The organism is Actimicrobium sp. CCC2.4 (assembly GCF_034347385.1).
In the GTDB taxonomy this organism is placed as follows: Bacteria; Pseudomonadota; Gammaproteobacteria; order Burkholderiales; family Burkholderiaceae_D; genus Actimicrobium.
Window position 1 is genome coordinate 3,735,690 of sequence record NZ_CP133777.1, and the last position, 115,343, is coordinate 3,851,032.

At 58.1% G+C, this 115,343-nt stretch carries 108 protein-coding genes, 1 other RNA gene and 2 pseudogenes (2 of these 111 cut by a window edge); 53 read left to right on the forward strand and 58 right to left on the reverse strand.

Going from position 1 to position 115,343, the window contains the following annotated elements; all coding sequences use genetic code 11:
• From RHM62_RS17165 to RHM62_RS17200, 8 genes are all read left to right on the forward strand, one after another.
• A protein-coding gene (locus RHM62_RS17165; RefSeq protein WP_322123264.1) for a TonB-dependent receptor crosses the window boundary here: on the forward strand, positions 1–1,156 show its 3' portion. The gene continues 1,082 nt to the left of window position 1, outside the view; 1,156 of the gene's 2,238 nt are visible here — the last part of the coding sequence; the start codon falls outside the window, past its left edge; it ends in the stop codon at positions 1,154–1,156.
• Positions 1,157–1,232: 76 nt separating this feature from the next.
• Entirely contained in the window at positions 1,233–2,651 is a 1,419-nt protein-coding gene (locus RHM62_RS17170) for a metallophosphoesterase (RefSeq protein ID WP_322123265.1), read from the forward strand.
• A gap of 91 nt (positions 2,652–2,742) precedes the next feature.
• Positions 2,743–3,720, forward strand: a complete 978-nt coding sequence (locus RHM62_RS17175; protein WP_322123266.1) for a bifunctional riboflavin kinase/FAD synthetase — start codon at positions 2,743–2,745, stop codon at positions 3,718–3,720.
• Between the two features lie 87 nt (positions 3,721–3,807).
• The gene (gene ileS, locus RHM62_RS17180; RefSeq protein WP_322123267.1) at positions 3,808–6,696 is read left to right on the forward strand and encodes an isoleucine--tRNA ligase; all 2,889 of its coding nucleotides are present in this window, start codon (positions 3,808–3,810) and stop codon (positions 6,694–6,696) included.
• Between the two features lie 27 nt (positions 6,697–6,723).
• Complete coding sequence (gene lspA / locus RHM62_RS17185; protein WP_322123268.1) at positions 6,724–7,224, forward strand: signal peptidase II; 501 nt, start codon at positions 6,724–6,726, stop codon at positions 7,222–7,224.
• Positions 7,225–7,239: 15 nt separating this feature from the next.
• Positions 7,240–8,445 (forward strand): bifunctional phosphopantothenoylcysteine decarboxylase/phosphopantothenate--cysteine ligase CoaBC, encoded by a 1,206-nt coding sequence (gene coaBC / locus RHM62_RS17190; protein WP_322123269.1) that lies wholly within the window; start codon positions 7,240–7,242, stop codon positions 8,443–8,445.
• A gap of 7 nt (positions 8,446–8,452) precedes the next feature.
• Positions 8,453–8,908, forward strand: a complete 456-nt coding sequence (gene dut, locus RHM62_RS17195) for a dUTP diphosphatase (protein WP_322123270.1) — start codon at positions 8,453–8,455, stop codon at positions 8,906–8,908.
• An 11-nt stretch (positions 8,909–8,919) separates the two neighbouring features.
• On the forward strand, positions 8,920–10,035 hold the full coding sequence (locus RHM62_RS17200; RefSeq protein WP_322123271.1) for a M48 family metallopeptidase: 1,116 nt from the start codon (positions 8,920–8,922) through the stop codon (positions 10,033–10,035).
• 68 nt (positions 10,036–10,103) lie between these two features.
• Here the strand turns inward: RHM62_RS17200 and clpA are convergent, their stop codons facing one another.
• The gene (gene clpA / locus RHM62_RS17205; protein ID WP_322123272.1) at positions 10,104–12,407 is read right to left on the reverse strand and encodes an ATP-dependent Clp protease ATP-binding subunit ClpA; all 2,304 of its coding nucleotides are present in this window, start codon (positions 12,405–12,407) and stop codon (positions 10,104–10,106) included.
• Positions 12,404–12,712, reverse strand: coding sequence for an ATP-dependent Clp protease adapter ClpS (gene clpS / locus RHM62_RS17210; protein WP_009665918.1), 309 nt, complete (start codon positions 12,710–12,712; stop codon positions 12,404–12,406). Before clpS ends, clpA begins: the two co-directional genes overlap by 4 nt.
• Positions 12,713–13,056: 344 nt before the next feature.
• Between clpS and RHM62_RS17215 the strand changes: the two genes are divergently transcribed.
• From RHM62_RS17215 to RHM62_RS17225, 3 genes are all read left to right on the forward strand, one after another.
• On the forward strand, positions 13,057–13,260 hold the full coding sequence (locus RHM62_RS17215; protein ID WP_009665919.1) for a cold-shock protein: 204 nt from the start codon (positions 13,057–13,059) through the stop codon (positions 13,258–13,260).
• Between the two features lie 96 nt (positions 13,261–13,356).
• Positions 13,357–14,712: a cache domain-containing protein gene (locus RHM62_RS17220; RefSeq protein ID WP_322123273.1), complete on the forward strand. Its 1,356-nt coding sequence runs from the start codon at positions 13,357–13,359 to the stop codon at positions 14,710–14,712.
• 9 nt (positions 14,713–14,721) lie between these two features.
• The gene (locus tag RHM62_RS17225) at positions 14,722–15,351 is read left to right on the forward strand and encodes a response regulator transcription factor (RefSeq protein ID WP_322123274.1); all 630 of its coding nucleotides are present in this window, start codon (positions 14,722–14,724) and stop codon (positions 15,349–15,351) included.
• Positions 15,352–15,411: 60 nt separating this feature from the next.
• Here RHM62_RS17225 and icd read toward each other — a convergent pair whose 3' ends face one another.
• Positions 15,412–16,665, reverse strand: coding sequence for an NADP-dependent isocitrate dehydrogenase (gene icd, locus RHM62_RS17230; RefSeq protein ID WP_322123275.1), 1,254 nt, complete (start codon positions 16,663–16,665; stop codon positions 15,412–15,414).
• A gap of 234 nt (positions 16,666–16,899) precedes the next feature.
• On the opposite strand from icd, the gene RHM62_RS17235 reads away from it, so the two are divergent.
• Entirely contained in the window at positions 16,900–17,469 is a 570-nt protein-coding gene (locus RHM62_RS17235; RefSeq protein ID WP_322123276.1) for a pseudouridine synthase, read from the forward strand.
• Here RHM62_RS17235 and RHM62_RS17240 read toward each other — a convergent pair.
• Positions 17,466–18,590: a HupE/UreJ family protein gene (locus RHM62_RS17240; RefSeq protein WP_322123277.1), complete on the reverse strand. Its 1,125-nt coding sequence runs from the start codon at positions 18,588–18,590 to the stop codon at positions 17,466–17,468. The genes RHM62_RS17235 and RHM62_RS17240 overlap by 4 nt on opposite strands.
• A complete protein-coding gene (locus RHM62_RS17245; RefSeq protein WP_322123278.1) occupies positions 18,587–19,864 on the reverse strand; it encodes a hypothetical protein in 1,278 nt (425 codons plus the stop codon). The genes RHM62_RS17240 and RHM62_RS17245 overlap by 4 nt, the downstream gene beginning before the upstream one ends.
• A 172-nt stretch (positions 19,865–20,036) precedes the next feature.
• Between RHM62_RS17245 and RHM62_RS17250 the strand changes: the two genes are divergently transcribed.
• Positions 20,037–20,255, forward strand: a complete 219-nt coding sequence (locus RHM62_RS17250; protein ID WP_322123279.1) for a hypothetical protein — start codon at positions 20,037–20,039, stop codon at positions 20,253–20,255.
• Between the two features lie 103 nt (positions 20,256–20,358).
• A complete protein-coding gene (locus tag RHM62_RS17255; protein WP_322123280.1) occupies positions 20,359–20,814 on the forward strand; it encodes a DUF192 domain-containing protein in 456 nt (151 codons plus the stop codon).
• A gap of 90 nt (positions 20,815–20,904) precedes the next feature.
• Here RHM62_RS17255 and rpsT read toward each other — a convergent pair whose 3' ends face one another.
• Entirely contained in the window at positions 20,905–21,168 is a 264-nt protein-coding gene (rpsT, locus tag RHM62_RS17260; protein WP_009665424.1) for a 30S ribosomal protein S20, read from the reverse strand.
• A gap of 196 nt (positions 21,169–21,364) precedes the next feature.
• Here rpsT and murJ point away from each other — a divergent pair, with 196 nt between their 5' ends.
• A complete protein-coding gene (gene murJ / locus RHM62_RS17265; RefSeq protein WP_322123281.1) occupies positions 21,365–22,915 on the forward strand; it encodes a murein biosynthesis integral membrane protein MurJ in 1,551 nt (516 codons plus the stop codon).
• Complete coding sequence (locus RHM62_RS17270; protein WP_322123282.1) at positions 22,912–23,745, forward strand: SirB1 family protein; 834 nt, start codon at positions 22,912–22,914, stop codon at positions 23,743–23,745. The genes murJ and RHM62_RS17270 overlap by 4 nt, the downstream gene beginning before the upstream one ends.
• A 15-nt stretch (positions 23,746–23,760) precedes the next feature.
• Here RHM62_RS17270 and RHM62_RS17275 read toward each other — a convergent pair whose 3' ends face one another.
• Positions 23,761–25,665, reverse strand: coding sequence for an ATP-binding cassette domain-containing protein (locus RHM62_RS17275; RefSeq protein WP_322123283.1), 1,905 nt, complete (start codon positions 25,663–25,665; stop codon positions 23,761–23,763).
• Between the two features lie 716 nt (positions 25,666–26,381).
• Here RHM62_RS17275 and RHM62_RS17280 point away from each other — a divergent pair.
• Positions 26,382–26,864 carry a glycine zipper 2TM domain-containing protein gene (locus RHM62_RS17280; protein ID WP_322123284.1) on the forward strand — a complete coding sequence of 161 codons (483 nt, stop codon included), beginning with the start codon at positions 26,382–26,384 and terminating at the stop codon, positions 26,862–26,864.
• Here the strand turns inward: RHM62_RS17280 and RHM62_RS17285 are convergent.
• The 7 genes from RHM62_RS17285 to RHM62_RS17315 all read right to left on the reverse strand — a co-directional run bounded on the left by RHM62_RS17285 (position 26,858) and on the right by RHM62_RS17315 (position 33,185).
• Positions 26,858–27,541, reverse strand: a complete 684-nt coding sequence (locus tag RHM62_RS17285) for a fumarylacetoacetate hydrolase family protein (RefSeq protein ID WP_322123285.1) — start codon at positions 27,539–27,541, stop codon at positions 26,858–26,860. The genes RHM62_RS17280 and RHM62_RS17285 overlap by 7 nt on opposite strands.
• Before the next feature lie 82 nt (positions 27,542–27,623).
• On the reverse strand, positions 27,624–28,376 hold the full coding sequence (locus RHM62_RS17290; RefSeq protein WP_416172270.1) for an ABC transporter ATP-binding protein: 753 nt from the start codon (positions 28,374–28,376) through the stop codon (positions 27,624–27,626).
• Positions 28,376–29,146: an ABC transporter ATP-binding protein gene (locus RHM62_RS17295; protein ID WP_009667258.1), complete on the reverse strand. Its 771-nt coding sequence runs from the start codon at positions 29,144–29,146 to the stop codon at positions 28,376–28,378. The genes RHM62_RS17290 and RHM62_RS17295 overlap by 1 nt, the downstream gene beginning before the upstream one ends.
• A gap of 8 nt (positions 29,147–29,154) precedes the next feature.
• Complete coding sequence (locus tag RHM62_RS17300) at positions 29,155–30,369, reverse strand: ABC transporter permease subunit (protein WP_322123286.1); 1,215 nt, start codon at positions 30,367–30,369, stop codon at positions 29,155–29,157.
• Between the two features lie 11 nt (positions 30,370–30,380).
• Positions 30,381–31,310 (reverse strand): branched-chain amino acid ABC transporter permease, encoded by a 930-nt coding sequence (locus RHM62_RS17305; RefSeq protein WP_322123287.1) that lies wholly within the window; start codon positions 31,308–31,310, stop codon positions 30,381–30,383.
• 412 nt (positions 31,311–31,722) lie between these two features.
• Positions 31,723–32,676, reverse strand: a complete 954-nt coding sequence (gene ispH / locus RHM62_RS17310; protein ID WP_322123288.1) for a 4-hydroxy-3-methylbut-2-enyl diphosphate reductase — start codon at positions 32,674–32,676, stop codon at positions 31,723–31,725.
• A gap of 53 nt (positions 32,677–32,729) precedes the next feature.
• Positions 32,730–33,185, reverse strand: a complete 456-nt coding sequence (locus tag RHM62_RS17315; protein ID WP_322123289.1) for an FKBP-type peptidyl-prolyl cis-trans isomerase — start codon at positions 33,183–33,185, stop codon at positions 32,730–32,732.
• Between the two features lie 124 nt (positions 33,186–33,309).
• On the opposite strand from RHM62_RS17315, the gene radC reads away from it, so the two are divergent.
• From radC to rpmG, 3 genes are all read left to right on the forward strand, one after another.
• A complete protein-coding gene (gene radC / locus RHM62_RS17320; protein WP_322123290.1) occupies positions 33,310–33,984 on the forward strand; it encodes a RadC family protein in 675 nt (224 codons plus the stop codon).
• A 150-nt stretch (positions 33,985–34,134) separates the two neighbouring features.
• Positions 34,135–34,371 (forward strand): 50S ribosomal protein L28, encoded by a 237-nt coding sequence (gene rpmB / locus RHM62_RS17325; protein WP_040726403.1) that lies wholly within the window; start codon positions 34,135–34,137, stop codon positions 34,369–34,371.
• A 22-nt stretch (positions 34,372–34,393) separates the two neighbouring features.
• Positions 34,394–34,561 (forward strand): 50S ribosomal protein L33, encoded by a 168-nt coding sequence (rpmG, locus tag RHM62_RS17330; RefSeq protein ID WP_009667251.1) that lies wholly within the window; start codon positions 34,394–34,396, stop codon positions 34,559–34,561.
• A gap of 169 nt (positions 34,562–34,730) precedes the next feature.
• Here rpmG and RHM62_RS17335 read toward each other — a convergent pair whose 3' ends face one another.
• The 16 genes from RHM62_RS17335 to RHM62_RS17410 form a co-directional block, all read right to left on the reverse strand.
• Positions 34,731–35,933: a fatty acid desaturase gene (locus RHM62_RS17335; protein ID WP_322123291.1), complete on the reverse strand. Its 1,203-nt coding sequence runs from the start codon at positions 35,931–35,933 to the stop codon at positions 34,731–34,733.
• Between the two features lie 91 nt (positions 35,934–36,024).
• Positions 36,025–37,377, reverse strand: a complete 1,353-nt coding sequence (locus tag RHM62_RS17340; RefSeq protein WP_322123292.1) for a mechanosensitive ion channel family protein — start codon at positions 37,375–37,377, stop codon at positions 36,025–36,027.
• A 25-nt stretch (positions 37,378–37,402) separates the two neighbouring features.
• Positions 37,403–38,665 carry an RsmB/NOP family class I SAM-dependent RNA methyltransferase gene (locus tag RHM62_RS17345; protein WP_322123293.1) on the reverse strand — a complete coding sequence of 421 codons (1,263 nt, stop codon included), beginning with the start codon at positions 38,663–38,665 and terminating at the stop codon, positions 37,403–37,405.
• 17 nt (positions 38,666–38,682) lie between these two features.
• Positions 38,683–39,306, reverse strand: coding sequence for a phosphoribosylglycinamide formyltransferase (purN, locus tag RHM62_RS17350; RefSeq protein ID WP_322123294.1), 624 nt, complete (start codon positions 39,304–39,306; stop codon positions 38,683–38,685).
• A gap of 94 nt (positions 39,307–39,400) precedes the next feature.
• Complete coding sequence (locus RHM62_RS17355; RefSeq protein ID WP_322125436.1) at positions 39,401–39,799, reverse strand: barstar family protein; 399 nt, start codon at positions 39,797–39,799, stop codon at positions 39,401–39,403.
• 41 nt (positions 39,800–39,840) lie between these two features.
• Complete coding sequence (locus RHM62_RS17360; RefSeq protein WP_322123295.1) at positions 39,841–40,218, reverse strand: ribonuclease; 378 nt, start codon at positions 40,216–40,218, stop codon at positions 39,841–39,843.
• Between the two features lie 598 nt (positions 40,219–40,816).
• Positions 40,817–42,001 (reverse strand): patatin-like phospholipase family protein, encoded by a 1,185-nt coding sequence (locus RHM62_RS17365; protein ID WP_322123296.1) that lies wholly within the window; start codon positions 41,999–42,001, stop codon positions 40,817–40,819.
• 9 nt (positions 42,002–42,010) lie between these two features.
• Positions 42,011–43,795, reverse strand: coding sequence for a gamma-glutamyltransferase (gene ggt, locus RHM62_RS17370; RefSeq protein ID WP_322123297.1), 1,785 nt, complete (start codon positions 43,793–43,795; stop codon positions 42,011–42,013).
• Between the two features lie 116 nt (positions 43,796–43,911).
• The gene (locus RHM62_RS17375) at positions 43,912–44,670 is read right to left on the reverse strand and encodes a 3-hydroxyacyl-CoA dehydrogenase (protein ID WP_322123298.1); all 759 of its coding nucleotides are present in this window, start codon (positions 44,668–44,670) and stop codon (positions 43,912–43,914) included.
• A 150-nt stretch (positions 44,671–44,820) separates the two neighbouring features.
• The gene (locus RHM62_RS17380; protein WP_322123299.1) at positions 44,821–46,929 is read right to left on the reverse strand and encodes a sodium-translocating pyrophosphatase; all 2,109 of its coding nucleotides are present in this window, start codon (positions 46,927–46,929) and stop codon (positions 44,821–44,823) included.
• A 219-nt stretch (positions 46,930–47,148) separates the two neighbouring features.
• Positions 47,149–47,805, reverse strand: coding sequence for an adenylate kinase (gene adk, locus RHM62_RS17385; RefSeq protein ID WP_322123300.1), 657 nt, complete (start codon positions 47,803–47,805; stop codon positions 47,149–47,151).
• A gap of 134 nt (positions 47,806–47,939) precedes the next feature.
• Positions 47,940–48,689, reverse strand: coding sequence for a 3-deoxy-manno-octulosonate cytidylyltransferase (kdsB, locus tag RHM62_RS17390; RefSeq protein WP_322123301.1), 750 nt, complete (start codon positions 48,687–48,689; stop codon positions 47,940–47,942).
• Between the two features lie 7 nt (positions 48,690–48,696).
• On the reverse strand, positions 48,697–48,885 hold the full coding sequence (locus tag RHM62_RS17395) for a Trm112 family protein (RefSeq protein ID WP_009667051.1): 189 nt from the start codon (positions 48,883–48,885) through the stop codon (positions 48,697–48,699).
• On the reverse strand, positions 48,866–49,888 hold the full coding sequence (gene lpxK, locus RHM62_RS17400; RefSeq protein WP_322123302.1) for a tetraacyldisaccharide 4'-kinase: 1,023 nt from the start codon (positions 49,886–49,888) through the stop codon (positions 48,866–48,868). Before lpxK ends, RHM62_RS17395 begins: the two co-directional genes overlap by 20 nt.
• A gap of 2 nt (positions 49,889–49,890) precedes the next feature.
• Positions 49,891–50,328, reverse strand: a complete 438-nt coding sequence (locus RHM62_RS17405) for a biopolymer transporter ExbD (protein ID WP_322123303.1) — start codon at positions 50,326–50,328, stop codon at positions 49,891–49,893.
• Positions 50,325–50,930 carry a MotA/TolQ/ExbB proton channel family protein gene (locus RHM62_RS17410; RefSeq protein WP_322123304.1) on the reverse strand — a complete coding sequence of 202 codons (606 nt, stop codon included), beginning with the start codon at positions 50,928–50,930 and terminating at the stop codon, positions 50,325–50,327. Before RHM62_RS17410 ends, RHM62_RS17405 begins: the two co-directional genes overlap by 4 nt.
• A 372-nt stretch (positions 50,931–51,302) precedes the next feature.
• Here RHM62_RS17410 and xseA point away from each other — a divergent pair, with 372 nt between their 5' ends.
• The 4 genes from xseA (at position 51,303) to ahpF (ending at position 55,894) form a co-directional block, all read left to right on the forward strand.
• On the forward strand, positions 51,303–52,667 hold the full coding sequence (xseA, locus tag RHM62_RS17415; RefSeq protein WP_322123305.1) for an exodeoxyribonuclease VII large subunit: 1,365 nt from the start codon (positions 51,303–51,305) through the stop codon (positions 52,665–52,667).
• A gap of 113 nt (positions 52,668–52,780) precedes the next feature.
• Positions 52,781–53,359, forward strand: a complete 579-nt coding sequence (gene sodB, locus RHM62_RS17420; RefSeq protein WP_322123306.1) for a superoxide dismutase [Fe] — start codon at positions 52,781–52,783, stop codon at positions 53,357–53,359.
• A 230-nt stretch (positions 53,360–53,589) separates the two neighbouring features.
• Positions 53,590–54,153, forward strand: coding sequence for an alkyl hydroperoxide reductase subunit C (ahpC, locus tag RHM62_RS17425; protein WP_322123307.1), 564 nt, complete (start codon positions 53,590–53,592; stop codon positions 54,151–54,153).
• 160 nt (positions 54,154–54,313) lie between these two features.
• Positions 54,314–55,894, forward strand: coding sequence for an alkyl hydroperoxide reductase subunit F (gene ahpF, locus RHM62_RS17430; protein ID WP_322123308.1), 1,581 nt, complete (start codon positions 54,314–54,316; stop codon positions 55,892–55,894).
• Between the two features lie 66 nt (positions 55,895–55,960).
• On the opposite strand, the gene RHM62_RS17435 is transcribed toward ahpF, so the two are convergent.
• Positions 55,961–56,668: a DUF2076 family protein gene (locus RHM62_RS17435; RefSeq protein WP_322123309.1), complete on the reverse strand. Its 708-nt coding sequence runs from the start codon at positions 56,666–56,668 to the stop codon at positions 55,961–55,963.
• Positions 56,669–56,883: 215 nt separating this feature from the next.
• Between RHM62_RS17435 and RHM62_RS17440 the strand changes: the two genes are divergently transcribed.
• Both RHM62_RS17440 and RHM62_RS17445 read left to right on the forward strand, forming a co-directional pair.
• Positions 56,884–59,268 carry a GspE/PulE family protein gene (locus tag RHM62_RS17440; RefSeq protein WP_322123310.1) on the forward strand — a complete coding sequence of 795 codons (2,385 nt, stop codon included), beginning with the start codon at positions 56,884–56,886 and terminating at the stop codon, positions 59,266–59,268.
• A 167-nt stretch (positions 59,269–59,435) separates the two neighbouring features.
• Positions 59,436–60,080, forward strand: a complete 645-nt coding sequence (locus RHM62_RS17445) for a DUF642 domain-containing protein (protein WP_322123311.1) — start codon at positions 59,436–59,438, stop codon at positions 60,078–60,080.
• Positions 60,081–60,141: 61 nt separating this feature from the next.
• Here the strand turns inward: RHM62_RS17445 and RHM62_RS17450 are convergent, their stop codons facing one another.
• The 3 genes from RHM62_RS17450 to dacB all read right to left on the reverse strand — a co-directional run bounded on the left by RHM62_RS17450 (position 60,142) and on the right by dacB (position 64,073).
• Positions 60,142–62,247, reverse strand: a complete 2,106-nt coding sequence (locus tag RHM62_RS17450) for a prolyl oligopeptidase family serine peptidase (protein ID WP_322125437.1) — start codon at positions 62,245–62,247, stop codon at positions 60,142–60,144.
• A gap of 38 nt (positions 62,248–62,285) precedes the next feature.
• Complete coding sequence (locus tag RHM62_RS17455) at positions 62,286–62,576, reverse strand: DUF427 domain-containing protein (protein WP_322123312.1); 291 nt, start codon at positions 62,574–62,576, stop codon at positions 62,286–62,288.
• Between the two features lie 96 nt (positions 62,577–62,672).
• Entirely contained in the window at positions 62,673–64,073 is a 1,401-nt protein-coding gene (dacB, locus tag RHM62_RS17460) for a D-alanyl-D-alanine carboxypeptidase/D-alanyl-D-alanine-endopeptidase (RefSeq protein ID WP_322123313.1), read from the reverse strand.
• Between the two features lie 91 nt (positions 64,074–64,164).
• Here dacB and RHM62_RS17465 point away from each other — a divergent pair, with 91 nt between their 5' ends.
• From RHM62_RS17465 to RHM62_RS17490, 6 genes are all read left to right on the forward strand, one after another.
• The gene (locus RHM62_RS17465) at positions 64,165–64,623 is read left to right on the forward strand and encodes a MarR family transcriptional regulator (protein WP_322123314.1); all 459 of its coding nucleotides are present in this window, start codon (positions 64,165–64,167) and stop codon (positions 64,621–64,623) included.
• Positions 64,624–64,725: 102 nt separating this feature from the next.
• Positions 64,726–65,145: an organic hydroperoxide resistance protein gene (locus RHM62_RS17470; RefSeq protein ID WP_322123315.1), complete on the forward strand. Its 420-nt coding sequence runs from the start codon at positions 64,726–64,728 to the stop codon at positions 65,143–65,145.
• A 472-nt stretch (positions 65,146–65,617) separates the two neighbouring features.
• A complete protein-coding gene (locus tag RHM62_RS17475) occupies positions 65,618–65,908 on the forward strand; it encodes a co-chaperone GroES (protein WP_009666956.1) in 291 nt (96 codons plus the stop codon).
• Positions 65,909–66,005: 97 nt separating this feature from the next.
• Positions 66,006–67,655: a chaperonin GroEL gene (gene groL, locus RHM62_RS17480; RefSeq protein WP_322123316.1), complete on the forward strand. Its 1,650-nt coding sequence runs from the start codon at positions 66,006–66,008 to the stop codon at positions 67,653–67,655.
• 205 nt (positions 67,656–67,860) lie between these two features.
• On the forward strand, positions 67,861–68,112 hold the full coding sequence (locus RHM62_RS17485) for a type II toxin-antitoxin system Phd/YefM family antitoxin (RefSeq protein ID WP_322123317.1): 252 nt from the start codon (positions 67,861–67,863) through the stop codon (positions 68,110–68,112).
• Entirely contained in the window at positions 68,109–68,522 is a 414-nt protein-coding gene (locus tag RHM62_RS17490) for a type II toxin-antitoxin system VapC family toxin (protein WP_322123318.1), read from the forward strand. Before RHM62_RS17485 ends, RHM62_RS17490 begins: the two co-directional genes overlap by 4 nt.
• A gap of 9 nt (positions 68,523–68,531) precedes the next feature.
• Here RHM62_RS17490 and ylqF read toward each other — a convergent pair whose 3' ends face one another.
• Entirely contained in the window at positions 68,532–69,464 is a 933-nt protein-coding gene (gene ylqF / locus RHM62_RS17495) for a ribosome biogenesis GTPase YlqF (RefSeq protein WP_083822929.1), read from the reverse strand.
• A gap of 74 nt (positions 69,465–69,538) precedes the next feature.
• Positions 69,539–70,489 (reverse strand): histone deacetylase family protein, encoded by a 951-nt coding sequence (locus RHM62_RS17500; RefSeq protein WP_322123319.1) that lies wholly within the window; start codon positions 70,487–70,489, stop codon positions 69,539–69,541.
• Between the two features lie 140 nt (positions 70,490–70,629).
• Between RHM62_RS17500 and RHM62_RS17505 the strand changes: the two genes are divergently transcribed.
• From RHM62_RS17505 to mltB, 4 genes are read left to right on the forward strand one after another with little or no spacing between them, the layout of a single operon-like run.
• A complete protein-coding gene (locus tag RHM62_RS17505; RefSeq protein ID WP_322123320.1) occupies positions 70,630–71,550 on the forward strand; it encodes a MoxR family ATPase in 921 nt (306 codons plus the stop codon).
• A gap of 10 nt (positions 71,551–71,560) precedes the next feature.
• On the forward strand, positions 71,561–72,541 hold the full coding sequence (locus tag RHM62_RS17510; RefSeq protein ID WP_322123321.1) for a DUF58 domain-containing protein: 981 nt from the start codon (positions 71,561–71,563) through the stop codon (positions 72,539–72,541).
• A complete protein-coding gene (locus RHM62_RS17515; RefSeq protein WP_322123322.1) occupies positions 72,538–74,547 on the forward strand; it encodes a DUF3488 and transglutaminase-like domain-containing protein in 2,010 nt (669 codons plus the stop codon). The genes RHM62_RS17510 and RHM62_RS17515 overlap by 4 nt, the downstream gene beginning before the upstream one ends.
• Complete coding sequence (mltB, locus tag RHM62_RS17520) at positions 74,538–75,635, forward strand: lytic murein transglycosylase B (RefSeq protein ID WP_416172271.1); 1,098 nt, start codon at positions 74,538–74,540, stop codon at positions 75,633–75,635. Before RHM62_RS17515 ends, mltB begins: the two co-directional genes overlap by 10 nt.
• Here the strand turns inward: mltB and RHM62_RS17525 are convergent.
• Entirely contained in the window at positions 75,625–76,161 is a 537-nt protein-coding gene (locus tag RHM62_RS17525) for a YaeQ family protein (RefSeq protein WP_322123324.1), read from the reverse strand. The two genes, mltB and RHM62_RS17525, sit on opposite strands and share 11 nt — an antisense overlap.
• Positions 76,162–76,315: 154 nt before the next feature.
• Between RHM62_RS17525 and RHM62_RS17530 the strand changes: the two genes are divergently transcribed.
• A complete protein-coding gene (locus tag RHM62_RS17530) occupies positions 76,316–76,909 on the forward strand; it encodes a DUF1415 domain-containing protein (protein WP_322123325.1) in 594 nt (197 codons plus the stop codon).
• A gap of 429 nt (positions 76,910–77,338) precedes the next feature.
• Positions 77,339–77,659 (forward strand): hypothetical protein, encoded by a 321-nt coding sequence (locus tag RHM62_RS17535; protein WP_322123326.1) that lies wholly within the window; start codon positions 77,339–77,341, stop codon positions 77,657–77,659.
• A gap of 93 nt (positions 77,660–77,752) precedes the next feature.
• On the opposite strand, the gene cysM is transcribed toward RHM62_RS17535, so the two are convergent.
• The 15 genes from cysM to gyrA form a co-directional block, all read right to left on the reverse strand.
• Positions 77,753–78,655: a cysteine synthase CysM gene (gene cysM, locus RHM62_RS17540; protein ID WP_322123327.1), complete on the reverse strand. Its 903-nt coding sequence runs from the start codon at positions 78,653–78,655 to the stop codon at positions 77,753–77,755.
• A 92-nt stretch (positions 78,656–78,747) separates the two neighbouring features.
• Complete coding sequence (locus tag RHM62_RS17545; RefSeq protein WP_322123328.1) at positions 78,748–79,041, reverse strand: ComEA family DNA-binding protein; 294 nt, start codon at positions 79,039–79,041, stop codon at positions 78,748–78,750.
• A 121-nt stretch (positions 79,042–79,162) separates the two neighbouring features.
• Positions 79,163–80,092: a D-glycero-beta-D-manno-heptose-7-phosphate kinase gene (rfaE1, locus tag RHM62_RS17550; protein ID WP_322123329.1), complete on the reverse strand. Its 930-nt coding sequence runs from the start codon at positions 80,090–80,092 to the stop codon at positions 79,163–79,165.
• Positions 80,089–81,465 carry a UDP-glucose/GDP-mannose dehydrogenase family protein gene (locus RHM62_RS17555; protein ID WP_322123330.1) on the reverse strand — a complete coding sequence of 459 codons (1,377 nt, stop codon included), beginning with the start codon at positions 81,463–81,465 and terminating at the stop codon, positions 80,089–80,091. Before RHM62_RS17555 ends, rfaE1 begins: the two co-directional genes overlap by 4 nt.
• A 48-nt stretch (positions 81,466–81,513) precedes the next feature.
• Positions 81,514–82,689, reverse strand: a complete 1,176-nt coding sequence (lapB, locus tag RHM62_RS17560) for a lipopolysaccharide assembly protein LapB (RefSeq protein WP_322123331.1) — start codon at positions 82,687–82,689, stop codon at positions 81,514–81,516.
• 44 nt (positions 82,690–82,733) lie between these two features.
• Complete coding sequence (locus RHM62_RS17565; protein ID WP_322123332.1) at positions 82,734–83,045, reverse strand: LapA family protein; 312 nt, start codon at positions 83,043–83,045, stop codon at positions 82,734–82,736.
• Positions 83,046–83,205: 160 nt separating this feature from the next.
• Entirely contained in the window at positions 83,206–83,511 is a 306-nt protein-coding gene (locus RHM62_RS17570; RefSeq protein ID WP_040724703.1) for an integration host factor subunit beta, read from the reverse strand.
• A 17-nt stretch (positions 83,512–83,528) separates the two neighbouring features.
• Positions 83,529–85,247 (reverse strand): 30S ribosomal protein S1, encoded by a 1,719-nt coding sequence (gene rpsA, locus RHM62_RS17575; protein ID WP_083823026.1) that lies wholly within the window; start codon positions 85,245–85,247, stop codon positions 83,529–83,531.
• A gap of 120 nt (positions 85,248–85,367) precedes the next feature.
• Positions 85,368–86,063, reverse strand: coding sequence for a (d)CMP kinase (cmk, locus tag RHM62_RS17580; RefSeq protein WP_322123333.1), 696 nt, complete (start codon positions 86,061–86,063; stop codon positions 85,368–85,370).
• 11 nt (positions 86,064–86,074) lie between these two features.
• The gene (aroA, locus tag RHM62_RS17585; protein ID WP_322123334.1) at positions 86,075–87,406 is read right to left on the reverse strand and encodes a 3-phosphoshikimate 1-carboxyvinyltransferase; all 1,332 of its coding nucleotides are present in this window, start codon (positions 87,404–87,406) and stop codon (positions 86,075–86,077) included.
• Positions 87,406–88,305 (reverse strand): prephenate dehydrogenase, encoded by a 900-nt coding sequence (locus tag RHM62_RS17590; protein ID WP_322125438.1) that lies wholly within the window; start codon positions 88,303–88,305, stop codon positions 87,406–87,408. The genes aroA and RHM62_RS17590 overlap by 1 nt, the downstream gene beginning before the upstream one ends.
• A gap of 5 nt (positions 88,306–88,310) precedes the next feature.
• Positions 88,311–89,417, reverse strand: coding sequence for a histidinol-phosphate transaminase (gene hisC / locus RHM62_RS17595; RefSeq protein WP_322123335.1), 1,107 nt, complete (start codon positions 89,415–89,417; stop codon positions 88,311–88,313).
• Positions 89,418–89,448: 31 nt separating this feature from the next.
• Positions 89,449–90,525, reverse strand: a complete 1,077-nt coding sequence (gene pheA / locus RHM62_RS17600; protein WP_322123336.1) for a prephenate dehydratase — start codon at positions 90,523–90,525, stop codon at positions 89,449–89,451.
• A gap of 54 nt (positions 90,526–90,579) precedes the next feature.
• Positions 90,580–91,683 carry a 3-phosphoserine/phosphohydroxythreonine transaminase gene (gene serC / locus RHM62_RS17605; protein WP_009664353.1) on the reverse strand — a complete coding sequence of 368 codons (1,104 nt, stop codon included), beginning with the start codon at positions 91,681–91,683 and terminating at the stop codon, positions 90,580–90,582.
• Positions 91,684–91,686: 3 nt separating this feature from the next.
• Entirely contained in the window at positions 91,687–94,344 is a 2,658-nt protein-coding gene (gyrA, locus tag RHM62_RS17610) for a DNA gyrase subunit A (protein WP_322123337.1), read from the reverse strand.
• Between the two features lie 271 nt (positions 94,345–94,615).
• Here gyrA and RHM62_RS17615 point away from each other — a divergent pair, with 271 nt between their 5' ends.
• The 13 genes and pseudogenes from RHM62_RS17615 (at position 94,616) to RHM62_RS17675 (ending at position 108,165) form a co-directional block, all read left to right on the forward strand.
• A complete protein-coding gene (locus RHM62_RS17615) occupies positions 94,616–95,305 on the forward strand; it encodes an OmpA family protein (protein WP_322123338.1) in 690 nt (229 codons plus the stop codon).
• Positions 95,306–95,602: 297 nt separating this feature from the next.
• Complete coding sequence (gene ompA, locus RHM62_RS17620) at positions 95,603–96,247, forward strand: outer membrane protein OmpA (protein ID WP_322123339.1); 645 nt, start codon at positions 95,603–95,605, stop codon at positions 96,245–96,247.
• Between the two features lie 108 nt (positions 96,248–96,355).
• Positions 96,356–97,054: a bifunctional 2-polyprenyl-6-hydroxyphenol methylase/3-demethylubiquinol 3-O-methyltransferase UbiG gene (gene ubiG, locus RHM62_RS17625; RefSeq protein WP_322125439.1), complete on the forward strand. Its 699-nt coding sequence runs from the start codon at positions 96,356–96,358 to the stop codon at positions 97,052–97,054.
• A gap of 29 nt (positions 97,055–97,083) precedes the next feature.
• A complete protein-coding gene (locus tag RHM62_RS17630; RefSeq protein ID WP_322123340.1) occupies positions 97,084–97,749 on the forward strand; it encodes an HAD-IA family hydrolase in 666 nt (221 codons plus the stop codon).
• 48 nt (positions 97,750–97,797) lie between these two features.
• Positions 97,798–98,158: a transfer-messenger RNA gene (gene ssrA / locus RHM62_RS17635) on the forward strand.
• 296 nt (positions 98,159–98,454) lie between these two features.
• The gene (locus RHM62_RS17640; RefSeq protein WP_322123341.1) at positions 98,455–99,873 is read left to right on the forward strand and encodes a DUF5666 domain-containing protein; all 1,419 of its coding nucleotides are present in this window, start codon (positions 98,455–98,457) and stop codon (positions 99,871–99,873) included.
• Positions 99,874–99,986: 113 nt separating this feature from the next.
• Positions 99,987–101,359: pseudogene (locus tag RHM62_RS17645) on the forward strand (DUF3375 domain-containing protein).
• Positions 101,359–101,987, forward strand: a pseudogene (locus RHM62_RS17650) (DUF4194 domain-containing protein). The pseudogenes RHM62_RS17645 and RHM62_RS17650 overlap by 1 nt, the downstream one beginning before the upstream one ends.
• A complete protein-coding gene (locus RHM62_RS17655; protein ID WP_322123342.1) occupies positions 101,980–103,884 on the forward strand; it encodes an ATP-binding protein in 1,905 nt (634 codons plus the stop codon). The pseudogene RHM62_RS17650 and the gene RHM62_RS17655 overlap by 8 nt, the downstream one beginning before the upstream one ends.
• Positions 103,881–104,369: a DUF3322 domain-containing protein gene (locus RHM62_RS17660; protein WP_322123343.1), complete on the forward strand. Its 489-nt coding sequence runs from the start codon at positions 103,881–103,883 to the stop codon at positions 104,367–104,369. The genes RHM62_RS17655 and RHM62_RS17660 overlap by 4 nt, the downstream gene beginning before the upstream one ends.
• Positions 104,370–104,417: 48 nt before the next feature.
• On the forward strand, positions 104,418–105,044 hold the full coding sequence (locus RHM62_RS17665; RefSeq protein ID WP_322123344.1) for a DUF2220 domain-containing protein: 627 nt from the start codon (positions 104,418–104,420) through the stop codon (positions 105,042–105,044).
• A gap of 137 nt (positions 105,045–105,181) precedes the next feature.
• Positions 105,182–107,182, forward strand: coding sequence for a putative bifunctional diguanylate cyclase/phosphodiesterase (locus RHM62_RS17670; protein WP_322123345.1), 2,001 nt, complete (start codon positions 105,182–105,184; stop codon positions 107,180–107,182).
• A gap of 35 nt (positions 107,183–107,217) precedes the next feature.
• Positions 107,218–108,165, forward strand: a complete 948-nt coding sequence (locus tag RHM62_RS17675) for a metallophosphoesterase family protein (protein ID WP_322123346.1) — start codon at positions 107,218–107,220, stop codon at positions 108,163–108,165.
• A 31-nt stretch (positions 108,166–108,196) separates the two neighbouring features.
• Here the strand turns inward: RHM62_RS17675 and ppnN are convergent, their stop codons facing one another.
• Both ppnN and tcdA read right to left on the reverse strand, forming a co-directional pair.
• Positions 108,197–109,567 carry a nucleotide 5'-monophosphate nucleosidase PpnN gene (gene ppnN / locus RHM62_RS17680; RefSeq protein ID WP_322123347.1) on the reverse strand — a complete coding sequence of 457 codons (1,371 nt, stop codon included), beginning with the start codon at positions 109,565–109,567 and terminating at the stop codon, positions 108,197–108,199.
• A gap of 51 nt (positions 109,568–109,618) precedes the next feature.
• Positions 109,619–110,440 (reverse strand): tRNA cyclic N6-threonylcarbamoyladenosine(37) synthase TcdA, encoded by an 822-nt coding sequence (gene tcdA, locus RHM62_RS17685; protein ID WP_322123348.1) that lies wholly within the window; start codon positions 110,438–110,440, stop codon positions 109,619–109,621.
• Positions 110,441–110,577: 137 nt separating this feature from the next.
• Here tcdA and pdxH point away from each other — a divergent pair, with 137 nt between their 5' ends.
• Entirely contained in the window at positions 110,578–111,213 is a 636-nt protein-coding gene (pdxH, locus tag RHM62_RS17690; protein WP_322123349.1) for a pyridoxamine 5'-phosphate oxidase, read from the forward strand.
• 4 nt (positions 111,214–111,217) lie between these two features.
• Here pdxH and msrA read toward each other — a convergent pair whose 3' ends face one another.
• Positions 111,218–111,748, reverse strand: a complete 531-nt coding sequence (gene msrA, locus RHM62_RS17695) for a peptide-methionine (S)-S-oxide reductase MsrA (RefSeq protein WP_322123350.1) — start codon at positions 111,746–111,748, stop codon at positions 111,218–111,220.
• Positions 111,749–111,848: 100 nt separating this feature from the next.
• Between msrA and RHM62_RS17700 the strand changes: the two genes are divergently transcribed.
• On the forward strand, positions 111,849–112,367 hold the full coding sequence (locus tag RHM62_RS17700; protein ID WP_322123351.1) for a flavin reductase family protein: 519 nt from the start codon (positions 111,849–111,851) through the stop codon (positions 112,365–112,367).
• Positions 112,368–112,450: 83 nt separating this feature from the next.
• Here the strand turns inward: RHM62_RS17700 and RHM62_RS17705 are convergent, their stop codons facing one another.
• The 3 genes from RHM62_RS17705 to RHM62_RS17715 form a co-directional block, all read right to left on the reverse strand.
• The gene (locus tag RHM62_RS17705) at positions 112,451–113,137 is read right to left on the reverse strand and encodes an OmpW/AlkL family protein (protein ID WP_322123352.1); all 687 of its coding nucleotides are present in this window, start codon (positions 113,135–113,137) and stop codon (positions 112,451–112,453) included.
• Positions 113,138–113,208: 71 nt separating this feature from the next.
• A complete protein-coding gene (locus RHM62_RS17710; protein WP_322123353.1) occupies positions 113,209–114,276 on the reverse strand; it encodes an SGNH/GDSL hydrolase family protein in 1,068 nt (355 codons plus the stop codon).
• A 139-nt stretch (positions 114,277–114,415) separates the two neighbouring features.
• A protein-coding gene (locus tag RHM62_RS17715; RefSeq protein ID WP_322123354.1) for an L-threonylcarbamoyladenylate synthase crosses the window boundary here: on the reverse strand, positions 114,416–115,343 show its 3' portion. Its footprint extends 74 nt past the window's final position; the window shows 928 of its 1,002 coding nt (coding positions 75–1,002); the start codon falls outside the window, past its right edge; the stop codon is at positions 114,416–114,418.

Below are 115,343 nucleotides of genomic sequence, written 5' to 3' on the forward strand. Positions count from 1 at the left end.
CGGCCAGATCCCCGGCTATGTCAAGACCAACGAGTACAAGGTCACTGGCGACATCTTCAAGCTCAGCAAGCAGTTCGAGGCCGGCCTTGCCCGCACCGGCGTCTGGCTGGAGCAAGCTGATACGCACCGCAGCACCTATGATTTCAATTTACTGACGATGCTGCCGAGCTACAAGGAAGCCGCCGTCGCGGGTGTGTTCACGGGCATCAACAACGTCAAGTACGAGCAGCAATCCGGCTGGAAAAGTTACCAGCCTTTCGCCGAATTCGAATGGGCCGCCGCGCCGGACCTGACGATCACGCCCGGCATCAAGACCATGCTGACCAAGCTCAATGTCAATGCCTCGGTGAATCAGACCGCGCGCTTGACCCAGCAGGTCGACAAGGATTTCCATGCGACGCTGCCCTTCCTGACCGCCAACTACAAGCTCAGCCCGGTCTGGTCGACCTACGCCCAATATGCCAAGGGCATGCTGGTACCGGACATCAGCCTGTTCCAGAGCACCAATGCCAATGCCACCTCGATCGAGGCACAGCGCTCCACCAATTACCAGCTGGGCGTGGTCCACAAGACCGACAAGCTGCTGTTCGATGCCGATCTGTACGCCATCGATTTCAGCAACAAGTTCGCGGTCCTGCCGGGCACGGATGCGCAGCCGGTGTATTACAACCAGGGCGGCGTGACCTACAAGGGCGTGGAAGGGCAACTTACCTACGCCTTTATGAATGGCTTGTCGCTCTATACGAACGGCTCGCTCAACCGCGCCGTATCGAAGGCCACCGGCCTGACCATCGCGACCGTGCCGGACTCGACCGCGGCACTCGGCTTGCTCTATCAGATGGCTGGCTGGTCCGGCTCGCTAATCTACAAGCGCACCGGTTCGACCTACGCGCTGGATGATCAGGGCTACAAGCTCAACCCGATCACCGCCACCAACCTCAATGCCAGCTACACTTTTGCCCATCCGGGCATGGGCGCAAAAAGCATGAAGCTGCAGCTCGGCATTTACAACCTGTTCAACAAGCAGGATGTGATTGCCGTCAAGCCGGTCAACACGACTGCCGGTACTGCCAGCTATGGCGTTGCCGCTGCCGGTGATACCTTTTTGTTCCAGCCGGAACGCAGCGTGATGGCATCGCTCAACGTCCTGTTCTAAACTTTCCGCCGGCCCGATAGTCCGACGGCATATCATTTTCCGTCGGACTTTTCCATTCCGGCTTCAGGAGTCCTGCATGATCTCTTACACACAATTCAATTGCACGCTAAGCATCCTGGCACTGCTACTTGCCGGCTGCGCACCGATGCCTGTCAATGACCACCTTGCCACCCCTGCCGGACTAACGACCTTCGTCGTGCTCGGCGAGCAGGGCCAGGCAGTCGCGCGCGTGCTGACAGACGCCGCGCAATGTCCACGCATTCGCATCGACGGCATTGACGTGGCCATGGACGTGCGCGCTGCCGCCGGCACCGTCGCGCAGCGCACCACCCGTTCCGCGCCGGCCGACTCCAAGCCATCGGCCTTTCCGCTGCTGACCTGCGAGAAAATCCTGCCGGCGCAGACCACATCGGCCAGCGTCGCGGGTCACGCGCTGCCACTGCCGAAACCCGAAGCCAGGCGCATCGTGGTCATCGGCGACACCGGTTGCCGCCTGAAGAAAAGCGACAACGCTTACCAGCCCTGCAACGATGCCACGCACTATCCGTTCGCCCGCATCGCCGCTGCCGCCGCCCGCTGGCAGCCCGATCTGGTGATCCATGTCGGCGATTATCACTATCGCGAAAACGCCTGCCCCGATGGCAATGCCGGTTGCGCGGGTAGCAGCTGGGGCTATGGCTGGGATGCCTGGCGCGATGATTTTTTCAAGCCGGCAGCCCCATTGCTGCAGGCTGCCCCGTGGGTGCTGGTGCGCGGCAATCACGAGTCCTGCAGCCGCGCCGGCCAGGGCTGGTGGCGCCTGCTCGATCCGCGTGCGCTGCAAGCCGGGCGTGACTGCAACGATCCTGCCAATGACGACATCGGCGACTTCAGCGATCCGTATGCCGTACCACTGGGCAGCGATGCGCAGGTCATCGTGCTCGACACCTCCAACACCACCGGCAGCCCCATTGCGCAAGACGATGTCCGTGCCGGCAAATACCGCGCGATGTATCGCCAGCTCGAACGGCTATCGCAGCAGTCGGGCTACAACATGGTCGCCAATCACCATCCTATCCTCGGATTTTATGCCCACAAAAACAAGCAAGGCGGGGTCGATATCCTGCCCGGCAATCAAGGCATTCAGTCGGTCTTCGGCGCGCTCAATCCCTTGATCCTGCCGCCACGCATCGATGCGCTGCTGTCGGGACACACGCATTTGTGGCAACAGGTGAGCTTTGCCAGTGCCCATCCGACCCAGTTCATCGCGGGCTTTTCCGGGACGATGGAAGACCTGGTGCCCTTGCCCGATGTCCTCCCGCCCGGCACCACACCGGCACCCGGCGCCATCGTCGCCAGCGTCAGCGCCTGGACCGGCGGCTTCGGCACCATGACCATGGAGCGCAGCGGCGCCCGGCAATGGCAAGTCCGGGTATGGGATACGGCAGGCCGCGAGGTCAATCGTTGTCAGGTCGACGGCAGCAAGTCCGCTTGCGAGAAGGCACGTATTGAGTGACGGGAAGTCTCTCAGTACTGCGCTTGTGCGAAATAAGCGCAGGAAAGCATCTATAATCCAAAGCTTTCCGATTGCTCCCCACTGTGACCCCATGAAGGTATTTCGCGGATTACCCAATGCTGCGGCCCGTGCGCCGTGCGCGCTGACCATCGGCAATTTCGATGGCGTCCACCTCGGTCACCAGTCCTTGCTGGCGCGCGTGTCCGAGGCAGCCGGCAAGCTCGGACTCGACTCCGCCGTGATGACGTTCGAACCGCACCCGCGCGAATATTTCGCCCGGGTCCAGGGCGATCCCGCCAGAGCCCCGGCCCGTATCGCCAACTTGCGCGACAAATTGCGCTCGCTGCAGCAGACGGGCATAGCGCGCGTCATCGTCCAGCATTTCAATGCGCATTTCGCAGCGCTGACACCCGACGAATTCATCCGTCACATTCTGGTCGACGGCTTGCACGTCAAATGGCTGATGGTCGGCGAGGACTTCTGTTTTGGCGCGCGCCGCGCCGGTAATGTTGCGATGCTGATCGAGGCAGGACAGCGCTACGGTTTCCATGTCGAGACACTGCCGACGGTGCGCCACGACGGCACGCGGATTTCGTCATCGGCGATCCGCGAGTCGCTGCGGGCCGGCGACTTCACTGAAGCGCGCCAGATGCTCGGCCATCCGTATGCGATATCGGGGCATGTCATCCACGGCAAGAAGCTCGGTCGCACGATCGGTTTTCCGACGCTCAACCTGGCGGTCACGCACAAGCATCCGGCACTGAGCGGCATCTATGTCGTGCAAGTGCATGGCCTGGCTGACCTGCCGCTGCCAGGCGTGGCTAGCATCGGCGTGCGTCCGACGGTCGATGACAGCGGCCGCGTGCTGCTCGAAACCCATGTCTTCGATTTCGCCGCCAACTGCTACGGCAAGCTGATCCGGATCGAATTCCTGAAAAAATTGCGCTCCGAAGAAAAGTACACCGATCTGCCCTCGCTGACCGCAGCCATCGCCAACGATGCCCGCAATGCGCGCGATTATTTCCGCGACACCAGCGCGGTTGCCGTGTCGGCGACCGACCGAATTTGACGCGCTTCACCACATGCACCGCACGGCGGGCACTGGTCCTTGACCAACCCGCTGCACCCGATTCCAGACTCTCTCCGAAGAAATCCCATGTCCGATAACAAACCCACCAAGCCTGCCGGAAAACCTGCAGGAAAGCCCGCCGGCAAATACCCGGTCAACATGCCCGACACGCCGTTCCCGATGCGCGGCGACCTCGCCAAGCGCGAGCCGCAATGGATCAAGTCGTGGCAGGAAAAAAAGCTTTACGAGCGCGTACGCAAGGCCGCCAAGGGCCGGCCGCTGTTCGTGCTGCACGACGGTCCACCGTATGCCAATGGCGATATCCACATCGGCCATGCAGTCAACAAGGTATTGAAGGACATCGTGGTCAAGTCGCGTAATCTGGCCGGCTTCGATGCACCGTACGTGCCGGGCTGGGATTGCCACGGCATGCCGATCGAAATCCAGATCGAAAAGCAATACGGCAAGAGCTTGCCAACGGCCGAGGTGCTGGAAAAATCGCGTGCTTACGCAACCGTCCAGATCGAACGCCAGAAGCTGGACTTCATCCGCCTGGGCGTGCTCGGCGAATGGGACAACCCGTACACCACGATGAACTTCGGCAATGAAGCCGACGAGTTGCGCGCGCTCGGCACCATCCTGCAAAAGGGCTATGTGTATCGTGGCCTGAAGCCGGTCAACTGGTGCTTCGATTGCGGATCGGCACTGGCCGAAGCCGAAGTCGAATACCAGGAAAAACGCGATCCGGCCATCGATGTCGGCTTCGCCTTCGCCCAGCCTGAAAAAATTGCGGCGGCCTTTGGCCTGGCTTCCCTGCCGACCGAACGCGGCTACTGCGTGATCTGGACCACGACACCGTGGACCATCCCGGCCAACCAGGCCATGAACGTGCATCCAGAATTCGATTACGCGCTGGTCCAGACCGTGCGCAATGGCGAACCGCTGCTGCTGATCCTGGCGGCCGACCTGGTCGACGCCTGCCTGAAACGCTACGGCCTCGAAGGCAGCGTCATCGCCACCTGCAAGGGCGCGGCGCTGTCGCTGATCGCCTTCAAGCATCCGCTGGCTGACACCGATCCCGGCTACGACCGCCTGTCGCCGATCTATCCGGCCGAGTATGTCGCGCTCGATACCGGCACCGGCATCGTCCATTCGTCGCCGGCGTATGGCGTCGATGACTTTTTGTCGTGCCGCGCGCATGGCATGAAGGATGACGACATGCTCAATCCGGTGATGGGCGATGGCCGCTATGCATCGTGGCTGCCGTTCTTCGGTGGCATGACAATCTGGGAAGCCTCGAAGCCGATCTGCAGCAAGCTCGATGAAGCCGGGTCGCTGTTCAAGCTGGTGATGTTCGAGCACAGCTACATGCACTGCTGGCGCCACAAGACGCCGATCATTTATCGCGCCACCTCGCAATGGTTTGCCGGCATGGATCGCACGCCGAAAGACGGTGGCCCGACGCTGCGCGAAACCGCGCTGGCCGGCATCGACACGACCACGTTTTATCCGGGCTGGGGAAAGGCACGCCTGCACGGCATGATCGCCAACCGGCCGGACTGGACGCTGTCGCGCCAGCGCCAGTGGGGCGTGCCGATGGCCTTCTTCGTGCACAAGGAAACCGGTGACCTGCATCCGCGTACCCCCGAATTGCTGGAGCAGATCGCTCAGCGTGTCGAAGTCGCCGGCATCGATGCCTGGCTGACCATCGAGCCGAAGGACCTGCTCGGCGACGAAGCCGACCAGTACATCAAGAACAAGGACACGCTCGACGTCTGGTTCGATTCCGGCACCACGCACCAGACCGTGCTGCGCAGCTCGCATGCGCAGTCGTCGCACTTCCCGGCCGACCTGTACCTCGAAGGCTCGGACCAGCATCGCGGCTGGTTCCATTCGTCGCTGCTGACGTCCTCGATGCTCAATGGCTGTGCGCCGTACAAGACCTTGCTGACGCACGGTTTCGTCGTCGATGGCGAGGGCAAGAAGATGTCGAAGTCGGTCGGCAACGTGGTCGCGCCGCAGAAAGTGGCGGACTCGCTCGGTGCCGATATCCTGCGCCTGTGGGTCGGCTCGACCGATTATTCGGGCGAGCTGTCGATCTCCGACGAGATCCTCAAGCGCGTCACCGAAAGCTATCGCCGCATCCGTAATACGCTGCGCTTCCTGTTGGCCAATACGTCGGACTTTAATGCCGCCACCGATGCGGTGCCGGTCGCCGACCTGCTCGAAGTGGACCGCTACGCGCTGGCCCGCATCACGCAATTGCAGGCCGAGATCATGGCGCATTACGACGTCCATGAATTCCATCCGGTGACGTCGAAATTGCAGATGTACTGCTCGGAAGACCTTGGCGGTTTTTATCTGGACGTGCTGAAAGACCGGCTCTACACGGCGGGTGTCGGCTCGGTCGCGCGTCGTTCGGCGCAGACCGCGATCTGGCACATCACGCAAACGCTGCTGCGCTTGATGGCACCGATTCTGTCGTTCACGGCCGAAGAAGCGTGGGCGATTTTCGCCGACCCGGCAGCGTTCGCCGCCAGCGACGAGACCATCTTCACGCAAACCGGCTGGGTCCTGCCGGCTGTGGCCGATGCGGATGCGCTGCTGCAGCGTTACGCTGCCTTGCGCGAGGTGCGCACCGAAGTGTCGAAGCAACTCGAAGAAGTGCGTATTGCCGGAGGCATCGGTTCGTCGTTGCAAGCCGAAATCGAACTGCGCGCCAGTGGTGCGAAGTACGATTTGCTAGCCAGTCTGGGCGATGACTTGCGCTTCGTGCTGATCACGTCGCAGGCAACGGTCAGCCAGGTCGCAGCAGAGGCCGACGAGTCCATCGTCGTCACGCCATCGGCCGCACCAAAATGCGAACGCTGCTGGCACTACCGCGCCGATGTCGGCAGTGATGCAGCACATCCGGAACTCTGCGGCCGCTGTGTGGCCAATCTGTTTGGCGCGGGTGAACCGCGCCACTTCGCGTAACCTTTCTTTCTTTGACGGACTGATTCCATGGCTACCAAAAACCGTTTTTCGACTGCACCGCGCTCGGGCCTCGGCCCGTGGCTGGGCATTGCCGCGATCATCGTGCTGATCGACCAGCTGACCAAAATCACGATTACCAAGCTGTTCGCGTATGGCGAATCGCTGCCGGTGACATCCTTCTTCAACCTGGTGCTGGTGCACAACAAGGGTGCCGCGTTCAGTTTTCTGGCCAACGAATCCGGCTGGCAGCGGTATTTTTTCACGGCGCTCGGCACCGCGGCGGCCGTCTTCATTGTCTATCTGCTCAAACGCAACGCTGGTCAGCGCCTGTTTTGCTGGGCCCTGGCGTTGATTCTTGGCGGTGCCATCGGCAATGTCATTGATCGCGGACTGTATGGCTACGTGATCGACTTCCTCGATGTCCATGTCGCCGGCTGGCACTGGCCCGCCTTCAATGTGGCCGACAGCACCATCTGCATCGGCGCGATTCTGTTCGTGCTTGACGAACTGCGTCGCGTCAACAAATAACCTAGCGGAGCACCCATGGATCTCGCAGGAAAACATATCGTGCTGGGCCTGACCGGCGGCATCGCCGGCTACAAGGCCGCTGAACTGACCCGCGCGCTGATCAAGGCCGGAGCCACCGTGCAGGTTGTCATGACCGATGCGGCAACCCACTTCATTACCCCGGTGACGATGCAGGCGCTGTCCGGCAAGACGGTCTACACCGACCAGTGGGATGCCCGCATCGCCAACAATATGGCGCATATCGACCTGACCCGCCACGCCGATGCCCTCATCATCGCGCCCTGCTCGGCCGACTTCATCGCCAAGCTGGCACAAGGTCGCTGCGACGACTTGCTATCGACCCTGTGCGTGGCCCGGCCGGCCACGCTGCCGCTGCTGATCGCGCCGGCCATGAATATCGAGATGTGGCAGAACGCCGCAACACAGCGCAATGTGCAGCAGCTTGTTCTCGATGGCGTGCAGGTGCTCGGTCCCGATGCCGGCGACCAGGCCTGCGGCGAAACCGGCATGGGTCGCATGCTCGAACCGATGCAACTGCTTGACGACGTGATCGCGGCCTTCCAGCCCAAGGTATTGCTTGGCAAGCGCGTGCTGATTACCGCCGGCCCGACCTTCGAACCGATCGATCCGGTACGTGGCATCACCAATTTATCGTCCGGAAAAATGGGCTACGCGCTGGCCCGCGCCGCACGCGAAGCCGGTGCTGATGTAACGCTGGTGTCCGGTCCTACCGCCCTTGCCACGCCGACCGGCGTGCAGCGCATCAACGTGCATACGGCGCAGCAAATGTTCGATATCGTGCTGTCGCATGTGAGCGGCCAGGATGTCTTCATTGCGGTGGCGGCCGTGGCTGACTGGCGCGTCGTCAATGCCAGCGAACAGAAGCTGAAAAAAAGCGCCGGAAGTGCGTTGCCGCAGCTTGAATTCGCCCTCAATCCGGACATCCTTGCCACGGTCGCGGCGCTGCCCGACAAACCGTATTGTGTCGGCTTCGCGGCTGAATCCGAACAGTTGCTCAAGCACGGCAAGGCAAAGCGCGATCGCAAGGGTATCCCGCTGTTGGTCGGCAATATCGGCCACACGACTTTCGGCAAGGACGACAACGAACTGGTGCTGTTCGATGCCAATACCGAAATCCATTTTCCACGCGCGGCCAAGCAACAACTGGCACGACAGCTGATCACCGAGATCAGCGAACGCCTGCTCACGCATATTTACTGATACCACCATGTCCCTCAACACCATCGCCATCAAGATTCTCGACCCGCGCATGCACAACCTGCTGCCGGCCTATGCGACCAGCGGCAGCGCCGGTCTCGACCTGCGTGCCTGCCTCGATGCGCCGCTGACTCTCCAGCCTGGTGAAACCCATCTGGTGCCAACCGGCCTGGCGATCCATCTCGCCGACCCCGGCTATGCCGCGATGATTTTGCCGCGCAGCGGGCTGGGTCACAAACACGGCATCGTGCTGGGGAACTTGGTCGGCCTGATCGACTCCGATTACCAGGGTCAATTGATGGTATCGACCTGGAATCGCGGCCAGACCGCCTTCACACTGGAACCCATGGACCGGCTTGCCCAACTGGTGATCGTACCAGTGCTGCAGGTCGGTTTTCATGTGGTCGACGACTTTGCCGACAGTGCCCGCGGCGAAGCAGGATTCGGTAGTACCGGAAAAAATTAATGGAGAAAACAATGCACGTAGTGGTTGAACCGACCGGACAACATCGCCGTTCATCCTTGATCGCTCTCGGCGTCGCCGCCCTCCTGTCGGCCTGCGCGACACCAGCACCAACAACAGCACCTGAGTCCGTACAAGCGAGCGTCACCAAACCGCTTACGCCGCCTGCAATCGTGGCATCGCCAGCACCGGTGGTGAGCTCCGCTGAAGAAACCGCACTGCGCCAACTGGTCTCGCTGCAAGACCGGCTGGACCGGGTTGCCGGCCCGCTGCTCGTTAATAATCCGGCCCTGTGCAAGCGCAATGCCCGTCGCTTGCTTGGCTTTACCGCGAAAACCAAATACTCGTATTCGACCGAATTCATCCCTGCTGCGCAGAAACTGCTCAATCTCGATGAGCGCCTGCGTGTCACCGGCGTGCTGGCAGGCAGTGGTGCCGACAAAGTTGGCGTGTTGCGCGGCGACAGCCTGATAGCCGTCAATAACAAGGTACTGCCGCAAGGTGCCAACGCCGAACGCCAGGCAGCCTCACTTCTGGCACCCATGGTCACGGCCCGCGGTAACGTCAAGCTGACCGTCTTGCGCGAGAACCGCCAGATCGTCCTCGATGTGCCGCTCACGATGGCGTGTGCATTCCGGATCGAGCTGGGCAATACCGATGCCGTCAATGCGTATTCGGATGGCTACCGCGTGCTGGTCACGCGCGGCATGCTGGCGTATGTCAAGTCCGACAAGGAACTGGCCTATGTGCTTGCCCGGGAGATGGCACACAATGCGCTGAGCCATCCGATACGACTGCGCAGCAGCGCAACGATCGCTGGCGTGATCGATAACCTGATCCGTATCAATCCTGATCTGGGCATGGTGAACGGCACTGCCGGCATCAAACCTTATAGCCAGGAAATCGATGCGGCGGCCGATGTGACGGGGCTGTTCATGGCAGCAAGGGCCGGCTACGATATCGATGGTGCATCCACGTTCTGGCAAGGTTTGGCCAGCCAATATCCGGTCGCGGCTCTCAATGGCTATACCGCCCTGCATCCGGCCACCGCATACCGGATCGCGGCGCTCGACAAGGCGACTAGCGATCTGCATGCAAAAGAGGCCATGCAGAAACCCTTACTGCCCTGATCTGCCAACCCATGAAAAAAGCCCGGATCGTTTGCACGATACGGGCTTTTTTATTGCCACTGAAGTGATTATTCGACTTCGAGTGTCTCTTGCGGTGCGGCTGGCGGCGGGGTGCTGTCGCCATCCGAAAAGTCCAGCTTGATCTGGTCTTTGTCGTCGAGATCGACTGTGACCTTGCCGCCACTGACCAGCTTGCCGAACAACAGTTCGTCGGCCAGTGCCTTGCGGATCATGTCCTGAATCAGACGCGCCATCGGACGCGCACCCATCAGCGGATCGAATCCCTTCTTACCGAGGAAACTACGCAACTTCTCGGTGAAAATCGCATCGACTTTTTTCTCGTGCAACTGCTCTTCCAGCTGCATCAGGAACTTGTCGACCACGCGAAGAATGATCTCTTCGTTGAGTGCGCCGAAACTGATGATCGAGTCGATCCGGTTCCGGAATTCAGGCGTGAACATCCGCTTGATATCTTCCATCTCGTCGCCGGCTTCCTTCTTCTCGGTAAAACCAATCGAACGCTTCTGCAGGCTTTCGGCACCTGCATTGGTCGTCATGACGATAATCACGTTGCGGAAATCGGCCTTACGTCCGTTGTTGTCCGTCAGCGTTCCATGGTCCATCACTTGCAACAGGATATTGAAAATATCCGGATGGGCTTTTTCAATTTCGTCGAGCAGCAACACGGCATGCGGCTTTTTGGTGATCGCTTCCGTCAGCAAACCACCCTGATCGAAACCAACGTAACCCGGCGGCGCACCGATGAGGCGACTCACAGCATGCCGCTCCATATATTCGGACATGTCAAAGCGGATCAGCTCGATACCGAGAACGAACGCCAGTTGCTTGGCGACCTCGGTCTTGCCGACACCTGTCGGACCGGAGAACAGGAACGAGCCGATCGGCTTGTCAGTCTTGCCAAGTCCGGCACGTGCCATCTTGATTGCCGATGACAGTGCTTCAATCGCAGGCTCCTGGCCGAACACGACATTTTTCAGATCACGTTCGATGGTCTGCAGTTTGCTGCGATCGTCCTGGTTGACCGACTGTGGCGGGATACGAGCGATCTTGGCGATGATGTCTTCGATTTCAGCCTTACCGATAGTCTTTTTCTGCTTCGACTTCGGCAGGATGCGTTGCGCTGCACCGGCCTCGTCGATGACGTCGATGGCCTTGTCCGGCAAATGGCGGTCATTGATGAAGCGTGCCGCCAACTCGGCAGCCGTCGTCAGCGCGGAGGCCGAATACTTGATGCCGTGATGTTCTTCGAAGCGCGATTTAAGACCACGCAAAATCTGAATGGTTTGCTCGACAGTCGGCTCGTTGACATCAACCTTCTGGAAGCGACGCGACAGCGCGTGGTCTTTTTCGAACACGCCGCGGTACTCGGTATAAGTCGTTGCACCGATACATTTTAGCTGACCGCTCGACAGCGCCGGCTTCAGCAGATTCGATGCATCCAGTGTGCCGCCAGAGGCTGCACCGGCACCGATAATGGTATGGATTTCATCGATGAACAGGATGCCATTCGGGCTGTCCTTCAACTGCTTGAGGACCGCCTTCAGACGTTGCTCGAAATCGCCACGGTATTTGGTTCCCGCCAGCAGAGCACCCATGTCGAGCGAATACACAATCGCGTCCTGCAATATTTCAGGAACTTCTTTTTGTGTGATGCGCCATGCCAAGCCCTCGGCGATTGCGGTCTTACCGACCCCGGCTTCGCCAACCAGTAGCGGGTTGTTCTTGCGGCGACGGCAAAGTGTCTGCACGACCCGTTCGAGTTCGGGCTCACGACCTATCAACGGATCAATCTTGCCTTCGAGAGCGAGCTTGTTCAGGTTTTGGGTGAATTGGTCAAGCGGACTCTCTTTTTGCTGGCCCTCGGCCGGCGTTTCCTCACCGCTTTCCGGCGCTTTTTGCGGTTCTGCTTGCTGATCCTTGCGTACGCCGTGCGAAATGAAATTCACGACATCAAGGCGGGTTACTCCTTGCTGATGCAGGTAATACACCGCATGGGAATCTTTCTCGCCGAAAATCGCGACCAGCACATTGGCACCAGTGACTTCTTTCTTACCGTTCGAGGCCGATTGCACGTGCATGATGGCACGTTGAATCACGCGCTGAAATCCGAGCGTTGGCTGCGTGTCGACTTCGCTCGCACCGGGAACGGTGGGTGTGTTGTCGGCGATAAAATTAGTTAGCGTCTTACGCAAGTCCTCGATATTGACTGCGCAGGCACGTAACACTTCTGCGGCAGATGGATTGTCCACCAGCGCCAGGAGTAAATGTTCTACGGTGATAAATTCGTGACGAGCTTGCCGAGCTTCGACAAACGCCATGTGCAAACTAACTTCCAGTTCCTGCGCAATCATGCTTCCTCCATCACGCATTGCAGGGGGTGCCCTGCCTTTCTTGCGTGTGTTAACACCAATTCGACTTTAGTGGACGCGATATCCTTGGGGTATACGCCGCACATCCCTTTACCATCGCGATGCACCATCAGCATGATCTGTGTGGCGTTCTCGCGATCCTTGTTGAAGTATTCCTGAATGATGGCCACGACGAACTCCATCGGCGTGTAATCATCATTGAGCAAATACACTTGATACATCGACGGAGGCTTGAGTTTCTGAGTCTGCCGAACGAGTACTGTGCCGTTTTCGTGCTTGGTTGCCATGCGTATATCTAAGTCCTTCAACTACAGCGGTCTCGATAAAAATAATGAATGCCCTAAAGTGCGATTTGATCTTACGCGCTTTCAGGCTTAGTCGCAGGTGGCGCTGCTAGCGAAGAATTCAAGAGTGTTTTTTTGTTGCAACTAAACACGTATTCGATGATGCCTAAGCCACCCCGCAGAAAATCTTGACTTCATTATTTTTTTCGCGAACAATGAATTGTCTTGACAGCCAAAGTAATCGGAATTGTCAATACGAAGGGGGCAAGTTTTAAGAAGGGGCAACGTTAATTCAGGCTTCCTGCTTTTACGGCTCGTGTGATCAAGTAAATTGGAAAGACGCTTTTATGGCAACAGGTACAGTCAAGTGGTTCAACGACTCCAAGGGTTTCGGATTCATTACTCCGGATGACGGCGGCGAAGATTTATTCGCACACTTCTCGGCAATCCAGATGAATGGTTTCAAGACTCTGAAAGAAGGTCAAAAAGTTCAGTTCGAAGTCACGCAGGGCCCTAAAGGCAAGCAAGCTTCCAACATTCAAGCTCCCTGATAAGTCCGTCAGAATGACCACAGCAAAACCCCGCGCTTGCGGGGTTTTTTTTATCCGAATGACCAGTGACGCTAACCAACGCCGTTCGCCTGCCCGATGAATCTCAGACAAAAAATCTTCCTGCTTGCTGTAATACCGCTCATTGCTGCCCTGTGTGCGATTGCGCTGGCAGTGCAATATCAATCGGCATTACTAGCGCAGCAGCAACGTAATTCTGTGGAATCCGCCTATCTCGCCAGCAAAGAATCGGAGATGCGTCATTACGTGACGCTGGCCACGCGTTCGATCAAGGAGCTTTACGATTCAGGCCGGACTGACACAAAGGCACTCGAAGAAGCGAAGCAAATTATTTCCAATCTGGACTATGGTGACGATGGCTACTTCTTTGTCTACGACATGCAAGGCGTCAATCTGGTTCATCCACGTCAGCCAGAACTCGTTGGTCAAAATCTATGGGAATTACGCGACATCAAAGGCAATCCGACGATACAGCGGCTGATTTTCCGTGCCAGTCACGGTGGCGGCCTTGAGCGCTATTTATGGGAGAAACCGTCCACCCGTAAAGTTGTTCCGAAACTAGGCTACGTCATCAGCCTGCCCCGCTGGGGCTGGGTGATTGGTACTGGTATTTATCTGGACGATGTCGACGCTGTCGTCAATAAAATCGATGTTCAGATTTCGCATAATATTCAGAGCACCATGATCTGGATTACGGGCATTGCCATTGCAAGTGTGCTGGCCATCGCGCTGTTCGGACTGGCGTTAAACTTTAGCGAACATCGCGTTGCAGATGCCAAATTGAGAGTTTTGGCGCAACGCGTTGTCCACTCGCAGGAGGAAGAGCGTGCGAGACTCTCTCGCGACTTGCACGATGGAATCAGCCAGTGGTTGGTTTCCATTAAGCTGCAAGTTGAATCGGGCATTGCCAAACTAGCCGGATCGCACGCTCAAGCTGACTCGGCACGCCACTCATTCGATCGAGCGGCGACACAGCTCGCCAATGTACTTGGTGAGGTCCGGCGTATCTCTCACGACTTGCGTCCGGCTCTGCTGGATGACCTTGGGCTGGCTGCCGCACTGGACCACCTGACGCGTGAATTCGCAGATCATGCGGGACTGAATATTTCTTTGACCGTAGATGGGCACATCGAAAATCTCTCAGCAGTCCGCAAGACTGTTCTGTTTCGAATAGCACAGGAAGCATTGACGAATATCGAACGCCACGCGTCGGCCACCAACGTATTCCTGACACTCAGCGGAGACACGGCGACGGTGCGCATGACTATTGCAGATAATGGAAAAGGCTTCGACATGCTATTGGTGACGGAGAGTCCAAAACGCGGAATCGGTTTGCGTAACATGCATGAGCGTGCAGAGGCCGTCGATGGCAAACTCATGCTGACATCTTCTGCCGAAGGTACTCAACTGATTACAATTCTTCCTCATGGCTGACTTTTTAAAATGGCTTTGCCCGTGATACATATTTTGCTGGTCGACGACCACCCTCTGGTACGTGACGGCCTGCGTGCCCGACTGGAAACAATCCCGCATTTTGATATCGTCGCTGAAGCCGGCAATGCTGACGATGCATTGCGGCACGCTGCGTCCAAAACGATCGATCTAGCGTTGATGGATATCAATCTTGTTGGAATCAACGGGATCGAACTGACCGCGCGGTTTCATGCACTTTATCCAGACATCGCGGTCTTAATGCTCAGCATGCATGATAAGGCTGAGTATGTAATGCAATCCATCCAGGCAGGAGCGCGCGGATACGTATTAAAGGATACGCCAGCGATCGACATCATCACCGCCATCGACACAGTCATGGCTGGAGGCATCTATTACAGCGAGGGTATTTCGAGGCAAATGTCGTCGCCATTCTGCCCTGCAGTTCTGCTGACACCCCGCGAAAATGAGGTCTTGCAGTCGATCGCCAACGGCAAATCTAACAAGCATATTGCGCGCGAACTGGACTTGAGCGTACGCACCGTAGAAACACATCGTCTCAACATCAAGCGCAAACTTGGTATCGAAGGCCAGGCTGACTTGATTCGCTTTGCGCTAAAGCGCATGCCGTTAAAGGCATAAAAAAAGCCAGTCGCATGACTGGCTTTTTTCCGCGCTACTTGCAAGCAAGCATCACGGCAATTACATGTGCTCGATCATCACGTCACCGAAGCCCGAGCATGATACTTGTGTTGCCCCTTCCATCAAGCGCGCGAAGTCGTAGGTCACTTTCTTGGACGCGATCGAATTTTGCATTGAACTGATGATCAGGTCGGCAGCTTCAAGCCAGCCCATGTGACGCAGCATCATTTCAGCAGAAAGGATCAGCGAGCCCGGATTGACGTAATCCTTGCCTGCATATTTCGGCGCGGTACCGTGTGTCGCTTCGAACATCGCTATCGAATCTGACAGGTTGGCGCCCGGCGCAATACCGATACCACCGACTTGTGCGGCCAGCGCGTCAGAAATGTAATCCCCATTCAAATTCAGTGTGGCAATCACGCTGTACTCGGCCGGACGCAACAAAATTTGCTGCAGGAAGGCGTCAGCAATTGAATCCTTGACCAATATGTCGCGACCGGTTTTTGGATTCTTGAACTTGCACCATGGACCGCCATCGATCATTTCGGCACCGAATTCACTTTGTGCCAGATCATAGGCCCAGTCGCGGAAGCCACCTTCGGTGTACTTCATGATGTTGCCCTTGTGAACAATGGTCACTGATGGCTTGTCATTGTCGATTGCGTACTGGATCGCCTTGCGAACCAGTCGCTCTGTCCCTTCGCGTGATACCGGCTTGATACCGATACCGGAAGTTTCCGGGAAGCGGATCTTGGTGACGCCCATTTCCTTGATCAGGAAATCAATCAGCTTCTTGACGCTATCGCTGCCGGCTTGCCATTCGATACCAGCATAAATATCTTCCGAATTTTCGCGGAAAATGACCATGTCGGTCTTTTCAGGCTCTTTCACCGGCGATGGAACACCGGTGAAATACCGCACAGGACGCAGGCAGACATACAGATCAAGTTGCTGACGCAATGCCACGTTCAACGAACGGATACCGCCACCGACCGGCGTTGTCAGCGGTCCCTTGATCGATACGACATATTCTTTCAATGCATGTAACGTTTCTTCCGGCAGCCAGACATCCGGCCCGTAGACGTTAGTGGACTTTTCGCCGGCAAAAATTTCCATCCAGCTGATCTTGCGCTCGCCGCCGTATGCCTTTGCTACGGCTGCGTCGATGACCTTGATCATGACCGGGCTGATATCAATGCCAGTACCATCACCTTCGATGTACGGCACGATCGGGTTATTTGGTACATTCAACGAAAAATCGGCATTGACCGTAATTTTTTTGCCTTCAGCAGGCACTTTGATATGTTGATACATCGATGTCTCCGGTACGGGGAAAGAGGGCAAAATCAGCGACTGGGCAAGCGATGCGCAGCTGATTTGGCATCCAAGTCTTATATAAGACATAAGACAGCGTTTCATATTATGCCACTGTATTTTACTGGATGCCACCGGTTTGCGACACCGACAATCATCGATCATCCCAGGAACCTCTCGTACGGGAGGCTTAAAATACAGTCTTGCACTTACTCCACTCCAAGAAAATCTCGCATGGCGCTAATTCTGTTCAACAAACCATACCTGGTCCTGTGCCAGTTTTCACCTCAGGCGGGCCGTGCCACTCTGGCTGATCATCTAACTATTCCCGATGTCTATCCCGCAGGCCGGCTTGATGCCGACAGCGAAGGACTGATGTTGCTGACCGATGACGGCCGCCTCCAGCACGACATCAGCGATCCGACGCACAAACAGCCCAAAGCCTACCTCGTGCAAGTAGAAGGCATTCCCGATTCCATCGCGCTAAACAAATTGCGATCAGGGGTATTTCTCGGCGATTTCACCAGCAAACCAGCGAAAGTAATCGAGGTTACCGCGCCGGCATGGTTATGGCCCCGCAATCCGCCGATACGGCAGCGTGCAGTCACGCCGACGCGTTGGCTGTTGCTAACGATCACCGAAGGAAAAAATCGCCAGGTACGACGCATGACCGCCGCAGTCGGACTACCGACATTACGACTGGTACGGGTGGCGATCGGCCCGTACTCACTGGAAAGTCATCCGCTGCTACCGGGCGAGTCGCGTACCGTCGACGCAGCAGAACTGACGGCATTGCGCAGCTAGAACGGCAGGAATTTCATATTGAATGCCCGTTCCACCAACCAGGCGGTCGCCAGCAAGGCAATGAGTCCGGAACCACCAAGCAGAATGAATCGGCGATAAAGCATGGTGCGGCGCAGGTAAAACGCTATTGGCAGAAATGCGGCAACGATAGCGAGCTGCCCGACCTCGACGCCTACATTAAATCCAACCAACGCCAGCACCAAGGCACTCTTTGGCAGGCCCAGGTCACTCAGCACACTGGCAAAACCGAACCCATGGATTAATCCGAACAAGAACGCCATCATCCACCGACGATCACGAAACAACGGATAAATATTGTTGAGCGCAGCGATCACCACCGACGCCGCAATGGTTGACTCAACCCAGCGCGACGGCAGGCTAATGACCCCAAGCGTTGCCAGCGTCAACGTAATCGAGTGCGCCAGCGTGAATGCAGTAACGACTTTTAGAACCGACCAGAACGCCGGCTTGAAAGCACTTACCGCCTCCCACTGCTTGTTGTGGCGAAAGACCACTGCCGGCAACAGCAATGCCAATAAAAACAGAATGTGGTCGAACCCGATCCAGATATGCCAGACGCCCTCACGCGCGTAGTCGATGAACTGTGTAATCCGGCTCGGGCTAGACAAGGAAAATTGCTGGCTTGCTTTCTCCGGACTGAAAATCGCCGTGGTAGCCACTCCCTGATATTGCAATTGCAGCAAACCCTTGTGCTGCGGATCAATATCGAAAAACAGTCCATAGCGGGCTTGCAAAAGCGTAATCGGTTGCGCGCATTCCGCCTTGAAACGCAACACTGCGTAAGCGCCGTCGGTGTGGTCGTCAACCAAGTGACTGGTGACGGTGGCGGGACAGGATATGCCATCCGACTGCAAGTTCAACCGGGCCATTGCATACGCATCGATATCACGCTGCTTGGCCTGGACCTCTCCCCACGTAATGGCGGCATCGCCATTCGCATCGAGGCCTAGTGCAAAATCGAGATCGCGTAGCGCAATGTCCCACTGCCCATCGATGGTCTTACCGTCGACTATGAAATTCAGATAACTGTCGCTGGGCTTGTGGGCCAGAGCGGAGAATGAAACCAAACAGAACAGAAGCAACAACAAAAGGCGCTTCATTGCGCAACTCCGGTGAACTGACGAGCGAGCGCCGACAGGATGACATCTTCAATCCGGCTCTCGGTCAGCCAGTTCAGGACAGGTTGCGCGGCAGCAGGTTTTTTTGCCGCCAATGCTGATTCGAGGACGATACGGGCATCGCGTGGCTCGCGTTGTACGGTCCAGTTTTTCAAAGCCAGGTCCAGTGCCTTGTTCGCATCACCATCGATGGCCAATACGAAACGCGCCTCTTCCTGCTGATGCACGGTGTCACCTCGCAACTGCGCTGCCGCATAGCGTGCCGCCAAGGTTTCTTGCAATGTACCGGCATCGGGCAACTTGAGCATGCGCTCCGCAAATACCAGCCTCAACAACAGCACGTCGGAACGCGTCCTGTCCTTGAGAAGGGCCACCACTTCGGTCGCCCGTTTCTGGTCCATCAGCAAATCCGCGTAGGCCGCCAGCATGAACGTATCCGGAATATCCAGTGCAAGCGCTTGCCTGAAATGCTGCTCGGCAACCTCCAACTTCCCGATACGCTGTGACATTTCAGCCAGCCGCAGCAGCACCCACAAGCGCTCATCCGGACGCGCCTCGGGATGCCGGGCCAGCGTCGCCCGCAAAGTGTCGTAAGCCGGTTGCGCGTTACCGGTCAGGCCGTCGACCATCGCGAGGCAGCCAGTTGCAATCACCTCGTCCGTCAATCCAAACAACGCCTGACAGTCGGTCCGCGCCAGCGCGTAGCGCGCTTGGACCATGTGAATGGTGGCGCGCAACGCACGAGCCTGCGCATGGGCCGGATAACGGACAATGACACTGTCGAGATCCCTGACGGCGCCACTGAAGTCATGATTGAACTGCCTCAGGCTGGCACGCATGACCTGGATGTCGACCGGTGGTTCGTCCATGGTCCACCACGAGCCCAGTGCCGCTTGCGCGTATCCGATATACCGGGGATCACCCTCCTCCGCCACCAATCCGTAATACCGTTGTGCCAGTTTCAGTGCAACGGCCTGGTCGCGCGGATCACGTCGGAGCGCCTTTCTCAAATCAACCATTTCGCGCGCAATAGGATCGTTTGGACGAAATGGCAATCTCTCCAGCACTACATCATCAGAAGCGGGAATACGCGGTACAGAATGGGCCAGCGGAAACACGAACAGGCAAGCAAGGAAGAACGTCAGTTTCAAGGGCATCGCAATTTCCACGGTAGATGGAGAGGGAGAAAAAACTCGACATGCATGATAGCGTGCCGATCGTGCCTTCGCGGCTATCTGCGAGCGGGCATTTGCCATTGACCCGTTACCTATCTCCGATAAATTGCCACCTAGCTAACGTGGGGACATGATTTCAGATGTTTTTCGATTTTTTTAAGAACTCTGTCAACGGACTCGCGAGAACACCGTTATTCCCCGTGATTCATGTGAATCACCGCTTATCAATCGTACCAACTTGAAGGATTGCAAAATGAAAAACCTGATCGCTGCATTGGTTGCTGGTCTGTTCGCTGTTTCCGCTTTCGCTGCCAGCCACACCGCTGCACCAGCGGCTCCCGCAATGCCAGCAGCTGCCGCTGCACCAGCTGCTGACGCAGCAGCGCCAAAAGCAAAAAAAGAAACGAAAGCTAAAAAAGCCAAAAAAGAAAAGAAAGAAGCCGCTCCAGCAGCTGCACCAGCCGCCAAGTAATTTGCTGGTAAGCTGTGATGAGAAGGCAGGTTATCCTGCCTTTTTTTATGGCCGAACGCTTTTAAATGCGGCTCAACTTTTTTGGTGAATACTAATTACAAAGATGACTGATCCCTCTCTTTCCCTACGCACACTGGCATTTTCCTGTGTCCTGCTGATCTCGACTCACGCAGGAGCGCAACAACCAGTCAAATTCAAAGTGACTACATTGTCTGCTGGCATTCATCTGATCAAAGCTGAAGTTGCCGCAACCGAGGCCGAACGCGAGCAAGGCCTGATGTTCCGCGAAAAAATGGGACCTAATGAGGGGATGGTATTTTTGTTCGGCGCGCCAGCAGGAGTCTGCATGTGGATGAAAAACACGCTGTTACCGCTATCGGTCGCATTCATCGATGACGACGGCAAGATCGTCAATATCGAAGACATGAAGCCGCAAACAACTGAATCACATTGTGCGGTCAAGCCGATACGTTACGCATTGGAAATGAATGCCGGATGGTTCAAGCAAAAAAACATTAAGGCAGGCATGGTCATCGACGGGCTAGCAAAAGCAAAGTAAGCGAAGCATAAAAAAAAGCCCCGGCCTGAATCTAATCAGGCGGGGCTTTTATCTGTGTAAGCCGGATCGCGACTTACTAAGCGACTTATATCAGGCAAGAGCCTTCAATGCTGCTGCCATACGGCTTTTGTGCCGTGCTGCTTTATTCTTATGAATGATCTTCTTGTCAGCGATACGATCGATAACCGAAATCGACGATTGGAATACCTGGGTTGCTACCGCTTTGTCGCCACCTTCAATTGCCTTGCGGATAGCTTTGATTGCGGTACGCAATGTTGAACGCTGGCTCGAGTTGTGGGCGTTTTGCTTGACTGCTTGACGTGCACGCTTGCGTGCTTGTGCGGTATTTGCCATGAATGATATTTCCTAAGTCGAGGTCAGGGTGCGCCATCAATGACGCAGGAGTTAGACAGAATTCTGTGAAGCCCCGGAGTATATCGGCTTTTATCCGAAAGGGCAAACTAACTCAAGGAACAAACCCGCCCACCCCGCTGACACACGCACCAAGCAAGCGGGGAAAGGCGGTGCCGAGCAGCTATAATCCGGCCCCATGAACCTGCATAAAACGCTAGCCACGATCTTCGGCATGACCATGATATCCCGTATCACCGGCCTGATACGCGACGTCCTCATTACCAGGGCATTCGGCGCATCAGGCTATACCGATGCCTTCTTTGTCGCCTTTCGCATTCCCAACCTGTTGCGCCGCCTGTTCGCCGAAGGTGCTTTTGCTCAGGCGTTCGTGCCCATCCTTGCGGAATACCGAAACCAACGCGGTGACGCAGCCAGCAAATTACTAGTCAACCACGTTGCCACTATCCTGGCCGGAGCCTTGCTGCTGACCTGTGTGATCGGCATTATTGGCGCGCCGGTGATTGTGTATCTGATGGCCAGCGGCCTGACAGCCAATGCGGACGTATTCAACACCACGGTTGTGATGACGCGCATCATGTTTCCGTACATTGGCTTCATGTCACTGGTTGCACTGGCTGGCGGCATTCTCAATACCTGGAGCGAATTTCGCATTCCCGCCTTCACACCGGTGTTGCTGAACCTGTCATTCATCTTTGCATCACTGCTGGTGGCACCGTTCCTGGCAAACCCGATCTATGCACTGGCCTTCGCTGTGTTTTTTGGCGGGTTGCTGCAACTGGCGATTCAGATACCCGCCTTGCTGCGGATTGGCATGCTACCGCACATCACCTTTAATCCGCGTTTTGCACTGGCCGATCCTGGAGTACGACGCGTGTTGAAACAAATGGCTCCTGCCACTTTTGCGGTATCCGTTGCGCAAATTAGCCTGGTAATTAATACCAACATTGCCTCTCATCTTGAGTTGGGTAGCGTGTCGTGGCTATCGTTTGCCGATCGGTTGATGGAGTTTCCGACCGCACTGCTGGGCGTGGCCCTGGGAACCGTGCTACTGCCAAGCCTATCGAAAGCACACGCTAACGGTGACACGGCCGAATATTCAGCGCTGCTGGACTGGGGCATGCGCCTGACATTTCTGCTGGCGCTGCCAGCGGCCGTCGGACTAGCCACCTTATCGGAACCTCTGACAGCAACGTTATTTCATTATGGGAAATTCGACGCCCGAGCCGTGTCGATGACCGGCCAAGCACTGATTGCCTATGGCGTCGGCTTGATTGGCTTAATTGTCGTCAAAATCCTGGCTCCGGGCTTTTATGCGAAACAGGACATCCGTACCCCGGTCAAAATTGCCATCGGGGTTCTGATCGCCACGCAGTTAATGAATCTGGTCTTCGTGCCCCGACTGGCACTCGCAGGCCTGGCTCTCTCGATCGGTCTGGGTGCCTGCATCAACGCGATCTTCCTGTACCTCGGTCTGCGTCGTCGCGGCATTTACGTTGCCCGGAGCGGATGGGGTATTTTTCTGATCAAGCTGACCGGGGCGCTGTTTTTGATGGGTGGCGCGGCGCTATGGGTTGCAGGAAAATTTGACTGGATTGCGATGCAAGCACATCCCTTGCAACGCATCAGCATGCTGATGTTTGTGCTGGTGATCTGTGCGATCACTTACTTCGGGGCGCTCATTGCCATGGGCTTCAGGCCCGCCGACTTCAAGCGTTCCGCCGCATGATTACCCCATTGGACTATTTTGCCTCGCTGGTACAACAGGACGACAGCATCCCCCTGTTCGAGGCGGCGCTGACGCTAGCACAGGATACCGATCCGCAATTCGACATCGGAGGCGCGCAAGTCGAAGTCGACCGAATGGCAGCCAAATTGCGCAATCGGATACCACCGGACACCGCGCACGTACCGAAACTGCGTCTGCTGAACCAGTATTTTTATGCGGAATTAGGCTTTGGCGGAAACATCAATAACTATTACGATCCGGACAATAGCTACTTGCATCGTGTAGCACGGACCCGACGCGGCATTCCAATCTCACTGGCGATGATCTACATGGAAATTGCCCAGCAGATCGGACTGGATGTCAGGGGCATTTCTTTCCCGGGCCACTTTCTGATGAAGCTGTCGACCCAGGCCGGCGAAATCATCATCGATCCGGTCAATGGCAGCAGCCTGTCGCGGGAAGAACTGGAGGAGCGACTGGAACCGTTTGCCGGACAGATTCGCCAAGCCGGCAAACCGCTGGCAACATATCTGGAACCCGCATCTGCACGCGACATCCTGATTCGGATGCTGCGCAACCTGAAATCACTTTTTTTTGAATATGATCGCTGGCAATCGTTGCTGAACGTGCAGCAGCGATTGCTGATCCTGTTACCAGGCGATGTCGCCGAGCGGCGCGATCGCGGTCTCGCCTATGCCCAGTTGGATTGCCCGAGCCCGGCCCTTGACGATATTGAGGCCTACCTCGCGGCAAGGCCCGACGCAGCAGATGCCAACGTACTGAGCGGCCGGCTCCCATCACTGAGAGCGGCTATCCGTCGACTCAACTGAAGTACTACACCGGCGTCAGTTACTGCCGCGGGTCTCGATCTGCTCCCACTTCTCCAGCGCCTCCAGAAGCTCGACATCCAGTTTGGCAAAACGCTGGTTCAAGCGCTGCAGCTCTTCCGGCTTTTGCTTGTAGACATCAGAGTCTGCCAATTTGGCAGAGATGGTCTTCTGTTCGGCTTCGATCCCGGCAATCAGTTCCGGCAACGCATCGAGTTCGCGTTGCTCCTTGTAGCTCAGTTTTTTCTGCTTGGGTACGGCCGCAACAGGCTCCGGAGCCGCCTTGACATCTCCCTTGGCAGCCTTCATGACGGGCGCTGTCAACGGCACCCGCCGCACGCGCTCCCAGTCGCTATACCCGCCAATGTACTCGCGCCACATGCCATCGCCTTCGGCCACGATCACTTGCGTGACGACGTTATCGAGGAAGGTGCGGTCATGGCTGACGAGAAAAACCGTACCGGTGTATTCCTCGAGCAGTTCTTCGAGTAATTCAAGCGTATCAATGTCCAGATCGTTAGTCGGCTCATCGAGCACCAGCACATTGGCTGGCTTGGCAAAAAGGCGCGCCAGCAGCAAGCGGTTGCGCTCGCCGCCGGACAGGGACTTGACCGGTGAACGGGCGCGTTCCGGCGCAAACAGGAAATCGTTCAGATAGGTCATCACATGCTTGCGCTGGCCATTGATTTCGACCCAATCGCTACCGGGAGCGATCGTGTCGGCGAGGCTGTCATCTTCATTGAGCTGAGCGCGCATCTGGTCAAAATAGGCCACCTGCAACTTGGTGCCCTGGCGGATAACGCCGGAATCCGGCTCCTCTTCGCCAAGTATCATTTTCAGCAAGGTCGTCTTGCCAGCACCGTTCAAACCGATCAGGCCGACCTTGTCACCGCGTAGCAGTGTCGCGCTGAAGTCGCGCACGATCACCTTGCTGCCGTAGCTCTTGTTGACGCTGTCGAGTTCGGCGACGATCTTGCCGGACCGTTCGCCAGCGGACACATCGAGTCGCACCTGGCCCTGCTGGTCACGGCGAACGCTGCGCGTCATGCGCAAGGCTTCAAGGCGACGTACACGGCCTTCATCACGCGTGCGGCGTGCCTGCACGCCCTTGCGGATCCAGATCTCTTCCTGCGCCAGGAACTTGTCGAACTTGGCGTTCTCCACTTCTTCGATTTCGAGTTGTTCAGCCTTGCGCAACTGATACGCCGTGAAGTTTCCCGGGAAAGACAACAAGCGGCCACGATCAAGTTCAATAATGCGGGTAGCGACGTTATCCAGAAAGCTGCGGTCATGGGTAATGAACAAAACACTGCCCTTGTAATCGCGCAATAAACCTTCAAGCCACAGGATGGACGTGAAATCCAGATGATTGGTCGGCTCATCGAGCAGCAATACATCAGGCGCACTCACCAGCGCACATGCCAGCGCCACGCGCTTTTGCATACCACCCGACAGCGTCCCCATCAGCGAGGTGGCATCGAGGTTCAGGCGGTCCAGCGTGGTTTCGACCTTGTTGTTGAGATTCCAGGCATCGGCAGCATCGAGCTTGAGCTGAATTTCATGCATGCGCTCCATCAATGCCTCGTCGTTATCGCCACCGAACTGACCGGTCAGCGCGTCGTACTCCTTGAGCAGCCCCTGCATTTCGCCCATGCCGGACGCGACGGCATCAAACACAGAAATATTCCGGTCGAACTGCGGCTCCTGGTCAACGTAGGTCACTTTCACCCCCTGTTGCATGACCAGCAGTCCGTCATCGAGTTTCGATTGTCCTGCCAGCACTTTCAAGAGCGACGATTTACCCGTGCCATTGCGTCCGATCAAGCCGACCCGCTCGGTTGTTTCAAGGGAAAATTCTGCACGGTCGAGCAAGGGAACGTGGCCGAATGCGAGTTGTGCATTGGAAAGAGAGATGACTGCCATAAGTGCCTGGGATGCCTGAAGTGAAGGGGCACCTGCGCGCCGCGCAGTGCCGGTAAATCGATGGGAAGCCCACATTGTACCGACTCCGGGCAATGTCTCGCGATGTCACTTCAGGTTTTTGCTGCATTGCGCCAGATGCTAAGACGAAACGAGATCGAAGAAGCGGACAGGAGTGTGCGAAAATACGAGTCCACTGCCCCCGTAGCTCAGTGGATAGAGCGATCCCCTCCTATTGATTTGGGCATCGGACTCCGAAAGGGTCCGCATGAATGGAGTCAAATTCGGTGAACCCTGACAGGTCATGCTGTTGGCAACGCCGAGCCAAGCCCGATTCCAATCGGGAAGGTGTAGAGACTAGACGGCTCCCTCCTGTAGCGCCGCAGCACAGCGCCATGGAGAAGGCATAGTCCAGACTGCAAACGGCAAAGCCGGTGGCGAAAGCCATAGCGGGATGAAGGGATAGGTCACACGTTCGATCCGTGTCGGGGGCACCACCAACTACTTACTCGCTCCGGGTAAGGCAAGCGCAAAGCCGCGCAAATACTTTCTTACATTTTTCCGTTCACCCAATAACGATTGCCGTGCGTTACTAGCTCACTCGTTACGAACGACGACTACTTATCCGCGCCGGTCACCTGCATCACGTCCCAATGTGTCTTGCCGCACGGACACCGACTCGCAGGACAAATATACTACTTACATCTACAGGAGAAATCATGAAAACCACAGTAACCCTGGCCGCCACTGTCCTCATCGCTTCAAGCTTTCTCGCCGGTTGCGCCACGCCGCATCAGCCATCCAATAACTCACAAAACTATCCTCAGCCCTCATCGCAAGGCTACAACAACCAACAAGGCTATAACACCCAATACGGCGTCATCGACTCGATCCAGGTATCGCGCGCAAGTAACTCCGGCGGTATTGGTGCCGGCTCCGTCATCGGCGGACTCGTTGGCGGATTGCTCGGCAACCAGGTTGGCGGCGGTACCGGCCGTGCAGTCGCCACCGCTGCGGGTGTGGTCGGTGGCGCGGTAGTCGGCAATCAAGTCGAACAGAACCGCTCAGCCGGTCGCGAGGTATACCAGGTCAATGTACGCCTCGATAGTGGCCAATATGAATCCATCACCCTCGACAACGTCAACGATCTGCGAGTCGGCAACCGTGTTCGTGTCGAGAATGGTCGCGTCTACCGCTACTGATCAATCCTGACCTGCAGGCCGCCCAATCCATCGATGCGGCCTTCAAGTAAATCACCAGGCACCACCGCAGCAACGCCTGCCGGCGTACCCGTAAAAATCAGGTCGCCGGCCTGCAGTTCGAACAGCGTGGATAACTGTGCGATCGTCTCGGCGACATTCCAGATCATGTTGCCAAGTGCGCTAGCCTGTCGTGGCACACCATTGACATGCAGGCTGATCGCTCCGGTCGGCACTTCCCGATGCAGCGGTCCGACCGGTGCCGAATAATCAAAGCCTTTTCCGGTACACCATGGCCGACCAAGCTTCTTGGCTGCACCTTGCAAATCGCGTCGTGTCATATCCAGGCCGATGGCATAACCCCAGATATGCGTAGCGGCATCCGCCACCGCAATATCTTTTCCGCCACGACCGATTGCCACCACCAGTTCAATTTCGTGCTGCAAATCCTGCGTCATTGACGGATACGGCATCACGCCGATAGTGCCCTCGGCGACAGGTAACACCGCATCCGCCGGCTTCATGAAAAAGAACGGCGCCTCACGACCGGTATCGCCCATTTCGATCGCGTGGTCGGCATAGTTGCGGCCAACACAGTAAATACGATGTACCGGGAACAGATCGGCAGAGCCGGAAACGGGAACTGCAGCTTGTGCGGATGGTGAAAATACGAATGTCATCGGTGCCCTCGAGTCGGAGAAATTAAAAAAAACGCCATGCCGGCATTCGCGAGCATGGCGCTGTTAGCGTGAATAGACTACCTCAACCTTCGCCCAGGTAGGCTTCTTTGACACGTGGATCGTCCAGCATGTCAGCAGCGGCACCTGTCATTGTGATCAGTCCGGAATCCATCACATATCCGCGATGCGCCGCCTGCAAAGCCAACTTGGCATTCTGCTCGACCAACAGAATAGTGACGCCTTCGGCTGATACGGTGCGGACGACTTCGAAAATTTTCTCCACCATAATCGGTGACAGGCCCATCGATGGCTCATCGAGCAACAGCAACTTCGGATGTGACATCAGTGCGCGAGCCATCGCCAGCATCTGCTGCTCGCCGCCCGACAGCGTGCCCGCCATTTGTGCAGCGCGTTCTTTCAGGCGAGGAAACACGGCAAACCACTTGTCAATATCGTCGCTGATGCCGGCTTTATCGTTGCGGGTATAAGCCCCCATCAACAGGTTTTCGTGGATCGACATGCGGGTAAAAACGCCGCGCCCCTCCGGCACCATGGCGAGATGTTTCTTCACCAGATCGAAAGATCCGATGCCCTTGATGGCTTCTCCGACGTATTCGATGTGCCCTTCCACGCGACAATTCGGCAGCGTGCCGGTGATCGCCTTGAGCGTGGTCGTTTTACCTGCACCATTGGCACCGATCAGGGTGATCAGCTCTCCCTTATTGACTTCGAGGTCTATCCCTTTGACCGCTTGAATACCGCCGTACGCAACTTTGAGGCCACTAATCCGGAGTACGTTTTCGCGCACGCTAGAACTGCTTTCATTGGCAACCATTAATGGGATCCTCCAAGATAGGCTTCAATAACGGCCGGATTTTTCTGCACATCGGCCGGTATTCCCTCGGCGATCGGCTTGCCGTAATCAAGCACCGTGATACGGTCACACAATCCCATCACAAGTTTGACGTCATGCTCGATTAGCAAGATAGTTTTTCCTTCAGCCTTGATCTTTACCAGCAGTTCACGCAATGCCAACTTTTCTGTGGCATTCATGCCCGCAGCCGGTTCGTCCAGCGCCAGCAATTGCGGATCGGTGGCCAGGGCGCGGGCGATTTCCAACCGACGCTGATCTCCGTATGACAGATGACGGGCAGTCCGATCGGCAAACTTCGCGATACCCACAAAGTCCAGCAGTTCAAGTGCACGCTTGCGGATGTTGGCTTCCTCTTCGCGCGCTGCCTTAAACCGGAAGACGGCACCAAAGACGCCCTGGTGAGTCCGGACATGACGCCCTACCATCACATTTTCCATGGCGGTCATTTCACCAAACAAACGGATGTTCTGGAAAGTGCGCGCAATGCCCGCCTTGGCCACTTCATGCGGTGCTGATGGCGAATATGGTTTTCCGGCGAGCTCGAAGCTACCCGTATCGGCCTGATACAAGCCGGTAATGACATTGAAGAAGGTCGTCTTGCCAGCGCCGTTCGGACCGATCAGGCCATAAATCTGACCCTTCGTAATCTTCATGTTGACACCCGACAGGGCCTGCAATCCGCCGAAACGCTTGGTAACGCCGGCAATATTAAGAATAATTTGTTCGCTCATGATGGTCCTCAGGCTGCCACTATACCGGTTGCTTTTTCGGGCTTGTCGATGTCGCCATCAGGTCGGTCTTCGTGCTTGGGTGCAGGCCACAATCCGGCCGGACGACTGAGCATGATCACAACCATGGCCAGGCCGTACAACAACTGTCGCAGCACTTCGGCATCAATCCAGACCTTACCGAAAATCGCCATCTGAATTGGCTCAACCGTATGTCTGAGTACCTCAGGCAACGCCGCCAGGATAATACCCCCGAGGATCACACCAGGAATGTGCCCCATGCCTCCCAGCACCACCATGGCCAGCACGGCAATCGACTCCGTCAATGAAAACGATTCAGGCGAGACGAAACCCTGGAAAGACGCAAACATCGAACCGGCAACACCACCAAATGATGCCCCCATGGCGAAGGCCAGCAGTTTGACGTTACGGGTATTGATACCCATCGCCTTAGCAGCGATTTCATCCTCCCGGATGGCGACCCAGGCACGACCCAGACGGGAGTCTTGCAAGCGCACGGAGACGAAGATAATCACTATGCAGAGCGCTAGAAAAAAGTAGTAATAGGCATTGACTGAGGGCATCGAAAAACTACCGAAAACCAGATTGGCCCTGCTGCCCGGCTCTCCGGCCAACGAAACGCCGAAAATCCTGATCGGATCGATCATGTTGATACCCTGCGGGCCATTGGTGATGTTCACCGGACCGTTAAGGTTGTTCATGAAAATCCGGATAATTTCGCCGAAGCCCAACGTCACGATAGCCAGATAATCGCCGCGCAACTTCAGTGTCGGCGCGCCGAGCAGTGCCCCGAACAGTCCGGCAAACAGCGCACTCAGCGGCACGATAAACCAGATTGACAAATGAATACCGTGTTCGCGGATCTCGGGACCGAACAGCGTCACGAGGGCGTTGCCGATCGCCGGATATTGATTGACAAACGACTCCAGCACGACAGCAAACTGCGGCGACGACAGCAGCGCCGTCAGATAAGCGCCCAGCGCATAGAACGCGATGTAACCCAGGTCAAGCAGGCCGGCAAAACCGACCACGATATTGAGTCCCAGTGCCAGCATGATATACAGCAGCGCGAAGTCCATGATGCGGACCCATGAATTACCATAATTTTGGGCAATGAATGGAAACACAATAACGATCAGGGCAATGATGCCCATCCCGATATAGGCCTTGCGGGGGTTGGTCTTGGTATCGAAATAGTTAGCCATGAAAATCCCCTTTACGCGCGGTCTGCAACGCGCTCGCCCATGATGCCGGACGGTCGTAAGGTCAGCACGATGATCAGTACGACAAACGCAAAGATGTCCTGGTAATGGCTTCCGAGAAAGCCACCCGTCAAGTCACCGATATATCCCGCCCCGAGGCTTTCGATCAGCCCAAGCAGAATGCCGCCCAACATGGCGCCATAAATATTCCCGATACCGCCCAGCACCGCTGCAGAAAACGCCTTTAAGCCGGGGACGAAGCCCATCGCAAACTGCGCCGAGGCGTAGGTCGCGCCCCACATGACGCCGGCAACCGCAGCCAGTGCAGCACCGATCGCGAAGGTCATGACAATGACCGCGTTGGAGTCGACGCCCATCAGACCGGCAACGCGAGGATTTTCTGCGGTAGCGCGCATCGCCCTCCCCATTTTAGTTTTTTCAACCAGCAGCACGAGACCAAACATCGATATACCCGCCAGCACCAGCAGCATCACTTGCGTTGGTGAAATCAGCGCTCCCATGATGTGGTAAGACTCGGCAGAGATGACTTGTGGGAAAGCAATTGGGCTGCGCCCCCAAATCATCATTGCAAAAGTTTGCAACAAAATGGAGACGCCAATGGCCGTAATCAGCGGGGCCAGACGCGGCGCGTTGCGCAACCGCCGATACGCAACGCGCTCGATCAGCAAGTTCACCGCAACGCAAATTGGAATCGCACCACCAATGGCGATCAATATTTTCACCACGCCAGGCAGGTCAGGCGCAACCACTTGAACGATCTTGAGTATCGTCACACCCGCCATCGCACCAATCATCAACACATCGCCGTGCGCGAAGTTAATCAGATTAAGTACCCCATAGACCATCGTATAACCGAGGGCAATCAACGCATACATGCTGCCGAGCACCAAGCCGTTGATGATTTGCTGGATGAAAGTATCCATGGTGTGTTTCTTTCTCAAAAAACCCGGTGTAAACCGGTTTCACAAACTGACTAAGATAGCCTGACCTCGACGAGTCGAAGTCCGCGTGAATAACAAAGCGGCACCCGTTGCAATTTCGCGGGTGCCGCTTGCTGCCTGTGCTTAGCAACAGGACCTGATAAAGCCATACGATGTAAAAAGACAGTGGTGCACGCGGTCAAGCCTCCTGATTATTAAAACTTCGGAGCCATCCACAACAAGCAAGCGCCGGATTCTATAGGGTGTTTGCTATCGCGTCAGATTATTCGAATGCGCAGGCAAAAAAATCTCCAAAACACGCCTTTAATTTCAGATAAACAATTAAATTTTGTCCGACTGATGATAACGATGAAGTTAAAAAACTATCGATGGAAAATCAGCCAACGAACAAAATTTAGTTTTGAGGCGGCCGTTCATCCGCCAAGCCCTTGGGCATAGGAAACGTCACATGCTCCTGCACGCCATCAAGTACGCGAACGCTGCGGGCACCGAAAATTTTTAATCGATTAATGACAGCCTGCACCAGCACCTCGGGTGCAGATGCACCGGCAGTCACCCCGATGCGCTGCTTGCCTTCGAGCCACGCAGGATCAATTTGCTCTGCGTTATCGACCATGAATGACGGCACGCCTTTTTTCTCGGCGACTTCGCGCAACCGGTTCGAATTGGAGCTATTCGGACTGCCCACAACGATCACCAGTTCGACCTGCGGCGCCATGAATTTGACCGCCTCCTGCCTGTTTGTCGTGGCGTAGCAGATATCCCCTTTCTTAGGCTCTGCGATATCTGGAAAGCGCTTCTTGAGCGCTGCGATGATGTCGGCCGTATCATCGACTGACAGCGTGGTCTGCGATACATAGGCGAGCAGTTCAGGATTGGCAACCTGCAGCCGAGCGACGTCGTCGGTCGTCTCGACCAGATACATGCCTTGCTCTGACTGGCCCATCGTTCCCTCGACCTCGGGATGACCATCGTGTCCGATCATGATGATTTCGCGACCGTCGCGACGCATCTTGTCGACCTCGACATGTACCTTCGTCACCAGCGGACAGGTCGCATCAAAAATGCGCAAGCCGCGCTCTTCTGCCTCTACTTTCACGGCCTTCGAAACACCATGCGCCGAGAACACCACCGTTTGTCCGGTCGGCACGTCCGCCAGCTCCTCGATAAAAATGGCACCCTTGGTCCGCAAGTCATCGACGACGTAAGCGTTGTGCACGATTTCATGGCGCACGTAAATGGGGGCCCCAAACTGGATGAGCGCCCGCTCGACGATTTCAATCGCACGGTCGACCCCGGCACAAAATCCGCGCGGCTGCGCCAACAAAATTTCCTTGTTACTCGTCATCGTGAAGCCTTTAAAAACCTGTGTGAAATATAGTCAATCAATACGCAGCTGCTTCATAGGATACCGATGATCCTGACCTCGAATCTCAACGATTGTCCCGCCAGAGGATGATTGAAATCAAAAACTGTATCGTCGTCGGCCAGTTCACGCAGCACCCCGGCGAAGCGACCGCCGCCCGGCGCATTGAATTCGACGACATCGCCAATGGCATATTGCTCACCGAACTGTGAGTTCTCAGCTAGTGTTGCACGCGACACGCGCTGTACCAGTGCCGGATTACGCGGACCAAATGCTTCGTCGGGCAACAACTGAAAGATTTCGTGCGCACCTTCCAACAAACCCAGCAAACGCTGTTCCAGAAAAGGAGCGAGCTGGCCGCTACCCAATTGCAGCGTAGCCGGATTGTCGTTGAAGGTCGTGACGATTTCAGTCCCGTCGGGGGTGGCGAGACGATAGTGCAAAGTGAGATAAGCGCCGTCCGTGACGACTGGCTGTTGGGTAAGCGACATCAAAAATTCCTGATTGACCAATAAGCCCCTATTTTAAGCCACGATGGCACCAGCCTCTATCGCGTCGATCAAATGATGCCGTAGCCTCGACCACTTCGCCTTGCGAGTCCTAACGTCTTCCATCATGTCCATTTCCGATTGGCCCGAACATCAGCGCCCCCGCGAACGCCTCATTCTCCATGGCGCGGCGGCGCTGTCCGATGCGGAGCTACTCGCGGTATTCCTGCGTATTGGCGTCGCAGGCAAAAGTGCAGTGGATCTGGCTCGGGAAATGGTTTCTCACTTCGGTTCGCTTAATGGATTGTTCGCGGCTACTGTCGGTCAATTCTCTGCTCTACGCGGGCTGGGGCCGGCAAAATTTGCACAGCTCCAAGCCGTCATGGAGCTGGCCCGCCGCGCCATGGCGGAGCAATTAAAAACAGGCGCGGCGATGTCGTCCCCGCAAGTGGTGAGGCAGTATCTGCAATTGGCACTTGCTCACAAAAAGTATGAGTCATTCACCGTGCTGTTCGTTGATGTCGCTAACCGCTTAATTGCGAGCGAAGAAATGTTTCGCGGCACCCTGACACATGCCAGCGTCTATCCCCGTGAGATCGTTAAGGCAGCGCTGCTTCACAATGCCGCAGCAATACTACTTGCGCACAATCACCCCTCGGGAATAGCTGAACCTAGCCAGTCCGATCGGGCGCTGACGCAGACCCTCAAGAACGCGTTGGCGATGATCGATGTCAAGGTCACCGACCACCTCATCGTCGCCGGGAATCAAGTGTATTCATTTGCTGAACATGGCATGTTGTGATCCGAAAGCATCACAACATCGGCACACCCTTAATTGTGAACTAATCCAACAGACTAAGACACAATTGTTTTTCTTAAGTCGTTGAATAACCTCATTTATTTGGTTATACTCGCTTCTTTTCCAATTTCGGAAACTATTAAGGAGTGAGATATGGCACGAGTTTGCCAAGTCACCGGGAAAAAGCCGATGGTCGGTAATAATGTTTCCCATGCAAATAACAAAACGAAACGCCGATTTTTGCCTAACCTGCAACGTCGCCGCATTTTCGTTGAGTCCGAGAACCGTTGGGTTTCCCTGCGGCTGTCCAACGCTGGTCTGCGTGTCATCGACAAGCTCGGCATCGATGCCGTTCTGGTAGACATGCGTGCTCGCGGCGAAAAAGTCTAACTAGCAGAATAAAGGAATCATCATGGCTAAATCTGGCCGCGACAAAATCAAGCTGGAATCGACCGCAGGTACGGGTCACTTCTACACGACTACCAAAAACAAGCGCACTACTCCGGAAAAAATGTCGATCATGAAATTCGATCCGAAAGTACGCAAGCATGTCGAATACAAAGAGACCAAGATCAAGTAATTGATTCAGGTCCCGTTCGACGAGCATTAAAACCGGTCGCAATTGCGAGCGGTTTTTTTTCGTCGGCATTATGACTGTATCGACATGGAATGACCGGGCATAAAAAAAGCGGGCTGACTACAGCACCGCTTTTTTTGCATCCCACCGGTTACCCCAGTGAATCTATCAATCAGGCATAACTACGCAAACGCAACGAGAATTCCTGCAAAGCCCTGATCCCGGATGCCTCGGCACGTGTGCACCAGTCCTGCAACTGTTGAAGCAGTTGATCACGGCTGCTGTGTGAACGCTCCCAGATAGCGCTTAACTCGGAACGCATTTCATGCATTGTCTGCAAAGGCTTGCTGTGCAAAAACAATTCCCGCAACTGCTGCTGCTGTGGCGCTTCCAGCTTTGCCGGCTCCCTGTGCATCAATCGCCTCGACGACTTCAAGAAACCCGACTCCAACTTCGCTTTACTACGGAGCTGTCCCAATTCGTCGCGCCAGGTCGTTTTCACCGACTTGGCATATTTAGCCATGACGTCATAGCGGTTCGAAATCACTGATTGCAGGGTGTCAAAATCAGCAACGAGCTTCAGTCGGTCGAACTTTGGTGCTGGCGCAATTTTCTTGACCTTGGCCAGCCCAACGATTTCCATCATGCGGATGTACATCCAGCCAATATCGAACTCATACCATTTCGAGGACAGTTTTGCGGATGTACCAAACGTGTGGTGATTGTTGTGCAATTCTTCGCCACCGATCAAAATACCGATCGGGAAAATGTTACGCGATGCATCCGTACAGTCATAGTTCCGATAACCCCAGTAGTGACCGATCCCGTTGATGATGCCGGCCGCAGTAATCGGAATCCAGATCATCTGAACAGCCCAGACCGTCAACCCAAGGACACCGAACAACATCACGTTGACGATGAGCATCAAGCCAACACCTTGCCAGCTAAAACGCGTGTACAGGTTCTTTTCAATCCAGTCATCCGGCGTGCCATGACCGTACTTGTCGATGGTCTCCATGTTCTTGGATTCGGTACGGTACATTTCGGACCCTGTCAGCAGGACGGCATTGATACCGCGTGTGACCGGGCTATGGGGATCATCCACAGTCTCGCATTTGGCGTGATGCTTGCGATGAACTGCCGCCCATTCTTTAGTGACCATGCCGGTCGTCAGCCACAGCCAGAAGCGGAAAAAATGGCTCGGAATGGCATGCAGCTCCAGCGCACGATGCGCTTGATGACGATGCAAGTAAATCGTCACGCCGGCGATGGTGATGTGCGTCACGATCAATGAATAAATGACGACTTGCCAGACGCTAGCGCCAGTCAGTCCGTTGGATAAAAAATCGAGAACTGCGTTAAAGACAGTGTTCAAAATAGCACTACTCCACGGTTAAGAAATGTTCGCCGGTCACGCTGGGCCAGCGTTCCTGCTTATCGTAATTGGGGACTGGATTGTACCCGTTTTACCGGGCTTCGCCCACGGGTGGGGGAGCGACCTCTTCGGACATCGGAGGCTTCTCTGCCGGCAGTGACGACGCATTGAGGATACGAATCTCTCGCTGGTTATACGGGATACGGATGTGATTAGATTGCAGTACCCGCCAGATTGCCAGATTGACATCGGAAGTGACCGCGAACGTACCATTTTCGGGATCGACAATCATGAAGCCAACCTCGACCTCCAATCCATCGGCTGCAAAAAAACGCAGCACTGCGCTGGGTGGCGAGTCTTTCGACACCCGGGCCACCGTCGCCGCAGCCTCTTCCAGCAACGGTAACAGCGCCTCGATATCGGTCTCGTAAGCTACCGTCACCTTGGTACTCAAACGCAATAACCGGTCCGACAACGAGAAATTCTGCATTGGTCCGGAGACAAACAACTCATTCGGAATCACTGATTCTACGCCATCGAGTCCGCGCAGGATCGTATAACGCGTGTTGATCCGGGTAACCTGTCCGTAGTATTTGTCGACCGTCACCATGTCGCCAATCGCCATACTGCGTTCCAACAAGATGACAAAGCCTGAGACATAACTCCCGACAATTTTTTGCAAACCCAACCCGAGTCCGACACCCAACGCACCACCAAATACCGATAGCACCGTCAAGTCAATCCCGACCAGAGACAGACTGAGCAACACGGCAATCAGGATCAGCACCGCGCGCGCCATCCGAGCCATCACCGCCCGGATTGACGAATGCACTGAATCGAGCCGCATCAGACGCTGTTCCAGCGAAGCTCCGGCCCACAGCGCCACCATGAGCGTACCCATGACAGAGGCGACCGCCTGCAGGATCGTCAGTAGCGATACTTTATAGCGCCCTAAAGGCAGTATTGTTTTTTCCAGTACGTCGATCAGGTCCGGCCACAAACCGGTGATGTACAGCGCGAAGCCTATCCAGACGCAGGCAGCCACCAGTTTCTCGATCGCGACGACGCTGGCGCTGGCCTGTCCGCCACGGGCAAAGGCACGACGCAGCACGTAAAAGCTCAAGCGCACCAACACGAATGACGCCAGCAGCGGGATCGCAACGCGTAGTAAATTGATGTGAAGTGTTGGCTCCAGAACGGAGCGCGCCACCAGAACCAGGCAGAGACTGATCGTCGGTGCCAGCACCCGCGAGAAACTTTCCAGGCCAATCCGTAAAATGCCTTCGTCCTGGGTGCGACGTGCAAACGCAGTGCGAATCAAGCGTGCCAGCAACCACCCGACAATTAGACAACCGGTGATCGCAGCGATTTGCCAGAGCACGCCCGGCTCCTGCAGATCCGACCACAGGTCGTGCAACAAGCCGGAAACAAAATTGAATGGCATTTGCAATGCGCTTTCGCGCCTCCGGTCAGCCTACTTTTATCCGTTCGAATACGGCAGCAAAGAAGCCGTCAGTTTGATGCTGGCTGGGCGTCAGCTTGAGGTAGTCTTGCATCTCCAGGTCGACGCGTTGTTCGGCCAGTACATCCTTCATCGGAACGAGCACGAAATCGGCGTGCGTCGCCAGGAATGCGCTGACGATATCTTCGTTTTCTTCATCGAGCAAACTGCATGTCGCATAAACTAATCGCCCACCCGTCTTGACCATTCGAGCGGCACCGGAAAGGATCGACGTCTGCTTGACATTGAGCTCGGCTACGCCGACCAGTGTCTGACGCCACTTAACATCCGGATTGCGGCGCAGGGTACCGAGCCCGCTACACGGCGCATCGACGAGTACGCGGTCAATCTTTCCAGCAAGTCGCTTGATTTTGGCATCGTTTTCATGCGCGATCTGGACTGGATGCACATTGGACAAACCGCTACGGGCCAGTCGTGGCTTGAGTTTGGCCAACCGCTTCTCGGAAATGTCGAACGCATAGAGACGGCCGGTATTGCGCATCGCGGCGCCAAGCGCAAGCGTTTTTCCACCTGCACCAGCACAAAAATCGACCACCATCTCGCCGCGCTTGGCACCGACGATTTGGGCCAGCAACTGACTACCTTCATCCTGCACTTCGATCAGGCCATCTCTGAACAACGGCAAATTCTGTAGCGCCGGTTTTTTCAGTACGCGCAGCCCGACTGGCGAAAACGGTGTTACTTCAGCAAGGATTGGTGCTTCAGCCAGCGCCGCCATGACTTCTTCGCGCGATGCCTTGATCACGTTGACGCGCAAGTCCAGCGGTGCCGGCTCGTTCAATGCTGCCGCTAGCGCAAGCGCACCCTCTTCCCCTTCGCGCGCCACGAGTTTATCGAACAACCACTGCGGCAAGTTCGAACGCATTAAGGCCGGTAGCAGGGTGCGGTCAATTTGCATCGTATGCTCAAGCCACGCCGTTTCCTCTTCGCTCAGTCCACCAAGCGCATCGGCACCGACTGCCCCGGCCAGGCCTAACAAAGTCATGCGCCGCATCGTCGGACCATTACCGGACTCGGAGAAGCTGGTATAAACCGATTTGTTACGCAACACGCCGTAGATCCCTTCCGCAATGGCGCCACGCTCCCGGGAACCGAGCTTCGGATGTTCGCGAAAAAAGCGCGAAAGTGTGCCATCGGCAGGGCCGGTGAAGCGCAGGATATCGCGCAGGATTTCTTCGGTACTGGTAACAATTGCGGGAGGCAATCTCATGGAATTTCTTTCAAATATTAAGCGGCACCAGTGAATTCGGGTGCCAGCAGCACTTGGCCATCGTGCAGACTCAGGCGTCCGTCGATAAACCAGCGTACGACTTGCGGGTAGAGCAGGTGTTCTTGTTGTAGCACGCGATCGGACAGAACCTGCTCGGTGTCGCCTTTCTCCACGACGACCATCGCCTGGGCAATGACCGGCCCATGATCGAGGTCGGCGGTGACGAAATGCACCGTCGCGCCATGCTCAGTCACCCCGGCCGTCAAGGCCTGGCGGTGTGTTGCCAGTCCGGGGAAACGGGGCAGTAAAGAGGGATGAATGTTGATCATTCGCCCCTGGTAGTGCTCCACAAACCGAGGGGTCAAAATACGCATGAAGCCCGCCAGCACCACCAGATCCGGGGCGTAGGGCTCGATCGCTGCGAGCAGTGCGGCATCGAAACTGTCACGCGACGGATGGTCCTTACTGGCAACGACGGTCACAGGAATCTGCAGGCCCGCAGCGAAAACCAGTCCTTCCGCATCAGCCCTGCTACTAATCACTGCTGCGATCCGGCATGCCCATTGTTCCTCCACTGCGGCATTGACGATGGCCTGCATGTTAGTGCCGCGGCCAGAAATCAAGATCACGATATTTCTCATGGCGCGCATTGTACCGCAAGGATCCGCCTTTCAAGACCGCTTGCGGGCTTAATCCGGAGGTGGCCAAATGGTTGGCGATGGAAGAAGACAGCGCCTACTGAAATGAATAAAAAACCCGGAAAGAAACCTTCTTTTCAGCCCAAAAATCGGCTGCATCGCGAAATACATCCAGCAGCGTTTCGCGCGCCTCCTTGTCGAATTTTGGCGTGTTGGGCAATTGCTCGAGCACGACGACGAAACCCGGTTGCGGGCCCGCCTTAGAGGTCAGATCTGTCAGGCAGTCCGCTAGCGCATCAAAGTTTTTCCCGAAATGCCGTGGAAAATAAAACGATTCGGCGATGCATGTCAGCACCTGTTGCTTGGTGAGCGCGTCGGCACAATACGCATACAGGAAATGCTGCCCAAGGCGAGCAGCTTCTGCCTGCAATTCGACCACCCGGAACGCACGAATGGACTGCACCGCATTTGGCGGTACGGTTTTAAGCAAACTCATTTCTCTCTCAATTCGAGTAATCATTATGTGGTGCGTAGTTGCTACTCTTCTTTGATCCGTCGGAACGACGTGTAGTGGTCGGCGGTATAAAAGTAGTCCGCACCTTGCGGTGGACGACCGCCGACGATAATCCGGCGAGCACCGCGATTGCGTGCGCCTGGTGTTGGCACTGTGTATTCATGGTAGTACCCGCGCGTTCGCCGGGGGAGCTGTTGTTCATAGTTTCCGAATACGGAACCGTCTTTTGCATAAGGGAATGGTCCACCGCGCTTGATCAGGACGACCGTCGCCCGGGCTTCAGGCGGCAGTGCACTTGCGGCAATGCTTTCCGGCTCTGGCATCTGCCGGGCCATGACACTGGACGCAAGGACTGCTGCGACGCAACCAAGCAGCATTTGTCTAGGCGTCTTGAGGGACACGGTACTTTCCTTGATGTTGGTAGGGAGTCTCGCGCAACGGAATCTGCGCGTAATCCGGTAGGGTAACGTGTTGTGTTGCTCGAATCAACCCGAATCACCACTTGCCTGACCGCTGCCTTAGCTACGGCTTTGACAAAAACACCACGCAACAGCCAATTTCTAACGATGCACTCACTGCGAAAACAGTTTGTTTCAAAAAACGGCAAGACAGGCGCGAGGTCGCTGAAGTTAAATTGGGCGATCAATACTGAAGGAGGATTCCGATGAACACATCCGTTGTTAGTCGCCCGCTAGTCTGTATCGGCCTCGTACTGGCCTCACTCGCCGCAAGCTCCGTTGCCATCGCAAGTGACCGGTCGCATGTCAACTGGTCTGTCAGCGTCGGCACACCCTATGCCTACACGCCCGAACCGGTGTATCTCCAGCCGCCGCCGGTTTATTACACACCTCAGCCTCTCTATGTCCCGCCTGCGCCTGTCTATGTGAGACCAAGGCCTGTCATTGCACCGTCCTATCAAGTCATCTACGCTCCTTATCCGGCCGCCGGTTACCGCGGGCCTGGCTGGCGCAGGCACCATCATCGTCATCACGACCGCGACTAAGAGGCAGCGATTGTCACATCAAAAAAAGCCAGCACGTCGGCACGGCGGGCAAGCGCATCCCGCTCGCCCAGCGCAATGAGTTCGCTCGTGTAGCTCGACTCGAACAACAAGTAGGAAGCAAGCGCCGCCCCCCGTACCTCGGTGGCCCCTATCCCAGCCAGCATCATTCGTATTGGTTTGGGCAAGCTGCCCGTATGCCGACTGGCGATTTCATCAAGGCGCTGCGAGGGCGCAATGATCAGCATTTCAACCGGACGCAACTGAGTCTGACTGCGCTGCTCTGCAGACAGGACCGATAACGTCAGGTTGATACGGTTCATGCGCTCAATATCAACTGCCAGGCTGTCAAGAAAAATACTAGACATCGCATGTCCGGCAATTTGCGCAAGGCTGGGGTAACGGGCAGTGGCTGCGCTGTCACTTACGGGTTCATGCAACCGTCCTGCACCGATCACGAAAACCTTGTCGGCACCAAGGTGGATGGCGGGTGAAATCGGTGCCAACTGGCGCATCGAACCATCACCGCAAAATTCGCGCCGGCCGTCACAATTGAGCGCCGTGGCGGGGAACATCAACGGGATCGCCGACGAGGCCAGCAAATGCTCGACACCGATCTGGGCACGCATCGATACCCGTTGCGTACGGACCCACGGGGCGATGTCAGCCTCGCTCTGATAAAAGGTAATGTGCTGCCCGCCGGTATAAGACGACGCAGTCACCGCCAGCGCATGCAATTTGCCATCCAGCAACGCTGCATCAAGACGCGGGAAGTTCAGCATCCGGTTCAGCAATGTCACCAGCGGCGTATTGTCGAGCAGGGAATTGGGTGGATTGGCGTGCCAACGGCGCATTAACCACCCAAAAGACAGCAACGACAGCCAGCGTGCGCCCGAACGCAGTACTCCCAACGAATCGGCGCGATACACCTGCTCGACCGAAAAGTTTTCCCAAATCTTGAGAACCATCTGCAGGCCCTCACCGAAATTGTCCGCATGGCAAGCCAGCGCCGTCGCATTGATGGCACCGGCCGACGTGCCGCAAATGATGTCGTAGGGATTGCGTCCGGCTGGCCAGCCAGCCTCGCACAGGATATCCGACACGGCCTTGAGCACGCCGACCTGATAGGCCCCGCGAGCGCCCCCGCCGGTCAGGACCAGGCCGGTTTTTTTATGGTTGTGCATAGCAGGCGATCAATCGCCCTTGACCGTTCCTTCCCGACGCGGATCGGCACCACCGAACCAGACGTCCTCGCCGTGCACAGTCATGCGCATAATGCCTTGCAAGCCGGAGGTCTGCGCCATGAGCCTGACGCTGTGGCCCTTGGCTTTCAGGGCATCGACCAGCGCATCCGGCACCCTGTCTTGCTCCAGTTCGGTCGGACCGTTACGGCTACCGAAGTTGGGCAAGCTGATCGCCTGCTGAATATCAAGCCCCCAATCCATCATCCCCACCATGACCTTGCCGACATAATTGATAATCGCCGAACCGCCCGGCGAACCTGCCGACAACATCAGTTTGCGCCCGCTTTTTTCAAACACGAACGTAGGGGACATCGCGCTACGGGCACGCTTGCCGCCCTGCACCCGGTTTGCAACCGGGCCAGTTGCATCGGCGGCATCGAACGAAAAATCCGTCAGCTGGTTATTGAGCAAAAAGCCGTCCACCATCTGGCGCGCGCCAAACTGATCTTCAATCGACGTCGTCATTGCTACCGACTGCCCCTGCGCATCGACGACCGAGAGATGCGAGGTCGAATTAAATTCGGGCGAGGTATCGAGGCCCTGCGCCAGCTTGGTCGCCGGTGGCTGGCCGGACGGTGCGACACCCATCGATTTTTCGGTGATCAACGCGCCGCGTGCCGCCAGATAGCGCTGGTCCAGCAGAGGTTTGACGCTGCCGCCCGGCAACGGCACGAAGTCGGTATCGGCAACGTAACGGGCGCGATCCGCAAATGCCAGTCGCCCTGCTTCGGCAAACAGGTGCACGCCTTCCGCATCCGGCACGCCGTCCCTGGGCGCATAGGCGCTCATGGTGCGTGCCTCAAGCATGCCCAGCATTTGCGCAATGGCAATGCCACCCGAGGAGGGCGGTGGCATTCCGCACACCGTCCAGGCGCGATAGTCACTGCATACCGGATCGCGCACCTTGGCCTGATAACCGGCAAGATCGGCCAAGGTCAAGCCTCCCGGATTAGTCGGATGCCCCTGTACTTTGGCAACGATATTACGTGCGACCCGTCCGGTATAGAACGCGTCGGCACCACCTGCCGCGATGTCACGCAAAACTGCCGCCAATGCCGGATTTTTAAGCAGATGGCCTGCGCTCCACGGACTGCCGTCCCCATCATAAAAATAAGCTGCTGCAGTCGGGTCACGCTTCAGATAGAGCTCGCTCTTGAGCAGGCCGGCCAGGCGTGGACTGACCACGAAGCCATCATCAGCCTGTTTGATGGCCGGCCCAAACAACGCTGACCAGGGCAACTTCCCATGCTGCCGGTGAGCCAGCTCGAGCATCCGCAGTACCCCCGGCGCACCGACCGCGCGCCCGCCGACGACACCATCATGAAACGCCAGCGGTTTGCCTCCGGTGTCGAGGAACAGTTTTTCGGTAGCCGCTGACGGTGCGGTTTCGCGGCCGTCGTAGGCCTTCATACTGACTCCATCGAACAGCATCAGAAAACCGCCTCCGCCGATGCCCGATGATTGCGGCTCGACCAGCGTCAGGACCATCTGGGCGGCAATTGCGGCATCGATTGCAGAACCACCGGCCTTGAGCATCTGATAGCCGGCATCGGTTGCCAGGGGATTGGCAGAAGCAATCATGAATTTTTTTGCGACGACACCGGTTTTTTCGGTATAGCCGGAAGCGGCTTCGGGCGCAGGTTTGGCAGGCGGGGAGAGTTGTGCGGACTGGCTGGCACAACCGGAGAATGCCGTTGCGCAAAGGAAGATCGAAACGATATCAAGTTTGACCATGCGGGCTCCATCCAAGTCTAAAAAGGCAAGCACGTTGCTCGCCTCAGTGTAGGCTGGCCGACTGCCGCTGTCATCGCTAAATCTGCCACAAGTTCATGCGGCAGATCAGTCTGTGTTTATTTAGGCTGCATCCGGATCGCCCCGTCCAGACGAATAGTCTCGCCATTGAGCATGACGTTTTCGATGATGGCCTTGGCGAGATGCGCGTACTCGGCAGGCCGCCCGAGCCGGGGTGGGAACGGCACCATCTTGCCCAGCGCGTCCTGAACTTCCTGCGGCATGCCAAGCAGCATCGGCGTCTCGAAAATGCCGGGCGCAATCGTCATCACGCGGATACCGCTGCGCGATAAATCGCGCGCCATCGGCAAGGTCAGACCGACCACGGCGGCTTTTGACGACGCATACGCTGCCTGCCCGATCTGGCCATCGTAGGCGGCAACCGAGGCGGTGTTGATGATGATTCCGCGTTCGCCATGCTCGACACCGTCGGTTTGTTCCATTGCCGATGCAGCCAGCCGTGCCATATTGAATGTGCCAACCAGGTTGATGTTGACGGCGCGCTGGAACACATCCAGAGGATGCGGACCATTCTTGCCTACCGTCTTGACTGCCGGTGCGACACCGGCGCAATTGATCAGACCACGCAAAGTACCCATGCCAACGGCCGCATCGACGGCAGCCTGGCCGTCCACTTCAGAGGTCACGTCACATTTGACGAACCGGCCACCAAGCTCTTCGGCCAGTGCGATCCCTGCGTCGACCTGTACATCAGCAAGCACTACTTTGCCGCCGTTGGCGGCAATCATGCGGGCGGTGGCGGCACCGAGGCCCGATGCGCCGCCGGTGATCAGGAATACATTGTCTTTGATTTGCATGCTGTTCTCGCTGGGTTAAAAAATGAGGGATATCTGAGCTCTTGACGTTAACGTTAACGTCAACATCAATCCCGCAAGATTGTAACGGCAATTTTTCAACCGTCCAAAAAAACTGGCCTGCCAGCACAGCACAACCGGCAGGCCGCACGACTATTTGGACAGTGCCACGGGTGCGGTGATGGGCGCCAATACAAGGCTGCTGTGTCCGCCACCCATTTGCGGTCCCGTCGCCGGCAGCAGCGGCACCATCAGCAAGGCGACGATGTTGATAATCTTGATGAGCGGATTGATGGCCGGCCCGGCCGTGTCCTTGTAAGGATCGCCGACCGTGTCGCCGGTTACTGCCGCCTTGTGCGCGTCCGAGCCTTTACCGCCGTGATGACCGTCTTCAATGTATTTCTTGGCGTTGTCCCAGGCACCGCCGCCGGTCGTCATCGAGATCGCCACGAACAGACCGGTCACGATGGCTCCCATCAGCAAGCCTCCCAGCGCCGCCGGTCCTAGCAGCATGCCGACCAGGATGGGTACGATCACCGGCAGCAGCGACGGCACGATCATTTCCTTGATCGCCGCAGTCGTCAGCATGTCGACGGCCTTGTCGTATTCCGGCTTGCCGGTGCCATCCATGATGCCCTTGATATCGCGAAACTGGCGCCGTACCTCGACCACCACTGCGCCGGCGGCGCGCCCGACCGCTTCCATCGCCATCGCGCCGAACAGGTACGGAATCAGGCCACCAATGAACAGGCCGACAATGACCAGCGGATTGGACAAGTCGAACGAGGTGCTTTTGCCGGCGGAGTCGAGTGCATGGGTGTAGTCGGCAAACAGCACCAGCGCGGCCAGTCCGGCCGAACCGATCGCATAGCCTTTGGTGACCGCCTTGGTGGTATTGCCAACCGCATCAAGCGGATCGGTGATTGCACGTACCGACTCGGGCATGCCGGACATCTCAGCGATGCCGCCGGCGTTATCGGTAATCGGACCATACGCATCGAGTGCGACGATGATGCCGGCCATCGACAGCATCGACGTTGCCGCGATCGCGATGCCGTACAAGCCACCGAGGTAGTACGACACGAGGATCGCGACGCAGACCGCCAGTACCGGATACGCGGTCGACTTCATCGACACGCCCAGCCCGGCGATGATGTTGGTGCCATGGCCCGTGGTCGAGGCCTGGGCGATATGCTGGACCGGCTTGAAGTCAGTGCCGGTGTAGTACTCGGTGATATAGACCATCAGGCCGGTCAGGACGATGCCGACGACTGCCGAACCCATCATCGACGGGCGCATGTCATACGGCATCACGGTCCACGTCACGGCCGCAAAACCGATCAGCGACAAGCCCGCTGCCCACCACAAACCGGTGTACAGCGCGGACATGATTTTCTTGCCGGGTTTGGCTTTCACCATCGAGCAGCCGACAATTGACGCCAGGATGGACACCCCGCCCAACAGTAACGGATACAGCGCTGCCTGCGCCTCACTGCCCTTGATCAGTAACGCGCCGAGCAGCATCGTCGCAATCAGTGTCACCACGTAGGTTTCGAACAGGTCAGCGGCCATGCCGGCACAATCACCGACGTTGTCACCGACGTTATCGGCGATGACGGCGGGATTGCGCGGATCATCTTCCGGGATGCCGGCCTCGACCTTGCCCACCAGGTCGGCACCGACATCGGCTCCCTTCGTAAATATGCCGCCACCCAGGCGCGCAAAGATCGAAATCAGCGACGCACCGAACGCCAGCCCGATCAAGGGCTTGAGCAAGTCGTGCAGCACCACCGCGCCACCGGCCGCCGAACTCAGGTACCAGTAGAACAGCGTGACACCCAGCAGCCCGAGGCCGACCACCAGCATGCCGGTGATGGCTCCGCCGCGAAAGGCGACATCGAGCGCATCGTTCATGCCGCGCGTGGCCGCCTGCGCAGTACGCACGTTGGCCTTCACCGACACGTTCATGCCAATAAAACCGCAGCCGCCCGACAGGACAGCACCGATCAGGAAGCCAATCGCCGTGACCATGCCCAGGCCCGGCAGAAAGGCGATCAGCACAAATAACACAGCACCCACGATGCCGATGGTGCGGTACTGGCGCGCCAGATAAGCCGCAGCACCCAGTTCGATGGCAGCAGCGATTTCCTGCATGCGCGGGTTACCTGCATCCTGTTTCAGGATCCAGCTACGCGAGACCAGACCGTAAATCACTGCGACGATGCCGCATGCTACGGCGAACCACAACCCTGCTGTTGCCATATCAACTCCTCCTCATGTTCACAATCACGTTCACATTGGAAAAAGGATGGCGATACAGCGCCGCATTACGTCGGCATTGCTGTGTCGTCATGCTCAGGTAAACCCTTTGTACTACGCTACCTTGCCTGTCGAAACCGTCTTTTGATATCGGTGAACTATTACCGCCTGCCCTTGCGGATCAGAGACCAAAAAAAAGCGGACACATGGTCCGCTATCTTCTTACCTGGCGAGCGCTTCGAACGCTGCGTCCCGTATTGCCTCGACGGCCCCGACCCCGGCGATCTTGCGATACTTCGGTGCTCCCGCGGCTCCCGATTCGGCCCACTGGTTGTAGTAGTCAACCAGCACTTCAGTCTGTTCGTGGTAGACCGACAAGCGCTTCATGACGGTAGCTTCCTTGTCGTCGTCGCGCTGGATCAGCTCTTCGCCGGTCAGGTCGTCGATATCGGCCACTTTGGGCGGATTGAACGTCACGTGATACGTGCGTCCCGAACCCGGATGAACACGTCGACCGCTCATGCGTTCGATAATGGCCGAGTCCGGCACATCGATTTCCAGCACGTAATCGAGGCTGACGCCGGCTTCCTTGAGCGCATCGGCTTGCGGTATCGTGCGCGGAAAACCGTCAAACAGATAACCGTGGGCGCAATCGGCATGGGTCAGACGTTCCTTGACCAGGCCGATGATGATGTCATCGGACACCAGACCACCGGCGTCCATAACTTGCTTTGCAGCGATACCCAAAGGCGTGCCCGCTTTGACGGCAGCCCGCAGCATGTCGCCGGTCGAAATTTGAGGAATATTGAATTTTTCTTTGATGAATGTAGCTTGTGTGCCTTTACCGGCACCAGGCGCTCCCAAAAGGATAAGGCGCATTTTTTTCCCTAACTATAGTTTTGAATTCTTGCGGTGATTGTCTCGAACAGCCAGACTACAACGCGCTGTTGTATCACACGAACTTTGCACGAAACTTACCATACAAATTAATCAATACGATTATTCAGCGGATTTCAACTGAAATGCAAACGTACCCGCGCAAGATCTTCGGCGGTGTCGACACCGGCGGCGGGGGCACTGTCGGTCACATGGACCGCAATCGGAAAGCCATGCCACAAGACGCGCAACTGTTCCAGCACCTCGACCTGTTCGAGCGGGCTGATGGCCAGCGCCGGATACGCTTGCAGGAAGTCGTTCCGGTAAGCGTACAAACCGATATGTCGCAGGGGCTGGTATCCGGACGGCAGTACCGCTTGCGAGAGTGCAAAACCGTCGCGGTGCCACGGAATGACCGCACGCGAGAAATACAAGGCACGACTGCGGCTATCCAGCACCACCTTCACGACATTGCTATTAAACAAGTCCGCGCTCTCGGAAATGGCATGCGCTGCGGTCGCCATCGGCACCTGGTCCGCAATCAGTGCTGCTGTCGCGGCGATCAGCGCCGGATCGATGAGTGGCTCGTCGCCCTGCACGTTGACGACGACCGCGTCCAGCGGCAAGTTGAGTGCAGCAGCGACTTCGGCGATGCGATCGGTACCCGACGGATGATCGTCGCGCGTCAATTGCACTTCGACACCGTGCAGCCGGCAAGCCGCGACGATATCGGCATGGTCGGTCGCGACGATGACGCGCGCAGCACCCGATTGCATGGCCCGTTCGGCAACGCGGACGACCATCGGCTTGCCGCCGAGATCAGCCAGCGGTTTGTCCGGCAAGCGCGTCGACGCCAGTCGCGCTGGAATGATGACGATGAAGGACATGAATCCTTCAGGCCGGCGGAGCCAGATGGCGTGCGACGGTCTCGCGCGCTTCATCGGCCCACATGATCGGAATGCCGTCGCGGATCGGATAAGCCAGACGGTCTGCATGGCAGATCAGTTCCTGGGCTTTCTTGTCGAACTCCAGCGGGCCCTTGCAGATAGGGCAAACCAGTATGTCAAGCAGTCGGGTATCCACGCAATTTCTCCACGATGAGTTCAGCCAGCGGGCCGTCGAGGCACGCTGCAACAGGCACGACCCACAGGCGCGGGTCAGTTTTTAATGCCTCGATTTGCACGCATTTTACTGCATCCTTCTCGGTGATCAGGATCACCTCGGCATCCACGCCGGCAAACGGATTACCGGAAAAATCATGATGATCCGGCAGCGCCAGGGTGTCGATCGTCAGGCCGTGATCGCGCAGCATCCGGAAAAACCGTTCCGGATTGCCGATGCCGGCCGCGGCAAGGATACGTCCCGTCAGACTCGCCAGCGGCACCGACCTCGTACGCACCGCCAGCGCTTCGGCGTAGCCACCGGCCAGCGTCATGCGCATCGTATCGGCGGGAAAGCCCGCCGGGATATTCCCACCATTAACCACCGTGAAATCGCGACGTCGTGACATCGGTTCACGCAGTGGTCCGGCCGGCAATAGCCAGCCATTTCCAACGCCGCGCTCGTCAAACAGGACGATTTCAAGTGCCCGCTGTAGCCGATAGTGCTGCAGCCCGTCGTCGGAAACCAGTACGTTGACAGCCGGATGGACGGCCAGCAGCGCGCGTCCGGCAGCGACGCGATCGTGTCCCACAAACACCGGACACCCGCCGCGCCGGGCAATGAGCAGCGGCTCGTCACCGACCTGTTGCGCCAGAGAATCGCCGCACACTTCTCGCGCCAGTCCGTGCTGTCCGCCGTAGCCGCGCGAAATCACACCCGGCACATAGCCGGCATCGCGCAGCGCAGCGACCAGCCAGAGCACCAGCGGGGTTTTCCCGGTGCCGCCGACGAATACGTTGCCAACCACGACAACCGGCACCGGCAGCCTGCTACTTGCTAGCCAGCCGCGCCGGAAAGCCAGTCGCCGCAATGCTGACAAGGCACCAAACAACAGAGCGACCGGCAGCAGCAGGCAAGCCAGCCAACCGCGTCGCTGCCAGGCAGCCGCAATACGCTGTGAAAAAGGAACGGTGCGGGAAGACAAGGCTATTTGCTGCTGGCGCTTTGCGCGGCAAACGTGACGCGTTCAAAGCCTGCCAGCCGGGCCGCTTCAAGCACATTGATGACCGACTGGTGGGTCGCGGTGCCGTCGGCATTGATAATGACAATCGGATCCTTGCGCGACTCACTACCCTTGCCACTGGCAGCATTGCGCATTTCATCGGCCAGGCCACGCACATCACGAAACGATACCTGCACGTTATTGACGGCATAACGGCCCTGGGAATCGACCATCACATTGATTTCGAAGGGCCGCTCGACCGCTTTTTCGGCATCAGCGGTAGGCAAGGTAATTTGCAGCTCAGTAAACTTACTGTAAGTCGTACTGACCATCAGGAAGATCAGGATCACCAGCAGGACGTCGATGAAGGGGATCAGATTGATCTCCGGATCCTCGCGGCCCTTGCGTCGACGAAAATTCATTTCCGGCTTCCATGCACCGTATCAACGAAGCGCACTGCCTGCTGCTCCATATCGACGATAAAGCTGTCAACCAGCGCGCGGAAATGCCGGTAAAACACCAGCGCCGGCATCGCGATGGCCAGGCCAAAACCGGTGTTGTACAGCGCGACCGAAATGCCATGGGCAAGTTGTACCGGATTAGCGCCGGTGGCGTTTTGCGCACCGAAAATCTCGATCATGCCGACCACGGTACCGAACAGGCCCATCAGCGGCGCGAGTGTCGCAATCGTGCCCAGCGTCGTCAGGAAACGCTCGAGCTCATGGGCGCTGGCCATGCCGGCTTCTTCGATGGATTCTTTCATGATGTCGCGCGGCGCATCGACATTGCGCAGGCCCGCGGCGAGAACCTGCCCGAGCGGAGAGTTCTGCTCCAGATTGGCGAGTATTTCGGCGTTGATTTTGCCATTGTGATAAACCCGGATGACTTCCTGCAGCAACTTGGCGGGCAGAATACGGCTGCGACGCAGGTACAGCAAGCGTTCGACAATCAGGGCCAGGCCGATCACTGAAGCGATTAATAGCGGCCAGATTGGCCAGCCGGCAGCTTGAATGATTGCGAACAAAGCGCTCTCCCTTGAACAATATGGTGATGTGGATCCCGAATGTAACTTGTTGTGGCAGTCAGGGCAAGCGACCGCCCACCTCGGGTTTCGGGAGATAATCCGGCGTTGCATCGTCCCGGATGCGTTGATGTCTGATGCAGCAATCCCCAGCAAAAAACGCTTGTCCGGCTGTGGATAACTTTGTGGGCAACTTACTGAACCGGACGAGGCCGCTGAAACTCCGATAATTTTCCCGATTACCAAGACAAAAATCTGTACCTTTATTTCTCTTTAAAATCAGTCGCTTGGAAATAGTTCCCCAAGACAGCAATTTTAATTCGTACCAGAACCTCCACCGGCGTGTCTGTGGACAGGTTTTTCCATGAGGAGCGCATGAGCACCGACCATTTATTCGAACCAACCGATACTGCCTCGCCGGTGCTGACCGTGTCTGCATTGAACCAGGCCGTCTCACGCATGCTGGAACGCAACTTTCCATTGATGTGGGTTGCCGGCGAAGTCTCCAACTTCACACGGGCGGCCTCGGGGCACTGGTATTTTTCGCTCAAGGATGCATCAGCCCAGGTACGCGCGGTGATGTTTCGCGGACGCGCGCAATATGCAGGATTCATTCCCAAGGAAGGCGACAAGGTCGAAGTACGCACGCTGGTCACCCTGTATGCAGCGCGCGGTGACTTTCAGCTCAGTGTCGAAACGATCCGGCGCGCCGGGGTCGGCAACCTGTTTGAAGCCTTCCTGCAGCTCAAGCAAAAACTCGAGAGCGAAGGCTTGTTCGACCCGGCACGCAAGCGGGCGCTTCCGGCGTTTCCGCGCACGATAGGCATCGTCACCAGCCTGCAAGCGGCGGCGCTGCGCGATGTACTGGCGACCCTGAAACGTCGCACCCCGCATATCCGCGTCATCCTGTATCCGACTCCCGTGCAGGGTGACGGCGCCGCGCAAAAAATCGCCCAGGCGATTGCCACGGCATCGCATCGTGCCGAATGCGACCTGCTCCTGCTGTGCCGCGGTGGCGGCAGTATCGAGGATTTATGGTCATTCAACGATGAAACCGTCGCCCGAACGATTGCGGCCTGCGCGGTCCCGGTGATTGCCGGCATCGGCCATGAGACGGACTTCACGATCGCCGACTTTGCCGCTGACCTGCGCGCTCCGACTCCGACCGCCGCAGCCGAATTGGCCGCGCCACCCCGTGCCGAGTGGATCGCCCATATCGGGCAGGCGGCACGGAACTTGTCGCGCATGGCCAGACGCCATGTGACGGACCGCAGCCAGGGGCTGGACTGGCTGTCACGCCGGCTGGTCAGCCCGGCAGCAACGATACGGCACGAACAGATCCGGCTGGCCGGCTGGCAAGTCCGCCTCGGCAACGCCACGCGCACTCCTCTTAACAATGCACGCCATGCGCTGCGCCACCTGCGCAGCCAACTACTGTCCCAGCTGCCCGATACCCGGCCGGCACGATGGCAATTGACCGAGCAGCGCCGGCGAATGGCTAGCGGCATCCGCAGCCGGACATCCCGCCTGCGCCTCCAGTTATCGGGACTTGAGGCCCAACTGGAATTGCTCAATCCGCAGCGCACGCTGGAACGCGGTTACGCGATCATCGTCGATGCGGAAGGACGGATTGCGCGAACGCCGGCCCAATTGCGTGCACGGGAAATCGTCACGGTCCGGCTGGCAGAAGGCAGCGCCCGGGTCGGTATTGCCAGCGTCCAGCCAACCCTGCCGGAGTGACGCCAATGTGAGGTAGCGCGCTGCAGCGTGGTGGCTTCCGTCATACAATGTCGGCTGTTTTCAAAGCGCCGATTTCTGCCTGCCCGTTAATTTACACACCTGAAAGGACGACCATGGAACATACCCTGCCCGCTCTGCCCTATGCAATGGATGCCCTCGCGCCGCATATCTCCAAGGAAACACTGGAGTACCACTATGGCAAGCATCACCAAACCTATGTCACCAATCTGAACAACCTGATCAAAGGGTCCGAGTTCGAAAGCGCCACGCTCGAAGACATTATTAAGAAGTCCACTGGCGGTGTATTCAACAATTCAGCCCAGGTCTGGAATCACACGTTTTACTGGAACTGCCTGACGCCAAACGGCGGCGGCGCTCCAACCGGCGCACTGGCCGATGCCATCAATGCCAAATTCGGTTCGTTCGAAAAATTCAAGGAAGACTTCACCAAGTCCGCCGTCGGCAACTTCGGTTCCGGCTGGACATGGCTGGTCAAAAAAGCAGATGGTTCGGTCGACCTGGCCAACACCTCCAACGCCGGTTGCCCGCTGACCGGTGCCGACACCCCGCTGATGACCTGTGATGTATGGGAACACGCCTACTACGTCGACTACCGCAATGCACGGCCGAAGTATGTCGAGGCATTCTGGAACCTGGTCAACTGGGATTTCGTGGCAAAGAATTTCGCCTGACGGTGCGTCCTGCTTGATTAGAAGGGTCCGCACCGCGAGGGCGGACCTTTTTTTACGCAAAATAACTCACGATACTTTATGGCTATTGAATGCATTTAAACAATTGCATTTACCTTGGTCTCGATCTTGGCTAAGGTTCATGCACTGGATCACTGAATCATTGAACTTCTGAATCACTTGATTACTGGATTACCGCACTACTCAATCACTTCAACGAAAGCGAGTCTCACATGTCATTAATCAATACAAAAGTGGTGCCCTTCACCGCCAACGCCTACCACAACGGCAAATTCACCACCGTCACCAACACGAACCTTCTCGGAAAATGGTCGGTCTTCGTGTTCTATCCAGCTGACTTCACGTTTGTCTGCCCAACCGAACTCGGTGATCTGGCCGACCACTATTCGACCTTCCAGAGTCTCGGTGTTGAAATCTACAGCGTCTCGACCGACACCCATTTCACGCACAAAGCCTGGCACGACACGTCGGACACCATCGGCAAGATTACTTACCCGATGTTGGCTGACCCTACCGGCCACCTCACACGCGCATTTGACGTGATGATTGCCGAAGAAGGTCTGGCATTGCGCGGCACGTTCGTCGTCAATCCGGAAGGCGAAATCAAGCTGTGCGAAATCCACGACAACGGCATTGGCCGCGATGCCAGCGAATTGCTGCGTAAAGTCCAAGCCGCACAGTATGTCGCTGCTCATCCAAATGAGGCGTGCCCTGCCAAATGGACCCCAGGTGCAGAGACACTGACACCGTCGTTCGATCTGGTTGGTAAGATCTAAATTGCACTAAAAATGGCGTGCCCGACGTGGCACGCCAATCAGCAGCACCTCCCCCCGATTAGCTTGATCCAGGTAGCTCAGGCTACTCCGGCGGCGGTACTGCCTCCCTCTGCGCCTCACTATGCGCCTATCGACACCTCATTCTGAAAGCGAGCACATCATGCTGGATGCAAATACAAAAACCCAATTAAAAGCCTACCTTGAAAAAGTCGTATTGCCGATTGAGATAAATGCCTCACTCGACGACAGTGCCAAGTCCGCAGAAATGCTCTCGCTGCTCAACGATATCAATGGCCTGTCCGCCATGGTCACGCTGCGCGAGCACCGCAACGACGGTCACCGGACGCCATCCTTCGCGATCAACCGTGTCGGTGCCGACATGGGTATCCGCTTTGCCGGCATCCCGATGGGTCATGAGTTCACATCGCTGATCCTGGCCTTGTTGCAAGCCGGCGGCCATCCGCCAAAAACCGACGCTGACGTACTGGAACAGATCCGCAATCTTGATGGCGACTACCAGTTTGAGACCTATATCTCGCTGTCCTGCCACAGCTGCCCGGAGGTGGTCCAGTCATTGAATCTGATGGCCGTCATCAATCCGAAAATCCGCCACACCATGATCGACGGCGCGCTGTTCCAGGACGAAGTCAAGGAACGTAACGTCATGTCGGTACCGAGCATCTACCTCAATGGCGAGCTGTTCGATTCAGGACGCATGGAGCTGACTGAAATCCTCGCCAAACTCGATACTGGTTCGGTTAAACGGGAAGCCGAGAAAATTTCGCAGAAAGATATCTTCGATGTCCTGATCGTCGGTGGCGGCCCCGCCGGCGCATCGGCTGCGATTTATGCCGCCCGCAAAGGGATTCGTACCGGCATCGTCGCCGAGCGGTTTGGCGGCCAGGTCATGGACACGATGGGTATCGAAAACTTTATTTCCGTGAAGGCAACCGAAGGACCGAAACTGGTCGCGGCCCTGGAACAGCACGTCAAGGAATACGACGTCGACGTGATGAACCTGCAGCGTGCTGCAGCCCTGATCCCCGGCGACCTGATCGAAATCAAGCTCGCCAGCGGCGCCAGCCTGAAAGCCCGTTCCGTCATCCTTGCCACCGGTGCACGCTGGCGCGAAATGAACGTCCCGGGCGAGAAGGAATATCGCAACCGTGGCGTGGCTTATTGCCCGCATTGCGATGGTCCGCTGTACAAGGGCAAACGGGTTGCCGTCATCGGCGGCGGTAATTCCGGTGTCGAGGCAGCCATCGACCTCGCCGGTATCGTCTCGCACGTCACACTGATCGAATACGACACCCAGCTGCGCGCCGATGCGGTCTTGCAGCGCAAGTTGCACAGCCTGTCGAACGTGACCGTCATCATCAGCGCCCTGAGCACGGAAGTCTCCGGCGACGGAACCCGTGTCAATGGTCTGCACTACACCGACCGTACGACGGGTTCGGCACATACCGTCGACCTCGAAGGCATCTTCGTGCAGATCGGGCTGTTGCCGAACACGGACTGGATCAAGGGTACGGTCGCCCTGACCAACCGTGGCGAGATCGAAATCGATGCGCGTGGCCAGACCTCGATCCCCGGCGTGTTTGCTGCCGGCGATGTCACCAACATCCCGTTCAAGCAAATCATCATTGCAATGGGCGAAGGATCAAAAGCCGGGTTGAGCGCCTTCGATCATTTGATCCGGACCTCGGCACCGACAGAGCAGGAAGCGGCTGTCACCGTTTGAACCAGCTGACATAAAAAAAGGGGGGCGGGCAATCAGCCCGCCCCCCTTTTTTATAACGACAACCGGTCAGGCCATCGCATCGTCATCCCCGTAGTCGACGTCGCCTGCATCGTCGTCAAGCCCGGCGACGCTCGTGTCGGCGTCACCGGAAGCAGCGACAGGGGCGGCGGGAGTGCTTGCCGGCGTCTTGTCGACACTGTCCGCCATCGACGAAAAAGCGTTGCTCTGCGGCGCAGCCGCTGCGGCAGCACCGGCACCGGCGCCGTGATGTCCCATCATGCTGCCGATACCCTGGAACAGAAGTGCTCCTCCTGCCACGCCGGCGGCTGTCGCGGCCATGGTCCCGAGAAAATTGCCACCACCACCACCAAGAAACCCGGCACGCGCCGGAGCGGCGTCGGCCATTGCCGGTCCGCTTGCCGCCGGCACGGTTGCCGCAGGCGTCAATGCTTGTACACGTGGTGCACTGACGGCGGAGGCACTGGCTGGCGCAGCCGAGCGTCCCCAGGCATTGTTGCCACCATCCAGAAAACTGCTAACGGGTGCGGCAACCACCGGCCGGGCTTGTGCTTCCAGAGCGGCAATACGTGCGCTGGCGACCTCCAGCGCCTGATCCTGCATCAGCGAGCGCTGTACCAGCAGATACAGCGCATCGGGCTGCGCTGCAGCGGCCTCAGCGATCAGCGTCGCGGCTTCGGGATCCTTTTGTAGGCCTTGCACCTGGCGTAATTGCGCCAGGAAATCATTGAGCATCCGGGATTCAGTGGGGGTCATCGTGATTCTCCATGGTGGTCGGGTAATAACCCGTCGTAGATGGGGTCGTCTGCGACCGTGTTCAAGATCGTGCGCGCCGGAAAACATCAGTTAAACTTCGCCGACGACCATGTCCGGATGCGGTCACCGTACAGGCTGCATCACCCGTTTCAGGAGAGCGCAATGCATCACGCAACCGATTACCAACCGAGGCCCGAACCATCCGGCCCCAGCCGATGCTGACCGATTTCAAATGGCCGGTACCGGCCCATTACGATGTCATGTCGGCGACCGGAGGCCTCGATGGCAATGACGTTGAAGCCGCCGATATCACGATGCACAACAATCGCAGCCAGGATGGCTTGCTCGTCAGGCTGGACGGTGCCGAAGCGTTTCTTGAATTCCGCACCCGTCGCGCAACGAGCAGCGTACGTATCGCCTTCGGTAACTTGCGTATGCTGCGCCTGACTGACCCGGTCGAGATGACGCAACTACTGCTCTCGGATGTGCTGACAGATGTCGCCACCGTCCCGTTGCTGAGCCAGAAATGCGTGATCAATTACCACCAGGGCGAGCCGTTCGTCACGCAGACGCGCGGACTGGTATCGAAACCCTTTGGCTTGTTCCTGTATGTGCCGGTCGACGGCAGCAGCGAAGTGATCCGCTGCTTTATCCCGGCAGAAGTCGTCAGGAACTACCAGATTGGCGAACAGCTCGGAAAAATCCTCGTCGATGAAAAAATCGTCAGCGAAAACAAAATCAGTGCAGGCCTCGAAAAGCAGGAACAGTTACGCACGCAAAAGCTGGGCGACTACCTGAAACAGCAAAACATCATCACCCAGGAACACATCGAAGCAGCACTGCAAAGCCAGAAAAACAAACCGCAATTACGGCTGGGTGAAGCCCTTCTGCAAGAAAACCTGATCACCGAATTACAACTGGCTGATGCGCTCACCGCACAGGCATTGAACCGCAAGGTGCCGCTAGGCGACATCCTGGTCGAGATGCACTTTGTCAGTCTCGACACGATCAAGCGCGTGCTGGCACAAAAACTGGGCATCCCCTTCGTCAACTTGCGTGGCTTCAAGTTCGATCCGGCGTTGATCAAGGCGGTGCCTGCCGATTTCGTGCGCAAGCACCACGTCATGCCGCTGTACCAGACCAGCACGCGCATGGTGGTGGCGATGGAAAACCCGCTGGCCAGCCAGCCTCTGCAAGAACTGGCCTTCACGACCAAACTGAAGATCGACCCGGTCATGGCCTCGGTCGATGACCTGAGACTGGTGATCAGCCAGGTCTATGGCACTCACAATGACGGCGGCAACATCGCCGAACTGGTCTACGAGCTCGGTGCCGACGATATTAAGTTTGATCTGCCGGCCGACATCATCACCGAGTCCGACAACACGCTGGTGCGACTGGTCAACAAGATCATCATCGATGCCAACGAACAGGGTGTCTCGGATATCCACATCGAAAACATGAAAGGCAACCGGCCCACACGGGTGCGCTTCCGCAAGGACGGCGTAATGCAGGCGTATTCGGAAATTCCGGCGCAGTTTCGCAGCGCCCTGGTATCGCGCATCAAGATCATGTGCCGGCTCGACATTTCTGAAAAGCGTCGCTCGCAGGATGGCAAGATGAACTTCGAGCAATACGGTCCGGCGGCGATCGAGTTGCGGGTGCTGACGATTCCGACTACCGAAGGTCTGGAAGACATCGTGATGCGTATCCTGGCGGCACCGAAGGCAGTCTCGATCGAGAGCCTGGGCTTGTCGACGTACGCCATTGAGGGGCTCAAGAAACTGGCTTTGAAGCCACATGGACTGCTGTTCGTCTGCGGTCCGACCGGCTCCGGAAAAACCACCACGCTGCACTCGCTGCTGAACTATATCAATACGCCCGAGCGCAAGATCTGGACCGTCGAAGACCCGGTTGAAATTACCCAGGATGGATTGCGCCAGGTGCAAGTGCAGGCCAAGATCGACTGGACCTTTGCCGCCGTGCTGCGCAGTTTCATGCGTGCTGATCCGGACGTCATCATGGTCGGTGAAACACGCGACCCGGAAACCGCCAAGACCGTCATCGAAGCATCGCTGACCGGTCATCTGGTGTTCTCGACGATGCACACCAACAGCGCCGCCGAGAGCGTGGTGCGACTGCTCGACTTCGGCCTCGATCCGTTTAACTTTGCCGACGCACTGCTGGGTGTGGTCGGGCAGCGGCTCGCGCGCCGCTTATGCAACCATTGCAAGACGTGGCATGAAGCCGATGACGAAGAGCTCGATATGCTCGCCAGCGAATACTGCTTCGAAACCGAGCTCGACAAAGCGGCCGTCCTGCTGCGCTGGCGCCAGCAATATGGCAAGAACGATGGTGCCATCACGCTGTACAAGGCAAGTGGCTGCGAACTGTGCAACGACAGCGGCTACAAGGGTCGGCTGGGCGTGCACGAAGTGCTGATCGCGACGGCTGCCGTAAAAAAGAAAATCCATGCGCGCGCCAATGTGCCGAACATCCTGCAGGTCGCCGTATCGGAGGGCATGATGACGCTGCGCCAGGACGGAATAGAAAAGATCTTCCAGGGCCAGACTGACTGGGAGCAGATCCGCGCCATATAGACCCCGCTGCGCCAATAAATATTGCACAAAATGTGAACTTTTGATAACTCCGGAAATGGATGGAACCTTTGTACTACCATCCGCAGTTGATGGTGTTGCAACATCGCCATCGGGTCTTACGAAAATACCATTTGGTCTTTCGGAGCACTACTTCTCGGAGCAACATCATGACATTTCAGACTCTCGCAACAGGTGCAGTGCTGGCACTGATCAGCATGGGTTCGCAGGCAGCGGTCAATATCGTCACCAACGGCAGCTTCGAGACCGAACAGATCAGCGCGCCGTGGACCTCATTGTCAACGGTCACCGGGTGGACTTCCTCGGACAACTTCGAAATCCAGCGCGGCAGTAATTTTGGCGGACAAAGCAACTTCAACGCTGCCGTCGATGGCATGCAATATCTGGAACTCAATGGTGCCAAGCTGACGACCATCGGACAGACCCTGCAGACCACGGCCAATGGCCTGTACGCACTGAGCTTTTTGTATTCGGGGCGGCCTGACCAGACTTCCAGTGAGTCGAGCTCGATGAACGTGCTCTGGAATGGCAATATTGTCGGTGCCGTTTCAGCCCCATTCAACTCGGGCTGGCAGTCTTATTCCTACTCGGTGCTGGCCAACAGCAGCAGCTCGTTCCTGTCGTTCGCCTCTACGGGACCCGCCTCGCAAATCAGCTACGGTTCCTATCTGGATGCGGTCTCGGTCAGCGCCGTACCGGAGCCGGGTTCTCTGGCGATGATGCTGCTGGGAGTGGGCATGGTCGCGTTCATTAGCCGCCGCCGTGATGACAAGTCGACGTTTGAACCAAGCTGAGCTGACCGCTCGCAAAACACTGGAAGCCGGATTGCGATCCGGCTTTTTTCATGTCTGCACTTCAGGGTTTGAGCGGCACCATCTCCAGCACCCGGGTCAGAAAACCCCACCGGTCAGCAACTTCCTCGATCTGTTTGCCGGTCGGTTTGCCGGCACCGTGGCCGGCCTTGGTCTCGATGCGGATCAGCACCGGTGCCGGTCCTGCCTGCGCAGCCTGTTCCGCCGCGGCGAACTTGAAGCTGTGCGCCGGTACGACCCGGTCATCATGGTCGGCGGTGGTCACCAGCGTTGCCGGATAGCAGGTGCCGGCGCGCAGATTATGCAGCGGCGAATACGCCCGCAACGCCGCGAACTGCGCGGCATCGTCGGACGAGCCATAGTCTGCAGTCCAGGCCCAGCCGATGGTGAACTTGTGAAAGCGCAGCATGTCCATCACGCCGACTGCCGGCAGTGCCGCACCAAACAATTCCGGTCGCTGCGTCAGCGCCGCCCCGACCAGCAAGCCACCATTGCTGCCACCACCGATAGCCAGTTTCGGCGTCGATGTGACCTTGTTGGCGATCAGCCATTCAGCCGCGCCGATGAAATCATCGAACACATTTTGCTTCTGTAATTTGGTGCCGGCCTGGTGCCAGCTTTCGCCGTACTCGCCGCCACCGCGCAAGTTGGGCACCGCATAGACGCCGCCCATTTCCATCCACGCCAGATTAGCCACTGAAAATACCGGTGTCAGCGAAACATTGAAACCGCCGTAGCCATACAAATAGGTCGGGTTGCTGCCATCGAGCTTGATGCCCTTGCGGTTGACGATGAACATCGGTACGCGCGTGCCATCCTTGCTGCGATAAAAAACCTGGCGCGTCTCGTACGCACCCGGGTCGAACGCCACCTTCGGCTGACGGATCACGCCGCTGGTATCGCTGGCGATGTCGTAGCGGTAGATCGTGGTCGGCGTAGTGAAGCCGGTGTACGAATAATAAGTTGCCGCCTCATCGCGCTTGCCGCCAAAACCGGACGCGGTGCCGAGGCCGGGCAAGCCGACGTTGTGCAGAAAGCGGCCATTCAGATCGAACACCTTGATCCGGCTGTGGGCGTCCTGCAGGTAGCTGCCGACCAACCGGTTGCCGACAAGGTTGGCCGACAGCAGAGTCTCGGGCGCTTCCGGTACCAGCTCTTTCCACTCGGCGACAGCTGGCTTGGCGATATCGATGGCGACGATGCGGCTGCGCGGCGCGTCCTTGTCGGTGCGAAACAGGAAGACCGCGCCGTTGTTGTCGATGAAGCTATATGCCGCATCGAAAGCATCGAGCAAGGGCACGACCGGATTCTTGTCATCGGCCAGATCCTTGTAATAGACCCGCGACTTGCGCTCGGTGCCCTGCCAGACGGTGATGATCAGGTACTTGCCATCGTCGGTGACGGTGCCACCGAAACCCCAGTCCTTGTGATCGGGACGGTCGTAGACCAGTACATCGGCGCTTTGTAGCGTACCGAGCTGATGGTAATAAAGCTTCTGAAAATAATTCGTCTCAGCCAGCTTGGTCGCTTCGTCAGGCGCATCGTACCGGCTATAGAAAAATCCCTTGCCATCCTTGCTCCACGACGCGCCGGAAAACTTCACCCATTGCAATTCGTCGGCCAGGTCCTTGCCGCTATCGATATCGCGGATCTTCCAGCTATTCCAGTCCGATCCGGAGGCGGCCGTACCGTAGGCCAGATAGCGGCCATCCGGACTGACTGCCATGCCCGCGAGCGCGACCGTTCCGTCTGCGGACAACGTGTTTGGATCGAGCAGCAGACGCGGCGTGGCTTCCAGCCCGGCCATCGTGTAGAGCACCGCCTGACTTTGCAGTCCATCGTTGCGGCTGATGAAATAGCGACCGCCCTCGCGGAACGGCACACTGAACCGCTCGTAATTCCAGAGTGTCGTCAGCCGCTCCCTGATGGCGCTGCGGGCCGGGATCTGTGCCAGATAGGATTGCGTCAACTGGTTTTGCGCAGCAATCCAGTCGTGCGTGGCGGCGCTGTTACCGTCTTCCAGCCAGCGATACGGATCGGCCACTTTGACGCCGTGATAGTCATCGACCTGATCGACAGTTTTGCTGACCGGGTAGGTCATCGGCGAGCCGCCCGGGCACTGCTGCGCGAGGGCACCCTGCATCGACATGACCGACGCCAGCACGACCGCGTGGCCGAGCGGCCGGATCACGCCGAGACCTGTACACCGCGCCAGAAGGCGACGTAGCCGGCGATCTGTTTGGCCGCGTCCTTGGGCTCCGGATAGAACCACGCAGCATCGGCATTGACCTTGCCGTCGACGACGACGTCGTAATAACTGGCCGTGCCTTTCCAGCCGCAGACGGTGTGCTTGTCACTCGGCGCCAGATACTGCTGATGGACGGCAGCAAGCGGGAAATAGGTCGTGCCCTCGACCAGTTCGATGGCGGCAGAATCGGCTTGCGCAATAACTGCGCCGTTCCAGGTAGCGGTTGGCATGGTGGCTCCGAAGGGTGGTGAACGATGGGTGGACAAAAATAACACACGCCACGACGCCGTGCAGGCAAATGCCGGAACCGCGTTCCGGTACGACTTTTATTTGTTTTCGTAGACCCATTGCAGCAGTGCGTCCTGCGCTTCGCCACCGCGCGCGGCATTCGGATCATTGATCAGGCAGACCACCGCAAACTGTTTGCCGGAGGCCGCTTGCACATAGCCGGCGATGCTGCGCACATCCTGCAGGCTGCCGGTCTTGATGTGGGCATGGCCGGACACGCCCTCGAAACGCAAGCGCTTGCGCATCGTGCCGTCGTAGCCGACCAGCGGCAGTGACGAGACGAATTCCGGCATCGTCGGTGCGCGGTAAGCGGCCATCAGCAATGCGCCCAGCGTGTGCGCCGAAATCCGTTCGAGCCGCGACAGGCCGGCACCATTTTCCAGCACCAGGCCGGTCGCATCGATCTGCCTGGTGGCAAGCCAGCCCGCGATGGCACTGCGACTGGCTGCGATGCTGGCCGGCTGCAGCTGCACCGTGCTACCCAGCGTCAGGAACAACTGGCGCGCCATCACATTGTTGCTGTACTTATTGACGTCCCGGATCAGCTCGGGCATGGTCGGCGATTCCCATTGCGCAAGGGCCACGGCATCTGTCGTCAGCACACCATCGACGACGCTGCCTTCGAACGTGCCACCCAATTCGGTCCAGAGCTGGCGGAAAACCAGTTCCAGATAACGGTTCCTGCTCAGCTGATACGGCGATAGTTGCCAGGATTTTTCGCCGCAACCGAGCGCATACGGGCCATCGAAACGGGCACCGGCAGGATCGAGCGTGGCACTGATCGCCGTGCGCCAGTCGCCTGTGCATTCGCCGCTGGTCAGTTGGGGCGGACGTATCGCATAAGCGCCCAGCGCCGGATCCAGCCTGACCTTCACCACACCTTGCGCGCGGTCCGGCATGAAGCTCACTGCCAGTGCATAAAAATTAAGCAGCAGCGCATCGGGACCAACGTTGTAGGCCTTCAGCGGATCACCATCAAACAGCGCAGGATCGATCACCGTGTCATCAAAAGCGCTGCGATCGAGCACCAGGTTGCCGCGGATATCACGCACGCCCTGAGCCCGTATTTTGCGCAAAAATAGCCAGAAGTTTTCGATGACAAGTTTGGGGTCGCCGCTGCCGCGCAAGATCAGATCGCCCTGCAGCAGCCCACTTTGGAGCGTGCCACGCCGGTAAGCTTCGGTAGTAAAGCTGTAGGTCGGACCAAGCAAATCAAGCGCCGCGCTGGTCGTCAGCAACTTCATTGTCGAGGCCGGATTGAGGGGCAGCCCGGGATTGAGGCTGAGCACGTTACGACCACTCGTTATCTCGATGACCTCGATACCGATACCCGAAGGCGCGATTCCTGCACGCTTGAAGGCTGCCGCGACCGGTGCCGGCAATCCCGCGTGTACCGTACCTGCAAGCAACAAAGTAAGCAGCACGACTTGGAGTCTCATCAGAATTCGCATAGCATTGCAACCATCTCGACAGATAAATATAAGCCCCGATTATCCCATGCGCCACTCGCCGTCTGATCAAGGAAACCCTATGCACTCCGCTCCACTCGCCGCTGACGATATGCTGGCACTGGATAACCAGTTTTGCTTCGCGCTGTACTCTGCCTCACTGGCGATGACCAAAACCTACAAACCCTTCCTTGAAAAACTCGGCATCACTTATCCGCAATACCTGGTGATGCTGGTGCTCTGGCAAAAAGACGATGTACTGGTCAAGCACATCGGCGAAAAACTCTTCCTCGACTCAGGCACGCTGACACCGCTACTCAAACGACTCGAAGCATTAGCACTAGTCATCCGCACGCGTGACGATATTGACGAGCGCCAGGTTCGCATCACTTTGTCCCGCGAAGGACGCCTGCTCAAACGCAAAGCCCAGGGCATACCGCAGCAAGTCGTCTGCGCCAGCGGCAAAACACCGACCACGCTGATCGGCATGCGTTCGCAATTGCTGCAGGTCCGGGATGGCTTGATCAACAGCAACGAGTAGCAATTTAAATTGCAAGCAATTAAATTGCACGCAATCTAATTGTGAGTTAGACTCAGGCACGCCATCGATCCCGATGCCTCTCTTTTCACTATTGGAAAAACCATGCAAATCATCTATACCGCAGAAGCAACCTCTACCGGCGGTCGTGAAGGCCGTTCGATCAGCAGCGACAAGCATATCGACCTGAAGCTGAGCACACCGAAAGAAATGGGCGGCGCCGGCGGCGACGGCACCAATCCAGAGCAGTTGTTCGCAGCCGGTTATTCGGCCTGCTTCATCGGTGCCATGAAATTCGTCGGCAATGCCACCAAGGTCACCGTTCCCGCAGATACCTCGATCCACGCCGAAGTCGGCATCGGTCCGAACGACAAGGGCGGCTTCGGCATCGCCGTGACGCTCAATATCAGCATCCCCGGCATGGACAAGGCCGCTGCGCAGACGCTGGTCGACAAGGCACATGAAGTTTGCCCTTACTCGAACGCTACCCGCGGCAATGTGGATGTGAAGATCGTTCTGGTGTGATGTGACGTAAAAGTTAGCGCTGCAGGCTGGTCCCGGACAACTATCCGTGACCAGCCTTTTTGCATTCTGACCTGAAGACATCCCGATCTTTGCAAGGCGACCGTCCGCGCTGCGGTGTTATCCGCACCGAAAGTCAGGAGCCTGTCGGACCCAGGGACAATCGGCTGCCCGAATCAGCACAAAAACAGGACAGGGCCTGACACAAGCCGGTCATGCCTTGTTTCTATGCGATGACTGACGCCGCGCGCGCACTCCGGTGGCGAGGCCGGCAGCAATTGCCGATCACTCTTTCTCACCGACCGCGCTTGAAAAACAAGCATGTCGCCCATATACTTAGCACTCGTCGGGAGAGAGTGCTAACAGCTCCTCCGGCGTGCCACTTTTCTGGTGCGGTAATGCTGCGCAGCGAAGTCATCTTTGCAGCAGTCTTGCCGCAAAACAATCGTAACCTACTGAACTTTAAGGAGTTTTCATGAACCTTCGTCCTTTGCACGATCGCGTCATCGTCAAACGCCTCGACCAGGAAACAAAAACTGCGTCCGGCCTCATCATTCCTGAAGCAGCTGCTGAAAAACCGGACCAAGGCGAAGTACTCGCCGTCGGTAACGGCAAGATTCTCGAAGATGGCAAAGTCCGTCCGCTGGATGTCAAAGTCGGCGACCGCGTTTTGTTCGGCAAATATTCGGGCCAGGCAGTCAAGATCGCCGGCGACGAACTGCTGGTCATGCGCGAAGAAGACATCATGGCAATCGTTCAAAAGTGATGCCGCTGGCCGTTCATCATGACCGGCCACGTGCGTCCTGCGCCGTGCGGCGAGCCCGCTACGGCGCAATTCCAACTGAATTCAAGGAGCTATAAACATGGCAGCTAAAGAAGTTATTTTCGGCGACGCCGCCCGTGCACGCATGGTCGAAGGCGTCAATATCCTGGCCAACGCAGTCAAGGTCACCCTGGGCCCTAAAGGCCGTAACGTTGTGCTGGAGCGCTCGTTCGGCGCCCCGACCGTGACCAAGGATGGTGTCTCGGTCGCCAAGGAAATCGAACTCAAAGACAAGCTCATGAACATGGGCGCGCAAATGGTCAAGGAAGTTGCTTCCCGCACCAGCGATAACGCCGGCGACGGCACCACCACCGCCACCGTGCTGGCACAAGCGATTGTCCGCGAAGGCATGAAGTTCGTTGCCGCAGGCATGAACCCGATGGACCTCAAGCGCGGCATCGACAAGGCTGTTGCAGCCACCGTCGAAGAGCTGGCCAAAATCGCCAAGCCATGCACCACGACCAAAGAAATCGCCCAGGTTGGCGCGATCTCGGCGAACTCGGACTACTCGATCGGCGAGCGTATCGCTGAAGCGATGGAAAAAGTCGGCAAGGAAGGCGTCATCACTGTTGAAGACGGCAAATCCCTGAATGACGAACTCGACATCGTCGAAGGTATGCAGTTCGACCGCGGCTACCTGTCACCGTACTTCATCAACAATCCGGAAAAGCAAACCGCGACGCTGGACAATCCGTTCATCCTGTTGTGCGACAAAAAAATCTCCAATATCCGTGACCTTCTTCCGGTGCTGGAACAAGTCGCCAAGGCCGGCCGTCCACTGCTGATCATCGCAGAAGACATCGAAGGCGAAGCGCTGGCAACCTTGGTTGTCAACAACATCCGCGGCATCCTGAAGACCTGTGCTGTCAAGGCTCCGGGTTTTGGCGATCGTCGTAAAGCCATGCTCGAAGACATCGCTATTCTGACCGGTGGTCAAGTCATCGCTGAAGAAGTCGGCCTGACACTGGAAAAGATCACGCTGGAAGATCTGGGCCAAGCCAAGCGTATCGAAATCGGCAAGGAAAACACCACCATCATCGACGGCGCCGGCCAGGCTGTTGCGATCGAAGCGCGCGTCAAGCAAGTGCGTGTCCAGATCGAAGAAGCGACCTCGGACTACGACCGTGAAAAGCTGCAAGAGCGCGTGGCCAAACTGGCCGGCGGTGTTGCAGTGATCAAGGTTGGCGCTGCCACCGAAGTCGAAATGAAAGAAAAGAAAGCCCGCGTCGAAGATGCACTGCACGCTACCCGCGCTGCGGTGGAAGAAGGCATTGTTCCCGGCGGCGGCGTTGCCCTGCTGCGCGCTCGTGCCAACATCAAGGTCAAAGGCGACAACGCTGACCAGGACGCCGGTATCAAGATCGTCCTGCGCGCGATGGAAGAGCCACTGCGCATGATCGTGCAAAACGCCGGCGAAGAAGCTTCCGTCGTCGTTGCACGCGTCCTCGAAGGCACGGGTAACTTCGGTTACAACGCCGCCAACGGCACCTACGGCGACATGGTCGAAATGGGTGTTCTGGATCCGGCCAAAGTCACCCGTTCGGCTCTGCAAAATGCCGCCTCGATCGCGTCACTGATGCTGACGACCGACTGCATGGTCTGCGAACTGGCTGAAGACAAGCCAGCCGGCGGCATGGGCGGCGGCATGGGTGGCATGGGCGGCATGGGTGGTATGGACGGCATGATGTAATGTCGGCCGGCAGGATGGCGTTGCAACTGACGCCAAGCTGCCACGCAAGAAATTAAAAAGCCTGCAAGGTGGCCACCTTGCAGGCTTTTTTATTGTGCGATTCGATGGCTGGTGCCGAAACGACGATGCATGGGCTATCGGTCCTTGAGCATTTATTCATGTGGAACTACACTCGAATCACATTAGCCAGCACGGGATCGTCATCATGAAATCATGGAAAATGCAACAAGCAAAAGAACATATGTCGGAAGTGGTCCAACGCGCACGTGATGATGGCCCGCAAGAAATTACGATGCGGGGCCGATCCGTAGCGGTTGTCATTTCACGAGAAATGTATGACCAGCTTTCTGGAAAAAACGAATCCCTGGCTGACTTTATACGCAACTCGCCCTTGTTCGGAACGGAGGAGATTGAGTTTGAACGGGATCGCAGCCCCACGCGTGATGTGGCGTTGTGAGTTACCTGATAGACACCAATGTCATCTCGGAACTAAGCCGAAAAATACCCGCTCCGTCGGTTGTCACCTGGTTAGCAGGAAGACCACCAAATACACTGTATTTGAGCGTGCTGACCTTGGGAGAAATCCGCAAAGGAATTGAGTCGATGCAAGAGACGCCAAAAAAATTGGTGTTACTGGATTGGCTGGAAACGGATCTGCCGCACTACTTTTCAGGACGCATTCTGTACATAGACGAGGCAGTGGCCGATCGCTGGGGCCGTTTAGTCGGCCGCGCGGGTCGCACTCTTCCTGCCATTGATAGCCTGCTCGCTGCGACTGCGCTGGAACATGATCTGACTCTGGTGACACGAAACGTCAAAGACTTTTCGGGATTGGTCGACACGGTCAACCCTTGGGCCCTCGACTAGCCCCCCCCCTCAATTCCGATAATTATCCGACACCGGCTCCACCAACGCCGCCTTCGCCGCCGCCTTGGCTTCCTGCGCCGCCTGGTACTCGGCCAGCAGCACCGCACGTGTTTCGGGTGTCTCCAGCGAAATCCGACCCAGTGCGCCACTGCGATAATCCTGCAGCAAGGTGTGCGCCGCTTTTTCCAGATCGACGCCCTTGCCCTTGAGCTTGAAGCCGCGCCGCAGCGCGACCGCTTCGACTATCCCGACACCATCCATGCCTTCCGGCTTGACGCCGTAACGCGCCGCCAGCATTTCCGGATACCGCACCAACAGTGCATCGCCGAGGAAGGTCGCCACCTCTTCTTCGATCAGCGCGTTGCTGCCGATCGCATGGCTGGCGGCCAGCATCAGGCCATCGCTCGGATGCTGGATCTTCGGCCACAGCATGCCGGGCGTGTCGGTCAGGACCATGTTGTTACCGAGATAAAGCCGTTGCTGCATCTTGGTCACGGCCGGCTCATCGCCGACCTTGGCCACGCGCTTTTTGAGCAGCGCATTCATCAGCGTGGATTTGCCAACGTTCGGAATGCCCATGATCATGATGCGCAATGGCTTGAGCGGCGTGCCGCGATGCGGTGCGATCTTCAGGCACAGCGCCGGGATCTTGGCGACATCGGATGGCAGCTTGCAGCTCAGGGCCACCGCATGCACGTCAGGCTGGCGGTTGTAATACGCAATCCATGCGGCCGTCGCGGCAGGATCGGCGATGTCGCTCTTGTTGAGGATTTTCAGACAAGGCCGCTGGCGGTCAGCGCGCAGCGTCTCGATCATCGGGTTGCAGCTGGCCTGTGGCAAACGGGCGTCCAGCACCTCGATCACCATGTCGACCTTCTCCATGGCTTCGGCCGCCTTCTTGCGGGCGGCATTCATGTGACCTGGGTACCATTGTATGGACATTGACGATTCGATCCTGGGAAAAGAGGACGCTATTCTACCCGCTGCCTGCCTTGAACCGGACCGTTCAATCAGGCTTAATCGATTTCCGCCAGCACCTTCAGATGGGCGACCACGCTGCGCCCGAGCGCCGACAGGTTGTACCCTCCTTCAAGGCAACTGACGATGCGGCCGTGCGCGTACTGCCGGGCGATCAGCATCACCTGTTTCGTGATCCAGGCATAGTCGTCTTCGAGCAAACCCATCTGGCCCAGATCATCTTCGCGGTGGGCATCGAAACCGGCCGAGATGAAGAGCATTTGCGGCTGATGCGCATGCAGTGCCGGCAACCATTTATCGGCGACTACCTGACGTACGATCTCGCCGCCACTGAAGGCCGGCACACCGACGTTGACCATGTTGTGCAATCCAGGCTTGCTGCCCGGATCCTCGACAAACGGATACAGCGCATCCTGAAAAAAACTCACCATCAGCACGCGCGGATCATCGCGAAAGGCATCATGCGTACCGTTTCCGTGATGAACATCAAAGTCGATAATCGCGACCCGCTGCAAGCCATGGAATTCGATGGCACGGCGCGCAGCGATCGCGACATTGTTAAACAGGCAGAAGCCCATCGGTGCACTTGGCGTGGCGTGATGACCGGGCGGGCGGATCGAGCAGAAAGCGTTATCCAGTTCGCCCGCCATTACCGCATCGGTTGCCGCCACCGCCGCGCCGGCAGCACGCAATGCTGCGGTCATGCTGTGCGCATTGAGCGAAGTATCGGGATCGATCGGATAGTGCGGATCGACATCGGGACTATCGGCCGGCACATGGTCGGCCACCAGCGCAATGGCCTCGGCGCTGTGCACGCTGGCCAGCATCGCGAGGGTCGCCAACGGCGCTTCGTGGTGCTGCAACAAATCGCTGATGCGACTGGCGATCAGCTGATCTTCGATAGCTTGCAGCCGCGCGGGCGACTCGGGATGCCACGATCCCATATCATGGCGCTTGCAATCGGAATGGGTAAAGAAGCCTGTGCTCATGGGGCCTTGACGGTGATTGGCATCGCGCCAACAAACATGTTCTGTCGGGCAATGCCCGGCGTTCTCGAATAGAATCGGCCAAGTGTAACCAAGATTGCTGCACACAAGTATGTCCACCCGACTATTCTCTGACCCTACTCATGTATTCAACCGTTCACGCTGCAGCAAAACAGATTAACCAGATCGTCGTTGGCAAGGAACTTCAGGTGCGTCAGGCGCTGGTCTGCCTGCTGGCGGGTGGTCATCTGTTGATCGAGGACGTGCCGGGGGTCGGCAAGACCACGCTGGCCCACGCGCTGGCGATTTCGCTGGGTATGCAATTTAATCGTGTGCAATTTACCAGCGACCTGATGCCGGCCGATGTGGTCGGCGTCTCTATCTTCGACCGCGAAAGCAGCGGTTTCGTATTCCACCCGGGGCCGATCTTCACGCAAGTGTTGCTGGGCGACGAGATCAACCGTGCCACCCCGAAAACTCAGTCCGCACTGCTCGAAGCCATGGAAGAACGACAGGTCACCGCCGACGGCGTCACGCGCGCACTGCCGCAGCCGTTTTTTGTGATCGCCACACAAAATCCGTCCCACCAGATTGGTACTTTCCCGCTGCCGGAATCCCAGCTTGATCGCTTCCTGATGTGCCTGTCGCTCGGTTATCCGGACGCTGCCGCCGAGCGTGCGCTGCTGATGGGTGAGGACAGACGCAGCCTGCTGAAAGCACTGAGCGCAGCGATGCAGCCGGCCGAACTGCTGGCCGCACGAGCCGGGCTGGCCAACATCCATACCTCCGACAAGCTGATCGACTATGTCCATGCGCTGGTACTGGCATCGCGCCAGAATGGCCTGTTCCACGAAGGCCTGAGTCCGCGCGCTGCCATCGCGCTGGTGCAGGCCGCGCGCGCCTGGGCCGCACTCGAAGGCCGCAATCACGTCATTCCCGAAGACGTGCAAGCCGTGCTGGTGCCGGTGGCGGCGCATCGGCTGCGACCACTGAAATCAGCCGGCGGAGCGGCGCTGGCCAGTCGCGATCTGATCGCCCGGATGATGCAGTCGGTCGCACTCTGAGGAAGCTGGCATGACGCTCCAGCGCAACCGGATCGGCACATGGATCGATCGCTGGCTGTACCGGCTGGCTGGTCCGGAAGCGGGCGAAATCATGCTGGACCAGCGCCGCGTCTTCATCGTGCCGACCGGAGCAGGCTGGGGCTTTGCCGCGATGCTGACACTGCTGTTCATCGGCTCGGTCAACTACAACCTGAACCTTGGCTTTGCCTTCACGTTTTTGATCGCCTCCTGCGCCGTCGTCGACATGCACCTGACCTTCCGCAATCTGGCTTATCTGCATTTGGCACCGGGCCGCGCTGCTGCCGTGTTTTGTGGCGACACGGCTCTGTTCGAGCTGCAGCTGATCAACCGCCGCAAGCATGACCGGTATGCGATCTGGCTGGATTTTTACGGCCACGCCGCAGCGGTGGCACAAGCGATCGACGTCGCCGCATCGGGCACGAGCAGCGTGACGCTGGGGGTGGCAAGCACCGTCCGTGGCTGGCTGCCGGCACCCCGCGTGCGGCTGGTCACGCGCTTTCCGCTGGGCTTGTTGCGGGCCTGGAGTTACTGGCAGCCGGACCTGCGCGTGCTGGTCTATCCGCATCCCGAAGAGAACGCGCCACCACTGCCGCTGGCAGCAAGTCCGGCGGCGCATGGGGTCGGCCTCGCGGGCAACGACGACTTCGCCGGCATTCGTCCCTACCGGGCCGGTGACCCGCTGCAGCAACTGGCCTGGCGGCAGATTGCCCGGATTGATCCGGCGCTCGGCGGCATGCTGCTGACCAAGCATTTCGAAGGTGGTGCGGCCAGCGAGTTGGTGATCGACTTTGCCGCCCTGCCACGCGCAATGGATCTGGAACTGAAGCTCTCACGCATGACCCGCTGGATACTCGATGCCGAAGCCGGCGGCTTGGCCTATGCATTCCGGCTCGGCGCGCTGGACCTGCCACCGGCACACGGACCGGCACAGCAGGCCATCTGCCTGCAGGCGCTGGCCGAGTTCGCATGAAGCCGTCATCGCGCCGGCTGAACAACCCGATGTCGCGCGATAAGACCGACATGCTGAGCTTGCTGGTGGCTTGCCTGCTGGTGCTGCTACCGCATTTTTTTCACTTGCCGCTCTGGATATCGGCCGGCGTCGTGACGCTGCTGGGCTGGCGCAGCTGGATCACGTGGACCGGCAGGCGCTTGCCGCCGCGCTGGCTATTGCTGCCGATTGCAGCGCTGGCGATGGGCGGCATTTATCTGGCGTACCGCACCTTCCTCGGGCGCGACGCCGGGGTCGCAATGCTGGCACTACTGCTTATCCTCAAACTGCTCGAAATGCATGCCAAACGCGATCTGTTCGTCGTGCTGTTCCTGAGTTTTTTCCTGCTGCTGACGAACTTTTTCTATTCGCAGAATATCGCCACCGCGCTGATGATGGCGATCGCCGTACTGGCGCTGCTCACCGCGCAACTATCCTTTCAGTTCACCGGCGCCGTGCCACCATTCAAAAAGAAGCTGCGCCTGGCCGGGCTGATCGTCGGCCTGGCGACGCCACTGATGCTGGTGTTGTTCCTGCTCTTCCCGCGTATCCAGGGACCGCTGTGGGGCATGCCGGGCGATGCCTCCGGCGCGCGTAGCGGACTGTCCGATTCAATGACACCGGGGATGATTTCGTCGCTGGCGCTGTCCGACGAGATCGCCTTCCGGGTCAGGTTCATCGATCCTGTCCCGCCGCAGGCCAGCCTGTACTGGCGCGCTACCGTGTTATCCAGTTTCGATGGCCGTACCTGGACCGCACTGCCGCAGACGCCAATGAAAGCCGGCAGCGTGCAGGCATTACCGGGCAGTACGTCAACGCGCTATGAGGTGACGATGGAGCCGCATGGGCGACGCTGGCTATTTGCGCTGGAGACGCCGCTCGCGCCGCCACAACTCAGTGGCAGCAGCGCCTATCTGGCCAACGATTTCCAGCTGCTGGCCACGACTCGCATCGGCAGCCGGCTGCGCTACGAGGTCACCTCCTGGACTCAATCTTCGCTGCAAGCCGGGGGCACCCCCGATGAACTGAACGACGCGTTGCAACGCACGGTCGGCTATAACCCGGCCACGACAGACTTCGCACGCCGCTTGCTGGCGCAGTCGAGCGACAGCGCCGAACTGGTCGGCCTGGTCCTGCAGTACTTCCGGCGCGAGCCGTTCAGCTACACGCTGGAACCTCCCCTGCTGGGACGCAATTCGGTCGACGAATTCCTGTTCTCCAGCCGGGCCGGTTTTTGCGAACACTATGCATCGGCCTTCGTGGTGCTGATGCGCGAACTGGGTATCCCTGCCCGCGTCGTGACCGGCTACCAGGGCGGCGAAATCAACCCGAGCGACGGCTACATGGAAGTGCGCCAGAGCGATGCCCATGCCTGGGCCGAAGTGTGGATCGAACAGCGCGGCTGGATCCGGGTCGACCCGACCGGCGCGGTCGCCCCCGAGCGGATCCAGCGCAGCGTCGCCAGCCAGTCGGCGCGACGTCTTTTTGGCGGGCTGGTCACGCTGTCACCGGCACGCGATTCCTGGCTGGCAATGACGCGATTCAGCTGGGATGCACTGTCGAATGCGTGGAACCAGCGCGTCCTGAATTATTCGCCCGAGCAGCAAAAAAGCCTGGTCGCCCGGCTCGGCATCGACAATATCGACTGGCCCGTGCTAACCGCGCTGATGCTGGCTGCCGGCAGCCTGGTGATGGCGGTGATGATGCTGCCGCTACTGATGAATCGCATCAGGGTGAACCCTGCAGACAAGCTGTATGCGACGTTTTGCCGGCGCATGGCCCGCTACGGCATCACCCGTGCAGCGCACGACGGACCGCGCACGTTCATGGCCGCCGTGACGGCCAGTGCACTGCTGCCTGCGCCCAAAAAAGTGGCAGCACTGCGTTTTCTGGACGGCTACGAAGCGCTGCAGTATGGTACGGTGGAGCCCCGCCGGCGCAGTGCTGCGCTATCCCGATTACATTCTTTACTGACCGCATGTCGATGACTTTTTCCGTATTTTTCCACCATGCCGTGCGCTGTACCGCCCTCACCCTCGCCTTCGGTTTCGCCAGTCCTTCGCAATCGGCACCGGCCCGCCCCACCAGTACTCACCTGGGCGAATTCGCTGATTTTTCGCAATGGAACGCCGTCGCTGACTTCATCGACCTGATGGTAGCGCGCCATGGGTTCGACCGCGCCACGCTGACGGCGCTGTTCCGCCAGACTGCGTATGTCGAACGCGCCGTCCAGCTCATGAAACCGGCACCGGCAGGCCGCCCGAAAAACTGGAATGCCTACCGCGCCCGCTTCGTTGAACCGGTTCGCATCAATGGTGGCGTACGTTTCTGGGAGGACAATGCAAGCGCGCTGGCGCGTGCCGAAACGCAATTTGGCGTGCCCGCCGAAATCATCGTTGCCATCATCGGCGTCGAGACCGTCTACGGGCGCAACACGGGCAACTTCCGCGTGATGGATGCGATCACCACACTGGCCTTCGATTACCCGGACACGCCGACCCGCCTGACGCGGATGCAGTATTTTCGCGGCGAGCTGGAAAACACCTTGCTGTACGCGCGTGAATCCGGCATCGATCCGCTGAGCCTGGAAGGCTCGTATGCCGGCGCGATCGGCCTGCCCCAGTTCATGCCCGGCAGCATCCGGCAATATGCAGTGGATTTCGATGGCGATGGCAAGGTCGATCTGCGTAATTCGCAAGTCGATGCGATCGGCAGCGTGGCGAGCTTTCTGGTCAAGCATGGCTGGCATCCGGGCGAACCGATCGTTTTCCCGGCGACCGTCAGTGCAGACGACAGCAACGGCGCCCGGGCCTGGGATGCCTTTATCAATCAGGGACTGGAAGCCAAGTTCACCATCAGCGACCTGCGCGCGGCTGGCGTAAAGCCATCGACACCACTGCCGGACAACATGCTGTTCGGGCTGGTTGATCTACAGAATGGCACCGGTACACCGGAATTCTGGCTGGGCGCGGCGAACTTTTTTGCCATCACCCAGTACAACCGCAGCTTCTTTTATGCCATGTCGGTGGTTGACCTGAGCCGCGCCATCCGCTCTGCCCGGGCGATTAACCCTTGAGCATCGTCAACGCGATCTGCAAGGTCTCGCCATTGCCGTTGACCCAGATCTCACCATCCTGCATCGTGTATTGCAACTGCATGTTGCGCTGTGCGAGCTTGGCCATCTCGAGGCTGCTGGAGGGCGACAGGTTGATCACTTCAAGGTTGCGCGCCCGGTCAACGCGGCTGCCGATCTGGTTCCACCAGATCGGGCTGCTATAGCTGTAGCTATAAATCCTGACCTTGTCGGCGCGTCCGCAGGCTTTCAGGATGCGGCGCTCGTCGGGCTGGCCGACATCGATCCACAGGTCGATCGCACCGGTCAGATCTTTTTGCCAGATATCGGGTTCATCCGCGTCGGCAATTCCCTTCGCAAACACCAGCGACTCATGGGCGTGGCGCGCGAATGCCAGCAAACGAACCATCATGCGTTCGTCGGTTTCGGACGGATGGCGTGCAATAGTCAGCACGTGATTCTGGTAGTAATGCCTATCCATGTCGGCGATCTGGATATCTGCTTTGTAAATGGTTGCCTTGATTGCCATTGCGGGTGATTTTTCCTGAAGCGGTGGTTAGACAAATGCGGGATAGATGGTCGAATACGGCTGCGAAGCATAGCTGATCGCACTCTTGAACAGCATAAAAAATAAGGCCTGCGCCTATAATGAGCGCCCCGATTCCCGACTGCGCGCCGCCATCATGACTGTTCTCCCTGCCGACTCCACGCCATTCATCAGCGCGACCCGCACCTGGCTGGAACGCGCGGTGATCGGACTCAATCTGTGTCCGTTCGCCAAGGCCGTCCATGGCCGCAATCAGATCCGTTTTCAGGTCAGTGATGCGACGACGACGGACGCCTTGCTGGCTGACCTGAGCGCCGAACTGCGCATGCTGTCAGAGAGCGATCCTGCCGTCATCGATACCACCTTGCTGATCCATCCCCGGGTACTCGCCGACTTTCTCGACTACAACGATTTCCTCGATCTGGCCGATCAGGTGCTGGAAGACTTGCAGCTCGATGGCATCCTGCAGATCGCGAGTTTTCATCCGTATTACCAGTTCGCAGGAACCACGCCGGATGATATCGACAATTACACCAATCGCTCGCCTTATCCCACTTTGCATCTGCTGCGCGAAAGCAGCATCGACCGCGCGGTCGCGGCGTTTCCGGATGCATCGGCGATTTTCGAACGCAACATCGCTACGCTACACGTACTCGGCCATGCCGGATGGGACGCGCTAGGCCTGACATCGCCGGTGACACCGATCGCTACCGGCAAACCGGCCACCTGATCGCACAGGCAAATGAAGGCCGGGAAGCGACTCATTCCTTTGAGAATTATCAAATTATCATCACGACCACTGCCTACACTGGTTTTCGTGCGCAATGGCGTATCGAAAACAAAGCCATTACCGCTGCGATAAGGACTTGAAATAGTCGGGAAACAATGCAAAGAGACAATCAACAGGTCATAAATTTGTCAGGCCTGGCGGTGACTACATTGATTTTTGCCATATCGATACCAGCTAAACGACCCTGTCAGCCATTTTTACGATCGCTGACAAACTCGTTATAAAAAATGCGGCCGTCGTTGCAACTGTATTAATTTGATGTAGTCCAAGCATTAATTGCCTTTAAGCCACAACCGATGCATTTTTCCTTGTACACTCAACTTGCCCTATGGAATTATTTAGATTATGACTACTCAGCTAGAACACACTATGACCAGCAACCGTCTCTCAGACCAGTTAGCGTACGATCCGAACAACCTGCTTGATTCATTGATCAGCAAGTTGAACCTTAAAAACGATGCGGCTTTATCGCGTGCGCTGGAAGTGGCACCGCCTGTCATCAGCAAGATTCGCCATCGCCGCCTGCCGGTCGGTGCTTCACTGCTGATCCGCATGCATGAAGTCAGTGACCTGAGCATTCGCGATCTGCGGGTGCTGATGGGCGACCGGCGCGACAAGTTCCGCATCAGCGACAAGCAGTTCAAACCGAAAGACGGCAGTACCGACGGTCAGGACGACGGCGAAGCGTAAAGATCAGGATCATCTGAATCAACTAGATGATCCTTTTTTATGGGTAGTACCCGCTTGAGTTAAGACACGACAAGCGGGTAATGACTGCGCCGCTCAGGCCGGAAATATCCCGGTAGACAGATAGCGGTCGCCGCGATCACAGACGATGAATACGATGGTGGCATTCTCGACGGTCTGCGACACTCTCAGGGCGACTTCGCATGCTCCTGCTGCGGATGGCCCGCAAAAAACACCCTCTTCGGCAGCAAGTCGTCGCGCCATGGTTTCGGCGGCGGACTGGCTGACGTTCTCGACCTGATCGACACGCGCACGGTCAAAAATCTTGGGCAGATACGCCTCCGGCCATTTGCGGATGCCGGGAATCTGCGATCCTTCTTCGGGTTGCGCACCGATGATCCGGATCGCCGGATTTTTTTCCTTCAAAAATTGCGACACGCCCATGATGGTGCCGGTGGTCCCCATCGCACTGACAAAATGCGTGACCTTGCCATCGGTATCGCGCCAGATTTCCGGGCCGGTTGTCTGATAGTGGGCTAGTGGATTATCGGCGTTGGCAAACTGGTCCAGAATCGTGCCCTCGCCGTCTTTCTGCATTTTTTCTGCCAGGTCGCGTGCGTATTCCATGCCGCCGGTCTTCGGGGTCAGGATGATCCTGGCACCGTATGCCGCCATGCTTTGCTTGCGTTCTTCACTAAGATTTTCCGGCATCAGCAAGATCATCTTGTAGCCGCGCATTGCGGCCACCATGGCCAGCGCGATGCCGGTATTGCCGCTGGTGGCTTCGATCAGCGTATCGCCCGGCTTAATAGTGCCCCGCTCTTCGGCCAGCCGGATCATCGAGCGCGCAGCACGGTCCTTGACTGATCCTGCCGGGTTGTTGCCTTCGAGTTTGCCGAGAATGATGTTGTTACGCTGACGAACGCTGTCTCCGCCTATGCGTGTGAGCTGGATCAGTGGCGTGTTGCCGATAGTGTCTTCTAGGGTCAGGTAAGCCATGGTGTCCGGTCGCGTAAAGTTAAGCCGATCATTCTAAACGCAGATGTACCGGCACGTGCTGATGACCGGCAAAGCGCCGGTACCGCAAGTGCTTATTTGGTCCGGGCGGTAGCCTTGCGCGGCTTTCCATCGACGGTCAATCCGGCCCCGGAAAGACGCACCGCGCTTTTAGTCTTGATGCCTTTGACACGCTGTTCGAGATCCGGCCAATCCTTGAAATTGCCGCCCTTCTTGCGTTCATCCAGAATGGTTTGCGACATGCGTGGTCCTATTCCCTTGATACCGTCTAGTGCAGCCTGGTCTGCCTGATTGACATCGACCGGCGCTGTGGCGTGGCAGGTGCTGGCAATAACAATGGCCATGCCCAGCAAATACTTTTTGATCATGAACTGTTCCCCTTGATACCTCGTTGAACTACCGGAGAGCCAGTATTCATCGAACCGGGGAAGTGCAGGAAGACTTCGGTACGCGGCCGCCATTGGGCACACACCGAAGTCCTGTTTTGCGTCAGCCGAACAACTCTTCGCTGGTCACCGTCGCCGTTCCAAGCTTGCCGACGACAATGCTACCGGCCTTGTTGGCCAGCACCGCCGCTTCAGGTAACGATTTCCCGGCACCGAGCATGGCTGCCATCGTGGCAATGACCGTGTCGCCTGCGCCTGATACATCAAAAACTTCGCGTGCCATGGCAGGCGTGTGTAACACCTCGGCGTCGGTGTAAAGAGTCATGCCTTCTTCGGATCGGGTCAATAGCAAGGCCTCGAGCCGCAGTGTCTGGCGCAGCTGCTGTGCTTTGGTGGTCAGTTCGGCTTCGTCGCGCCAGCTGCCCACGACGCGCTTGAATTCCGACTTGTTCGGCGTGAGCAGCGTGGCCCCTGCGTAGCGCGAAAAATCATCGCCCTTCGGATCGACCAGCGTGCGCTTGCCGAGCCGCGTAGCCGACGCGATCATGTCGGCCACATTGACCAGGCTGCCTTTGGCGTAATCGGATAGCACGATGATGTCGTACTGCGGCAGGAGCGCGTTGTACTGCGTGAGTTTGTCGCGCAGGACGATATCGGTAGGCGCTTCTTCAAAATCAATCCGCAGCAATTGCTGCTGCCGGCCGATCACGCGCAATTTGATGATCGTCGAGATGGCGGGATCCCGGTTCAGGAAGCGACCGATCTTCAATTCATCGAGCTGACGCGCGATCGTGTCCGCCGCCTCGTCCGCACCGACCACGCCAAGCAGGCCCACTTGCGCCCCGAGCATGGCGGCATTGCGCGCGACATTGGCGGCACCGCCTAGGCGCTCTTCGCGCCGCTCGATGCGCACGATGGGCACCGGTGCTTCCGGCGAAATCCGGCTGACCTCGCCGAACCAGTAGCGGTCCAGCATGATGTCGCCAACGACGAGGATGCGACTTCCTGCACAGGCGTCGGGAGACATCATCATCCTGCCCGTGTCAGCACGGAACGGCCAATGCCGTGGTACTCGACGCCCGCCGCCACCATCGCATCAGGCTCGAACAGATTGCGGCCGTCGAAGATAACCGGCGTTTTCAGCAAGGTTTTCAACTGGCTGAAATCAGGACTGCGGAACGCCTTCCATTCGGTCACGATTACCAGCGCATCCGCCGCCTCGAGCGCCCCGGTCGGGCTATCGCAAAAACGGATACGCGCAGCAGCAACCGGATCAGCGGCAAAATCGAGCGCCAGTGCGCGTCGTGCTTCGGGCATCGCCACCGGATCATGCACGGCAACCGACGCGCCACGCGCCAGCAATTCGGCGATCAGTACCCGTGATGACGCTTCGCGCATGTCATCGGTGTTCGGCTTGAAGGCCAGTCCCCAGATGGCAAAATGCCGTCCTGTCAGGTTTTCGCCAAATCGGGCAACAATCTTGCTGCCCAACACATGCTTCTGACGATCATTGACCGCTTCGACCGCGCGCAGAATCAGCAACTCCTGACCGTTCGCCCGCGCTGTGCGCTCCAGTGCCTGTACGTCTTTCGGAAAACAGGAGCCGCCGTAGCCGCAACCGGCATACAGAAAACTGTAGCCGATACGCGGGTCCGAGCCGATGCCTTGGCGCACCGATTCGATATCGACGCCCACATGGTCGGCCAGGTTGGCCAGTTCGTTCATGAATGAAATGCGGGTTGCCAGCATCGCATTGGCGGCATATTTGGTGAACTCCGCCGAGCGCACATCCATCCAGAAAGTACGTTCGTGATTGCGGTTGAATGGCGCATACAGATTCTTCATCCACTGGCGCGCCTGCGTACCGGCAGCGCTTGCATCACAGCCGATGACGATGCGATCGGGGCGCATGAAGTCTTCCACCGCCGCACCCTCTTTCAGGAACTCCGGATTCGAGACAACCGAAAAACTGGCCGTGCTGTCGCGTGCAGTCAATTCGACTTGCATCGCTGCGCTGACCTTGTCGGCCGTCCCGACCGGCACCGTGGACTTGTCGACCACGACCTTGAAGCCGGTCATGTGCCGGCCGATATTGCGCGCCGCCGCCAACACATACTGCAGGTCGGCCGAGCCATCTTCGTCAGGCGGTGTGCCCACTGCAATGAACTGGATATCGCCATGCGCGACACTGGCCGCCACGTCGGTTGAAAAAGTCAGTCGTCCGGCAGCACGATTGCGTGCCACCACATCGGCCAGGCCGGGTTCATGGATAGGAATGCCGCCACCATTGAGGATGTCGATCTTGCTTTGATCGACATCGAGGCAAAACACGGTATTGCCGAGTTCAGCCAGGCAAGCGCCAGTCACCAGACCCACATAGCCTGTACCAATTATCGTTATTTTCATCGCGGAGTTCTCGCTGCAAATGCGTGCCCGCCGACGCAGGCACGCTGGTTAGTTCATCACGTTCAATTCTTCGGTACGGCGCGGCGAATAGGTTTCCCAGCGACTGCAGCCAGGACATTGCCAATAAAACTGGCGGGCCTTGAAACCGCAATGACTGCACTGGTAGCGCGCCAGTTTCTGGGCATAGCCATGCACCAGATTTTTGACCAGCGACAGCTCAGGTCGCACGCTCGGTGGCGCATCCATCAAACGCGCATCGAGCAGCTTGTCGAGGCCAAGCAAGGTCGGCGTACGACGCAGCTCGTCGCTGACCAGCTGGTTGGCAGCCTCGACGCCATCGAGCTCGAGGACCGCCTTGAACACCACCTCCAGCAAATCGATTGACGAGGCTTCGGCCATGTAGGACTTGAGCAGGTTAGCCCCTTCCTGGGGTCGACCCAGTGTCCGGTAGCCATCCATCAAACGCTGCGCCACCAGCGCGACGTGCGGCACGCTTTGCTGTTCGACGCGTCGCCAGGCAAGCAGCGCCCCTTCGACATCACCCTTGGCCAGATGCACGTCACCGATCAGCAAGGTCGCCCGGACGTTCTTGCGATCAGCCAGCAAGGCCTTGTCGAGCACCAGCAAGGCCGCGTCGGCGTGGGTATGCACCAGTTCATCCTGCGCAATTTCGCAATAGAACTGGGCGATCTCTTTCTGGCGGCCGCCGGCACCGGACTCTTGCAAGGCGGTGGCGGCATCGATGGCACGGGTCCATTCTTTTTCGCGCTGATAGATTTCGAGCAGCGCCCGGCGGGCCTGCGCACTGTACTGGGTCTCGACCAGCCGGTTGAAGGTTTCTTCGGCGCGGTCCAGCAGGCCGGCCTTCAGGTAATCCTGACCGAGTTCGTACTGCGCATGGACCTGGTGCTCCAGCGGCAGGTCGGGACGTGCCAGCAGGTTTTGATGCACGCGGATGGCGCGTTCTGTTTCACCCCGACGGCGGAACAGATTGCCCAGCGCGAAGTGCAACTCGACGGTTTCGGGATCGAGCTTGACGATTTCAATGAAGGCATCGATGGCCTTGTCAGGCTGCTCGTTGAGCAAAAAATTCAAGCCCTTGAAATAGCCGCTCGGCAGGGTGCGCGACTCAGCCACCAGCTGACGGATATCGACCCGGGCCGCGATCCAGCCCAAGCCAAAAAAGACCGGGATACCAAGTAACCACCAGATTTCAAATTCCATGTGCTACCGGACTTTCCTGTGTTTGATCGGACGTTCGTAGTGCATCAGCCCACCACCGAATCAGGTTGTGGCGGCTGGGACCGTGCTGCACGCACCGCCTGCTGCTCTTGCAACATGGTGGCGATGACTTTTTTGTGACGGGTCAGTTCCCGCCGATGACGTACGAAGCTAGGCAACATGCCGAACACGCCAAGGATTGCACCGGTGGCAAAGAAACCGAACAGCAGCAATACCAGCGGACCACGGATTTCATAGCCGAGGAAAAAATTCAAGGCAGCTTCCTGAGTGTTCTTGAGCGCAAAGCCAAAAAACACGATGGCCACCACGACGGATAAAATTTTCAGAAGGAATTTCATGTGCATCTCCTTGTTGGCCAGGCCGATGGTATCAGCCCCGGGTTGCGCAAGCGGTGGAATATGCAACAGCCGCTTAATTGCCATCGCCAATGCGAACCGCCGAAATTGACCGTAAAAAAAACGGCATCCAGGGATGCCGTTTCATTTTCGTGCAAACAACTCAGTCTTCGATGATCGGTTGTCCAACCATCGCGTCCACCCGCTCGCGCAATTCCTTGCCCGGTTTGAAGTGCGGCACCCGTTTTTCGGGAACCATCACTTTTTCACCGGACTTCGGATTGCGTCCGATCCGCGGTGGCCGGCTGTTCAATGAAAAACTGCCGAACCCGCGAATCTCGATGCGCTGGCCGGTGGCAAGCGCATCGATCATCGCATCGAGAATCGTCTTGACCGCATAATCCGCGTCTTTGGCAACCAGTTGCGGATACCGTTCGGCCAAGCGAGCTATGAGCTCCGACTTTGTCATCTACAGACTCGTCAACATTAGTTCTTGTTGTCGAATTTAGCTTTGAGCAACGCGCCCAGGCTGGTGGTACCGGAAGCAGCGTTCGAATCCGAAGCAGTCGACATCTTGCGCATTTCTTCTTGCGTCTCGACGTTGTCCTTGGCTTTGATCGACAGCTGGATACCACGTGCCTTACGGTCGATGTTCAAGACCATGGCTTCGACGGTATCGCCGACTTTCAGGTGCGTACCGGCATCTTCAACGCGGTCGCGCGAGATTTCGGAAGCGCGCAGATAGCCTTCAACTTCTTCGGACAACTGGATCACGGCGCCCTTAGGCTCGACCATCTTGACTACGCCGGTAACCAGCGAGCCCTTGTCGTTCATGGCGGCGAAGTTGTTGAACGGATCGCCTTCGAGTTGCTTGACACCCAGTGAAACGCGCTCGCGCTCGACATCGATGGCCAACACGATGGCTTCGAGTTCGTCGCCTTTTTTGAACCGGCGAACAGCTTCTTCGCCTGTTTCGGTCCACGACAGATCCGACAGATGCACCAGACCGTCGATGTTGCCAGCCAGGCCGATGAACACGCCGAAGTCGGTGATCGACTTGATCGCGCCGCGAACTTTGTCGCCCTTCTTGTGTGTGACAGCGAAGTCATCCCAAGGATTGGCTTTGCATTGCTTCATGCCGAGGCTGATACGACGACGCTCTTCGTCGATCTCAAGAACCATGACTTCAACTTCGTCGCCCAGTTGGACAACTTTGTTTGGTGCCACGTTCTTGTTGGTCCAGTCCATTTCGGACACGTGGACCAGACCTTCGATACCCTGCTCGACTTCAACGAATGCGCCGTAGTCGGTGAGGTTCGTGACCTTGCCGAACAGACGGGTGCTTTGCGGGTAACGACGTGACAGACCGGTCCAAGGATCGTCGCCCAGCTGCTTAACACCCAGCGAAACGCGGTTCTTTTCTTGATCGTACTTGAGGACCTTGGCAGTGATTTCCTGACCAACGGTGAGCACTTCCGATGGGTGACGCACACGACGCCATGCCAGATCGGTGATGTGCAACAGACCATCGATACCGCCCAGGTCCACGAATGCGCCATAGTCGGTGATGTTCTTGACGATACCGGTAACGACGGTACCTTCCTTGAGCGTTTCCATCAGTTTCTGACGCTCTTCACCCATCGATGCTTCGATGACGGCGCGGCGGGACAGAACGACGTTGTTACGCTTGCGGTCAAGTTTGATAACCTTGAATTCGAGGGTCTTGCCTTCGAACGGGGTGGTGTCCTTGACCGGACGGGTATCGACCAGCGAACCTGGAAGGAACGCGCGAATACCATTGGTCAGCACGGTAAGACCGCCCTTGACCTTGCCATTGACGGTACCGATAACGATCTCGCCGGACTCCATCGCTTTTTCGAGCGAGAGCCACGATGCGAGGCGCTTGGCCTTGTCGCGGGACAGGATGGTATCGCCGAAACCGTTTTCCAACGATTCAATGGCAACAGAGATGAAATCACCAACGTTGACTTCGAGTTCGCCATTGTCGTTCTTGAATTCTTCGATTGGAATGAAGGCTTCTGACTTCAGACCGGCGTTGACGATAACGAAGTTATGGTCAAGACGGACGACTTCAGCAGAGATCACTTCGCCGGAACGCATGTCCTGGCGCAACAACGATTCTTCAAAAAGAGCGGCAAAACTTTCCATACCAACAGCGGATTCAGTAGATGAGACAGTAGTCATAGCGAGGTTTTGAGCAGGTTGCCTGTGGTGGACAAGTTCAACGTGAACGGGCCAGTCAGAGGGTTAGGTGTGTTTATGTTCTTTGCCGCTTTGCGCTGCAAGGAACTCCAGATAGAACAATTACTTTACTGCGGGATGGGACTCCTCCCGTTTGCGTGCTGCTGCGTACCAGGCCAATACCTGAGTGACGGCGGCTTCTGCCGTCATGTTCGAGGTTTCCAGCAAGTACGCATCCTCGGCGGGCCTCAGCGGTGCGATGGTGCGGTTGGCATCACGCGCATCGCGTTCGTTCAGGTCTTTCAGGAGGTCGTGCATATTAGCAGACATTCCCTTGGCGATCAATTGCTTGAATCGCCGCCCGGCGCGCGCTTCCGCGCTGGCGGTCAGGAACACCTTGAGCGTGGCGCGCGGAAAAATCACCGTCCCCATATCGCGCCCATCGGCGACCAGTCCCGGTGGCGAGCGAAACCCGAGCTGCAACGCGTACAGCGCTTGCCGCACGGTGGGCAGCGTCGCGATGCGCGATGCCAGATTACCGACCTCTTCGGCACGAATCGCGGCGCTCACGTCTTCGTTCGATAGGAAGACATGCTCGCCATTGAAATGACAATTGAGTCCTGCGGCAGCTTTGGCCAGGCCGTGTTCATCGGTCGGATCGATATGCTTGCGCATCGCCGACAGGGCCGTGAGCCGGTACAAGGCACCGGAATCCAGGTAATGCAATCCCAACCGCACGGCCACGAGATGCGCCACCGTTCCTTTGCCCGAAGCGGTCGGGCCATCGATGGTGATGACTGGGATGGTGGTCAGTGGCATGGTCGGGAGCTTCAAAGAGAGTGCGTGGCGACAGTCGCGAAGACGTCGAAATAATCGGGGAAAGTTTTTGCCACGCAGTCAGGATCGTTGATACGGATAACTGCACCGCGCCGCGCTGCGCCATCCAGCGATGCCAGCGAAAAGCACATGGCCATCCGGTGGTCGTCGTAGGTATCGATCTCGGCAGCGGCGATCTCGCGCGGTGGTGTGATGCGCAGGTAGTCGGCGCCCTCTTCGATGGTCGCACCCAGCTTGCGCAATTCGGTGGCCATTGCATGAATGCGGTCGGTTTCCTTGACGCGCCAGCTACCGATATTGCGCAGCGTGCTGGTGCCATCAGCGTACAGCGCAGCCATTGCGATCGTCATCGCGGCGTCGGGGATGTGATTGAAATCGGCATCGATGGCTTTCAGCACACCACTGGCGCTGGCCTCGATCCAGCTCTCGCCCATCGTGATGGTCGCGCCCATTTGCTGCAGCGACTCGACGAAACGCACGTCGCCCTGGATGCTATTGCTGCCCACGCCCTCGACCCGCACCGGCCCGCCGGTGATCGCGCCGGCAGCCAGGAAATACGACGCCGATGACGCATCGCCTTCAACATGGAGGCGACCCGGACTGACGTAATGCTGGCCCGCGGCGATCGCGAACGATTGCCAGCCATCGCGCGTGACCTCGATGCCGAAGCGGCGCATCAGGTTGATGGTGATCTCGATGTAGGGCTTGGAAATGAGCTCGCCGATGACATTGATGGTGACTGCTTGCTCATGCGCGATCAGTGGCGCGACCATCAGCAACGCTGTCAGGAATTGGCTCGACACATTGCCTCGCACCTCCAGCGTGCGCGCAGCGACACGGCCGGCGCGAATGTGCAATGGCGGAAAACCGGGCACGCCGGTGTAAGCGATCTGCGCGCCAATGGCATTGAGCGCATCGACCAGGTCACCAATCGGCCGCTCGTGCATGCGTGCCACGCCATGCAAGGTGTAGTCGCCGCCTATGATCGCCAGCGCTGCTGTCAGTGGCCGGATTGCCGTACCGGCATTGCCCATGAACAGGTCGGCCTGCCGGTTCGGGAAAGCACCCGCGCCGCCGGTGACGGTGTAATCCTGCGTGGTGCCGTTGCGCTGCCAGGCTATGCCCAGCGATTGCAAGGCGTTGAGCATGACTTGCGTATCGTCGGACGCCAGCACATCGCGAATATCGGTCGTGCCTCGTGAAAGCGCCGCCAGCAGCAGCACCCGGTTGGAAATACTTTTTGACCCCGGCAACCTGACCGTGCCCTGCGCGCGACGCGCCGGTTGCAAGTCGATATGGGAAGGGTAGTCAGACTTCGCTTGCATCAATCACCACCTTGTTTTACGTGCAGCTCCGCGACTTCAATCGCGCTGATCCAGTTGTGTCGCGCTTGCTGCGCAGTGGCGTAGACCGCTTCGAGTCCGGCACCATCGCGCTCTGCCAGCATCCGGCGCAAGCCATGTAACTGATCGAGGTAGGCATCGAGCTCTCCCAGCAGCGCAGGCTGGTTGGCCAGCGAAATATCACGCCACATTTCCGGCGACGAACCGGCGATACGCGTGAAATCCCGGAAGCCGCTGGCGGCATACTGGAACAGCAATCCGGCATGCGGCTTGCGCGCGATCGCGTCGACCAGCGCATACGACAGCAGATGCGGCAAATGGCTGACGGCGGCGAAGACGCGGTCGTGATCTTCCGCGCTGAGGCGGTGGATTTGTGCGCCGCAGGCTTGCCAGGCTGAGGCAACCCGGTCGATGTCCTCGGCGCTATTTTCCGGCAAGGTCGTCAGCACGACTTTCTTGCCGAAGTACAAATCGGCAATCGCCGCTTCAGGACCGTTCTGCTCGCGCCCGGCAATCGGATGGCCGGGGATGAACTGGCCGATCTTGTCGCCCAGCGCCGCCCGCGCCGCCGCGACCACATCGGCCTTGGTGCTGCCGGCATCCGTCACGACCGTGCCCGGTTGCAGGTGCGGTGCAATCGCGCGCAGGATGGCACCGATTTGCGCGACGGGCGCGGCAATGAGCACCAGGTCGGCATCGCGCACGGCCTCTTCGGCCGAAGCCGAAATGGTGTCGATGATGCCCAGCGCCTGCGCCCGCACCAGCACTTCCGCAGACCGGCCAAAACCGGCGATCTGGTCGACCCGGCCTGCACGGGTCAGCGCCAGCGCGAAGGATCCGCCAATCAGGCCGACACCAAAGATGGCGACTTTTTTCAGCATGATGGTCAAGCGAGGATCGCGTTCAGGGCAGTGATGAAAGTCGCGTTCTCGGCCGGCAAGCCGATCGAGACACGCAGCCATTGCGGCAAGCCGTAATTGCCGACCGGCCGCACGATCACGCCGCGCTTGAGCAAGGCCAGGTTGATGCGTGCACCGGCACCATCATCTTCGCCAACGTGCACCAGCACGAAGTTGCCCGATGACGGCACGTACTGCAGGCCGAGCGCATCAAATGCGGCCGTCAGTTGCACATAACCGGCACTGTTGAGCTGCGCGCTTTTGGCCAGGAACGCCTCGTCGTTCAATGCGGCAATCGCGGCGGCTTGCGCCATCGAATTGACGTTGAATGGCTGGCGGATCCGGTTGAGCAAATCAGTCACTGCCGGCTGCGCAATACCGAAGCCGATCCGCAAACCGGCCAGTCCGAACGCCTTCGACAGCGTGCGCGAAACCAGCAGGTTCGGATACTGGCGCACCCATGCGATCGAGTCGTATTGCAGTTCGGGCGCGAGGTATTCGTTGTAGGCTTCATCGAGCACGACCACGACTTGCGGTGGCACTTGCGCGAGGAAAGCAGCGATCGCCTCTGCGGGCAAAAAGGTGCCGGTCGGGTTATTCGGATTGGCAATAAAAACCAGTCGTGTGTCGGCCGTGATTGCCGCTGCCATCGCCGTCAAGTCATGACCGAAATCCTGTGCCGCGACGACGACGGCTTTGCCGCCCACCGCCTGCGTCGCCAGCGCGTACACCGCAAACGAATACTGCGCATAAATCACTTCGTGGCCCGGCTCGACGAGCGCGTGCGCAGCCAGTTCGAGGATATCGTTACTGCCATTGCCGAGCGTGATCCACTCTTGCGCGACAGCGTATTTGGTGCCGATGACCGCCTTCAGTGCGAAGCCATTGGCGTCGGGATAACGACCGAGGTCCGACATCGCATCCAGCATGGCCTGGCGCGCCGACTCCGGCATGCCGAGCGGGTTTTCATTGGACGCCAGCTTGACGATGTTCGCTTCATCGAGGCCGAATTCGCGGGCCACTTCGGAGATCGGTTTGCCGCCTTGATAGGGAGCGATGGCACGGATGTACTCGGGGCCGAATTGAAATGACATGATGGATTCCGTAGTAGTTTCAAGAGCGCGCTTACAGGCTGGCCGGATACGAGCCCAGCAGCTTGAAAAACGCCGCATTGGTTTTCAGTTCATCGAGCGCCTGCGCGACTTTGGCGTCGTGCGCGTGGCCTTCGACGTCGACGTAAAAGTAATACTCCCAGGTCCCCATGCGCGCCGGACGGGATTCGAACCGTGTCATCGAGACACCGTTTTCGGCCAGTGGCGCGAGCAGGTTATAGACCGCACCGGGTTTGTTCGCTACCGACAATACCAGTGAAGTCTGATCCTTGCCGCTCGGCGTTGTGTGCAAGCGGCCGATGATGGCAAAGCGGGTCCGATTGTGCGGATCATCCTGGATATGTGCATTGACGACTTGCAGGCCGTAGTTGGCACCGGCAATCTCGCTGGCGACCGCAGCGCAATGCGGATCCTCGCCGGCCATCCGCGCCGCTTCACCATTCGAGGCAACCGCCTGGCGCGCGATACTGCCGACATGCATGTTCAGCCAGACCTGGCATTGCGCCAGGGCTTGCGAGTGCGCGCAAATCTGCGTGATGCCATCGAGCGTGCCGGAGCGCGTCATCAGGCTGTGGTGCACCGGGATCGAGATTTCGCCGCTGATGGCCAACGTGGTCTGCAGCAGCAAATCGAGCGTGCGGTTGATCACGCCTTCGGATGAATTTTCGATCGGCACGACGCCAAAATCGGCCGTGCCGGCTTCGGTGGCGCGGAACACTTCATCGATCGAGGCGCACGGCATGCCTTCAACCGCGTGGCCGAATTGCTGGTACACAGCTTGTTCGCTGAAGGTGCCGGCCGGCCCGAGATAGGCCACCGTGACGCGCTTTTCGAGTGCGCGGCACGCCGACATGATCTCGCGAAAAATGGTTTGGACATCGGTCGCTACCAGCGGACCGGGATTGCGCTCGGCGACGCTGCGCAAGACTTGCGCTTCGCGTTCCGGACGGAATACCGGCGCATTGGTTTCGGCTTTGACGTGGCCGACTTGCTGGGCCACGCTGGCGCGCTCATTGAGCAAGGCAAGGATTTGCGCGTCGATCGAATCGATCTGTTCGCGCAGCGGTTTGAGTTTGCTATCGATGGTCATTCGTCGGCCTGTGGTTGGTCACGCGCGGCACGATGCCGCGCTGGCGCAAGGGATTTACCGATGCGCGCTCTCGAATTCCTGCATCCAGGAAATCAGCGCTTGCACGCCTTCGATCGGCATCGCGTTGTAGATGGATGCCCGCATGCCGCCGACGGACTTGTGGCCCTTGAGCTGCAACAGATGGCGTTGTTTCGCCCCTGCCAGGAATGCTTCGTTCAGTGTTTCGTCGCGCAGGAAAAACGGCACGTTCATGCGTGAGCGGTCCGCTTTTGCGACGCGATTAAAGTACAGCTTGCTGCTATCAAGATAGTCATACAGCAGCGTCGCCTTGGCGATATTGCGTTGCTCCATCGCGGCCACGCCACCCTGGCGCTTGAGCCACTGGAACACCAGCCCGGCAATGTAGATGCCGTAGGTCGGCGGGGTGTTGTACATCGAACCGTTCTCGGCAACGATTTTCCAGTCGAAGGCCGACGGACAAATCGGCAGTGCGTGACCGAGCAGATCATCGCGCACGATGACGATGGTCAGGCCGGCCGGACCGATGTTTTTCTGGGCACCGGCAAACAGCACGCCGTAGTCGTCGACCTTGATCACGCGCGACAAAATATGCGACGAAACATCGGCCACCAGCGGTGCGCCGTTTGTATCGGCAGCGATATCAGGCGCGGCACCGAACTCGACGCCATCGATGGTTTCGTTGCTGCAGATGTGCACGTAGGCCGGATCGGCCGAAAGCTTCCAGCCGGCCCGCGCCGGCACATGATCGAAGCTACCGGCTTTGGATGACGCAGCCACATTGACCTGCGCGTACTTGCCGGCTTCCTTGATCGACTTGCCGGTCCAGGAACCGGTATGGATGAAGTCGATTGTCGCCGGCTGCGCCTTGCGGCCCAGCAGGTTCATCGGCACGATCGCGTTCTCGGCCAGACCGCCACCTTGCAGGAACAGGATCTGGTAGTTGTCCGGCACCGCCATCAATTCGCGCAAATCCTTTTGCGCTGCGGCCATGATGGACATGAACTCGGGACCGCGATGGCTCATCTCCATGACCGACATGCCGCTGCCATGCCAGTCGAGCATGTCGGCAGCCGCTTCGATCAGCACCTCGCGCGGCAGTACCGCAGGGCCGGCGGAAAAGTTGAATACGTGGCTCATCGTTTACGCTTTGTCGTCAGCAGCCGGTGTGTCGTCGGCGGGCGCGTCGGCGTCGGCATCAACAACCTCGTCACCCTCTTCGACATCCGGTTCAACGATGCGCTGCATGCCACTCAGCTTGGTGCCATCTTCGACCGCGATCAGCGTCACGCCTTGCGTGGCACGACCCATTTCGCGGATCTCGGCAACCCGGGTACGAATGAGCACGCCACCGGTCGTGATCAGCATGATTTCATCGGAAGGCTCGGCCAGCGTGGCAGCCACCACGCGACCGTTACGCTCGCTGGTCTGGATCGCGATCATGCCCTTGGTACCACGACCGTGACGGGTGTATTCGGTGATCGGGGTGCGCTTGCCGTAGCCGTTTTCGGTCGCGGTCAACACGGATTGCTGCTCGTTTTCGGCGACCAGCAGCGCGATGACTTGCTGGCCTTCTTCAAGGTTCATGCCGCGTACACCGCGGGCGGTACGACCCATCGGACGCACATCGTTTTCATCGAAGCGCACTGCCTTGCCGGAATCCGAGAACAGCATTACGTCATGCTGGCCATCGGTCAGTGCGGCACCGATCAGGAAATCGCCTTCATCCAGATCGACGGCAATGATGCCGGCCTTGCGCGGATTGCTGAAATCGCTCAGCGGGGTTTTCTTGACGGTACCGAGGCTGGTCGACATGAAGATGTATCGGTCCTCCGGGAAGGTGCGGTTGTCGCCGGACACCGGCAGGATCACGGTGACTTTTTCGCCATCGAGCAACGGGAACATGTTGACGATCGGCTTACCGCGCGAGTTGCGCGAGCCCTGCGGCACTTCCCATACCTTGAGCCAGTAAAGGCGGCCACGATTGCTGAAGCACAGGATGTAATCGTGCGTGTTGGCGATGAAGAGCTGGTCGATCCAGTCATCATCCTTGGTAGCCATCGCCTGCTTGCCGCGCCCACCACGTTTTTGCGCGCGGTATTCAGAGATCGGCTGCGACTTCATGTAGCCGGTATGCGACAGCGTGACGACCATGTCTTGCGGCGTGATCAGGTCTTCGGTGCCGAGATCGGTAGCGTTGTGCTCGATGAATGAGCGGCGCTCGTCCTTGTTGCCGATGCCGTATTCCATCTTGGCGGCGGTCAGCTCGTCGACGATGATGATGGTGACGCGTTCCGGCTTGGCCAGGATGTCGAGCAGGTCGGCGATCTGCGCCATGACTTCTTTGTATTCGTTGACGATCTTGTCTTGTTCGAGACCGGTCAGGCGTTGCAGACGCATCTGCAAAATCTCCTGGGCCTGGTCATCCGACAGCTTGTACAAGCCGTCAGGCTGGATACCGTAATGCTTGGGCAGGTTTTCCGGACGGAAGGCATTGATGCCGCCTAGCGCTTCTTCGCCGGTGCGCACCAGCATCTCGCGCACGACTGACGAGTCCCACGCCCGCGCCATCAGTTCAAGCTTGGCGATCGGCGGCGTTGGTGCTGCCTTGATGATGGCAATGAAGTCATCGATGTTAGCCAGTGCGACGGCCAGGCCTTCGAGTACATGCCCGCGCTCGCGCGCCCGGCGCAATTCAAAAATGGTCCGGCGCGTGACGACTTCGCGACGATGCGACAGGAAGCATTGCAGCATCTGCTTGAGGTTCAGCAGCTTCGGCTGGCCATCGACCAGCGCCACCATGTTCATGCCGAAGGTGTCTTGCAACTGGGTCTGCTTGTACAGATTGTTGAGGACGACTTCCGGCACTTCGGCGCGCTTGAGTTCGATCACGACACGCATGCCCGACTTGTCGGACTCATCGCGGATATCGGAAATACCATCGAGCTTTTTGTCACGCACGAGCTCGGCGATCCGCTCGAGCAGCGACTTCTTGTTAACTTGATACGGCAACTCGTCGACGATGATCGCGGTACGGCTTTCCTTGCCGTATTCCTCGAAGTGCGTCTTGGCGCGCATGACGATGCGCCCACGGCCGGTGCGATAGCCATCGCGTACGCCCGAGACGCCATAAATAATGCCGGCGGTCGGAAAATCTGGCGCGGGAATGATTTCGATCAATTCATCGATCGTGCAGTCGGCGTTGCGCAATACATGCAATGCGCCGTCGATGACTTCGGTAATGTTGTGAGGCGGGATATTGGTGGCCATGCCGACCGCAATACCGGAAGCGCCATTAATCAGCAGGTTGGGAATCCGGGTCGGTAGTACCGTCGGTTCTTTTTCCTTGCCGTCGTAGTTCGGCACGAAGTCGACGGTGTCCTTGTCGATATCGGCCAGAATTTCATTGGCGATCTTGTCTAGCCGGCATTCGGTGTAACGCATTGCTGCTGCGTTGTCGCCATCGACTGAACCGAAATTCCCCTGACCATCGACCAGTGTGTAGCGCAACGAAAAATCCTGCGCCATCCGCACCAGTGTGTCGTAGATCGATTGGTCGCCGTGAGGATGGTACTTGCCCATGACTTCACCAACCACACGCGCGCACTTGACGTACGGGCGGTTCCAGACATTGTTCATTTCATGCATCGCAAACAGTACCCGGCGATGCACCGGCTTGAGACCGTCACGCACATCTGGCAGTGCCCGTCCGACAATCACGCTCATCGCGTAATCGAGGTAGCTTTTACGCATCTCGTCTTCAAGGGAAATCGGGATAGTTTCTTTAGCGAATTGATCCATGGGCGAGTGAACTGTTCTTTGACTAAGGTTATGAAGCGTTGCGCAAGAAGCGCTGGCGTCGCAATTGAGCCAGTTGGACCGCGGATTTTAGCATGCGACCAGAGGGTCTTGCGGTTTTCAGACGCGGTCCGCGCCTGCAGTACTGGCGTGCCAATTCTGTCAACGAGACAAGAAAATATGCTTAAATATGCCTGCATTCGCTGATAGTCAGACAACCGGCATAGACCGCCGGCATCAGCCCGGCTCATCGCATCACCAACATCTAACTACTATGTTCAATAAACTGACTCTCGGCCTGTTATCAGGTTTGGTTGTCTTCAATGCCTCGGCGCAAACATTTACTGATGTTAAGCCTTCACCGCAACCCGATGCGTATGCAAAAGATACCCGCGGCACTGTGACCCGCAGCGACAGCGGACTGTGCTGGCGGACCGGATATTGGTCGCCGACCGATGCCGTAACCGGTTGCGACGGCGAACTGGCCTCACCCGTTGCCCGCCCGACCGCCCCGGACTTACTGCCCTCGACAGCAAAAAATCCGGATGCCGCGCCGCTGGTCCTGGTCACACCGGCCAATCGCTGTGACTTCACCATCACCCTGCCCGTCGATATTTCTTTTGCTTTCGGCAAAGCCAACTTATCCGCCAATGCGGGCAACCGCCTCGAGACCGACTACAGCAAGCGCGTCGGGCGATGCAAGCTTATCGAGTCCATTGCCGTGACTGGCCATACCGACCGCATCGGATCGACGGCAAGCAATATGATCTTGTCGGAGCAGCGCGCAAAGGCCGTCGCAACGCGACTCGGTATTGTTGCCAACATAAGCTCCGTCAGAATATCGGGCATTGGCAGCACCAGACCGGTCACGTCTTGCCCGGACACTCTCGCCCGATCAAATCTGATTGCCTGCCTCGCCGACGACCGGCGCGCCACGATAGAGGTGCGTGGAGATACGAAGTAACATCAGATAAGCAACCAACGCTACCGACCTGCGCAAGAGGCATATTCCGTGAAGAATGAAAACAAATTTCGCATATCGTTGCGAATAAGCGACAGATTATCAAGATCGTATTTTTGCCTGTTTAAGTAGCGGGGCGGTCCTGCCGACGTTGTGCCAGAATCATGCAAAATTGTTCTAATGCGGCATGACAATCTCTTAAGCGAAGGCTTAGAAGCACGTGGTAGTATCCATTTTTTTTGATGTCGTAGCATTTGTTGCGCAGTTTGATCTGCGGATATCCCAACCGAGAGGAGAAACATGAATACATTAGTAAAGCTCGTCTTCGCTGCGTCCGCAGTCGTTGCCCTGTCTGCCCAAGCGCAGGAAAACATCCAGGCCAAGACTCCTAACAGCGCCTACGTCCAGGATGCTCGCGGCGTCATCGTTCGTGATCCATTTGGTCTGTGCTGGCGTACCGGCTACTGGACCCCTGCTGATGCAGTTCCAGGCTGCGATGGTGAAATCGCCAAACCAGCACCAGTCGCTGTTGTCGCTCCTGCTCCGGCACCTGCTCCGGCACCAGTAGTCGTTCCACCAGCACCAGTGTCGGAAAAAGTCACCTTCGCTGCTGACGCCTTCTTTGATTTCGACAAATCAGTGTTGAAGCCAGACGGTAAAGCCAAGCTGGATGACCTGGCATCGAAGCTGCAAGGCATGAACCTCGAAGTCATCATCGCTGTCGGTCACACTGACTCCGTTGGTAGCGACGCCTACAACCAGAAGCTGTCGGTTCGCCGCTCAGAAGCCGTCAAGGCCTATCTGGTTTCCAAAGGTATCGAAGCCAATCGCGTCTACACCGAAGGCAAGGGCGAAAAGCAACCCGTTGCAGACAACAAGTCAGCAGCTGGCCGCGCCAAAAACCGTCGCGTTGAAATCGAAGTTGTCGGTACCCGTACCAAGTAATTTCGTCACGCTTCATCAAAAACCCCGCTTCGGCGGGGTTTTTTTATGGCGGAAGCAATTACAGTCTGCGCCGTGCAGCGGCACGACATTCCCGCTATCATTCACGCCATGAACGCAGACCCCCAAGAACTCAAAAAATTTAGTGATCTCGCCCACCGCTGGTGGGATCCCACTTCCGAATTTCGTCCTTTGCATCAAATCAATCCGCTACGGCTGGAGTGGATCAACGCCCGGGTTCCTCTTGCGAACAAAACCGTGCTCGATATTGGTTGCGGAGGCGGCATCCTGGCCGAGTCGATGGCACGCAAGGGCGCAAAAGTCACCGGCATTGATCTGTCCGAAAAAGCGCTGAAAGTTGCCGACTTGCATAGCCTGGAGGCCGGCATCGATATGCGCTATGAAATGATCTCGGCAGAGAACATGGCAGAACGTGAACCGGCCTCCTTCGATGTCGTGACCTGCATGGAAATGCTGGAACACGTGCCCGATCCGGAAGCCATCGTGCGTGCCTGCGCAACCCTGGTCAAACCAGGCGGCAAAATATTTTTCTCTACACTCAATCGCAATCCAAAAGCCTATCTGTTCGCCATTATCGGCGCCGAGTACGTCTTGCGGCTGCTACCCAAAGGGACGCATGACTACAGTAAGTTCATTACTCCTGCCGAGCTATCCCGCTATGCACGTGTCGCCGACCTGAATATAGATGGGCTCAAAGGCATGACGTATAACCCGTTTCTCAAGTCTTACAGCTTGAACGGCAATACGGATGTCAACTACATGGTGGCCTGCACCCGGCCGCTCGCGTAATCCCCCCACCAGTTTCCAGGAAAACCGACATGTTATTGGCGACACCTCGCGTGATCCTGTTTGATCTTGACGGCACGCTCGTTGACAGCGCCCCCGACCTGGCCGGTGCAATGCACCGGCTCCAGCAAGAGCGGGGTCTGCAGTTAAGCGACTACGAACTGCTGCGCCCCCATGCTTCTGCAGGTGCTCGCGGCCTGATTTATGCGGCGTTCGGGATTCGGCCGGAGGACGACGGCTACGAGGCATTGCGCGTCGCTTTTCTTGATATCTATGCAGCGAACATTGCCGACAAAAGTCATTTGTTTGCAGGCATTCCCGATCTGCTCGACAAATTGCACCAGCAAGACATCGTCTGGGGCATTGTCACCAACAAGGCCGCACGCTTTACCGACGCGCTGGTACCCCAACTTGCGTTGTCAGCCACCGCCTGCATCGTCTCCGGCGACACCACGCCGTACGCAAAACCGCATCCGGCCCCGCTGCTCGAAGCCGCCCGCCGAATCGGTGTCGCCGCAGAACATTGCTGGTACGTCGGCGATGACCTGCGCGATATCGAAGCCGGCCGCGCAGCCGGCATGGCAACGGTCTCCGTAGGCTGGGGTTATGGCAATCCGCATCATCCGATCGCATGGGATGCAGACATGCACGCGACCACGCCGGCAGACTTCCTGGCACTGATCGGCGCGGGCGTCTAGATTTCAAGCTGCCTCGATGGACTCGATGCGTTATAATCCGCTCTGCTTGGGGGCGACCTGGTTTCGACAGGGGTTGCAAAGCAGCGCAGGGCATACCGAGGGCTGGTCACCTCGTAAATACAACCAGAAAAAACATAACTGCAAACGATAACTCGTACGCACTAGCAGCTTAATTGCTGTCTAGCTCTACACCATCTCTTCCCTGGGGTGGGCTGGCAACAGCAGTAGAGTCATTCACAGGGAATCGCGTAAAGCCGGGTCACTTGGTCAGCGCTAAATCTAAGGTGACTCGTCTTGCCGCAGCGTGTGCGTCCGCGTCGGCCGGATTAAATCAAATGGCAGCACTAAGTATGTAGAACTGTCTGTAGAGTACTCTTGGACGCGGGTTCGATTCCCGCCGCCTCCACCAAGAATTCGTTTTAAGATGTTCCAAGATGTTCAAAAAGCCGCACTTCTCCCTATGAGAATGCGGCTTTTTTGTTTCCTGGCACGTCACAGAACACATTCAACCTGTCGTCCCCGCCTTGGCTGCAAGTTCGAGAGCCACTTCCCCTGCCTGCGGAAGGCAAGATTGTTTCACTCCTAATTTTGTTGCACTTCATCAATAGAATTTAATTTCTTTGATATCTCCTCAACATTCCCTTGGTAATCTTTTGCAGACCGGACGCATTCAGCCCCGGCTAAAACAATCCCAGGGAAACATTCATGAAAACAACGCGTTCGACGCTCTACTGGCAGCTGATGGCCTTAGCTGGCACTGCCCTTCTGGCTGCTTGCGGTGGAGGTGGCTCCACATCTGTTACACCGCCCACAACTCCAACTACACAAACATCGGCCGGTACGTCCGTTTATGTCGGCCCCATAGGCGGCTTTGGCTCGGTAATCGTCAATGGCATGCGCTTTTCATCGGTCGGCGCGACGCTGGTCGATGATGACGCGAACACGATCAACCTGGACCAGCTCAAGCTGGGAATGACAGTACGCGTCACTGGTGACACCAATGACACCACCCAGACAGGTACGGCAAGCCGCCTCGAACTGGTCCACGGAACACGTGGCACGCTCAGCGCTATCGATGTCAATGCAGGCACCCTCGTCGTAATGGGGCAGCGCATCGTGACCAGTACGGCCACAAGCTATCAGGGCGTAAGCGGACTCGCGGCACTGACTGCCGGACAAGCAGTTGAAATTTACGGCGCGCTGCAAGCCGATGGCAGTCTGCTGGCGACACTGATCGAAGCCAAAACCGCGCTGACTTCGGTCAATCTGACCGGTCGCGTGGCTGCACTCGGCGCCACAACATTTCAGGTGGGGTCACTCACCGTGAACTTCAGCGCAGCGACGGTCAACGGCGTGCTAGCTGATGGCAAGCGCGTCAAGGTCCGCGCGACGGCAGCCCCGGTTGGAAATGTACTTACCGCCAGCTCGGTAAAAGTCTTCGACAACAGCGCCGTATTCGGCAGTACGGTCACCAGCGGCGTACGCCTCAAACTCAAGGGAGTAGCCGACACGAGTCCACTCAACGGATTGCTGACGGTGTCCGGTACCCAGGTCAACATCACGAACGCAATCATCAAAGGGGCCACCACCACAGTGGTCGCCGGCCAGTTTCTTGAAGTCAAGGGTGTGTGGGATGGCAGTGTTTTGCAGGCGAGCGAAGTCGAACAGGAGGGCTTTCGGGAGAGCCAGATCGGTGGTCGCAACGAACTCTACGGCACCGTCAACAGTATCAACGGCAGCACCGCCATTGTTAATGGCGTCACGGTTGATCTGAGTGCAGCCGTGTTCCAGCATGGCAACCTGCAACTGGTCACCGTAGGCAGTTATGTTGAAATAAAGGGCAACATGCGCGGCAGCCTACTGGTGGCGACCCGGATCGAACTCAAGACCAACAGCACCGCCAAGGACATCGTCTACGAACAATCCGGCGTGATCCAGGGCTTTACATCGGTGGCCGGCTTCAAGCTCAATGGTCTGCAAATAGATGCGTCTCAGGCCGTCTTTGAACGCGGCGCAGCAACCGGACTGGCCAACGGGATCTACATTGAAATCAAGGGAGCGCAGAACAGTAGCGGAGTATTCGTCGCCACCAAGGTAGAAATCAAGACCGCTTCACCTGGCTAAACCCGCTTGGTCGCTTGAACTCCCTCAATGCCAACGCTGCGCCGTTGGCATTTTTTATGGCTTTCACGCATGCTTCGGGTATAACAACATGGTACCAACGCCCACAAAAACGCATGCCGCTCGATTACGCCACCCTTGATTTACTGCGTTTATCCCATCCGGCCTGGCGCTTGCTGAGATCGGATCACGCGCCACTCATCGCCAGCTTTCTGGAGCGCGTCTTCGTCACGCCGAACCTGCGCGTCATCGCGCAATCCGACCTGGCCGAAGCACTCGACGATGAACTGTTCGGCTTGCGTCAGCGTTACGGTGCCGACACGTATCCAAAACCCGCACTCGACTATCTCAATGACTGGGCCAATACGGACAAGGGCTGGCTGCGTGCAGCTTCGTGGGCACCGAATCACGCTTGCTGACGCTGTTCGACCTGCTCAAGCAAATCAACAGCGGCAGCGACGCCGATCCGCAGACCCGGCTGGCCGGACTACACCAACAGCGCGACGCCATCGATGCCGATATCGCACGCGTGCTGGCCGGCGATATCGCGCTGCTCGACGACACGGCGCTGAACGATCGCTTCCAGCAATTCATGGCGCTGGCGCGTGAACTGCTGACCGATTTTCGTGAAGTCGAGCACAACTTTCGCGGACTCGACCGACGCGTGCGCGAGCGCATCGCGCTGTGGGATGGTGCCAAAGGGACGCTGCTGGAACAGATCATGGACGAACGCGATGCGATTGCCGATTCGGACCAGGGCAAGAGCTTTCGCGCCTTCTGGGATTTCCTGATGTCGGGCAGCCGGCAGGAAGAACTATCGACGCTGCTCGACCGCGTACTGGCGCTGGCACCCGTGGCCGAGCTGAAGCCGGATGCGCGTATCCGGCGCGTACACTATGACTGGCTCGAGGCCGGCGAACACACGCAGCGTACGGTGGCACAACTGTCGCAGCAACTGCGCCGCTTTCTGGATGATCAGGCCTGGCTGGAAAACCGCCGCATCATGGATATCCTGCGTGGCATCGAAGTGCGTGCACTGGCGCTGCGCGACACGCCACCGGCCGGTGTCATCATGCAGATCGACGACATCGCTGCCGACCTGGAGTTACCGATGGAACGGCCGCTGTTTTCGCCATCGATCAAACCGGTCATTACCGATAGTGCGCTGGAGTCCGGTGCCGATGACACGTCGGCGGCGACCATGCAGACCTTGTATGCGCAAGTCGTAATCGACAAACCGCAGCTGGTGCGGCAAGTCCGTCGTGCGCTGCAGGACCGGGCGCAAGTGACGCTGCGCGAAGTCTGTGCACTGCATCCGCTGCAGCACGGCCTGGCCGAACTGGTGGCTTATCTGCAACTGGCCAGCGACACCTTCACCAGCCTCGTCGACGAAGATGCCAGCGAGCCTATCGTCTGGACCCGCACCGGCGACGACGGCCAGCCGGTACACAAGCAGGCGATCCTACCGCGCATAATTTTTTTGAGGTAATGATGACTGACGAAACCCAACGGGAGGCGCAACACGGTCCCGACAGCGCCGACTTGTCCGCGCTGGTGATCGTCCTGCTCAAAGGTGTGCTGTATCAGGATGGCGATGCCGGCCTCTGGAACGGCTTGCTGAATTTGCAGGCGCGCGTGCGCGATTACGTGCTGGTGCTGGGCCTTGAACTGGTACTCGACGAGGCCGAAGGCTATGCCTTCCTGCGCTCGCGCACCATCGCCGAAGACGACGACGCACCGAAGTTGCCGCGGCTGGTGGCACGCCGGCCGCTATCATTTCCGGTCAGCCTGCTGCTGGCATTGCTGCGCAAAAAATGGCCGAGTTCGATGCCAGCGGCGGCGATACCCGGCTGATCCTGGAGCGCGAGGCCATCGTCGATCTGATTCGCCTGTTCCTGCCGGAGAGCAGCAACGAAGTGCGTCTGATCGATCAGGTCGACACCCACATCAACAAGATCGTCGAGCTCGGTTTTCTGCGCAAGCTCAAGGCCGGTCCGCCCGCCTTTGAAGTACGCCGTATTTTAAAAGCCTTCGTCGATGCGCAGTGGCTGGCCGAATTCGATACCCGGCTGGCGGCCTACCAGAGCACGCTCAACGGCGTCACGGCGCATGAATAAGCCAGACGCCCAACAGACGCTCGGCATGGACTTCATCGCCGACGACACCCTGTCCGGCTTCCGCCTGCAGCGCCTCGAAGTGTTCAACTGGGGCACCTTCGATGGCCGGGTCTGGTCGCTCGATCCGGCCGGCAAGAACGCGCTGCTGACCGGCGATATCGGCTCCGGCAAATCGACGCTGGTCGATGCGGTGACGACGCTGCTGGTGCCGGCGAACAAGATCGCCTACAACAAGGCCGCCGGTGCGGACAACAAGGAGCGCACGCTGCGTTCGTACGTGCTGGGTCATTACAAGTCCGAGCGCAACGATGGCAGCGGCAGTGCCAAACCGGTCGCGCTGCGCGACCACAATAACTACTCGGTGATACTCGGCGTGTTCCATAACGCCGGCTACGACCAGACCATCATGCTGGCACAAGTGTTCTGGATGAAGGACGCGCAAGGCCAGCCGGCGCGCTTTTTTGTCGGTGCCGAAAAAGCCCTGACGATCGCCACCGACTTCGCCCGATTCGGTGCCGACATCGGTGCGCTGCGCAAGAAATTGCGTGCGGCCGGCGCGGATATTTTCGATACCTTTCCGCCGTATGCCGCGTGGTTCCGGCGGCGCTTCGGCATTGAAAACGATCAGGCGCTGGAACTGTTCCATCAAACCGTATCGATGAAGTCCGTCGGCAACCTGACTGATTTCGTGCGCAACCACATGCTCGAACCGTTCGATGTGGCGCCGCGCATCGCGGCCCTGATAGGCCATTTCGACGACTTGCATCGCGCCCATGAAGCGGTCCTGAAAGCCAAGCGCCAAGTCGCCTTGCTGGTGCCACTGGTCGCCGATTGCGCGCGCCATGGCGAACTGATCGCGACCTCCGACGACCTGCGCGCCTGCCGCGAGGCATTGCGCAGTTACTTCGCCAGCCTCAAGAGCGGGCTGCTCGACAAGCGTCTCGCCAGTCTGGTCGATGAATGGACCCGGCAGGATCATCAAGTACGTCGCCTGAGCCAGTTGCAGGCCGAGCGTCGCAGCGAAGAAAGCGACCTGCGTCGCAGCATCGCCGACAACGGTGGCGACCGGCTCGAGCGACTGGCCACCGAGATCACACGCAAGAGCAGCGAGCGCGATGTACGCGAGCGTAAGGCGCGTCGCTATGCCGAACTCGCGCGGGCGGTCGGCGAAACCCCGTGCGACGACGAAACCGCTTTCATCGCACAACAGCACCGCCTGACGGAACTGGTCGAGGCGGCCCGTACGCAAGACGCCAGCATGGAAAATCGCCTGACCGAACATGGCGTCAGCCTGCGTCAGGGCAAACTCGAACACGATGCGCTGGCCGCTGAAATCACCAGCCTGAAAGCGCGGCGCAGCAATATCCCGGCCGAGCAAGTGCTGATGCGCGCGGCGCTGTGCAAGGCACTGGCGCTGTCCGAAGACGACATGCCGTTCGCCGGGGAACTGCTGCAGGTGCATGACGACGAGCGCAACTGGTTCGTCTTTGCAGGCAGCGAACGCTGGCGCGAGGACGACACCGAACACGAGCATTACTCGGATTCGGGCGGCAAGTCCGGCGGACAAAAAGAGAAGCTGGCCTATACCGTGCTGGCGGCCAGCCTGGCCTATCAGTTCGGCTTGAAGTTCGATGAAGTCCGCTCGCGCTCATTCCGCTTCGTGGTCATCGATGAAGCCTTCGGGCGCGGCTCGGATGAATCGGCGCAATACGGCTTGCGCCTGTTCGCCCAGCTCAATTTGCAATTGCTAATCGTCACGCCGCTGCAAAAAATCCACATCATCGAACCGTTTGTCTCCAGTGTCGGCTTTGTCCATAACGAAGAGGGTCGCGCCTCGAAAGTACGCAAGCTGTCGATCGAGGAATACCGCGCCGAAAAAACCCGGCTGGCCGGATGAACTGGACCAGCCCGTCCGCACTGATAGCGCAATTGCACAAGCTGTGGGAGCGCGGTGACCTGCTGGCCGGCATGGTCAGCGGCGAGTCGCTATTTCCCCGCCGGCTGGTGCTGAAGTCGCCGTCCTCGACCGAACTGAGCGAACACTTCGATGCCGCCCGCGCGTGGATCGCCACGATCAATGCGCTGCCGCACTGCCGGATCGAGCAGCGCGAATTCCGGCACCGCGTCTTCGGTAGCAATCGCGTGCCCGATGCGGTCTGGATCGACAGTCTCGACGACGCGCTGGCACTGCTCGACAAGCGCCGCGACGCACGCCGCTTCGCTGGCTTGCTTGACCGGACGCGCCTGCGCCAGCCGGCGCTGCTGCCGTGGCTGGCAAGCCGGCCACTGCAAGCGCTGGCGCTGCACGACGACTGGCCGCGCCTGCTGGATCTGGTCGACTGGATGCAGGCGCATCCGCGTCCCGGCCTGTATCTGCGCTAGGTCGATATCGCCGGTGTCCATAGCAAATTCATCGAAGCCCATCCCGGCGTGCTGAGCGCCCTGTTTGATCTTGCCCTGCCGGCACACGCCATCGATCTGTCCGCCACCGGGGTCGCCGGTTTTGCACAGCGCTTCGGTTTCCGTGACAAACCGCAGCGCGTGCGCTTCCGGCTGCACGACCCGGCCGGACTCGATACCGACATGACGCTCGATACCGCCAGCTTTGCGCGCCTCGATCCGGCCGTCACGCAGGTCTTCATTACTGAAAACGAAATCAACTTCCTGGCCTTTCCGCTGCCGGCAGACAGCATTGTCCTGTTCGGTGCGGGTTACGGCTTCGACATGCTGCGCGACGTCGGCTGGCTGACGCGCTGCCGGCTGATTTACTGGGGCGATATCGATACCCATGGCTTTGCCATCCTGGACCAGTTACGCAGCCGGTTCCCGCAGGTCGAATCGCTGATGATGGACCATGCCACCTTGCTGGCGTTTGCCGCGCAATGGGGACAGGAAGACCAGCCGACGCTGCGCGAACTGCCCCGCCTGCATGCCGGCGAGCGCGCGTTGTATGACCTGTTGCGCGACAACCGGCTGGGGCAGAACGTGCGACTGGAGCAGGAGCGGATCGGCTTTGGCTGGATCGGCCCGGCGCTGGCCGCACTCCCCCGCATGTAATGGTTGCCGCTCTGGCATCCCTACGAAGTCGCCCGATTCAATTTGCAACACCTTGCGAGCAACCTTGCCCGTAGCCCTTGTTACCGTCTACTATTACCAATAGTTACAAATCGATCCATTCCTCCAGACATGGAACCATGAGCGCAAACGACCTTCAACACGCCTTGAAGCGCCACGTGCCACCGACAGCCGGAGCAGGTAGGCGTCGTTTGCGCTTCCTTAAAAACAATAGCGTGATGCTGCTGTTCTGGATCGCACTGTGCGTACTCCTGATCGTCTTCCATTTCCGCCAGCAGCCTGCCGGGGCAGCGCCCGAAGTGATCACCTTACTGCCAGCACTGACTGCCTTGACGGCTTGCTGGTTATGGTCGGCAAGAGCCTGGCACCGGTACGAGAAAAATGAAGTTCGCGACTCGTACCGCATGGCGACCGAGTGCAGCATCGACGGGATCACGATACTGATGGCGGTCAATGACCGGCACGGCAAGACCATCGATTTCCTCATCAGCGATTGCAATAACCGCAGCGCGCTTTTCCATGGCGTGGAGGCGAAAACATTGATCGGCATGCGTTTATCCGAGGTAACGGCAGCACCCTATTTTCCGGAAACGATGAAGGCGATGCGTACCGCGCTCCAGACCGGTTATCTGGAGGATGAATTGCGTGGCCGCGCCAGCCATCCGGACGAACCGCAATGGATGCATCGCCAGCTCGCCCGAACCGGCACTGGTATCGCCATGACATTACGTGACATCTCCGAAAAAAAAATCCATGAACGCGAGCTGTGGCGGATGGCAAATGAAGATGGCCTGACCGAGCTGCCGAACCGCAACTGGCTGACCGGCTTCCTGCCCGAGGCAATCCGGCAGGCGCGACAGGCCGGTCGCATGGTTGCGGTACTGTTCATCGACCTCGATGATTTCAAGGACGTCAACGATACCCTCGGTCACTCTGCCGGTGACGAGCTGCTGCGGGTGGCAGCACGGCGGCTGCAATCGATCTTGCGCCCGGGAGACCATGTCGCACGGCTCGGTGGCGACGAGTTCACCGTGATCCTGTCATCCATCACCGATCGCCATGCCGGTGCGCTGGTCGCGCAACGCATCATCGATGCCTTTGCCACGCCGTTCGAGCTGGGCTATGGCACCGATACCGTTGGCATTTCTCTCGGGATCAGCCTGTTTCCGGATGACGGACACGACGCCGGCGACTTGCTGAAAAATGCCGATATCGCGATGTATTGCGCAAAAACCGCCGGCAAAAACCGTGCGCGGTTTTATGAATCGCGCATGTCGGCAGCATTGAACGCCAGAGTTGATATTGAACGCGCGTTGCAATGCGCAATAGAACACAACGAATTCGTGATTTTTTACCAGCCACGCATCAATACCGTCAGTGGTCAATTGCTTGGCCTCGAAGCCCTGGTACGTTGGCAACATCCTGAGCGCGGCATGGTGCCACCGCTCGAATTCATTGGCATCGCCGAAGAAACCGGCATGATCCTGGCACTCGGCGAACTGATCATCGAACAAGTCTGCAGGCAGATTGCCAGCTGGCGCGACGCCGGTTTGCCAGTTGTCCCGGTATCGGTCAACGTCTCGCCGCGCCAGTTTGAAAAGGGCAACATCAAGATCCTGTTCGCAACGCACATGCTGCGCCACCGGATTGATGCAGGTCTGGTCGAAATCGAAATCACCGAATCATCGATGATGGGCGAAGAGGAAGAACTGTCCCACGAGCTGCGCACGATACGCGCGCTGGGCATCAAGTTGCTAGTCGATGATTTTGGCACCGGCTACTCGTCGCTATCGCAATTGCAGCGACTGGCCATGGATGTGCTGAAGGTCGATCGAGCCTTCACGTCGGAGCTTGGCAAGACGACGGAAGGCGAAGTGTTTTTCCGGGCAATCGTGTCGATGGCGCATGCATTAGGCATGACGGTCGTCGCGGAAGGCGTCGAAACAGTACAGCAATTGCGTATCCTGCAGGAACTCAGCTGCGACGAAATCCAGGGCTATCTGATCTCGCGTCCGGTGCCCGCCAACGAAATACCTGCCCTGCTGCTACAGCCCTACTTGCAAGGGAACACACGGCAAATCCTTTTTCCTGCCCGGGCACAGGCCGAGATTGCTTTGTGACCAGCAACATCGTAGTCTCCGGCCAGGAGATTTCCATGACCAGATTGTTCTTCCCGTATTCCACCACCCTGCCCGTTACCGCTGGCTTGCTGCTGATGCTGGCACTGAGCGGCTGCACCAGCGGTCATCGACACGTCGCCACCGAAACCGCCGGTCCGGCCATTGCCGGTACCGGCATCACCGTCTTCGCTGCCGGTGATATTGCCGATTGCCGCCAGCGCCCGGCGGCCAGCACCATGGCCGCGCGTACTGCCGAGCTGATCGCCGCGGGACTGGCCGATGATGCCGGCGCGGTCGTCCTGACTCTGGGCGATAACGTCTACCAGTCCGGCACGCCGGCCGAACATGCCGACTGCTACGCGCCAACCTGGGGTCGCTTCAAGCAGCGCACCTTGCCCAGTCCCGGCAACCATGAGTATTACAGCAAGGACGCCGCCGGCTATTACGATTACTTCGGCAGCCTCGCCGGCCCACACCGACGCGGTTACTACAGCACCGGGCTCGGTGGCTGGCATGTCATGTCATTGAACAGCAACCTCAAGGGCGCGGCCCAACAAGCGCAGCTCGATTGGCTCAAGGCCGATCTGGCCGCCCATCCATCGACCTGCTCGCTGGCATTCTGGCATCACCCGGTACAGAGTTCCGGTGGTCATGGCAGCGACGAGCGCATGCGCGCGGTCTGGCAACTGCTGGCCGATGCCGGCACCGACCTGATCCTGTCGGCGCATGACCATGACTACGAACGGTTTGCGCCGCAAGGACCAAACGGTGCGATGCGCCAGTTCGTGGTCGGCACCGGCGGTGCCGAACTGTCACCGTTCCGCTTCTTTGTCGCCGGCAGCGAAACCGCCAACAACGAGACATTCGGCGTACTCAGGCTGGTCTTGAAAGCCACCGGCTACGACTGGGAATTCATGCCGGTCGGTGGCGGTACGTATCGCGACCAGGGCAGTGCACGCTGCGTCACGGTCGCGGGCAAATAAGCGGGACGCAGGCGCGCCGTCCCGACTGTCTTTACAACAGGATCCGATAGCACGGCGAATACGCGGTGCCGGGCAACTTCATCCGGTGCTGCTCGACAAACGAGGTCAGCAACGCATCCATCGACGCCATCATCACTGCATCGCCCTGCAATTCGAACGGACCATGTTCTTCGATTGCCTTGATGCCATCGGCTTTGACATTGCCTGCCACGATGCCGGAAAACGCCCGCCGCAGATGCGCTGCCAGCAAGTGCGGCTCCTGATTCTTGTGCAGGCGCAGCGCACGCATGTTGGCGTGGGTCGGTGCGAACGGTAGCTGGAATTCCTGATCGATCTTGAGCAACCAGTTGAAGTAATACGCATCACCGTGGGTCTTGCGGAATTCGCGCACGGTCTTGATGCCCGCATCCATTTGCTGCGATACCAGCGCCGGGTCGTCCACGATGATCTGGTAGCGCGCCTGCGCCGCCGTACCGAGCGTGTCACCAATGAAGCGGTCGATCTGTTCGAAATAAGCTTGCGCGCTTTCCGGGCCGGTCAGGATTAACGGGAATGGAATCTCAGCGTTGGCTGGATGCAGCAAAATGCCGAGCAGGTAGAGGATTTCTTCGGCGGTCCCCGGACCACCCGGAAAGACAATGATGCCGTGGCCGGCACGCACGAAGGCTTCGAGGCGCTTTTCGATATCCGGCAGGATCACCAGCTCATTGCAGATCGGGTTGGGTGACTCTGCCGCGATGATGCCCGGTTCGGAAAAACCGACGTAGCGACTGTTCTGGATCCGCTGCTTCGAATGGCCGATGGTGGCACCTTTCATCGGTCCCTTCATCGCTCCCGGACCGCAGCCGGTACAGATATCCAGACCGCGCAGACCGAGTTCGTAACCGACTGATTTGGTGTAGTTGTATTCGTTGCGCACAATCGAATGGCCACCCCAACACACCACCAGGTTCGGACTCAGCAGCGGCCGCAGTACCCGCGCATTGCGCAAGATATGGAACACCGCATCGGTCGCACCTTCGGACGTGTCGAGGTCGAGCGCGCCACTGTTGTAGATCGACTCGTCGACATAAATGATGTCGCGCAGCACCGCGAACAGGTGCTCGCGTATGCCGCGGATCATCTTGCCATCGACAAAGGCGCTGGCCGGCGCGCCGCGTACATCGAGCTTGATGCCGCGTTCGCGCAGCACGATACCGATATCAAAGTCCGGATAGCGCTCCAGCAGCACCTTGCCGTCGTCCATGTCGCTGCCGCAATTGAGAACCGCCAGCGAGCAATTGCGAAACAGCTGGTACATGCCGCTGCGGCTGCGATCGAGCAACTTGTTGACTTCTGCTTTCGACAGAACTTCAAGGTGGCCTTCAGGGGAAATCTGGGTATCAACAGTGGGATAAATCATCAGCATCAATTCTCGAAAAAGTGGGGGACGATCTCAGTGTAGCGAGATCGATTATTCCTCAAAAGCAATTTTGTTTAATACCTGCGATGCGGCAACAAGCCCGAAGGCAGCGGTCACGACCATGGCCGATCCGAACCCTGCACAATTGAGTCCGGTGATACCGGCGACGGCCTCATCACTGTCGTCGTCAGCGCTTTCCGCTGCGGCCGGAAAGCGCAGGTGCTCGGTCGAAAACACCGCATCGATACCAAACTTGTTGCGGGTACCACGCGGAAAACCGTGCTCCGAGCGCAGCCGCTTGCGCACCTTGGCCAGTAGCGGTTCCTGCTCGGTACGGCACAGGTCGCGCACTTCGATTTTGGTCGGATCGACCTGGCCACCGGCACCGCCGATGGTGATGAGCCGCAGCTTGTGCGTGCGGCAATAGGCGATCAGTGCAGTCTTGGCGCGGACGTTATCGATCGCATCGACGATGTAGTCGTAGCCGCGGCTGCCTATCATCGCATCGAGGTTATCGGCATCGATGAATTCCTCGATCTGGTTGACCCGGCAAAACGGGTTGATCTGGGCGATGCGCTCGGCCAAGGCTGTCACCTTGGCCTGGCCCATCGTTGACGTCAGCGCATGAATCTGGCGATTGACATTGGACTCGGCCAGGTTGTCGAGATCGATCATCGTGATCTGCCCGATGGCGCTGCGGGCCAGCGCTTCGACAATCCACGAACCGACGCCACCGACGCCAATCACGCACACATGGGCAGCGCGAAATCGCGCCAGTGCGGGCGCGCCATACAAGCGCGCAATGCCACCAAAGCGGCGCTCAAAATCGATCTCGGGAAGTTCGGCAATCGCGGAGAGTGCGGTATCAGTCATGGGTACGGGGGAAAAAATCATCCGCCATTTTAACGGACGGGATCATTGTGTTTGCGCCTAAAATCATGGTCACTGCATTCACCTCTCTATCAAGGACATCACGATGACCAGCATGACCAACATCAGCGGAGCCTGCCATGTCGATCGCTGACCTGCGCAAGGATTACAGCCAGTCCAGCCTGTCGCGCGCCGACGTGCTCGACGACCCGATCCGGCAATTCGGCAAATGGTTCGACGAAGCACTGGCAGCGCAAGTACCGGAACCGAACGCGATGAGCCTGGCTACGGTGGCCGCCGACGGACGACCATCGTCACGCATCGTGCTGATCAAGGAATTCGATGCGCGCGGCTTTGTCTGGTTCACCAATTACGGCAGCCGCAAGGGCCAGGAATTGCAGCACAACGGCCATGCAGCACTGCTGTTCCACTGGGTCGAACTGGAACGCCAGGTTCGCATCGAAGGCCGCGTCGAACGGATCACGGACGAGGACAACGATGCCTACTTCAATAGCCGCCCGCTAATGAGCCGCATCGGCGCGATCGCCTCGGCGCAAAGCGAGCCGGTCGCCAGCCGCCGGGAACTGGAGGCACGTTTCAGTGCCGCCGAAGTCGCCAGCGGACCGGCTCCGGCAAGACCTGCGCATTGGGGTGGCTACCGGCTGGTACCCGATTACCTTGAATTCTGGCAAGGCCGGCCATCGCGCCTGCATGACCGGATCGCCTACCAGCAACTGTCGGATGGTAACTGGGAGCGAGAGCGCCTGCAGCCCTAGCTGCCTAAGACCGCAGCTTGGCCGTGAACAGTTTGCGGAACTTGGCTACCTTGGGTTCGACCACGAACGCGCAATAGCCCTGCTCCGGATGCTGGACGAAGTAGTTCTGGTGGTAGTCCTCGGCCTTGTAGTACGTGGTCGCAGGACTGAGTTCGGTGACGATAGGCGCATCCCAGACGTTGGCCATTTCGGCCGTCACGTGGTGCGCCATGTCTTCCTGCTCCTGCGAGTGGAAATAAATCACTGACCGATACTGTGTGCCGACATCAGCACCTTGCCGGTTCAGCGTAGTCGGGTCATGGATCGTGAAAAAAACCTCCAGCAGTTCGCGGTAGCTGACGACGCTATTGTCAAAGCTGATCCGGACGACTTCGGCATGGCCGGTGGTGCCGTTGCATACGGCTTCGTAGCTTGGATTGACGACGCCGCCGCCGGTATAACCGGACTCGACCGCCAGCACGCCATTGAGTTGCTGATACACCGCTTCGGTGCACCAGAAACAGCCTCCGCCTAATGTTGCCATTTCTGTTGCCATGTTCGCTCCTTCTGTTTTGAGCCCTGACTTTAACGCAAACCAGAGTGCTCCGCAGCCAAGCTACTTTTTCGGCATAATGTCGCAACTCTCAGGAAGCCCGATGCCATTGCCCATTCAAAACCCCGTCACGACGCCATTCGACAGCCGTCATTTTCGCCATGCGCTGTCGCAGTTCGCCACTGGCGTCACCGTCATCACGACCCGGACTGCCGATGGCACGATGCTGGGATTGACCGCCACCTCGTTCAACTCGGTATCACTGCAACCACCGCTGGTACTATGGAGCCTCGGCTGTACTGCCAACAGCATGGCAGGTTTCAATGACAGCACCCATTACATAATCAATGTGCTGGCCGCCGACCAGTCGGCGCTGGCCAACCGTTTTGCCAGCCGTATCGAAGACCGGTTCGCTGATATCGCACTGGATTTTTCCGCCAACGGCCAGCCGGTCCTGCGCGGCGCAGTCGCCTGGTTCGAGTGCAGCAACCGCAGTCGCTATCCGGAAGGCGACCATATCATTTTTGTCGGTGAAGTCACGCATTGCGAAGTGGGCTCAGGCGCGCCGCTGGTCTATTACGGTGGCGCTTATTGTTCCGCGAGTGCGCTGCCGGCGGCCTAGACGCTGCAATAAAAAAAGCGCTGCAGGCGGATCGCCTGCAGCGCTTTTTCTTTGCTGCTGCGCGGGTCAGCGCAGCAGCCTGTTCAGAACTTGTAGCCGACTGAAATACTGAAGGCAACCGGATCGAGCTTGGTGTCGATGGTGCGCTTGGTGCCGGAAGAATCCAGCGTGGCCGTGGTCTTCAGGTAGGTCTTGACCAGTGCCGAATCAATGAACCAGCGGTCGTTGATCGCATAGGTGGCGCCGATCTGCGGCGAAATACCGAACTTTGCCTCGATGTCGACGTTGGTCGGACCCAGCAATGCCACCAGCGTTGAACTCGCATGCGCATCACGGAAATAAGCATAGGTCACGCCCAGCCCGACATACGGACGAAACCGTGCGGTCGGTTCGAGCAAGCGGTACTGCACGAACAAGGTTGGCGGCAATTGCTGGACGTCGCCGATCTTACCGACGCCGTTGATCGAGCCCTTGCCGACCATGTCATGGCGGTACGGCAAGCCAAGCACCAGCTCGGTCGAGATGTTATCCGTGATCATGTAAGTTGCCGCGACAATCGGTGCATACGCACTGTTGACGTCAACCTTCACGCCGCCCAGACCGGGACCGCTCAGGTCGCCGCTATGGACCATCGGCGTGATCAGGTTTTCACCGACTTTGACCATCCATTGACCGGCCGACTGGGCCGATGCCGGCAGGGCTGCCGTGGCGAGTGCGGCAACAGCCACCACGGCAAGCAGCCGGGGCAAAGCAAATACGGATTTGTTCATGTGTCTTCTCCAGTTCGAGGAATACGCGTTGTGTGTTGTTCTTTACCGGCGGCAGGAGTCGCTCTGCGTGATCAGAACCAGCCTTTTTTCGCCAGTTGCAGCGTGACGTAATCGGCGAACAGGCGATGACCGAAGATGGTCGGATGGACCGAGTCGGCAAACAGGAAGCCGGCATTGGCGCTCGGGATCAGCGTGCTGGCATTGCAGAACAGCGATGACCCGCTTGGCAGTTTGGTCAGATCGCATGCCGGCACAGTGAAGTTGGTCACGCCGTACTGGACCGAGTTGGTGAACACGTCCTTGTTGGCGGCATTGGCATCGACCACCACCACATTGAGTGCCAGGTCAGCAACCGCTTTCTGGAAGGTCGCATTGAAGGTGTTGACCAGACCGGTCAGCAGCGCCCGTCCATCGGCCGTAATCGATGCACCGTACGGTGTTGCCGCACTGTCCGGCAGGTTCATCACGACGATATATTTGGCACCCTTGGCGAGGATCTTGTCGCGCACGTAACCGGCCAGTTCGGTGGCGGCCGTCGCCATTGCCAGCCCGGCGGTTTGCTGGGCGGCCTGTGCAGCGGCACCAACGCTGGCGGCAGTCGCGCCTGGTGCGGTGCTAGCGGCACCGATGACGGCGGCGACATAGCCGGCCTGGTAAAACACGTCGTTATTGCCACCGTAGACAAACACCAGGTCGGTCGGCTTGTAGCTGACGTTGGCCGCCAGATGGTTGTCCATCTGGGTTTTCATCGGGATCGTCAGCGCGCCGGTGTCATGACCGATACCGTTGATGCTGGTGACGCGCGAACCACCCTGGCCATAGGCCGTGCAACTGGTTTTCGGACAGGTCACGCTGGTGGTGGCATAGCCCACCACGTTAGGCGTAATTGTCAGGTTGAGCTTGGCCGCAATGTCTTCGATCCAGATGGGGCCGGGGTTGGTGGTGAACTTGCCGCCGGTCGGCAGACCGGTAGCGGGATTGATCGTGGCCGGTGCATACGACCCGGCATCGCTGAGGCTGTCACCAAACGAAATGACCGCACTGAATTGTGGTTTGGAAGGACTGCCGGTGCTGCCGCCGCCACAACCGGCGAGGACGGCGAGGGAAAGAACAGCGGCGGATAGCTTGAACTGTTGCATTGCGTGTCTCCTTTAAAAGGCTTTTTATAACGAACGAAAAACTCCACAAAAACGCACGTGTGTTCTTTTAATTTCGGTCGAGTATGTCACTGATAACAGTGCTTGACCATACGCAAAGTCCCGTTCGGATAGCCTGAAATTAGAGGAGACGCTCCAGAATGCCTGCCGAGTCGTGGGCCGCCCGGCGCAGGCGATCATTGATGGCTTGCCAGTCGGCCGAACCAGGCGGTGCCTCGATCAGGATCAGGTCCGCATCGGCCATGTCGAGCAGACGCAATCCGGCATACAGGCCATGGGCATAGCCGGCCGGCGACGACGGCAATTGCAGCGCACCGGCGTGATGAACGGCGCTCCAGTGCAGCAGTGCAACCCGGCGACCGGCCGCAGCCAGTTGCTGCAAGGTCGGCGCAATATCTGCGCTGGCAATCATCGCCACCGGCGTGCGCGGTGCATAGTGCGCTTCGAGCGTGCCGGAAGCGCGCGGTGCAGCGGCGTCCGGTGCGGCCGGTGTCACGCCGAGTACCTGCGCCAGTTGCAAGGTGGTGATGCGACCGGGACGCAGCAGTACCGGACCATGCGAGTCCAGCCGCGACAAGTCGATGATGCTCGACTCGATCCCGACTTCGCTCTGGCCGCCATCGAGGATCAGGTCGACCGACCCATCGGTAAATTCATCGCGCACATGCTGCGCGATGGTCGGGCTGACATGGCCGAACTTGTTGGCCGACGGCGCGGCGATACCGCCCTTGCCACCCTTGAAAGCGCGCAATAAGGCTTGCGCCACCGGATGCGACGGACAACGCACGCCGATCGAATTTTGCCCGCCCGCCACTGCTGCCGGAATATGTGCGGCACGCGGCAGGATCAGCGTCAGCGGACCCGGCCAAAAGGCATCGATCAGGGCCTGCGCCTCGTTGGGAATCGCACTGACCCAGTAGCCGGGGTCGGCCTCCGGTGCCAGATGCACGATCACCGGATGATTCGACGGCCGGCCCTTGGCGGCATAAATGCGTGCAATCGCCGCCGGGTTTTCGGCATCGGCACCGAGGCCGTAGACGGTCTCGGTC

Bases quoted from the DNA above. Each gene is read 5' to 3' on its own strand.
- RHM62_RS17170 (WP_322123265.1), top strand. From the start codon at position 1,233: ATGATCTCTTACACACAATTCAATTGCACGCTAAGCATCCTGGCACTG.
- RHM62_RS17175 (WP_322123266.1), top strand. From the start codon at position 2,743: ATGAAGGTATTTCGCGGATTACCCAATGCTGCGGCCCGTGCGCCGTGC.
- ileS (WP_322123267.1), top strand. From the start codon at position 3,808: ATGTCCGATAACAAACCCACCAAGCCTGCCGGAAAACCTGCAGGAAAG.
- lspA (WP_322123268.1), top strand. From the start codon at position 6,724: ATGGCTACCAAAAACCGTTTTTCGACTGCACCGCGCTCGGGCCTCGGC.
- coaBC (WP_322123269.1), top strand. From the start codon at position 7,240: ATGGATCTCGCAGGAAAACATATCGTGCTGGGCCTGACCGGCGGCATC.
- dut (WP_322123270.1), top strand. From the start codon at position 8,453: ATGTCCCTCAACACCATCGCCATCAAGATTCTCGACCCGCGCATGCAC.
- RHM62_RS17200 (WP_322123271.1), top strand. From the start codon at position 8,920: ATGCACGTAGTGGTTGAACCGACCGGACAACATCGCCGTTCATCCTTG.
- clpA (WP_322123272.1), bottom strand. From the start codon at position 12,407: ATGATTGCGCAGGAACTGGAAGTTAGTTTGCACATGGCGTTTGTCGAA.
- clpS (WP_009665918.1), bottom strand. From the start codon at position 12,712: ATGGCAACCAAGCACGAAAACGGCACAGTACTCGTTCGGCAGACTCAG.
- RHM62_RS17215 (WP_009665919.1), top strand. From the start codon at position 13,057: ATGGCAACAGGTACAGTCAAGTGGTTCAACGACTCCAAGGGTTTCGGA.
- RHM62_RS17220 (WP_322123273.1), top strand. From the start codon at position 13,357: ATGAATCTCAGACAAAAAATCTTCCTGCTTGCTGTAATACCGCTCATT.
- RHM62_RS17225 (WP_322123274.1), top strand. From the start codon at position 14,722: ATGGCTTTGCCCGTGATACATATTTTGCTGGTCGACGACCACCCTCTG.
- icd (WP_322123275.1), bottom strand. From the start codon at position 16,665: ATGTATCAACATATCAAAGTGCCTGCTGAAGGCAAAAAAATTACGGTC.
- RHM62_RS17235 (WP_322123276.1), top strand. From the start codon at position 16,900: ATGGCGCTAATTCTGTTCAACAAACCATACCTGGTCCTGTGCCAGTTT.
- RHM62_RS17240 (WP_322123277.1), bottom strand. From the start codon at position 18,590: ATGAAGCGCCTTTTGTTGTTGCTTCTGTTCTGTTTGGTTTCATTCTCC.
- RHM62_RS17245 (WP_322123278.1), bottom strand. From the start codon at position 19,864: ATGGCAAATGCCCGCTCGCAGATAGCCGCGAAGGCACGATCGGCACGC.
- RHM62_RS17250 (WP_322123279.1), top strand. From the start codon at position 20,037: ATGAAAAACCTGATCGCTGCATTGGTTGCTGGTCTGTTCGCTGTTTCC.
- RHM62_RS17255 (WP_322123280.1), top strand. From the start codon at position 20,359: ATGACTGATCCCTCTCTTTCCCTACGCACACTGGCATTTTCCTGTGTC.
- rpsT (WP_009665424.1), bottom strand. From the start codon at position 21,168: ATGGCAAATACCGCACAAGCACGCAAGCGTGCACGTCAAGCAGTCAAG.
- murJ (WP_322123281.1), top strand. From the start codon at position 21,365: ATGAACCTGCATAAAACGCTAGCCACGATCTTCGGCATGACCATGATA.
- RHM62_RS17270 (WP_322123282.1), top strand. From the start codon at position 22,912: ATGATTACCCCATTGGACTATTTTGCCTCGCTGGTACAACAGGACGAC.
- RHM62_RS17275 (WP_322123283.1), bottom strand. From the start codon at position 25,665: ATGGCAGTCATCTCTCTTTCCAATGCACAACTCGCATTCGGCCACGTT.
- RHM62_RS17280 (WP_322123284.1), top strand. From the start codon at position 26,382: ATGAAAACCACAGTAACCCTGGCCGCCACTGTCCTCATCGCTTCAAGC.
- RHM62_RS17285 (WP_322123285.1), bottom strand. From the start codon at position 27,541: ATGACATTCGTATTTTCACCATCCGCACAAGCTGCAGTTCCCGTTTCC.
- RHM62_RS17290 (WP_416172270.1), bottom strand. From the start codon at position 28,376: ATGGTTGCCAATGAAAGCAGTTCTAGCGTGCGCGAAAACGTACTCCGG.
- RHM62_RS17295 (WP_009667258.1), bottom strand. From the start codon at position 29,146: ATGAGCGAACAAATTATTCTTAATATTGCCGGCGTTACCAAGCGTTTC.
- RHM62_RS17300 (WP_322123286.1), bottom strand. From the start codon at position 30,369: ATGGCTAACTATTTCGATACCAAGACCAACCCCCGCAAGGCCTATATC.
- RHM62_RS17305 (WP_322123287.1), bottom strand. From the start codon at position 31,310: ATGGATACTTTCATCCAGCAAATCATCAACGGCTTGGTGCTCGGCAGC.
- ispH (WP_322123288.1), bottom strand. From the start codon at position 32,676: ATGACGAGTAACAAGGAAATTTTGTTGGCGCAGCCGCGCGGATTTTGT.
- RHM62_RS17315 (WP_322123289.1), bottom strand. From the start codon at position 33,185: ATGTCGCTTACCCAACAGCCAGTCGTCACGGACGGCGCTTATCTCACT.
- radC (WP_322123290.1), top strand. From the start codon at position 33,310: ATGTCCATTTCCGATTGGCCCGAACATCAGCGCCCCCGCGAACGCCTC.
- rpmB (WP_040726403.1), top strand. From the start codon at position 34,135: ATGGCACGAGTTTGCCAAGTCACCGGGAAAAAGCCGATGGTCGGTAAT.
- rpmG (WP_009667251.1), top strand. From the start codon at position 34,394: ATGGCTAAATCTGGCCGCGACAAAATCAAGCTGGAATCGACCGCAGGT.
- RHM62_RS17340 (WP_322123292.1), bottom strand. From the start codon at position 37,377: ATGCCATTCAATTTTGTTTCCGGCTTGTTGCACGACCTGTGGTCGGAT.
- RHM62_RS17345 (WP_322123293.1), bottom strand. From the start codon at position 38,665: ATGAGATTGCCTCCCGCAATTGTTACCAGTACCGAAGAAATCCTGCGC.
- purN (WP_322123294.1), bottom strand. From the start codon at position 39,306: ATGAGAAATATCGTGATCTTGATTTCTGGCCGCGGCACTAACATGCAG.
- RHM62_RS17355 (WP_322125436.1), bottom strand. From the start codon at position 39,799: ATGAGTTTGCTTAAAACCGTACCGCCAAATGCGGTGCAGTCCATTCGT.
- RHM62_RS17365 (WP_322123296.1), bottom strand. From the start codon at position 42,001: ATGCACAACCATAAAAAAACCGGCCTGGTCCTGACCGGCGGGGGCGCT.
- ggt (WP_322123297.1), bottom strand. From the start codon at position 43,795: ATGGTCAAACTTGATATCGTTTCGATCTTCCTTTGCGCAACGGCATTC.
- RHM62_RS17375 (WP_322123298.1), bottom strand. From the start codon at position 44,670: ATGCAAATCAAAGACAATGTATTCCTGATCACCGGCGGCGCATCGGGC.
- RHM62_RS17380 (WP_322123299.1), bottom strand. From the start codon at position 46,929: ATGGCAACAGCAGGGTTGTGGTTCGCCGTAGCATGCGGCATCGTCGCA.
- adk (WP_322123300.1), bottom strand. From the start codon at position 47,805: ATGCGCCTTATCCTTTTGGGAGCGCCTGGTGCCGGTAAAGGCACACAA.
- kdsB (WP_322123301.1), bottom strand. From the start codon at position 48,689: ATGTCCTTCATCGTCATCATTCCAGCGCGACTGGCGTCGACGCGCTTG.
- RHM62_RS17405 (WP_322123303.1), bottom strand. From the start codon at position 50,328: ATGAATTTTCGTCGACGCAAGGGCCGCGAGGATCCGGAGATCAATCTG.
- xseA (WP_322123305.1), top strand. From the start codon at position 51,303: ATGAGCACCGACCATTTATTCGAACCAACCGATACTGCCTCGCCGGTG.
- sodB (WP_322123306.1), top strand. From the start codon at position 52,781: ATGGAACATACCCTGCCCGCTCTGCCCTATGCAATGGATGCCCTCGCG.
- ahpC (WP_322123307.1), top strand. From the start codon at position 53,590: ATGTCATTAATCAATACAAAAGTGGTGCCCTTCACCGCCAACGCCTAC.
- ahpF (WP_322123308.1), top strand. From the start codon at position 54,314: ATGCTGGATGCAAATACAAAAACCCAATTAAAAGCCTACCTTGAAAAA.
- RHM62_RS17435 (WP_322123309.1), bottom strand. From the start codon at position 56,668: ATGACCCCCACTGAATCCCGGATGCTCAATGATTTCCTGGCGCAATTA.
- RHM62_RS17440 (WP_322123310.1), top strand. From the start codon at position 56,884: ATGCTGACCGATTTCAAATGGCCGGTACCGGCCCATTACGATGTCATG.
- RHM62_RS17445 (WP_322123311.1), top strand. From the start codon at position 59,436: ATGACATTTCAGACTCTCGCAACAGGTGCAGTGCTGGCACTGATCAGC.
- RHM62_RS17450 (WP_322125437.1), bottom strand. From the start codon at position 62,247: ATGTCGATGCAGGGTGCCCTCGCGCAGCAGTGCCCGGGCGGCTCGCCG.
- RHM62_RS17455 (WP_322123312.1), bottom strand. From the start codon at position 62,576: ATGCCAACCGCTACCTGGAACGGCGCAGTTATTGCGCAAGCCGATTCT.
- dacB (WP_322123313.1), bottom strand. From the start codon at position 64,073: ATGAGACTCCAAGTCGTGCTGCTTACTTTGTTGCTTGCAGGTACGGTA.
- RHM62_RS17465 (WP_322123314.1), top strand. From the start codon at position 64,165: ATGCACTCCGCTCCACTCGCCGCTGACGATATGCTGGCACTGGATAAC.
- RHM62_RS17470 (WP_322123315.1), top strand. From the start codon at position 64,726: ATGCAAATCATCTATACCGCAGAAGCAACCTCTACCGGCGGTCGTGAA.
- RHM62_RS17475 (WP_009666956.1), top strand. From the start codon at position 65,618: ATGAACCTTCGTCCTTTGCACGATCGCGTCATCGTCAAACGCCTCGAC.
- groL (WP_322123316.1), top strand. From the start codon at position 66,006: ATGGCAGCTAAAGAAGTTATTTTCGGCGACGCCGCCCGTGCACGCATG.
- RHM62_RS17485 (WP_322123317.1), top strand. From the start codon at position 67,861: ATGAAATCATGGAAAATGCAACAAGCAAAAGAACATATGTCGGAAGTG.
- ylqF (WP_083822929.1), bottom strand. From the start codon at position 69,464: ATGTCCATACAATGGTACCCAGGTCACATGAATGCCGCCCGCAAGAAG.
- RHM62_RS17500 (WP_322123319.1), bottom strand. From the start codon at position 70,489: ATGAGCACAGGCTTCTTTACCCATTCCGATTGCAAGCGCCATGATATG.
- RHM62_RS17505 (WP_322123320.1), top strand. From the start codon at position 70,630: ATGTATTCAACCGTTCACGCTGCAGCAAAACAGATTAACCAGATCGTC.
- RHM62_RS17510 (WP_322123321.1), top strand. From the start codon at position 71,561: ATGACGCTCCAGCGCAACCGGATCGGCACATGGATCGATCGCTGGCTG.
- RHM62_RS17515 (WP_322123322.1), top strand. From the start codon at position 72,538: ATGAAGCCGTCATCGCGCCGGCTGAACAACCCGATGTCGCGCGATAAG.
- mltB (WP_416172271.1), top strand. From the start codon at position 74,538: ATGTCGATGACTTTTTCCGTATTTTTCCACCATGCCGTGCGCTGTACC.
- RHM62_RS17525 (WP_322123324.1), bottom strand. From the start codon at position 76,161: ATGGCAATCAAGGCAACCATTTACAAAGCAGATATCCAGATCGCCGAC.
- RHM62_RS17530 (WP_322123325.1), top strand. From the start codon at position 76,316: ATGACTGTTCTCCCTGCCGACTCCACGCCATTCATCAGCGCGACCCGC.
- RHM62_RS17535 (WP_322123326.1), top strand. From the start codon at position 77,339: ATGACCAGCAACCGTCTCTCAGACCAGTTAGCGTACGATCCGAACAAC.
- cysM (WP_322123327.1), bottom strand. From the start codon at position 78,655: ATGGCTTACCTGACCCTAGAAGACACTATCGGCAACACGCCACTGATC.
- RHM62_RS17545 (WP_322123328.1), bottom strand. From the start codon at position 79,041: ATGATCAAAAAGTATTTGCTGGGCATGGCCATTGTTATTGCCAGCACC.
- rfaE1 (WP_322123329.1), bottom strand. From the start codon at position 80,092: ATGATGATGTCTCCCGACGCCTGTGCAGGAAGTCGCATCCTCGTCGTT.
- RHM62_RS17555 (WP_322123330.1), bottom strand. From the start codon at position 81,465: ATGAAAATAACGATAATTGGTACAGGCTATGTGGGTCTGGTGACTGGC.
- lapB (WP_322123331.1), bottom strand. From the start codon at position 82,689: ATGGAATTTGAAATCTGGTGGTTACTTGGTATCCCGGTCTTTTTTGGC.
- RHM62_RS17565 (WP_322123332.1), bottom strand. From the start codon at position 83,045: ATGAAATTCCTTCTGAAAATTTTATCCGTCGTGGTGGCCATCGTGTTT.
- RHM62_RS17570 (WP_040724703.1), bottom strand. From the start codon at position 83,511: ATGACAAAGTCGGAGCTCATAGCTCGCTTGGCCGAACGGTATCCGCAA.
- rpsA (WP_083823026.1), bottom strand. From the start codon at position 85,247: ATGACTACTGTCTCATCTACTGAATCCGCTGTTGGTATGGAAAGTTTT.
- cmk (WP_322123333.1), bottom strand. From the start codon at position 86,063: ATGCCACTGACCACCATCCCAGTCATCACCATCGATGGCCCGACCGCT.
- aroA (WP_322123334.1), bottom strand. From the start codon at position 87,406: ATGCAAGCGAAGTCTGACTACCCTTCCCATATCGACTTGCAACCGGCG.
- RHM62_RS17590 (WP_322125438.1), bottom strand. From the start codon at position 88,305: ATGCTGAAAAAAGTCGCCATCTTTGGTGTCGGCCTGATTGGCGGATCC.
- hisC (WP_322123335.1), bottom strand. From the start codon at position 89,417: ATGTCATTTCAATTCGGCCCCGAGTACATCCGTGCCATCGCTCCCTAT.
- pheA (WP_322123336.1), bottom strand. From the start codon at position 90,525: ATGACCATCGATAGCAAACTCAAACCGCTGCGCGAACAGATCGATTCG.
- serC (WP_009664353.1), bottom strand. From the start codon at position 91,683: ATGAGCCACGTATTCAACTTTTCCGCCGGCCCTGCGGTACTGCCGCGC.
- gyrA (WP_322123337.1), bottom strand. From the start codon at position 94,344: ATGGATCAATTCGCTAAAGAAACTATCCCGATTTCCCTTGAAGACGAG.
- RHM62_RS17615 (WP_322123338.1), top strand. From the start codon at position 94,616: ATGTTCAATAAACTGACTCTCGGCCTGTTATCAGGTTTGGTTGTCTTC.
- ompA (WP_322123339.1), top strand. From the start codon at position 95,603: ATGAATACATTAGTAAAGCTCGTCTTCGCTGCGTCCGCAGTCGTTGCC.
- ubiG (WP_322125439.1), top strand. From the start codon at position 96,356: ATGAACGCAGACCCCCAAGAACTCAAAAAATTTAGTGATCTCGCCCAC.
- RHM62_RS17630 (WP_322123340.1), top strand. From the start codon at position 97,084: ATGTTATTGGCGACACCTCGCGTGATCCTGTTTGATCTTGACGGCACG.
- RHM62_RS17640 (WP_322123341.1), top strand. From the start codon at position 98,455: ATGAAAACAACGCGTTCGACGCTCTACTGGCAGCTGATGGCCTTAGCT.
- RHM62_RS17655 (WP_322123342.1), top strand. From the start codon at position 101,980: ATGAATAAGCCAGACGCCCAACAGACGCTCGGCATGGACTTCATCGCC.
- RHM62_RS17660 (WP_322123343.1), top strand. From the start codon at position 103,881: ATGAACTGGACCAGCCCGTCCGCACTGATAGCGCAATTGCACAAGCTG.
- RHM62_RS17670 (WP_322123345.1), top strand. From the start codon at position 105,182: ATGAGCGCAAACGACCTTCAACACGCCTTGAAGCGCCACGTGCCACCG.
- RHM62_RS17675 (WP_322123346.1), top strand. From the start codon at position 107,218: ATGACCAGATTGTTCTTCCCGTATTCCACCACCCTGCCCGTTACCGCT.
- ppnN (WP_322123347.1), bottom strand. From the start codon at position 109,567: ATGATTTATCCCACTGTTGATACCCAGATTTCCCCTGAAGGCCACCTT.
- tcdA (WP_322123348.1), bottom strand. From the start codon at position 110,440: ATGACTGATACCGCACTCTCCGCGATTGCCGAACTTCCCGAGATCGAT.
- pdxH (WP_322123349.1), top strand. From the start codon at position 110,578: ATGTCGATCGCTGACCTGCGCAAGGATTACAGCCAGTCCAGCCTGTCG.
- msrA (WP_322123350.1), bottom strand. From the start codon at position 111,748: ATGGCAACAGAAATGGCAACATTAGGCGGAGGCTGTTTCTGGTGCACC.
- RHM62_RS17700 (WP_322123351.1), top strand. From the start codon at position 111,849: ATGCCATTGCCCATTCAAAACCCCGTCACGACGCCATTCGACAGCCGT.
- RHM62_RS17705 (WP_322123352.1), bottom strand. From the start codon at position 113,137: ATGAACAAATCCGTATTTGCTTTGCCCCGGCTGCTTGCCGTGGTGGCT.
- RHM62_RS17710 (WP_322123353.1), bottom strand. From the start codon at position 114,276: ATGCAACAGTTCAAGCTATCCGCCGCTGTTCTTTCCCTCGCCGTCCTC.